This window comes from Streptomyces sp. NPDC002499 (assembly GCF_053595415.1).
Window position 1 is genome coordinate 283,222 of sequence record NZ_JBSFXO010000010.1, and the last position, 114,088, is coordinate 397,309.

A 114,088-nucleotide genomic window follows, 5' to 3' on the forward strand; every position below is an offset into this window, starting at 1 on the left:
TCTGGAGATCCTGCGCGGCCTGGCATCCTGCAACCTGGTGTCGGCGGACGTCGTCGAGGTGGCACCGGCGTACGACCACGCCGAGATCACGTCGGTGGCGGCGTCGCACACGGCGTACGAACTGACCACGATCATGTCCCGTCAGATTGCAGAGGTTCGCTCGAAGTGACGCACGACCACGACCTGGAACTCCGCCCGACGGCCGCGCAGATCTCCGCCGCGCTGAACCCGCCCGCCGGGCGCAACGGCGGCGACCTGGTCGTGGAGACCCTCGCCGGGCTCGGTGCGACGACGGTCTTCGGCCTGCCCGGCCAGCACGCGCTGGGCATGTTCGACGCGCTGCGCCGGTCCGACCTGCGGTACATCGGTCTGCGGGTGGAGAACAACGCCGGTTTCGCGGCGGACGCGTACGGCCGGATCACCGGCGAGGCGGCACCCCTGCTCCTGTCCACGGGCCCGGGTGCACTGACGTCACTGGCGGCGCTCCAGGAAGCGGCGGCGGCCTCGGCGCCCGTCCTCGCGATCAGCAGCCAGATCCCGACGGCGGGTCTGGGCGGCGGCCGCCACGGCTACCTCCACGAACTCCCGGACCAGGCAGCCTCGTTCAGGGGCGTGGTGAAGTCCGTCCACACGGTCCGGGCCCAGTCCCAGATCCCGTCGGCGATCGCGGCGGCCTGGAAGTCGGCGCTGTCGGCTCCGCACGGCCCGGTGTGGGTGGAGATCCCCCAGGACGTACTCCTGTCCGAGACTTCGCTCCCGGTGGTGACGGCGGTGGACGCGACACCGGAGGACCTGGTCCCGCGCCCCGAACTGACGGCGGTGGCGGCGGACTTGCTGTCGCGCGCGGCTCGTCCGGCGATCATCGCGGGTGGCGGGGTGGTACGGGCGGACGCCTCCAAGAAGCTCCGTCAGCTGGCGGAGAAACTCCAGGCCCCGGTGGTGACGACGCCGGGCGGCAAGGGAGCGTTCCCGTGGACCCACGCCTTGTCGTTGCAGTCCTGGCTGGAGGACCGGCACACGACGGACTTCCTGGAGGACGCGGACGTAGTGCTGGTGGTGGGTTCGGGGCTGGGCGAACTGTCGTCGAACTACCACACGTTCGCCCCGCGGGGCCGGGTCATCCAGATCGAGGCGGACCTCGGCAAACTGGAGTCGAACCACCCGGCGTTGGGCATCCACGCGGACGCGTGGCACGCGTTGCAGGCGCTGCTGGAAACGGTGACGGAACGGACGGATCCGGCGGTCGGGGACCGGGTACGGGACGTGCTGGCGCGGGTACGGGAACGCATCGACGCCCAGGAACTCACCCTGGAGCAGGAGGTGTTGGCGTTGGTACGCAAGGCGCTCCCCGCCGACTCCCCGTCCTTCTGGGACATGACGATCCTGGCGTACTGGGCGTGGTCCGCCTTCGACGCCAAGGGCCCCAACCACCTGCACTCGGCCCAGGGCGCGGGCGGCCTCGGCTACGGCTTCCCGGCGGCGCTGGGCGCGGCGGCGGCGGATCCGACACGGCCGGTGCTGGCGGTGTCGGGAGACGGCGGAGCGCTCTACTCCATCGCGGAACTGGCGACGGCCAAGCAGTACGACCTCAACGTCACGTGGCTCATCGTCGACGACGGGGGCTACGGCATCCTCCGCGAGTACATGACGGACGCCTTCGGCGAGGCGACGGCGACGGAACTGACGCGACCGGACTATGTGGCGTTGGCGGAGTCGTTCGGGGTGCCGGGGGTACGGACGAGCCCGGAGACGCTGGAAACGGACCTGGCGAAGGCGTTGGGGGCGCCGGGGCCTTCGGTGGTCGTGCTGCCGGCTTTGTTGCGGATGTTCGCGGCTACGCACCTGGACTGACGGACGGGTCCTGTCGGACGCCGCCTGCGCAGGTTCGAGGAGCAGCGAGGTCTCTCCTCCTGACCTTCCGGACAACTACGATCGCCGGGGAGCGCGTGTGACGAGCCCCGGCGATCGCTCCTGGACCGGTGGCCCCAGGCGCTTTCCCCTGCTGACCACTGTCACCGTTGGAGAGTGCCGCCGTGACCTTTGCCGAGCAGCAGTTCGCTGGATTCCTGCTGTCGCTGGAACTGTGCCATCGCCACGAGGACGCGGCCCGACTGGACCTCGCTCGGAGGTGACGGCGGACTGATGGACCTCGAACCGCATCTCGCGGAAGTCGTCGATCAGCTCCGGCTGGTCTTCCCCACCGGTGTTCACGAGGACGACGTGGACTACGGTCCCTTGCTCGTGGTCCTCTCCGACCTGTTGTCCGAGCGGAATCTCGGCGTGGTGGTGGAGGCGGCTTTCGGTCTCGACCCGCATGTGGTGCGCAACCAGGCGGCCGCCGCCCAGTCCCATCGGAAACCGCCCGCTGAACAGGTGGAGCGGCTGAAGGAACGCATGACCGAGCGTGGTTGGTATCTGGAAGACGGCGAGGAAGCATGACCGACGTTGAACTCAGCGAGGCAGAGACGGGCCTCATGGGGACCCTTGTCGAGGGTGAGGCCATCGCCGTATTCCCCTGGGGCGTCATCGTGGACCTGGGCCTGTCGCGGGACGGCCTCATCGATGTCCTCTATATCGACGATGACGACAACTACCAGGTGGGCGACCGTGTGTCCTGCTACCTGGAATGCTTCGACCAGCAGAAGCGCAAGTTCATCCTGAGGCCACCGGGACAGGTGCCGCTCGTGGAACGCCTGCGCAGGGCCAGGGCACGTCGGACGTCCGGCACACCGGTTGAGAGAAGGTGATTCAGTGGTCGCGCGCGGCGATGCCGACCGGTTCGCTCGTTTCGTGGAGCGCCTGAGTTCCATCGTGGGCGCCGAGCCGGACATCCACGAGGTGGTGCCGCGGGTGATCGACGACGGTGGGGTCTTCGCTCTCGCCTTCGCGGACGTGCCCGAGCCCGGGTTCATGACCGGGGTCACCTACGGTCTGTCTCCGTGGCAACGGTTGCACGAGCGGCCGGTCCGTGAACTCTGCATCACCATGCGGTCGTTCGATCCTGCCTGGCCGAGGGTCCCCGCGCGGACCGTGGCTGCCCTTCGCGGCGTGTGCCCGTTCAATCCGGGCATGGTGATCGGCTACAAGGAGCCGTACGTGCCGCCGTTCGGACTGAGCAGTCTGGTCCTGGCCCCGACCCTGCCCGTGCCGGCCCTCGGCAACGGGATCGATGTGACGGCCCCGGGCGCGGACACCGACGATCTCGTGGAGCTCGTCGCGGCCTATCCGGTCTGGCCATCGGAGCGCGACGCCGTCCACGCCGGAGGGCTCAAGGTGGTGTTCGACTCGGACTGGGACCCGTACGAGCCCGCTCGTGCGGCCGTCGCGTGACCAACACAGAATTAATTTGCCCGAGGTCAGCCGTGCCTCGTGCCGCGATGACGATGGAGGGGGCGATGGGGGCGTTCAACGTGGCGGTCGTGCCGCGGCTGCACGGTTGTCCTGGGTGCGGTGACGAGGGGCCAATGACCCTTCAGTTCCACTTCGGGCACGCGTGGCAGGACACCTACCGCATCGGCGAGCGGCTGCGGTGGGGAGGCAATGACAAGGGGGAGCCGGGGCAGGCGCTCGCGGAGGTCATCGGCTACCAGGAACCGTGCGGTACGTGCGGGCTGGACGAGGACCGGGAGTACGTCCTGGTTTTTGAGCACGACTTGCTGACCGGCGGCTACCGCTACGCGCTGCCCGAGGATCTCGTGCGGCTCGAGTAGGAGGCGGGGAGTGATGGCGAGACACGAGGCGGAGAAGGGCCTCAAGCCGGCAGCTGACCAGGTTGAGTGGGTGCACGTTCTGAGTGCCGAGAATCTTCCCGGCTGCCCCAACCCTCGGCGGGAACTGCTTGGGCTGCATCCCGAGCAGACGCAGCCGCAGTCGCAATCGGCCTCGCTCGTGCGCGGCCCCGTACCGCCCGCCTGGTGGCACGCCGCAGGCGAGCGGTACGCGGCCGAACGGTTCCCGTCTACCAGATCGCCTCGACCCACTCGGGGTGGTCGATGAACGGGTTCCGGTTGTGCTGGTACGTGTCGTAGATGACCTGGTTGCGCTTCTCCTCGAACGCGCTCGGCGGGTCCGCCTCGTTCCACGCCTTGAGGACCGAGAGCTTGCCCATGTACGGGTTGCTGCCGTTGCCCACCTTCTCGTTGGGCTCCAGGTTCGCCCAGCCGTCGTCGCCCTCGTAGCGCACGGCCATGTACAGGATCATGCGGGCCACGTCGCCCCGGTCCGCCGCGCGCGGCGCGAAGGAGTCCGAGTCGACGGTGGAGCCGCCGCCGTTGGTGACCGCGCTGCCGCCGTTGTCGAAGTCAAGGTTGCCGCGGATGCTGTTGACCTGGACGTCGGCCGGACGCAGGTGGTGCAGGTCCGTGCCGGGGCCGATCGCCTCGCCGAAGTCTCCGTGCGACTTGGCCCAGGTGTGCTCACGGTTCCAGTCGCCGACGTCACCGCCGTTGAGGGACTTGGCTCGGGACACACCGCTGTACAGCAGGATCACGTTGTTGCTGTTGTTCGGATCCTGGTCGGTCGCCATGAGGGCGTTCCAGACCGCGGAGTACGAGATCTTCGTGACGTTGGCGCTGATGATCGTGTGCAGCGAGGACTTCAGGGTCGTCCCCGTCTTGCCGACCGCGTTCTTGTAGTACGTCGTGTCGTACGCCGTGGTGGTGGCCGCGGCCGGGGTCGCGGTCAGCGCGGGGACGCTGAAACCGACCAGGACGGCTGCCGTCGTCAGGGCCACTGTCTTCCAGCGGCGGATGCGTGTCGCCAGCATAAAGGGGGTCCCATCTACGCGGGTTGAATGGAGGCGGCAGACGGGAGCGTGACATGGGCATGCAGCCCTGTAAATGACTTGGACATGTCGATCAGATGACCGGATCCGGCAATTTCCCCCTTGTCTACGCGAGTTGACGTACCAAAACGGCCCCCGACCGGGAGGTCAGGGGCCGTTGAGAGGCCTATGGGAGGCCTTTGGGGTGCGCTTTGCTCAGTCGGTCGCTCAGCTCACGTCCGACGGGTCCAGGCGGTAGATCGTCGACGTGGTCGTCTGGGTCGACGCGCTGGAGGACGACGAGTCCGACGTACCGCTACCGCTCTTGCTGTACTCGCTCTCCTTCACCGCCGTCCCGTTCTTCTGCACCCAGCTGGTGATCTCCTGGTTCAGGCTGCTGTTGCCGCCCATGCCGCCGCCACCGAGCTGGATGTAGTGCAACTCGCCCTTCGTCACCAGTTCCTTGAGCTTGGTGAGGGTCATCGCCTGGTCGGAGCCGGTGAAGCCCCACATGGAGATGACGGGCTTGCCGGTGCTGAGGATCAGCTGGCCCGCGGACTGTGAATTGGCCACCGCGAGCAGCCACTTGGCGCCGTCCTGGTGCTTCTCCAGGTACGAGACGAGCTCGGTGGAGGCGCCGCCCCCGCCCATCCCGCCCCCGCCGCCGAAGCCGCCCCGGGCGCCACCCGTGCCGCCGGGTGCGGCGCCGGTACCGGTACCGGTACCACCGGGAGCCGTACCGCCCGGAGCCGTACCGCCGCCGCTGGGAGCCCCGCTCGGCGCACCGCTCGGCGCGCCGCCGCCCTGCGGCAGCTCACCGTTGCCGCCGCCCGGCGTCATCTGGCCCTGGCCGCCGCCCGGGAACTCGCCGTTCGCCCGGCCGCCGCCCTGCTGTGTGCCGCCCGGCAGTTCGCCGCGCTGGCCGCCGAAGCCGCCCCGGCCGCCGCCTCCGCCGGGACCGCCGCCGCCGGTGGAGGGGCCGGCCGTCGGGTTGGTGCCGCCCATGCCGCCGCTCGTGGAGGAGAGGGCGGGCGAGGCCGCGTACGCCGTCGGGCCCGCGAGGGCCGCCACGATGGCCGCCGCGATGGAGAGGGAGAGCAGCCGGGCACGGTTGCCCGAGCGGAAGACGAACAGGCCGATGATCGCGAGGATCATGACCACGCCGACCGCCGGCCACAGCCAGGTGTTCCAGTCGGTGGCCCGGCGCAGCAGCACGATCGCCCAGATGCCGGTGACCGCGAGCCCGGCGGGCAGCACCCACGACCAGCGGGCGTCACCGCTGCGGAAGGCGCGCCACAGCATGACGCCGCCGCCACCGGTGAGCGCCGCGATGCCCGGGGCGAGCGCGGTCGTGTAGTACGGGTGCATGGTGCCCTCGGCCATCGCGAAGGTCAGGTAGTGCAGCACCAGCCAGCCGCCCCACAGCACCAGCGCGGCGCGCGTGAGGTCGGTGCGCGGGGCGCGCCCGCACAGCACCAGGCCGGCCACGAGCGCGATGCCCGCGAAGGGGATCAGCCAGGAGATCTGGCCGCCGAGGATGTCGTTGAACATCCGGCCCAGGCCCGCGGTACCGGCGAAGGTGCCGCCTCCGCCGCCCCCACCGGCCCCGCCACCGCCGCCTCCGCCGTTGCCCTCGCCGCCGAAGACGCGGCCCAGGCCGTTGTAACCCATGATCAGGTTCCAGGCGCTGCCGTCGGTCGAACCGCCGATGTAGGGGCGGTCGTCGGCGGGTACGAGGGACACGGCCGTGGCCCACCAGAAACTGGAGACGGCCAGCGCGACCGTGGCCAGGGCCAGGTTGACGACCTTCTTCTTCCAGCCCAGCCTCGACGCGTACACGTACACGGCGAAGACGGCCGGCAGGGCGATGTAGCCCTGGAGCATCTTGGTGTTGAAGGCGAGTCCGAAGCAGACGGCCGAGCCGATCAGCGGCAGCAGCCGCTCGGTGCGCACCGAGCGCAGGGCGAGGGCCGCGCCCCCGACCATCAGCAGGACGAGCAGGGTGTCGGGGTTGTTGTCCCGGTTGATGGCGACCGTGATCGGGGTCAGCGCGAGGACGAGCGCGGCGATCGCTGCGGCCACGTGCCCGAAGACCCGCTTCACGGACGCGTGCAGGATCCAGATCGTGCCGAGCGCGGCGGCGACCTCCGGCAGCATCATCTGCCAGGTGCCGAACCCGAAGATGCGGCAGGACAGGCCCATGACCATCAGGGCGAACGGTGGTTTGTCGACCGTGATGAAGTTGCCCGCGTCGAGCGAGCCGAAGAACCAGGCCTCCCAGCTCTTGGTGCCGCTGTAGACGGCCGCGCTGTAGAAGCTGTTGAGGCTGGACCCGGACAGATTCCAGGAGTACAGCGCCGCCGCCAGTACCAGGACGGCGATCAGGGCGGGCAGCGACCAGCGCGGTGCTTTGTCCGAGGGCGCCGCGGGCGGGGTCGGCGGCGGCCAGTCTTCGGACACGGTCTCGGTGTGGGGGTGTGGATCGGTGGCAGATGTCACCCGAGCATCGTGGTGACGTGGGGTGGGCGCGCGCTGTGGCGAACCTGGCCCCCGGCTGTGAATCGACCAAGGGCTCGGTAACGCCTTGTGCAGCCTTTCCCCAACGGATACGGAGATGCGTGCAACCTTTCGTACGAACTGATGAGTCAAAGGGGGCATGACTAACGGGGAAGCTCGAATATCCGTACGCGCCAGATGGATCGCCGGCGCCACACTGGCCGCCTGCGTGGCCACCGCCGGCGCCGCCACACCCGCCGCCGCGGCCACACCGACCGTCGCCTGCACCTCGTCCAAGGCGGCGCTCGCGACCAAGCTCAAGAAGGACATCACCGCCGCCCTCGCCAACCGCAAGGGCACCATCGCGGTCGGCCTCTACGACCGCACCACCAACACCACGTGCTCGCTCCGCGCCTCCAGCGCCTTCGACTCGGCGAGCGTCGTCAAGGTGACCGTTCTCGCCACGCTCCTGTGGGACGCCAAGAAGCACAACCGGTATCTGACCGACACCGAGGCCGCCCGCGCCAAGGCCATGATCACCAAGTCCGACAACGACGCGACCAGCAAACTCTGGAAGCAGTTGGGCATGACGAAGATCAAGGGCTTCCTGGCCGCGGCCAAGATGACGCAGACCAAGCCCGGCGCGAACGGCTACTGGGGGCTCACCCAGATCACGGTCACCGACGAGCAGAAGCTGCTCAAGCTGATCACCGCGAAGAACACCGTGCTGAGCGACAACGCCCGTGACTACATCCAGAAGTTGATGGGCCAGGTCATCTCGTCCCAGCGCTGGGGCACTCCGTACGGCACCCCCTCCGGCGTCTCCGTGCACGTCAAGAACGGCTGGCTGCAACGCGCCACGCACGGCTGGCGCGTGCACAGCGTCGGCACGTTCAAGGGCGGCGGCCACGACTACATGATCACGGTGCTGACGCACGGCAACAGCACCATGAACTACGGGATCACCACCATCCAGGGCGTCGCCAAGGTCATCCACAAGGACCTGGCCGCGAGCTGATTTTTCACGGAACGGTCTCCCGGGCGTCACTGTCCCCGTCCTACGGTGACGCCCATGCGCCTGAGAACCGTACTCACGACCGTCACCGCGGCCCTGGCGGCGGCCACCTGCCTGACCGCCGCCGGGCCGGCTTCGGCAGGCTCCTACGGGAGTGCCAACTCCTCCGGGAGTCACGCCTGTTCGCCCGCCGTCTCCCTCGACCGCTTCTCCGACGCCCTGGACAAGACCACCTACCAGGGCACGTTCGTCGGCAACTTCTCCGCGCTGGCGGTCGACCGCGACGGCTCCCTGGCGGCCCTGTCCGACCGTTCCTCGCTGTTCGACCTGGACGCGAAGACGCTGGCCCCGAAGAAGGCCGGCCCGCTCGCCGACGAGAACGGCGCGGCGCTCGACTCCGAGGGCCTGGTCATCGACCGTGACGGCACCCGCCTCATCACCTCGGAGACCGAGCCGTCGATCCGCCGCTACTCCCGCGACGGCACGATCCTCGACCGCCTCCCGGTCCCGGCCTCGCTGCTCGTGGCCCCCGCGGGCCGCGCCACCTCGAACCAGACCTTCGAGGGACTGACCCTGCTGCCCGGCGGCCACACCCTGCTCGCGTCCATGGAGTACGCCCTCGCCGGCGACTCCACCGGCATCGTCCGCTTCCAGACCTGGAACCGGACCAAGGGCGACCACTTCAAGCTCGGCGCGCAGTACGCGTACCGCACGGACGAGGCCATCCTCGGCGTCCCCGAGGTGCAGGCGACCCCCGACGGCCGCCTCCTGGTCCTGGAGCGCGGCTTCACCGCGGGCGTCGGCAACACCGTCCGCCTCTACCTGGCCGACCCCCGCCGCGCCACCGACACGAGCGGCATCGAGAACCTCACGGGCCAGTCCGGCGTACGCCTGATCAAGAAGACCCTGCTCACCGACATCGCCACCTGCTCCACCCTGGGCGCCACGGCGAAGCAGCCCCAGCCCAACCCCCTCCTCGACAACATCGAGGGCATGACGATCACCGGCAGGGAGAAGGGCCGCCTCAAGGTCCTCCTGGTGAGCGACGACAACCAGAACGCGGTCCAGACGACCCGCTTCTACTACTTGCGGGTACGGGTCTGACCCCGGCTTCCCCTTCTGCTCTCTTTGTTGCGGAGGGATGAAATCCGCTTCGGCTGACGTTGGTGTCCTTCGGTGGATCAGGTACGTGGATCAGTACGAAAGACAACGAAGGGCACCGGCGTGCAGGAACAGCAGGGCTGGGTAAAACGACTCGCCGGATACGCCTGGCGCCATCCGACGAACGTCGTCCTCGCCCTCGGCTCGTCACTGGCCGGCATGGCCGTGATGGCCGTAGTCCCCCTGGTCACCAAGGTGATCATCGATGACGTGATCGGCGACCACAGCCGAGGCATGGCCCCCTGGGCCGGCGCCCTGATCGCCGCCGCCGTGGTCGTCTACGTCCTCACCTACATCCGCCGCTACTACGGCGGCCGCCTCGCCCTCGACGTCCAGCACGACCTGCGGACGGAGATGTTCGAGACGATCACCCGGCTGGACGGCCGCCGGCAGGACGAGCTGTCCACCGGTCAGGTCGTCGGGCGCGCGACGAGCGACCTCCAGCTGATCCAGGGCCTGCTCTTCATGCTCCCGATGACCATCGGGAACCTCCTCCTCTTCGTGATCTCGCTCGGGATCATGGCCTGGCTGTCCCCGCCGCTCACCCTGGTCGCCCTCGCGGTGGCCCCGGCCCTGTGGTGGATCGCGCGCCGCAGCCGGACGAAGCTGCACCCCGCGACCTGGTACGCGCAGGCCCAGGCCGCCGCCGTGGCCGGCGTGGTCGACGGCGCCGTCAGCGGCGTACGCGTGGTGAAGGGGTTCGGGCAGGAGGAGCAGGAGACCGGGAAGCTGCGGGAGGTCGGGCGGCGGCTGTTCGCGGGGCGGCTGCGGACGATCCGGCTGAACAGCCGCTACACCCCGGCCCTCCAGGCCGTCCCCGCCCTCGGGCAGGTCGCGATGCTGGCGCTCGGCGGCTGGCTGGCGGTGCGCGGGCACATCACGCTCGGCACGTTCGTGGCCTTCTCCACCTACCTCGCCCAGCTCGTCGGCCCGGTCCGGATGCTCGCCGTGGTGCTCACCGTCGGCCAGCAGGCCCGTGCCGGCACCGAGCGCGTCCTGGAGCTGATCGACACCGAGCCGACCATGAAGGACGGCACGAAGGAACTGCCCGCCGACGCGCCCGCGACCGTCGAGTTCGACGACGTGTCCTTCGGGTACGACCATGAGCGCCCCGTGCTCGACGGGCTGTCCTTCGAGATCCGCGCCGGCGAGACCCTCGCGGTCGTCGGCTCCTCCGGCTCCGGCAAGTCCACGGTCTCCCTGCTCCTGCCGCGCTTCTACGACGTCACGCACGGCGCCGTCCTGGTCGGCGGCCACGACGTCCGCGAGCTGACCCACGACTCGCTGCGCGCCGCGATCGGCCTGGTCCCCGAGGACTCCTTCCTCTTCTCCGACACGGTCCGCAACAACATCGCCTACGGCCGCCCCGACGCGACCGACGAGGAGATCGAGGCCGCCGCGCGCGCCGCCCAGGCGGACCGCTTCATCGCCGAGCTCCCCGAGGGCTACGCCACCACGGTCGGCGAGCACGGCCTGACCCTCTCCGGCGGCCAGCGGCAGCGCGTCGCCCTCGCCCGCGCGATCCTCGCCGACCCGCGGCTCCTCGTCCTCGACGACGCGACCTCGGCCGTGGACGCGCGCGTGGAGCACGAGATCCACGAGGCGCTCAAGGAGGTCATGCGGGGCCGCACCACCCTCCTCATCGCCCACCGCCGCTCCACCCTGGGCCTCGCCGACCGCATCGCCGTCCTCGACGCCGGCCGCCTCGCGGACGTCGGCACCCACGAGGAGCTCCAGGAGCGGTCGGCCCTCTACCGCCGCCTGTTGACCGACCCCGACGAGCTGGGCGGTGTCTCGCCCGGCCACGCGCTGCCCGCCGTGCCGGCCGAGGACACCTCCGTACGCGACGAGTTGGACGCCGAGTTCGACGCCGAGCGCGGAGTGACCCCGCGGCTGTGGACCGGTGACCGCGCGCCCAAGGACACCGCGCTGGCCGGGATGCCCGCCACGCCCGAACTCCTCGACCAGGTCGACGCGTTGCCGCCCGCGACCGACGTGCCCGGCATCGACGAGGCGCGGGCGGTGCGGGCGGAGGAGTCGTACGGTCTCGGACGTCTGCTGCACGGGTTCCGGCGGCCGTTGCTGATCAGCCTCGGGCTGGTCGCCGTGGACGCGGGCATGAGCCTGCTGCTGCCCGTGCTGATCCGGCACGGCATCGACCAGGGTGTCTCCGCGCTGGCGATCGGCGCGGTCTGGACGGCCGCGCTGTTCGGGCTGGCCGCCGTCGCCGTGCAGTGGGCGGCGCAGACCGGTGAGACCCGGATGACCGGACGTACCGGCGAACGCGTGCTGTACGCGTTGCGGTTGAAGATCTTCGCCCAGCTCCAGCGGCTCGGACTCGACTACTACGAGCGGGAGTTGACCGGCCGGATCATGACGAGGATGACGACGGACGTCGACGCCCTCTCGACCTTCCTGCAGACCGGTCTGGTCACGGCGTTCGTCTCGGTCGTCACCTTCTTCGGCATCATGGGCGCGCTGCTGGTGATCGACGTCCAGCTCGCACTCGTCGTGTTCGCGACGCTGCTGCCCCTGATCGTCGCCACGTTCTTCTTCCGCCGGGCGAGCGTGAAGGCGTACGAACTCGCCCGTGAGCGGGTGTCGGTGGTCAACGCCGACCTCCAGGAGTCGGTGTCGGGGCTCAGGATCGTGCAGGCGTTCCGGCGGGAGCGGGACGGCGGGGCGCGGTTCGCGGAGCGCAGCGCGAGCTACCGGGCGGCGCGGACGCGGGGGCAGTGGCTGATCTCCATCTACTTCCCCTTCGTCCAGCTGCTGTCGTCGGTGGCGGCCGCCGCGGTGCTGATCTCGGGCGCGGGCCGCATCGACGACGCCACGCTCACCACCGGCGCGCTGGTCGCGTACCTCCTCTACATCGACCTGTTCTTCGCCCCCGTCCAGCAGCTCTCCCAGGTCTTCGACGGCTACCAGCAGGCCTCGGTCTCGCTCGGCCGCATCCAGGAGCTGCTGCGCGAGCCGACCTCCACGAAGGCCGCGGCCGAACCGCTGGACGTCCTCTCGCTCCGCGGCGAGATCGCCTTCGAGGACGTGCACTTCGCGTACGGGGAGGGCGAAGAGGCGCTCGGCGGCGTGGAGTTGAGCATCCCGGCCGGACAGACGGTCGCGTTCGTCGGCGAGACGGGCGCCGGCAAGTCGACCCTGGTGAAGCTGGTGGCCCGCTTCTACGACCCCACGGGCGGCCGGGTGACCGTCGACGGCGCCGATCTGCGCACCCTCGACCTCACCGCGTACCGCCACCGCCTGGGCGTCGTCCCGCAGGAGGCGTACCTCTTCCAGGGCACCGTCCGCGACGCCATCGCCTACGGCCGCCCGGACGCCACCGACGCCCAGGTCGAGGCGGCGGCCCGCGCGGTCGGCGCGCACGAGATGATCGCGACCCTCGACGGCGGCTACCTCCACGAGGTCGCCGAGCGCGGCCGCAACCTCTCCGCGGGCCAACGCCAGCTGATCGCCCTGGCCCGCGCCGAACTGGTCGACCCCGACATCCTCCTCCTGGACGAGGCGACGGCGGCCCTGGACCTGGCCACGGAAGCCCAGGTCAACCAGGCCACCGACCGCCTCACCGGCCGCCGCACCACCCTGGTCGTGGCCCACCGCCTGACCACGGCGGCCCGCGCGGACCGCGTGGTCGTGATGGACCACGGGATGGTCGTCGAGGACGGCACCCATGACGAACTCCTGGCCCTGGACGGCCGGTACGCCCGGCTGTGGCGGACCTTCGTCGGTCAGTCCGAGCCGGAGGAGCCGGTCGGGGCGGTTCGCTGACGGTCGCGCAACCATCCGACATACGTCGTGCGTCCGTACACCCGTACGCTCATCGACGGGTCGGCCGGCGGCGGTACGGGAGGGACGACAGTGGACACAGGTGCGATGCGGAGGTGGTTCGCGCTCGGCACGGCCGTGCTGACCGCGTCCGGGGTGCTCGCGCTCGCCACGCCCGCCAGTGCCCAGGGCGCCGCGTACTGCGGCGGGCACAAGGTGCGGGACCTGCCGTTCTCCACCGGCGTCGTGCACGTCTACAAGCGCAGCGGATACGTCTGTGCCGTCACCTTCCCCGAGACGTCCAGCGGCGCCAAGCGGACCATGTCGGTCAGTGTGCAGGCGCGCGGCAACCGGCCCGTGGTGGACAAGGGGAAGTACACCCACCACGCCGGTCCGGTCACCGTGCACGCCGGACACCGCTGTGTGTGGATCAAGGGTTCGGTGGGCCGGGGTTCGGTCAGTTCGGGCTGGATTCTTTGCTGATTCGCGGCTTTCCTACAAGCTTTTCTTGAACTCCCCTGGTGCGGACGCCGGTTGCTCGACTAGCTTCCGGCGGACAGCTGTACTCACAGGGGAGTGTGCATGCGCAAGGCGCTCAGATGGCTGCTGGCGCTCACCGTGCTGATAGGCACGTTGAGCACGGCCGGGGCGGCCACCGCCGCCCAGCCGACCGGCGGCACGACCGACATCAAGGATCGGCTGCTCTCCATACCGGGGATGAGCCTGATCGAGGAGAAGCCGTACACCGGCTACCGCTTCTTCGTCCTGAACTACACCCAGCCGGTCGACCACCGGCACCCGTCCAAGGGCACCTTCCAGCAGCGGATCACCGTGCTGCACAAGGACGTCAGCCGCCCGACGGTGTTCTACACCGGCGGCTACAACGTCTCCACGACGCCCAGCCGCCGCGAGCCGACCCAGATCGTGGACGGCAACCAGGTCTCCATGGAGTACCGCTACTTCACCCCGTCCCGGCCGGCCCCGGCCGACTGGAGCAAGCTGGACATCTGGCAGGCCGCCAGCGACCAGCACCGCATCTTCAAGGCGCTGAAGAAGATCTACGCCAAGAACTGGGTCTCCACGGGCGGCTCCAAGGGCGGCATGACCGCCACGTACTACGAGCGCTTCTACCCCAAGGACATGGACGGCGTCGTCGCGTACGTCGCCCCCAACGACGTGGTGAACAACGAGGACTCGGCCTACGACCGCTTCTTCACCAAGGTCGGCACCAAGGAGTGCCGCGACCGCCTCAACGCCGTGCAGCGCGAGGCGCTTGTGCGCCGCGAGTCGCTGGAGAAGAAGTACGCGGACTACGCCGCCGCCGAGGGCTTCACCTTCAACACGGTCGGCAGCCTCGACAAGGCCTACGAGGCCGTCGTGCTCGACTACGTCTGGGGCTTCTGGCAGTACAGCCTGCTCTCGGACTGCGCCGACATCCCGGCCGACGCCAAGAACGCGACCGACGACGCGATCTGGACCTCGGTCGACACGATCTCCGGCTTCTCCTTCTACACCGACCAGGGCCTGGAGCCGTACACGCCGTACTACTACCAGGCGGGCACCCAGCTGGGCGCGCCCACGATCCACTTCCCGTACATCGAGAAGAAGTACATCCGCTACGGCTACCAGCCGCCGCGGAACTTCGTGCCGCGCTCGATCCCGATGAAGTTCCAGCCGTCCGCGATGCGTGACGTCGACTCGTGGGTCAAGCACAACGCCCGCCACATGCTCTTCGTCTACGGCCAGAACGACCCGTGGGGCGCGGAGCGCTTCGCCGCAGGCAAGGGGGCGAAGGACTCGTACGTCTTCACCGCGCCCGGCCTGAACCACGGCGCCAACGTGGCCGGTCTCGTCGCCGACCAGAAGGCGCTCGCCACCGCGCGGATCCTCGCCTGGGCCGGCGTCCCCGCCGCCACCACGGCGCAGGCCAAGCCGCTGGCGAAGTTCGACAAGAAGCTGGACGTACGGGACGTGGAGCGCGAGCCGGCGCTGCGCCCGTAGCACCGCACCGGTCACACCCGTAACTCCCGGGCTGCGCCCGGCCGTCGATCACACCGGCCGGGCGCAGCCCACCCGTTCCTCGCCCTCCAGCTGCACGTACAGGGCCGTCGCCGCCGGGCACTGTGCCCGTTTGGCGACCGCCTTCACCACCTTGTACTGCGGCTTCTTCCGGCCGCTGCCGTCGCACGCCGTCTCGCGGACCTGCCCGTCGCCGGAGCCGTAGACGCAGTCGCCGACGATGGTGCGCGGACCGCCCCCGCCGCCCGGGTCGCCGGGATGCGGCGGCTCCAGGTTGCGCATGCAGGCGTACCCCTGCGGCACCGAGCCGTCGCCGTCCTCGTCGGAGGACGGGCTCTGCTCGCTGATGTGCAGCACGAAGTCCGTGGTCGCCGGGCACAGCGGACCCTCGCCCACCGTGCCGTCGAACCGCGCCACCACCCGCGCCGCCGCCCGCTCACTGGTGCACGGCACCTCGGTGAAGCTGGTCTTCCCGAACGAACTGCACTCGTCGACCCCGAGGAACACCGCCCCGTAGCCGGACTGTCGGCTCGCGGTCGCCGACACCGTCGCGGTGGGCACCGCGCTCGCGTCGCCGCCCTCCGAACCGGACGCCGACAGGACGTCGCAGCCCGACACCAGGGCAGCGAGCAGTGCCACCAGTGCGCAGACCACCCCCACAGAACTTCTCTCACGCATCGTGAACCCCCCGGTACCCCCGCCCAGCGTGACCCGCCACAGCGGGCACACGCCAGACAAACGGGGTGCTTCGGGCCGATTGGTGGGTGTACGCCGGTTGTGTGGCGTACACCCCCTACGCCCGCCGTCCAGGGCTCAGTACGACAGTCCGTGTCCGACGGGGTACAGCACCTTCGTGGGATCGTCCGCCTGCTGCACCGCCACCGGCAGCTTTCCGCGCGGTGCCACCCGGCCGGCGATCACCCGCGCGGCGGCCCGCAGTTCGACGTCGGTCCACGAGTAGGCCGCCAGGACGGCCCGCACGGACGGCAGCCGGGCCACGTCGTACGGATTCCTGATCGCGACCGCGACCACCGGCTTCCCGGTCGCCACCAGCTGCTCGACCAGCTTCGTCTGGGCGTCGGCCGCCGCGACGTTGTACGTGCCCACGACCACCGCGTCCGCGTCCTTGGCCGCCGCGACCGCCTTGGCGATCGTGGCCGCGGAGGGAGCGGTGCCGGTGGACAGCGCGGTGGCGGTGAAGCCGAGCCCGGTGAGCGCGGCGGCGAGCACGCCGGTCGGCGGCCCGGTGGTGCCGGAGGGGGAGGCGGGATCCGCGCCGACGACGAGCACCTTCTTGTGCGTCCCGTGGGACAGCGGCAGCAGCCCGCCCTCGTTGACCAGCAGGGTCGTCGTCCGCTCCGCGATCCGGTCGGCCGTCGCCAGGTGCGACCGGGTGCCGACCACCCGGTCCACATCGCCCTGCCGGACGTACGGCTCCTCGAACAGCCGCAGCCGCGCCTTCAGCCGCAGCACCCGCAGGATCGACTCGTCGAGCCGCGCCTCCGTCAACTCCCCGTCCCGCACGGCGTTCAGCACCGCGTTCCAGGCGATGTCGAGGGAGGGCGGGTTGAGCAGCTGGTCGACGCCCGCCTTCAGGGCGAGCACGGGCACGCGGTCGTCCCCGTACTTCTGCCGTACGCCCTCCATGCCCAGCGAGTCGGTGATCACCACCCCGTCGTAGCCGAGCTCCCCGCGCAGGATGCCGGTGAGGATCGGGTGGGAGAGGGTGGCCGGGTCGCCGGAGTCGTCGAGCGCCGGGACCATGATGTGGGCGGTCATGATCGAGTCGATCCGGGCGTCGATGGCGGCCCGGAAGGGCACCGCGTCCAGCGTCGACCACAGTGCGCGGCTGTGCGTGATGACCGGGAAGCCGAAGTGGCTGTCGACGGCGGTGTCGCCGTGCCCCGGGAAGTGCTTGGCGGTCGCCGCCACCCGACTGCTCTGGTACCCCTTCACCTCGGCGGCGACCAGCTCCGCCACCGCATCGGGGTCGGCGCCGAAGGAGCGGACGCCGATGACCGGGTTGGCCGGGTTGACGTTCACGTCGGCGTCGGGGGAGTAGTCCTGGTTGATGCCCATCGCGCGCAGTTCGGCGCCGGAGATCCGGCCGAGCGTGCGGGCGTCGGCGCGGGAGCCGCCGGCGCCGATCGCCATCGCGCCGGGGAAGAGGGTGGCGGGTGCCCCGACGCGGCACACGATGCCGTGCTCCTGGTCGGTGGCGACGAGGACGGGCAGTCCGCGCGGCTGCTTGAGGGAGGCCTTCTGGATGCCGTTGGAGAGGCCGGCGATCTGGTGCGGGTCCCGGGTGTTGTGCGCCCAGGTGAAGTAGATGATGCCGCCGACCCGGTACTTGGCGATCAGCTCGGCGGCCGTGCGCACGCCGATCTCGCTCAGGTTGGCGTCGATGTCGGCCTGGTCGGGGGCGGTGGCGGAGTGGCCGTAGACCCGCATGACGAAGAGCTGGCCGACCTTCTCGGGCAGGGTCATACGGGAGATCAGGGAGCGGAGTTTCTTGTCGTCGGCATGGGCGGTGCCACCGATCGCGAGGGACGCGGTGACGCCCATGGTCGCGGTGAGGACGGTGCGTCTGGAGGGCACGTGCGCTCCTTCCGGAGGTGATCCTTTGAAGGAAACTTCCGAGGAGTCAGCAATATCCGGGAAGTTTCTGCCAGTCAAGGGAGTGCGCACGGTACGTGAAGAGGGGCCGCCATCGGCGCTGTTGGAGGGGGGCGCGCCGATGACGGCATCTACCGGCCGTGGCACGGCGGAGAGGGTAGGTCAGCGATCGCAGCCAGCAGCGAGGGCCGACACCGCACCACGGGACTCATCCGGCAGCTCGGGGGTTGGACGAACCGTAGTCGGCCCGGGTTCCCGCCTTCCCGTCGATTCCCGGAAGTTGGTGACGCAGGGTCCAACGAGACGGGTGGGTCGTGACCTTGGACCACGGCTCCCGCAGAGTGCGTACGCCCTCTGCGCCCCCGACGACACGAGCAGCGGGCGGGTCCGCGCGCGGTGACCGGACTCCGGGCGCCCGGAATCTCGTTCGACGCCCCGGGGCCCGTAGGGAAGACTCTCCCGCGTTTCCATGGGGCGTTCGCGGAGTCGCGGGCGCGGTGATGAGGGGGAGTCGCGGGTGACCTTCGAGTTGCGGGGGCCGGTCCTGGTGGGCGAGTCGGTGCGCCTGGAGCCGCTGGAGCAGCGGCACGCGGCCGATCTCGCGGTGGCGGCCGAGGAGGACCGGGACACCTACGCGTTCACGTGGGTGCCGCGGGCGGACGAGGTGGGGGCGTACATCGACGCGCAGCTCGCCCGCGCGGCGACGGGACGGCTCGCGCCGTACGCGCAGGTGTCCCTCGCCACCGGGCGGGCGGTGGGCGCGACCTCGTACTGGGAGCCGCGGTCCTGGCTGGCGGAGGACCGACTCGACGCGGTGGAGGTCGGGTTCACCTGGCTGGCGCGCTCCGCGCAGGGCACGGGCGTCAACTCCGAGGCCAAGCTGCTGCTCTTCCGGCACGCCTTCGAGGAGTGGGGCGTGGCCCGCGTCGACCTCAAGACGGACGCTCGCAACAGCCGCTCCCGCGCGGCCATCGAGAGCGTCGGCGCCCGCTTCGAGGGCGTACTGAGGAACTGGTCGCGGTCCTGGGCGCCGGGGGAGGACGGGCGGTTGCGGGACTCCGCGATCTACTCGGTGACGGCGGAGGAGTGGCCGGAGTGCCGGGGGAGGCTCGAGGCGCGGGTGGCGCGGCGGCGGGTGAGCGGGGTGCGGGGGTAGGTATCGGTGCGGGTGCCGGTGCCGGTGCCGGTGCAGGTACCGGTGCGGTGTTGGGCGTCTGCTCAGGGTGTGGCGGGGTCTGTACCCGTGCAGGGAGTCTGCTCGGGACGTGCCGGGGTCGGTACCCGTGCAGGGAGTCTGCTCAGGGCGTGGCGGGTCGGGGTGGTTCCGTCCGCAGTTCCGGTGTCGTCGCGGCCACCGCTCCCACCGCCGCCAGGCACATCAAGCCGCCGGTGACGAGGGAGACCGTGCCGGAGGTCCAGCCGGCGAGGAGGCCGCCGCGGACGTTGCCGAGGTTGGGGCCCGCCTGGCCGACGATCATCTCCGCCGCGGTGACCCGGCCGAGCAGCGCGTCCGGGGTGTGGATCCGCACGATCGTGGAGCGGGCGAGCACGGAGGCGGAGTCGCCGGCGCCGGCCACGACGAGCAGGCCCAGGCCGAGCCAGGGGCTGGTGGAGAGACCGAACGCGACGAGTGCGGCGCCCCAGACCCCCGCCCCGATCAGCATCACGAGCCCGGGCCGGGCGAACCGGGTGACCGGCCCCGACAGAGCTGTCGCGGTGACACCACCCACCGCGAGCGCCGACAGGAACAGACCCAGCGTGCGCGGGTCGTCGCCGAAACGCTCGGCGTTGACCAGCGGGAAGAGGCTGACCGGGAAGGACAGGACGGTCGCGGCGAAGTCGGTGAGCAGCGCGCCGCGCACCGCCCGGTGGGCGATCAGGAAGCGCAGTCCGTCCAGGACGCCGTGCACCCCCGGTCGTGACTTCTCGCCGTCGGGCGGGAGCGCGGGCAGGCCGAAGGCGCCGTAGAAGGACGCACCGAAGCTGAGGGTGTCCAGCAGGTAGCAGGCACCGATGCCCCACCAGCCGAGCACCACGCCCGCCACGGCCGGGCCGACCAGCATCATCGTCAGGCCGGTGACCTGCTGGAGGGCGAGGCCTGCGGCCACCTGGTCCTTGGGCAGCAGCCGCGGCACGAACACGCCCGCCGCGGGGGCGCCGAGCGCGGAGAACGACGTCTGCACCGCGACGAGCACGAGGACGACGACCACGTGCACATGCCCGGTGAAGGCCTGCACGGTGAGCAGCGCGGAGCACACCGCCGAGCCGACGGTTCCCGTGAGGTACATCCGGCGCCGGTCGGTCCGGTCGGCCCAGGCCCCCGCGAACAGGCTGACCCCGACCATCGGCACCGCCTGGGCCACCCCCACCGCCCCGGTCCACATCGAGCTGTGGGTCATGTCCCACACCTGGTACATGACGGTGACCATGGTCATGAAGCTGCCGAGCGTGGACACCGTCCGCCCGAACAGCAGCCGCCGGAAGACGGGCGAGGTCCGCAAGGGCCGGACGTCGATGAAGGCACGGCCGAGGCCCGTGGGGCCGGTGGGGCTCATGAGGGCATGGCGGGGTACGGAGCGGGGTGCGGGGTCACCCGGGGACCCTAGAACCCGGACCGGGTGCCCGCCAGCGATTTATCCGGCGGCCGTGCCTCGTACCCAGCCCTCGCCGGAGGCCTACGCCGAGTCGTTGAGGAGCCGGCAGAGGTGGTCGTGTCCGGCCGCCAGCAGCCCGTCGAGCGGCGCGGCCTCCTCGTACCACCGCTTCTCGTACTCCCAGCACAGCCACCCGTCCCAGCCGTGCCGGGAGAGCACCTCCACGCACTCGGCGAGGGGCAGCACGCCGGCGCCGAGGGGGAGCGGGGTGGTGTCGTCGGCGGAGGCGATGTCCTTGACCTGGACATAGCCGAGGAACGGGGCGAGAGCGGCGTAGGACTCGGAGGGCTGTTCGCCGCCGAGCCAGGTGTGCATGACGTCCCAGAGCGCGCCGGCGTTGCGGTGGCCGACCCGGCCCAGGACGCGGATCGCGTCGGCGCCGGTGCGGTGCGAGTCGTGCGTCTCCAGCAGGATGCGTACGCCGAGGTCGGCGCCGTACTCCGCGGCCGTGCCGAGCCTGCGGGCCGCCGTCGCGTCGGCGCGCTCGCGGGTCTGCTCGTGGCCGCCGCCGGGGAAGACCCGGACGTAGGGGGCGCCGAGGTCGCGGGCGAGGTCGACCAGGCGGCGGACCTCCTCGATCACCGGCCCGTCGTCGCCGGGCGCCGCCACGCGCGCGTACCCGGCGATGCCGAGGACGTCGATGCCGCCGGCCTTGAACTCGGCGGCCACGTCGGCCCGTTCGTCGACGTCGAGGCCGGGGTGCACCGGTTCCTCCGGGTGGGCGCGCAGCTCCACGCCGTGGTAGCCGTGGGTGGCCGCGAGCCGGACTACGTCCGTGACGGGCAGGCCGGGGACGCCGAGGGTGGAGAACGCCAGTCTCATGCCTCTACTCTCACTCGCCCGTCCCGTGCAGGTCCAGGCGCCAGTCCTGTCCGATCAGGTCCTTTCCGAACGACCGGTGCGGCTTCTCGGCGACCAGGACGAAGCCGCGGCGCTGGTAGACGTGGCGGGCGGCGGTCAGTACGTCGTTGGTCCACAGGACGAGATCGCGGTAGCCGACCCCGCGCGCGAAGTCGACGACGGCGCCGACGAGCCGGTCGCCGATGCCGAGGCCGCGGGCGTCGGGCTCGACGAGCAGCAGCCGCAGCCGCGCGGTGCCCGGGGCGTCGTCGCGCACGCACATCACGCTCCCCACCGCCCGCCCGTCCAGCTCGGCCACCCACACCCGCTCCAGATGCGGATCGTGGTCCTCGGCGAAGTCGGCGACGATCCGGGCCACGAGCCCCTCGTAGTCGGCGTTGAACCCGTACTCGGCCGCGTACAGCGCGGCGTTGCGCTGCACGATCCACCCCAGATCACCGGGTCCGGGCTCGCGCAGCAGGACGTCCTCGCGGCGGGGGCGCCGGCCCTCGGAGAGGATGTCCCGGACGGTGCGCATCGCCTCCGACAGCCGGGGCCGGTCGGCGGCCGGCACGCCGGAGAGGAGCGTGCCGACGGATTCGTTGGCACGCTCGGCGAGCAGCGCGGCGGTCTCGCGCCCGTGCGCGGTGAGGGTGATGTGCCGGCGCCGCGTGTCCTCCCTGGACGGCACCCGCTCGATCAGCCCGTCCTGCTCGAACTTGTTGAGGATCCGGCTCAAGTACCCGGCGTCCAGGCCCAGTTCCCCGCGCAGGTCGGCGGCGTCGGTGCGCGGGGAGTGGGCGAGTTCGTACAGGACGCGGGACTCGGTGAGGGTGTAGGGGGCGTAGAGGTGGCGGCTGTAGTCGAGGGCGCCGATGACGTTCGTGTAGAAGCGGTTGAAGGCGCGGATGTCCTGGACGGTCATGGTGGTCGCCCCCTGGGTGATAGTTGACTCAGTCAGAGATCCCGTCGGACCGAGCCTACGACCCCCGCGCCTCCGGCGGCTACCCCTCGGCGGCCGGCCGAAAGACGCACACCTGGACGCCGGTCTTCCCCGCGACGGTGGAGACGAGCTCGAACCCCCGCTTGACGTTGTCGTCCGGCCAGATGGACTTGCCGCCGCCGAGCAGCACGGGCATCAGGATGAGCTGCAGTTCGTCGACGAGCCCCGCGCCGAGCAGCGCCCGCACGAGCGTCGGGCTCCCCATCATCGCCAGGTCGCCACCCTCGCTCTCCCGCAGCTCGCTGATCCGCGCGAGGGCGTCGGCGCCGGGGATCCGCTCGGTGTTGTTCCAGGCCAGTTCGCCGTCGCCGAGGCTGTCGCTCACGACGTACTTCTTCATCGAGTTGAGCCGGTCGGCGAACGGATCCCCGGCCCGCTCGGGCCACGCCCCCGCCATCGTCAGATACGTCCGACGCCCGTACAACAGCGCCTCGGCCCGCTCCAGCCCCGCGGCGAAGGCCCCGCCGACCACCTCCGGATCGAAATACGGATGCGACCACCCACCATGCGCGAACCCCCCGTCGGTGTCCTCCTCGGGACCGCCGGGGGCCTGTACGACTCCGTCGAGACTGATGAACTCACTGACCACGATGCGCATGGGACTTACTCCTCCGTAATGGACGCCGCGTCCGGGCGTCACGGCCATGAAGACCGGCGGCTGCCACGGAAATCATCGCTCCCACGCCCGGGAATACGCCGTGGCGGGAACCTCAGTCCCACCAGAACCGCCAGCCGGACCGCCCCACCAGCCTCTTCGCGTACCTGGGAAACGGCGTCGGTGGATCGTCGACGATGTTGTCGGCCGTCGACAGCACGTGCTCCAGGGCGACGCGTTCCGCGTGCTCGACATCGAGCGGCGGCCGGGCGACCGACACGGTCAGCTCGCTCCCGAAGCCCGACACGACCCGCGCCCCGAACCGATCCTCCCAGCTGCGCAACAGCGCGCACAGCAGCGGAAGCGGGGCCTCGGAGGACCAGCCGAGGATCGCCGGGACGTCGGCGCTGCGGCGCGCGGGGACGAGGGCGAGGGAGCAGGTGCGTATGTAGGGGTCGGTGCCCACGAGATCCTCGACGGTCCACCGGGCCGCCTGCGCCGGACTCACCCCGGCACCGGTGACCGGCCCGGCCGGCGCGAGACCGGGCCAGCTCTCGAAGGGGGGTCCCGGATCGTGCGGCCAGGGCGCGACGTACTCCCGGACGTCCTCCGGCACGCTCGCCGCCCACTCGTCGGCCGTGACCGGGTTCGACCAGTACGGCAGCCGCCGGTGCCGGTACTCGGCGAAGTCCGCGGCGAGCACGGCATCGAGCCGGATCGCGTCGACCTCGCTCAGGTCCAGGAGCCGGTAGGGATCATCGGGCCGGCAGATGAACGGAAACAGCCCACTGGCCTCCGCCCGCTCCACCAGCCGGGGCCACAACTCCACGACATCGTCCGGAAGTCCATCGGAGAACCACACCTCCACCTCCCCTCGTGCCTCGAAGCGGCCGGAGGGCAAGGGGAGTTCATCGGGCAGAGGAAAGACCATGACGGGACGATAAGTGCGAGCACTGACAACGGCCCCGACGTCCTACCGTCCGTTCCGCTTCTCCAACTCCTCGACGTAGTTGTACGCCGCGTTGCTGCCCTGCTTGCCCGGCGAGAGCTTCAGGATCGCCCGGTCCTTCGTCGCGTCGCCGGTCAGATACGCCTCGGTCAGGACGTACGGAAGGCCGTCCACGTGGAAGCGGATGCTCCCGTCCGGGTAGGCCATGACTCGGATGTTCCGGCCGTCCGGCAGTGACATGGTCTCGGCGAAGTGTGCCTTCAGGGGCTGGTCGGCCATACGGTCCTCCACGATCGTGCAGGGGTCCAAAGGGTCGGGTGAGGACGGTCACGATAGCGCGAACTGTCCGGAATGAGACGGCAGTTCACGCGGCCACGACACAAGGGTGGAAGGTCACTTGGAGCGTCTTGCGTGATGTCCTGTGCGGATGGGACTGCAGAGGCTGCGTGACGCCGTACGTCGTATCGACGAGCTGACCAGCACGCGACCGGCCGCCGGGCGCACGCACGACGACGCCGACGACACGGTGGGAACCATCGGGACCGACAGTGCCAGAGGCTTCGATCCGTTTCCTCTGCTGGCGGCGCTGCACGCGAGCGGGGTCCGAGTGATCGTCATCGGTCAGGTGGCCGGGATCGTGCACGGGTCCACCGAACTGACCGGAGACCTCGACCTGTTGTGGGACGCGGATCCGAGTCGGGCCGGCGCGCTCGCGGCAGCGTTCGCCGCCGCCGGTTGCGGGCTCCGGCACGGCGACGGGGCGGTCGTCACGCCCTTCGAACCGGAGGCACTCCTGCGTCCCAAGGTCACCTTCGAGTCCCCGCGGGCAAGCGGGGACTGCTGCACACCGTCGTTGCCATGGGGCGGAGTCGACCTGCGGGCGGTCCTCGACCGTGCCGTCACCGTCACCGATCCCGACGGCCCGGAGATCCGCGTACCGGACCGCGCGGACCTCATTCGGATGCAACGGGCGCTGGGCCGGGCGAAGGACCTGCGCCGGGCCGCGGAGCTGGAACGGCTCTGAGCTCGCCGCGCGGGACTCACCCCCGCGGCACCCCCGTAGACCCCCGAACCATCAACTCCCCCCCAACCGTCGCGATCCCCCCGGGCGGCGGCTCCTCCCGCCCCATCGCGATCCGTCCCGCTCGACTCCCCGCCTCGCCCAACGGCAAGCGCACGGTCGTCAGCGCGGGCACCGCGTCCACGCTGAACGGCAGGTCGTCGAAGCCGGCGACGGACACGTCGTCCGGGATCCGCAGTCCCGACTCCCGCAGCGCGGCAGCCGCCCCCAGCGCGACGGAGTCGTTCGCCGCGACGACGGCCGTCAACGACGGGTCCCGGCGCAGGAGTTCCAGCGTCGCCTCGTATCCCGCCTGGCGGTCGTAGCGGCCGTGCACGGTCCATCGGGGGTCTTCAGCGATCCCCGCCGCGGCCAGCGCAGCCCGATGCCCCTCCAACCGGTGCCGCGTCGTCGTCCGTTCCTCCGGTCCCGCGATGTAGCCGAGCCGGCGGTGTCCGAGGCCGATCAGGTGTTCCGTCAGCCGCTGCCCGCCCCCGCGGTTGTCGAAGGTGAGCGCCACCGCCCCGGTGTCCGGCGCCGGCGGCCGCCCGCACAGCACCACCCGCGTCCCCGCCTCCGTCAGCCGCCGCAGCTTCGCCGCCACGGCCGCCGCGTGCGGCAGGTTCTCGACCGCGCCGCCGGTCAGCACCACCGCCGCGGCCCGCTGCCGTTGCAGCAGGGTCAGATACGTCAGCTCGCGCTCCGGGGAGCCGCCCGTGTTGCACACCACCGCGAGCCGTTCGCCGCCCGCACGCCCCCCGGGCCCACCGATCTCCGCCTGGATCGCGCTCGCCATGATCCCGAAGAAGGGGTCGGCGATGTCGTTCACCAGGATCCCGACCAGGTCGGACGTCGCTGCGGCCAGCGCGCTGGCCGGTCCGTTCAGCACGTAGTCCAGCTCGTCGACCGCCTTCAGCACCCGCTCCCGGGTGGAGGCCGCGACGGGATAGTTCCCGTTCAGCACGCGCGACACCGTCGCGGGGGAGACCTGGGCGCGGGCCGCCACGTCCGCCAGGGTCACCGTCATGTCGTTCGTCCTCCGGTCGCGCATCTTCGGTCGCGCATCTAGTCGTACGCCGTTGTACACAGGCTGCTCGAAGGGGGTCCCCGCCCGAGCGGACGGCAGGGAGCCGCCCCCGTCCGAGCAGACGATAAGGCCACGGACCCCGGTTGTTCGCCCCCTCGAACAACTCGACCCCATCACGGTCTTGTACAGACCAGTGCGCAAAGGCTAACTTCTGCATATGTAGAAAGCGCTTGCTGCGTTCTTGAAACGTACGTGGAAACGTACGAGGGCGAAGGGAAACACGTGACACGCAAGACGGTGCGTATCGCCATGAACGGCGTGACCGGACGCATGGGCTACCGCCAGCACCTCGTCCGCTCGATCCTCGCCCTGCGCGAGCAGGGCGGTCTCGACCTCGGCGACGGCACGGTGCTGTGGCCGGAACCGATCCTCGTCGGCCGCCGCGCGTACGCGCTGAAAGCGCTCGCCGACCAGCACGGCCTGGACCCGGAGAACATCTCCACGGACGTCGACGAGGTCCTCGCCGACCCGACCGTGGACATCTACTTCGACGCCCAGGTGACCTCGGCCCGCGAGGAGGCGCTCAAGAAGGCCATCGCGGCCGGGAAGCACCTGTACACCGAGAAGCCGACGGCCACCGACTTCGAGGGCGCGCTGGAGCTCGCCCGGCTGGCCGACGCCGCCGGCATCAAGCACGGCGTCGTCCAGGACAAGCTCTTCCTGCCGGGCCTGCTCAAGCTCAAGCGCCTCATCGACGGCGGCTTCTTCGGCCGGATCCTGTCCGTCCGGGGCGAGTTCGGCTACTGGGTCTTCGAGGGCGACTGGCAGGCCGCCCAGCGCCCGTCGTGGAACTACCGCTCGGAGGACGGCGGCGGCATCGTCGTCGACATGTTCCCGCACTGGGAGTACGTCCTGCACGAGCTGTTCGGCCGGGTGAAGTCCGTCCAGGCCATCGCCACCACCCACATCCCGCAGCGCTGGGACGAGAACGGCAAGCCCTACGACGCCACCGCCGACGACGCCGCCTACGGCATCTTCGAACTCGACAGCGGCGCCATCGCCCAGATCAACTCCTCCTGGGCCGTGCGCGTCAACCGCGACGAACTCGTCGAGTTCCAGGTGGACGGCACGGAAGGCTCGGCCGTGGCCGGGCTGCGCAACTGCCGTGCCCAGCACCGCAGTTCCACCCCCAAGCCGGTCTGGAACCCGGACCTGCCCGCCACCGAGGTCTTCCGCGACCAGTGGCAGGAGGTCCCCGACAACACCGACTTCGACAACGGCTTCAAGGCCCAGTGGGAGCTCTTCCTGCGCCACGTCTACGCCGACGCCCCCTACCACTGGGACCTCCTCGCCGGTGCCCGTGGCGTCCAACTCGCCGAGCTGGGGCTGAAGTCGTCGGCGCAGGGCCGCCGCTTCGACGTACCGGAGATCACGCTGTGACCATCCAACTCCCGGACCTCAAGGGCGGACTGAGGGCCTACGACCCCCGCCCCGAACCCCTCGCCGTCCACCCCGGCGCCCCCTTCACCTCCCGTACGGTCTTCTCGGCGGCGCACGTCGTCGCCGACCCGTACGCGGACGTGTCGCCCGACTCGGCCGCCGCCGTCGACTGGGACGCCACCCTCGCCTTCCGCCGCCACCTGTGGTCGCACGGGCTCGGCGTCGCCGAGGCGATGGACACCGCCCAGCGCGGGATGGGGCTCGACTGGGTGGGCGCGGCCGAGCTGATCCGCCGGTCCTCCGCCGAGGCCAAGGCCGTCGGCGGGCGGATCGCCTGCGGCGTCGGCACCGACCAGATCACCGGCGGCACCCTGGCGGACGTACAGGCCGCGTACGAGGAGCAGTTGGCCCTCGTCGAGGAGTCGGGCGCGCAGGCCATCCTGATGGCGTCCAGGGCGCTGGCGGCCGTCGCCAAGGGGCCCGAGGACTACCTGGAGGTCTACGGCCATCTGCTGCGCCAGGCGTCCGAGCCGGTCGTCCTGCACTGGCTGGGCCCGATGTTCGATCCGGCGCTGGAGGGCTACTGGGGCTCGTCCGACCTGGACGCGGCCACCGACACCTTCCTCGACGTCATCGCCGCGCACCCCGACAAGGTGGACGGGATCAAGGTGTCGCTCCTGGAGGCTCAGCGGGAGATCGACATCCGGCGCCGGCTGCCGCAGGGCGTGCGCTGCTACACCGGCGACGACTTCAACTACCCCGAGCTGATCGCGGGCGACGAGCAGGGCTTCAGTCACGCCCTGCTCGGCATCTTCGACCCGCTCGGGCCGCTGGCGGCGGAGGCGGTCCGCGTCCTCGACACGGGGAACGTCGACGGCTTCCGTCAACTCCTCGACCCGACCGTCGAGTTGTCCCGGCATCTCTTCCAGACCCCGACCCGCTTCTACAAGACGGGCGTGGTCTTCCTCGCCTGGCTGGCCGGCCACCAGTCCCACTTCACGATGGTCGGCGGACTCCAATCGGCCCGCTCCCTCCCGCACTTCGCCCGCGCCTACGAACTCGCCGACGGCCTGGGCCTGTTCCCGGACCCGAAGCTGGCCGAGGACCGGATGCGGAACCTGCTGTCCCTGTACGGAGTGAGCCAGTGAGCGATCTCGCCCGCTTCAGCATCAACCAGATGACGGTCAAGCAACTGTCGCTGCCGGAACTGGCCGACGCCTGCGCCGAGTTCGGCGTCACCAACGTCGGCCTGTGGCGCGAGCCCGTCCAGGCGTACGGCCTCGACGCCACCGCCAAGCTGGTGCGCGACGCGGGTCTGACCGTCACCACCCTGTGCCGGGGCGGCTTCCTCACGGCGATCGAGCCGGACGAGCGCGCGAAGGCGCTGGACGACAACCGGCGCGCGGTCGACGAGGCCGCCACCCTCGGCACGGACACCCTGGTCCTGGTCTCCGGCGGACTGCCGGCCGGCTCCAAGGACCTGCACGGCGCCCGGGAGCGGATCGCCGACGCGCTGGGGGAGCTGGGCCCGTACGCCGAGTCCCGTGGCGTGAGGCTGGCCATCGAGCCGCTGCACCCGATGTACGCGTCCGACCGCTGTGTGGTCTCGACGCTCACCCAGGCGCTCGACCTCGCGGAACGCTTCCCGGCCCACCAGGTCGGCGTCACGGTCGACACGTACCACATCTGGTGGGACGACCGGGCGCCCGAGCAGATCGCCCGGGCCGGCGCGGGCGGACGCATCCACACCTTCCAACTCGCCGACTGGACCACACCGTTGCCCGAGGGCGTCCTCAACGGGCGCGGGCAGATCGGGGACGGCTCGATCGACATGCGGGAGTGGAAGGGGTACGTCGAGGCGGCCGGGTACGCCGGTGCCATTGAGGTCGAGCTGTTCAACGACCGGCTGTGGGCGCGGGACGGCCGGGAGGTGCTCGGGGAGACGGCTCGGCGCTTCACGGAGCACGTGATGTGAGACCACCTCGTACCACCGAGTACGGGAGCCGCTGAAAGAACGCGTACGGCGCTGCTGAAAAAAAGTCGAGAAGGCCGTGCAACCCTCCCGCCACCTCGCGGGTCGTACTTGGCATCAGGACCTTTGGAGGGGGATCTGGGGGGATCGCGGGGGTTCTGATACGGAGGGGAAAACCCGAGGGGGTTCGGTCGACGGACTGGGCCCCCTCGAACGTGTGCCGGTCCGTGTGCCCGGTCCGTGTGCCCGGTCAGTGGCCGAGAATGACGCACCCGCGGTGACGGCGGGGAGCGGCCGGATCCGTACGTTGTCCAGGGGTGGGTGAGGCCCCAGGCTGCTGCCTGGCGGACGGGGGACGGCCGCCGATCCGGGGGGCTGCTCCGTGCTGCGCATCCACTTCACGCCCGACGACCTGACCCGTATCCGGGTGGCGAGCGCTCCCGACCCGCTCTGGGAGATCACGTTCAGCCTGCACCGGCTCCAGACCTCGCAGGGCCGCTGGGCCTACGCCGCCTGGCACCGCACCACCCGGGCCGTGCTCACCGGCAGCCGACTGGGCGCGGCCGTCCGCAGGGTGCTCGTCCCGCTGCTGCCCAGGGCGCGGTACTGGCCCGACTTCCTGTCGCCGCAGGAGTCCGCCGACGGCCTCGAGCAGGGGCTCGCGGCGATCCTCGACACCCCGCCGGCCCAGGTCGCCCACGAGGTGGGCCTGCTGGCGCGGTTCGTCGGCGCCCCCGACTGGGCGCCCCGGCTGACGGAACGCCGGCCGCGCGAGGAACTGGTGCGGGTGCTGCGCGCCTACCACGAAGCCGTCGTGGCACCGCATCAGGACCGGATGTACGAGTCGCTCGGCGGTGAGAGGGTGCTGCTCTCCCGCGCGATCCTCGACGGCGGGGTCGCCGGACTGCTCACCGACCTCTCGCCCGCCATGCGCTGGTGCGCGCCGGTCCTGCACGTCGACTACGTGGAGGACCGCGACCTGTACCTCGACGGGCGCGGACTGCGCCTGGTGCCCTCCTACTTCTGCTGGCAGACACCGGTGTCGCTGGCCGACCCCGCCCTGCAACCGGTGCTGGTCTACCCCGTGCACAGCACCCGGCTCGCCACGCCCGACCGCCCCGAGGCCTCTCTCTCGGCGCTGCTCGGCCGTACGCGGGCCGCCGCGCTGGCGACGCTCGCGCACGGCGCGACCACCTCGGAACTGGCCCGCCACCTGGGTGTCTCGCCCGCCACGGCCACGCATCACACCACCGTGCTGCGCGACGCCGGCCTGATCATGAGCAAGCGCGCGCAGAACACGGTCCTGCACTCCCTTACCCCGCTCGGCGCGGCGATGCTCTCCCCGCCGTCACCGGGGTCGCGCCTGACGACTTCCGGCCAGCCGTCCCCGTTTCCGCCAGAGGGCGGAACAGCGCCGACCGTTCCCTTGGCCCCACCCGTCACACACGTTGCGCCGGAGCGGTGAACTCCGGCTCCGGGCCCGGGACTTTCGAGACTGTTCGAAGGTCGTGGTTCGGACGGGACCCACGCTGCGACCGTGTCCGGCGGTACCACCCGGGCCGGTCCGTACACCGGCGCCGAACACGAACGAACAGGGGAAACAAGCATGTCGAAGTGGAGCATGAACCGGGCCCTCGTCGCCGGCGCGCTCGTATTCGTATCCGCCGCGACCGGAGTCGCGCTCGCTCCGGTGGCGTCCGCCGCCCCGCAGGCGTGCGTGACCCAGTCGCTGACCACCGGGGACTACGAGAGCGTCGGCACGATCCGCTACAAGTCGGCCACCAGCAGCTGCAACGACCTCAACCTCACCTACTCGTACAACACCAACTCCCGCAACTACGACGACTACGCGGGCCGCCTGCGCCGCTCCGACGGCACCTGGTTCACCTGCGCCAAGCGGTACGTCGTCGGCTACGACGGCTACCACAGCGTCACCGACTCGACGTACGCGCTGTGCACCGCCGTCAGCGACAACACGCCCTTCACCGTGGCCAGCCTCTTCGATCCCGCCGACAACGTGGCGATCACCCACTGACCCCGACCCGTGTCTCCCGGAGCGCCGCCGGCCGGCGGTGCTCCGGCCCGGCGGAAGGACGGACGTGACCCCGAAGACCCTCGCGCGCGCCACCCTGGCCGTCGCGGCAGCCCTGCTCACCGGCGCGTGCTCGACCGCGGCCGGCTCGACGACGGCCGACGGGACCCGCGCCCCCGCCCCGGCGCCCGCACGGCTCACCTACGCCCTCCCCGCGGACCCCGCCCGCATGGTGCTGCCGACCACCGGCGCCGAGTCCCGCTGGACCCAGGGCCTCGACGCCTTCGGACAGCAGGTGGCGCGTTCCGTCGCCGCCGACTGCGCACGCGAGCACGGTTTCGCCCTGCCCGAGCAGGTCCCGCCGGCCTTCATCTCGTACGCGAACCTTCCCGACCTGGCCTTCCTGGGCCGCCACGGATTCGGTCACGGGGCGGAGGTGCCGGGGCCGGGGTCGGCTCGGAGCCGACAACCGGCGGGAAGCCCGGGATCGGTGGCGAGCCCCTCCCCGGCGGAGACCCCCGCTCCCGCGACATCCGGCAGCCCCGCCCAGATCCGTGACTGTCAGGCGCGGGGCTCGGCGGCGGCCGGGAAGGCGCGGGGCGTCTATCTGCCGCTCCTGAAGCGGTGGTTCGGCGAACTCGCCGCCACCCGCGACGATCCCGCCGTCGCCGAGGCCATCGCCGCCCTGCCCCGCTGCCTGGCGAAGCAGGGCTACCGGGTCCGCGACGAGGACGCCTTCTTCTCCCTCGTCGACAGCCGCCTGATGACCGCCTCCTCGGCCGACTTCGCCCGCGTCGACACCGCACTCGGCAGCGCCTACGCCACCTGCATGCACCCGGTCGAAGCCGTACGGGAGCCCGCCCGCCGGGCCCTGCGCGAACGGTTCCTGGCCGACAACGCCCAGGAGATCCGCACCCTGCGCGCGGCCCTGGTCCCCGCACTCCGCCGCGCCGAGAAGGAGTACGGCGTCCGGCTGGCCTTCCCCGCGCCGTGAACCCGCGCCGTGATCCCGCGCGGGATCAGCGGCTCAGAAGAACACCCCGCACCTCAGCAGCACATTCGCGTACGGCCGTGCCTCGCCCGTGCGGACCACCAGCCGTGCCCCGGCCGACAGTTCCTTGAGCCGCTGGTGCGGGACCAGTTCCAGGTCGGGGAACTCGCGGGTCAGCAGCGAGGCCGTCGCCGGATTGGCCTTGCGGATCTCCTTCGCCGCCGTCGCGCCCTCGACCACCAGCTCGACCAGCAGGCCGTCCAGGACCTCCGCGAAGGACGGGGTGCCGGCCCGGAAGGCGAGGTCGACGACGCGCGGTCCTGCCGGGATCGGCATGCCGGCGTCGCACACCAACACCTCGTCGCCGTGGCCCAGTTCGGCGAGGGCGCCGGAGAGATGACGGTTGAGGATGCCCGCCTTCTTCACAGCGCCTCGACCTCCTCGGCGGTCGGGAAGGACACCTGGGCGCCCTCCTTGGTGACGGCCGCCGCCCCGACCCGGGCCGCGTAGGTGGCCGCCTCGACGAGATCGGCGCCCGCCGCGAGCCGGAAGGCCAGCGCGCCCGTGAACGCGTCGCCGGCGCCCGTGGTGTCCACGGCGTCCACCTTCACGGACGGGATCCGCTCGATGCCCGCCGAGGACGCCACCAGCGCGCCCTCCGCGCCCAGCGTCACCACCACCGAGCGCGGCCCCTTGGCGAGCAGCAGCTTGGCCCAGTCCTCCGGCCGGTCGCTCACGCACGCCTCGCCCAGGACCACCCGCGCCTCGTGCTCGTTGACGATCAGCGGGTCGCAGGCCGCCAGCACCTTGGCGGAAAGCGGCCTGGGCGGGGAGGGGTTGAGGACGAAGCGGCTGTCCGGCGCCAGGCTCCGGACCACCTCCTCGACCGTCTCCGGCGGGATCTCCAGCTGGACCGAGACCACCCGGGAGGCCTGGAAGAGGCATTCCGCCGCATGGACGTCCTGCGGCTTCAACCGGCCGTTCGCGCCCGGCGACACCACGATGCTGTTGTCCCCCGAGGGGTCCACGGTGATCAGCGCGACCCCCGTCGGCGCCTCGCCGACCAGCACGCCCACCGTGTCGACCCCGGCCGCCCGCTGCGAGTCGAGCAGCAGTCTGCCGTACGCGTCGTCGCCGACCCGGGCCAACAGCGCGGTACGGGCCCCGAGCCGGGCGGCCGCGACCGCCTGGTTGGCGCCCTTGCCGCCCGGGTGCACGGCGAGGTCGCCGCCGAGCACCGTCTCGCCCGCCTCCGGGCGCCGTTCGACGGCGATCACCAGGTCGGCGTTGGCCGAGCCCACGACCAGAAGGTCGTAGTCGTACATGAAGGACTCCCCTGAGAGATGACGAGAGACGCACCCGCTGCCGGCCGGTGGTGAAGCCGGCCGCGTTCTCCTGTGTCAGCCGGTGAAGCCGGCCACGTTCTCCTTCGTGACCACCTTCACCGGGACCTTGATCGTCTGCTGGACCTTCTTGCCCTGGATGGCCTTGAGGGCGTTCTCCACGGCGATCTTGCCGAGCTGGGTGGGCTGCTGGGCCACGGACGCGTACAGCGAGCCGCCCTTGACCGCGGTCAGGCCGTCCGGGGTGCCGTCGAAACCGACCACCCAGACCGACTTGCCGGCCTTGGAACCCAGCGCCTTGATAGCGCCGAGCGCCATCTCGTCGTTGGCGGCGATGACACCCTGGACGTCGGGGTGGGCCTGGAGCAGGTTCGACATCACGTCGAGGCCCTTGGTGCGGTCGAAGTCGGCGGGCTGCTGTGCCACGACGTGAATTCCAGGGTAGGCCTTGAGACCGTCGGAGAAGCCCTGAGCGCGCTCTCGGGCAGCCGAAGTGCCCGCTTGGCCCTGGAGGATGACGATCTTTCCGGAGCCGCCGAGCTTCACGGCGATGGTCTTCGCGGCCAGTTCGCCGCCCGCGATGTTGTCGGAGGCCACCAGGGCGTCCACGGACGCCTTGTTGACGCCCCGGTCGACGGCGATGACCGGGATCTTCGCCTTGTCGGCGGCCTTCACGGAGTTGCTCGCCGCGTCCGAGTCCACCGGGTTGACGATGATCGCGCCGAGGCTCGAACTGGTGAAGTTCTGCAGCTGGTTGGCCTGCTGGGAGGCGTCGTTCTGCGCGTCCGTGACAGTCAGGTCCACACCGAGCTTCTTCGCCTCGGCCTGGGCGCCGGCCCGGATCTGCACGAAGAAGGGGTTGTTGAGGGTGGACAGTGACAGACCCATCTTCGGGTTCGACGAGGAGGAGTCGTTGTGCAGGAAGGAGGTCGCGCCCACGATCGCCACGGTGACGACCGCCGCGAGCGCGTACGTCCCCGCCTGCTTGCCCCTGTTGCCGCCGGTGCCGGCCGCCACCGGGGTGGCCCCGGCCTTGCGGCGCAGTGTGTCGAGCAGCACCGCCAGCGCGATCACGACGCCGATGACGACCTGCTGCCAGAAGGCGGACACGTTCAGGAGGTTGAGGCCGTTGCGCAGCACCGCCAGGATCAGCGCGCCGATCAGCGTTCCGGACGCCTTGCCGGTGCCGCCCGCCAGGGAGGCGCCGCCGATGACGACCGCGGCGATCGCGTCCAGCTCGTAGCCGTCGGCGGCCTGCGGCTGTGCCGAGGACAGCCGGGACGCGAGCACGATGCCCGCGACGGCGGCGAAGACGCCGGACAGCGCGTAGATGGCGAGCTTCTGCTTCTTCACGCGCAGGCCGGACAGCCGCGCGGCTTCCTCGTTGCCGCCGATCGCGTACATGGAACGGCCGATGTACGTCCGCCCCAGCACGAACGCGGCGATCAGCCCCATCACGATCATGACCAGGACGGGCACCGGCAGCCAGCCGCCGAGCGTGTCGCCGAGGTGGGAGACCGAGTCCGGGAAGGGGATCGGCGAGCCGTCGGAGACGACCAGCGCGAGACCGCGCGCCACCGACAGCATGGCGAGCGTCGCGATGAACGGCGGCAGCTTCCCGTACGCGATCAGGAAGCCGTTGACCAGGCCCGCCGCGATGCCGGTCGCGACGGCCAGGATCACCGCGATGACGACCGGTACGCCGTGCTGGGTGGCGCTCCAGGCGAGCACGGTCGCGGAGAGGGCGGCGACCGAGCCGACCGAGAGGTCGATGCCGGCCGAGACGATGACGAAGGTGACGCCGAAGGCGAGGACGGCGGTCACGGCCGCCTGGACACCGACGTTGAGGAGGTTGTCGGTGGTCAGGAAGTCCCCGGACAGCGCCGACAGGGCGATGACGAGGACGATCAGCGCGGTGAGCGCGCCGTTGTCGAGCAGGAGGCGGCGCAGCCCGCTCGTGGCGCCACCGGCGCCTGTGGTGCTCTTGAGCGTGTCAGTGGCCACGGTCGGCCTCCGCTTCGGTAGTGACGTGGGAGATGTTGCTGACGGCGAGGGACATCACCGCGTCCTGCGTGGCCTCGTCGGCGGTCAGTTCGCCCGCGATCCGGCCCTGGGCCATCACCAGCACCCGGTCGCTCATGCCGAGCACCTCGGGCAGATCGCTGGAGATCATGAGGACGGCGGCGCCCGCGGCCGTGAGTTGGTTGATCAGCTGGTAGATCTCGACCTTCGCGCCCACGTCGATCCCGCGCGTGGGTTCGTCGAGGATCAGCACCTTGGTGTCGGCGAGCAGCCACTTGCCGATGACGACCTTCTGCTGGTTGCCGCCGGACAGGGTGCGCACCTGCTGGCCCAACCCGGCCATCCGCACGCCCAGTTGCCCGGCGATCCGCGCGGCGGCCGTGCGCTGGCCCTTGAGGTCGACGAGCCCCGCGTGCGTGGCGGCCCGCATGGTGACCAGGCCGAGGTTCTCCTCGACGGTCTGGTCGAGCACGAGCCCCTGCCCCTTGCGGTCCTCGGGCACGAGCCCGATGCCCGCGGTCATCGCCGCGTTGACGTCGTGCCGGCGGACCGGGTCCCCGGAGACCTTCACGGCCCCCTTGTCGTAAGGGTCCGCGCCGAACACGGCCCGCACCACCTCGGTACGCCCCGCGCCGACCAGCCCGGCGATGCCGACGACCTCGCCGGCCCGCACCTCGAAGCTGATGTCCTGGAAGACACCGTCCCGGGTCAGCCCCTCGACGGTGAGCAACGCGCCGCCCGCGTCGGGCCGTTCGCGCGGGTACTGCTGCTCGATGGAACGGCCCACCATGAGGCGTACGAGTTCGTCCTGGGCCGCGGTCGCGGGCACCTGGCCGACGGACCTGCCGTCGCGGATGACCGTGACCCGGTCGCCGAGCGCGGCGATCTCCTCCAGGTGATGGGTGATGAAGACGATCCCGACGCCGTCCTCGCGCAGCGAGCGCACGATGGCGAAGAGCTTCTCCACCTCCTCGGAGGTGAGCACCGCGGTCGGCTCGTCCATGATCAGCACGCGCGCGTTGAGGCTGAGCGCCTTGGCGATCTCGACCATCTGGAGGCGCGCGATACCGAGTTCACGCACACGCGCGCGTGGGGACACATTCACCCCGACGCGCTTCAGCAGCACCTCGGCGTCGGCCTCCATCCGCTTCCGGTCGATCATCCCGAGGCGGCGCGGCTGCCGGCCCAGGAAGATGTTCTCGGCGACCGTCAGATCGGGGACGAGGTTGAACTCCTGGTAGATGGTGGCGATGCCCAGCCGCTCGGCGTCCTGTGCCCCGCGGATGTGCACCTCCTCGCCGTCCACCAGGACCCGGCCCCCGTCGGGGTGGTAGGCGCCCGACAGCATCTTGATCAGCGTGCTCTTGCCGGCGCCGTTCTCGCCGAGCAGCACGTGCACCTCGCCCCGGCGCAGGTCGAAGTCGACGCCGTCGAGCGCCACCACGCCGGGGAAGGTCTTCCGAATGCCCTCGATGCGCAGCAACTCGTCCTTGATGCGCGGCAACTCGTCCTCGTTGCTCACGACTGGCTCCTGTTCCTTGCGGGGGCCGGCTCCGCTGAAGCCGGTGGCTCGCCGCACGAGCGGCGTACGACGAGACGTGCGGGGAGGGTGACGGACCGCGGGGTCCGGCCCTCTATGGAATCGATCAGCGCGCGTACGGCGGCCCGCCCCAACTCGCCCGTGGGCTGGGCGATCGCGGTGATCGGCGGATCGGTGTGCACGAACCAGGGGATGTCGTCGAACGCGGCGAGCGCGAGGTCCTCGGGGACCCGCAGCCCACGCGCGCGTACGGCGTCCAGCGCGCCGAGCGCCATCAGGTTGTCGGCCGCGAACACGACCTCGGGCGGCTCGGGCAGGTCGAGGAACCCCTCGGTGACCCGCCGCCCGCTCTCGGCCTGGAAGTCGCCCTGGCCGATGTAGGCGTCCGGCAGCGGGATCCCGTACTCGCCGAGGGCCTCCCGGAAAGCCTCGACGCGCTCGCTGCCGGTGGTCGTGGCCGCGGGGCCCGCGATGATCGCGAGCCGCCGGTGCCCGAGCCCGTGCAGATGCGCGACGAGATCCCGTATCGCGGTCCGCCCGTCCGCGCGGACGACCGGCACCTCGATCCCCGGGATCCACCGGTCGACGAAGACCACCGGCGTCCCCGCCCGGGCGGCGTCCACGATCAGCGGCGAACCGCCGTCGGTGGGGGAGACGAGCAGCCCGTCGATACGGCGGTCCAGCAGCGTCCGTACGTGGTGGTCCTGCAACTCGGGCCGCTCGTCCGCGTTCCCGATGATCACGCTGTACCCGAGCGCCCTGGCCGCCTCCTCGACGGAGCGGGCCAGTTCGGTGAAGTACGGGTTCATCACGTCGCTGATGACCAGGCCGAGGGTGTGGGTCTGGTCGGTGCGCAGGGAACGGGCGACGGCGTTCGGGCGGTAGCCCAGCGCCTCGACGGCGGCCAGCACGCGCGTGCGTGCGTCGGCGCTGACCGACGGATGGTCGTTCAGGACCCGCGACACCGTGGCGACGGAGACCCCCGCCTCGGCGGCGACGTCCTTGATGCTCGCCATCGCCGTTCCACCTCCTCGTGGAATCGATTACATCGACGTGCACCAAGGATTGGAATCGATTACACGACGGTTCACAAGACCCTGAGACCGGATCGTGATGTTCCGGACGGTGGCGGAGGGACTCAGCGGTGCCGGAGCGATTCAGTCGGCCGGACCGGCCGCCTCGGCGCGCTCCAGAGGGCGCCGGTAGCGCACGCCGGGCTTCCCGGCCACGAGCTCGTCACCCACCAGCGTGAACCCGTTCCGTTCGAGGACCGTCCTGGACCCCGTGTTCCCGACCGCGGTGCTCGCGATCAGCTCGCCGAGCCCGTACGGCCCGGCGGCGAGCCGGCACACCTGCGCCACCGCCTCGGTCGCGACCCCCCGGCCCGCCCAGCGCTCGCCGATCCGGTAGCCGAGATCGGCGCTGCCCTCCTCGACGTCCACGAGATTGACGCGCCCGATCAGCTCACCCCGCTCGTCGACCACCACGTGGAAGTGGCAGACGCCGGCGTCCTGTTCGGCGAGACGCGCGTCGAGGACGGTGGCGAACTCCAGGAAGAACGCGTCACCCCGATCCGAGATGTACCGCGCGAAGTAGGCGCGGTTGGCGCGCTCGAAGGCGAGCAGCGCGGGCGCGTGATCGGCCCGCAGGCGCTCCAGTCGTACCCCGTCGGTGAACATGAACGCGAGCCTAGGGATGCGCCTTTGGCGCCGCATCCCGATTGTCGGCGGCGGCTCGCGTGGGATCATCCGTCCATGAGCGGCGACCTGGAAGTGAGTGCTCTGGCGATCAACGTCACGATCCCGGAGGCGCTGCGCTGGACGGACACGCGGCGCGGTGAGGCCTTCACGCTGACCACGCTCAACATCCGGCTCCTCCCGGACGGCCGCCTCGCCGCGAAGGCCTACGGGCGGCCGGTCGCCGGCGGGCGGGGCGGATACGTCTCGTTCCGGGTACCCGACTCACCCGAACTGGCGGCCCTGGTCACCGAAGCCGCCGGCCGCGCGGGGGAGTTGTGGGCCGCGCACCGCGGTCTCGACTGAGCTCGTCCCGACCGGATCCGCACCTCCCCGCCCGCTGTCACACCCGGCCGGTACCGTCGGATCATGTCCAATCAGCCGGGGAGTCCTGCACAGGCGGGCGAGCGCCGACTCGCCACCCTCGAAGGCGTCCTGGAGCGGATCACGTACGCCAACGAGGAGAACGGCTACACGGTCGCGCGCGTCGACACCGGCCGCGGCGCCGGTGATCTGCTCACCGTCGTCGGCGCGCTCCTGGGCGCCCAGGTCGGCGAGTCCCTGCGGATGGAGGGGCGTTGGGGCTCCCATCCGCAGTACGGCAAGCAGTTCACCGTCGAGAACTACACGACGCTGCTGCCGGCCACCGTCCAGGGCATCCGGCGCTACCTCGGCTCCGGTCTGGTCAAGGGCATCGGCCCGGTCTTCGCCGACCGCATCACGCAGCACTTCGGCCTGGACACCCTGACGATCATCGAGGAGGAGCCCAAGCGGCTCATCGAGGTGCCAGGCCTCGGCCCCAAGCGCACCAAGAAGATCGCCGACGCCTGGGAGGAGCAGAAGGCGATCAAGGAGGTCATGCTCTTCCTCCAGACCGTCGAGGTCTCCACGTCGATCGCCGTGCGCATCTACAAGAAGTACGGCGACGCCTCGATCTCCGTCGTGAAGAACCAGCCCTACCGGCTCGCCTCCGACGTCTGGGGCATCGGCTTCCTCACCGCCGACAAGATCGCCCAGTCCGTCGGCATCCCGCACGACAGCCCGGAGCGCGTCAAGGCGGGCCTGCAGTACGCCCTGTCCCAGGCGACCGACCAGGGCAACTGCTACCTCCCCGAGGAGCGCCTGATCGCCGACGCGGTCAAGCTCCTCCAGGTCGACACGGGCCTGGTCATCGAGTGCCTCGCCGAGCTGGCCCTCCCGGACGAGGACTCCGGCGAGCCCGGTGTCGTACGGGAGAAGGTCCCCGCGCCCGACGGCGGCGCCGACCCCGTCACCGCCGTCTACCTGGTGCCCTTCCACCGGGCCGAACTGTCCCTCTCCGCCCAGCTGTTGCGCCTCCTGCGCACCGACCAGGACCGGATGCCCGCCTTTAGGGACGTGGCCTGGGACAAGGCGCTGACCTGGCTGAAGGGGCGTACGGGCACGGATCTCGCGCCCGAACAGGAGGCCGCCGTCAAGCTGGCGCTGACCGAGAAGGTCGCCGTGCTGACCGGCGGCCCGGGCTGCGGCAAGTCCTTCACCGTGCGCTCGATCGTGGAGCTGGCGCGGGCCAGGCGCGCCAAGGTCGTGCTCGCCGCGCCGACCGGCCGTGCCGCCAAGCGGCTGGCCGAGCTGACCGGCGCCGAGGCCTCCACCGTGCACCGCCTCCTCGAGCTGAAGCCCGGCGGCGACGCTGCCTACGACCGGGACCGCCCGCTGGACGCCGACCTGGTGGTGGTCGACGAGGCCTCGATGCTGGACCTGCTGCTCGCCAACAAGCTGGTCAAGGCGGTCCCGCCGGGCGCCCATCTGCTCTTCGTCGGGGACGTCGACCAGCTGCCCAGCGTCGGCGCCGGCGAGGTGCTGCGCGATCTGCTCGCCGACGGCGGCCCGATCCCCGCCGTGCGCCTCACCCGCGTGTTCCGCCAGGCCCAGCAGTCGGGCGTGGTGACCAACGCGCACCGGATCAACTCCGGGCAGCACCCGGTCACCGACGGCATGAAGGACTTCTTCCTCTTCGTCGAGGACGACACCGAGGAGGCCGGCCGGCTCACCGTGGACGTGGCGGCCCGTCGTATTCCGGCCAAGTTCGGGCTCGACCCGCGCCGGGACGTCCAGGTGCTCGCGCCGATGCACCGGGGACCGGCGGGGGCGGGCAACCTCAACGGACTGCTCCAGCAGGCGATCACCCCCGGCCGCCCCGACCTGCCCGAGAAGCGGTTCGGCGGCCGGGTCTTCCGCGTCGGCGACAAGGTCACCCAGATCCGCAACAATTACGAGAAGGGCAAGAACGGTGTCTTCAACGGCACCGTGGGCGTTGTCACCTCGCTCGACCCGGTCGACCAGCGCCTCACGGTGCTGACCGACGAGGACGAGGAGGTTCCGTACGAGTTCGACGAGCTGGACGAACTGGCGCACGCGTACGCGGTGACCATCCACCGCTCGCAGGGCAGCGAGTATCCGGCCGTGGTCATCCCGGTCACCACGGGCGCGTGGATGATGCTCCAGCGGAACCTGCTCTACACGGCGGTCACCCGGGCCAAGAAGCTGGTGGTACTGGTCGGTTCGCGCAAGGCGATCGGTCAGGCGGTACGCACGGTGTCGGCGGGCCGGCGCTGTACGGCACTCGATTTCCGGCTCATTTCAAAAAATGATCGATCAAATGAGTCATGAAGGTCACAGAGCACTTCCGGTCCGGGTATGAACCGGGCAGGATGAGAAAGTTGGCGGCACTCAGTGCCGCCGATAGGCCCGATGGTCGACCCCGAGTGCACTCACCTGAGCCAATTGGGGGATGGTAGAGACAGTCAGGGCAACCTCGAAGATGAGGCACTACGTCGGTGAGGGAAGACGTGAGCGACAACTCTGTAGTACTGCGGTACGGCGACGGCGAGTACACCTACCCGGTGATCAACAGCACCGTCGGCGACAAGGGCTTCGACATCGGGAAGCTCCGCGCCCAGACCGGTCTGGTGACGCTGGACAGCGGTTACGGGAACACCGCTGCCTATAAATCCGCCATCACCTACCTCGACGGCGAGGCGGGCATCCTCCGCTACCGCGGCTACCCGATCGAGCAGCTGGCCGAGCGTTCGACCTTCGTCGAGGTCGCCTACCTGCTGATCAACGGCGAGCTGCCGACGGTCGACGAGCTCTCCTCGTTCAAGAACGAGATCACGCAGCACACCCTGCTCCACGAGGACGTCAAGAACTTCTACAAGGGCTTCCCGCGCGACGCCCACCCGATGGCCATGCTGTCGTCGGTCGTCTCCGCGCTGTCCACCTTCTACCAGGACAGCCACAACCCCTTCGACGAGAAGCAGCGGAACCTCTCGACGATCCGGCTGCTCGCCAAGCTTCCGACGATCGCGGCCTACGCGTACAAGAAGTCGATCGGCCACCCGTTCGTCTACCCGCGCAACGACCTCGGCTACGTCGAGAACTTCCTGCGCATGACGTTCTCGGTGCCGGCCCAGGAGTACGACCTCGACCCGGTCGTCGTCGCCGCGCTCGACAAGCTGCTCATCCTGCACGCGGACCACGAGCAGAACTGTTCGACCTCCACGGTCCGTCTGGTCGGCTCCTCGCAGGCCAACATGTTCGCCTCCATCTCGGCCGGTATCAACGCGCTGTGGGGCCCGCTGCACGGCGGCGCCAACCAGTCCGTGCTGGAGATGCTGGAGGGCATCCAGGCCTCCGGCGGCGACGTCGACTCCTTCATCCGCAAGGTGAAGAACAAGGAGGACGGCGTCCGTCTGATGGGCTTCGGCCACCGGGTCTACAAGAACTTCGACCCGCGCGCCAAGATCATCAAGGCCGCCGCGCACGACGTCCTCTCGGCCCTCGGCAAGTCCGACGAGCTGCTGGACATCGCGCTCAAGCTGGAGGAGCACGCGCTCTCCGACGACTACTTCGTCTCGCGCAGTCTCTACCCGAACGTCGACTTCTACACCGGCCTGATCTACCGGGCCATGGGCTTCCCGACCGAGATGTTCACGGTCCTGTTCGCTCTTGGCCGGCTGCCGGGCTGGATCGCCCAGTGGCACGAGATGATCAAGGAGCCGGGCTCCCGCATCGGCCGCCCGCGCCAGATCTACACGGGCGTGGTGGAGCGGGACTTCGTCCCGGTCGAGGCCCGCTGACAGTTTCCGGTGGAGGGGGCGTCGTTCATCGGCGCCCCCTCACTCGTATCCCCGCCGGCACGCTCACCGGCGTAAGTGGACAGCAAAAAGCGGAAGGCGCCCTGCCGACGGTCCCCCCACGGGCCGGCGTACAGGGCGCCTTCCCATGTCCCGGTGCGGATTCCCCCCACGGGATCCGGCCGGGCGTCTGTGAAGAACAGCGCCTGAATCGCTGCGGTACTGCTTGAGCAAAACGCGTACTGCTTGAGCAAAACGAGCAGAACTCGTCGTACTACTGGGTGTGCGATCTGCCGGGACAGCGCACGCTCGGGAGGGCCGCTCAAAGCTTCCCGATGTACGTGCCCCGGCAACGCATCTCTGAGGAAGTCCCCCAAGACATCCTCAGATGCCAGTCAACGCCCCCCAAGACGCTGTCTGACATCGTCAACTTAGACCTTCGAACCCCTTCGATGGTTACGTTCACATCACTGTGATCTGCGTCTCTTGCAAATGTCCGTTAGATGCGCAAGAGCCCCGATACTGCGACCGGGACTCAAGCGTAAGGATGATGCGCGAGCCTTGTGAAGAGCTTATGTGAGGCTGGCCTCCGACTCTAGGGGGACTCTTACTTCGAATCCCCCTAACCGCCGGTAACCTTCCCGCAGTTCAGCGGAACGTCCGCAGGCGGAGGCTGTTGGTCACCACGAATACGGACGAAAAGGCCATAGCGGCCCCCGCGATCATCGGATTCAACAGACCGGCCGCGGCCAGGGGCAGTGCCGCCACGTTGTAGCCGAACGCCCACACCAGATTGCCCTTGATGGTGGACAGCGTCCTCCTGGACAGCCGGATCGCGTCCGCGGCCACCCGCAGGTCACCCCGGACCAGGGTCAGATCGCTCGCCTCGATCGCCGCGTCCGTGCCCGTGCCCATCGCCAGGCCCAGATCGGCCGTCGCGAGCGCCGCCGCATCGTTGACTCCGTCACCGACCATGGCCACGGTCCGGCCCTCGCCCTGAAGCTGCCGTACCGCGTCGACCTTGTCCTCGGGCAGCACCTCGGCGATCACCTGCTCGATGCCGACCTCCCGCGCCACCGCCTCGGCCACCGCCCGGTTGTCCCCGGTCAGCAGCACCGGCGTGAGCCCCAGCGCGCGCAACTCGCGCACAGCCTCGGCGCTGGTCTCCTTGACCGCGTCGGCGACGGCGAGGACACCGCGTGCCACCCCGTCCCAGCCGACCACCACGGCCGTACGGCCGCCCCGCTCGGCCGCGTCCTTGGCGCGGGCCAGCTCCGGCGGCAGATCCCCGGTGTACTCGGCGAGCCGGCCCACGGCCACCTCACGGCCCGCCACCCGCCCGCGTACGCCCCGACCGGGCACGTTCGTGAACTCCTCGACCTCCGGGAGCTCTCCGGCGCGCTCGGCGGCGCCCACGGCGATCGCCCGGGCGACCGGGTGCTCGGAGGCGTGCTCGACGGCGCCCGCGAGCCGCAGCAGCTCGCTCTCGTCGGTGCCGTCGGCGACGTGGACCTCCTGAAGGGTCATGCGGCCGGTGGTGACCGTTCCGGTCTTGTCCAGGACGACGGTGTCGACGCGGCGGGTGGACTCCAGGACCTCCGGGCCCTTGATGAGGATGCCGAGCTGCGCGCCACGCCCCGTGCCGACCAGCAGCGCGGTCGGCGTGGCCAGGCCCAGCGCGCACGGGCAGGCGATGATCAGTACCGCCACGGCCGCGGTGAACGCGGCCACCGTGTCGCCGGTGACGCCGAGCCACACTCCGAAGGTGCCGAGCGCGATCACGATGACGGCGGGCACGAACACCGCCGAGATCCGGTCGGCCAGGCGCTGCACCTCCGCCTTGCCGTTCTGCGCGTCCTCCACCAGCCTCGCCATCCGCGCGAGTTGGGTGTCGGAGCCGATCCGGGTGGCCTCGACGACCAGCCGCCCGCCGACGTTCACGGTCGCGCCGGTGACGGCCGAGCCGGCCTGCACGTCCACCGGCACCGACTCACCGGTCAGCATGGCCGCGTCCACGGCGGACGCGCCCTCCACGACGGTGCCGTCGGTGGCGATCTTCTCCCCGGGGCGTACGACGAAGCGGTCGCCGACGGCCAGTTGGGCGACCGGGATCCGGACCTCGCGCCCGCCCCGCAGCACGGACACGTCCTTGGCGCCCAGCTCCATCAGCGCCCTGAGCGCAGCGCCCGCCCGCCGCTTGGAGCGGGCCTCCAGATAGCGGCCCAGCAGGATGAACGCGACCACTCCCGCGGCCACTTCGAGGTAGATCGTCGAGGCGCCGTCCGCGCGGGAGACGGTGAGGCGGAACTCGTCGTGCATGCCGGTCATGCCCGCGTCGCCCCAGAACAGCGCCCACACCGACCAGCCGAACGCGGCCAGCGTGCCGACCGAGACGAGGGTGTCCATGGTGGCGGCGCCGTGCCGGGCGTTGGTGAACGCGGCCTTGTGGAAGGGCAGTCCGCCCCAGACGACCACGGGCGCGGCGAGGGTGAGCGCGAGCCACTGCCAGTTGTCGAACTGCAGGGCCGGGATCATCGACAGCAGGATCACGGGGACCGCGAGCAGGGCGGAGACGGTGAACCGCTCGCGGTAGGCGGCGAGTTCGGGATCCTCGGCGGCCGTTTCCCCCGGTGCCGAGGCGGGCGGCTGCGGCGGGGGCGGTTCCTCGGCCGAGTACCCGGTCCTCACCACGGTCGCGATCAGGTCGGCGACCTGGATGCCCGCCGGGTAGCTGACCTTCGCCTTCTCCGTCGCGTAGTTCACCGTGGCGGTCACGCCGTCCATGCGGTTGAGCTTCTTCTCGACGCGGGCCGCGCAGGAGGCGCAGGTCATCCCGCCGATGAGCAGCTCGACCTCGGCCGCTTCAGAGGCGGCTATGGGTGTCTCTGCGGTGGTACTGGTCATGTCCGGACTCCAGACATCGGACCAGGCCGTGCGGAGCCAGTATCAGCTGGTCGGCACGGCCCGGTCGGAGAGCAGAACTGTGGTGCCGACGCCGGTTCAGATCTGGCCGGCGAGCTCGAAGCCGGCCTCGTCGACCGCCGCGCGCACGGCCGCCTCGTCGAGCGGGCGCTCGGAGACGACGGTGACCTCACCGGTCGAGGCGACGGCCTTCACCGAGGTCACGCCGGGGAGTTCGGAGATCTCGCCGGAGACGGAGCCCTCGCAGTGTCCGCAGCTCATCCCGGTCACCTTGTAGACGGTGGTGACGGTTCCCGGGGTGTCGGTGTGGGCGGTCATGTCGTTCTCCTCATCGAGGCGTGTGGGGTCGAGGAGGCCCGTGGGGGCCCATCGACACTCACACTATACCCCTAGGGGGTATTTCTCCAAGAGGGATCACGGCGGGCCAGCGACCGCGCCCAGGAGATGGCGAGCAGCGACACCAGCACCATCCCGCCCACCGAGAACAACGTGAAAAGGTGCTCCTGCTGCTCGGTCGGCCGCGGAATGTACCCCTGGGCGAAGAGCTGCTTCTCCACTCCGGTGCCCGCGAGCCGGGCCACCAGCCAGATCGCGATGCCGTGCGTCGAGTCCCACAGGGCGTGCAGCAGGGAGACACCGAGGTACGCGCCGAACACCGGGCCGATGAACTGGAAGCGCCCGTTCGGGCGACGGTAGGAGAGCAGGACACCGCCCGCGATCGCCGTCCACAGACCGTGCCCGAAGGGTGCGAGCACCCCGCGCAGGATCTCGGTCTCCAGCAGGGCGCGCAGATCGATGCCCTGGGTGGAGACGGCCGCGTTGAAGGCGTACCCGGCGCTCTCCAGGGCCGCGAAGCCGAAGCCGACGGTCGCGCCGAGCACGAGCCCCGACCGCATCCCGCGGATCCGCACCTGCCGGCGCAGCACGAACATCAGCGCGCCCAGCTTCACCGCCTCCTCGATCAGCCCGACGCCGACGAACATCCAGAACGAGGGGTGCAGCAGGTAGTACTCCATCACCGACGCGCCCAGCACACCGAGCGTGCCGCCGGTCAGGAAGCAGCCGAGGATCACGCTGACGCCCAGGTCACGGCCGTGCCGCTCGTACGCCCACAGCACGAAGGTGACCGGCACCAGGAAGCTGCCGAGCAGGATCAGGGTCGGCAGCAGCGTCGTGTTCCTCGTCGCGTACGTGACCAGCGCGGTCAGCACCCACAGCGCGAGCCCGCCGCCCAGGCACCGCTTCCACAGTCCCGTCCGGATCTGCGGGTACGTCGGCGGTGGTTGCTGCGGTCCGGGGATGCGGGCCCGGGAGGCGTCGGGCGGCGGCGAGTGGGTCACGGCGGGTCCCCTCTGGCGATGGGCTCGGCACAGGTCGGCGGCGTACGGGCGTTTTGTCCGCACTTTAGGTAGCCGCGCGCCGTGCCGCAGTCCGGGAATCCGCCCCTGAACAGGTCCGGTGAGGTGTCCGCACCGCCGCAGGCGTACGGGATCGGCCGGGGCTGCCGGTCGCGCTCGACCTCTCCGGGAGGTTCCGCCGGTCGTCGCGTCCGGTCCGGACGCGCTGGGCTGGGCGGGCTACGAGCGGGCCGTCGCCGTCCTGTCGGAGGGGCGGCCGAGACGGTCGCCGACCAGGGGTTCCAGATAGCGGGTCAGGACGTTCTTGATCTCCTGGATGTAGGCGTCCCGCTCGGCTCCCGTGTGCGAGAGGACCAGTTCGAGACCCGCCTTGTACGTGCCGAGGCAGACCTGCGCGGTGCGGGTGACGTCGGCGGCGGGCGCCTCGGGCAGGAGGCTCGCGATCAGGGCCTCCACCCGGCCCAGCAGCGCGGCGTGCAGCGCTTCGTGCTCCGCGTCGAGCGTGCCCGGGACGTCCGGGCCGTGCAGGAGCGAGAAGAACACGGGGTGATCGCAGTTGAAGGCGATGAACCGGTCGACGGCGCCGCCCACGATCTCCTCCAGCGTGTCCTCGGGATCGACCGGGGCGAGCGCCTCGCCGTACATCTCCCGCATCTCGTGCATGAGCCGCCGGCTCAGCTCGATCGCGATCGCTTCCTTGTTCGGGAAGAACTGGTAGAGCGTGCCCGGGGAGACGCCGGCCTCGCGGGCGATGGCGTTGGTGCTGGCGGCCGTGTAGCCGGTGGTGGAGAAGACGGTGGTGGCGGCTTCGAGGAGCTGGGCGATACGGCGCTCACCGCGGGCCTGGCGACGGCGCGGCTGGTCGGTCGGCGAGGTGTCGGGCATGCGTTGTCCCCAAGTCTCCGAACGCCATTGACAAACACGAGCGGTCGCTCGCATTCTGGAGAAACGCGAGCGATCTCTCGTGTTTGCCAGTCTATGGCTTCCACGGGTTTTCCACGGTGAAGGGGACACCGCACGATGACCGAAGTCAACAAGCCGCCGAACGAGCCGCCGAGGCTCGGTGGCTGGACCCGCTTCGTTACCGCCCGGCCACGGCTGTCGCTGCTGGTGGCCCTGGTGATCACCGCCCTCGCCGTCGTGGCGGGCAGCGGGGTCGCCGACCGCCTGGGCAGCGGCGGCTGGGAGGACCCGGACGCCCAGTCCACGTACGCGACCAAGGCCCTGGAGCGCGAGTTCCCGGACTCCCAGCCCAACTTCCTGCTCCTGCTCGACTCGGGCAGCGCCTCCGTCGACGCCCCCGCGGTCGCCGCCGAGGCCAAGAGCCTCACCGCCCGCCTGGCCGCCGAGCCGGGCGTGACCGGCGTCGGCTCCTACTGGCAGGCCGATGCCGCGACGGCACCTTCCCTGCGTGCGAAGGACGGCCACGAGGCGCTGATCGCCGCCCGCATCACCGGCGACGAGGGCACGATGAGCGACACCCTCGACCGCATAGCGCCCCACTTCAGGGGGACGCACGGCCCGGTGGAGGTGAAGGTCGGCGGCATCGTCGCGGTCCGGCACGAGATGCAGACGATCATCAAGGAGGACCTGGCCCGCGCCGAGCTGATCGCCCTGCCGGTGACGCTCGTCCTGCTGGTGATGGTCTTCGGCAGCGCCGTCGCCGCCCTGCTCCCGCTCGGCATCGGCATCGTCGCGATCCTCGGTACGAACGCGGTACTGCGCGGACTCACCGAGCTCACCGACGTGTCCGTCTTCGCTATCAACCTCACCACGGCCCTGGGCCTCGGCCTCGCGGTCGACTACGCGCTCTTCATCGTCCGCCGTTTCAGAGAGGAACTGTCCGGCGGCGCCGAGCCGTTGCAGGCCGTCGGCACCACCCTGCGCACGGCCGGCCGGACGGTCCTCTTCTCGGCCCTCACGGTCGCGGTCTCCCTGGCGGCGATGCTGGTCTTCCCGCAGTACTTCCTGCGCTCCTTCGCCTACGCCGGCATCGCGGTGGTCCTGCTGGCCGCGGCGGCCGCCCTGATCCTGCTCCCGGCGGCCCTGATCCTGCTGGGCCACCGGGTCGACGCCCTGGATCTGCGCCGCCTGTTCCGCCGGCGCCGGTCCGGGCCCGCTGCCACCGAGGCCGCCTCAGCGTCCGCTCCGGCCGGTTCCGGTTCCGGCTCCGGCTCCGGCGAGAAGGGCAGGGCCTGGGCGCGTCTGGCGACCCTCGTCATGCGCCGGGCCCCCTTCTTCGCGCTGGCCACGACGGCCGTGCTGGTCCTGCTCGGACTGCCGTTCCTGAGTGTCAAGTTCGGCACCGCGGACGACCGCCAGCTGCCCTCGACCTCCGAGTCGCACGTCGTCCAGCAGCACATCCGGGACGGCTTCCCGGGCAGCCCCGGCGGCGGCCTCGAAGTCCTCGCCGAGGGCAGGGCGACCCCGGCGCAGTACACCGCGTACAAGGACCGGGTGGCCGCGCTGCCCGAGGTGGTGCGCGTCGACGGACCGCTGGTGAAGGGCGACTCCGCGTACTTCACCGTGACGCCGAAGGGCGAGGCCGTCGGCGACGACGCACAGCGCCTGGTCGGCGACCTGCGCGCCACGGACGCCCCCTTCGACACCAAGGTGACCGGCACCGCGGCCGTGCTGGTCGACTCCAAGCACGCGATAGCGGAGCGCCTGCCCTGGGCGGCCGGCTTCATCGCGGTGGTCACCCTGTTCCTGGTCTTCCTGCTCACCGGCAGCGTGCTGATACCGATCCAGGCGGTGGTGCTCAACGCCCTCAGTCTGTCGGCCATGTTCGGCGCGGTGGTCTGGGTCTTCCAGGACGGCCACCTCTCCGGACTGCTCGGCTTCACCAGCACCGGCTCCATCGAGACGACCCTGCCGGTCCTGATGTTCTGCGTGGCCTTCGGCCTCTCCATGGATTACGGCGTCTTCCTGCTCTCCCGCATCAAGGAGGAGTACGACAGAACGGGCGACCACAACGAGGCGGTACGGCACGGACTCCAGCGCACGGGCGGCCTGATCACGGCGGCGGCGGTCATCCTGGCGGTCGTCATGGTCGCCATCGGCACCTCCCGAGTGACCAACACCAAGATGCTGGGCCTGGGCATCGCCCTCGCCGTCCTGATGGACGCGATGATCGTGCGCAGCCTGCTGGTCCCGGCGGTGATGAGACTGACGGGGAAGGCGACCTGGTGGGCACCGGCTCCGTTGCGGCGCTTCCATCAGCGGTTCGGCTTGAGCGAGGGTGGTGGTGAGCACCCCTTCAGGGGCGCGGGGCTGTATCGATCTGCGGCTCCGCCGCGGGGCGCGACCAGCCACGACGAGCCCGCAGACCGCGACGGCGACAGGAGCCCAGATGAGAGCGGTGGTATTCGAGCACTTCGGTGAGCCCGCAGAGATACGCGAGCTTCCCGACCCTCGACCGGCCGCCCACGGAGTCATCGTGCGGGTCGAAGCAACCGGCCTCTGCCGAAGCGACTGGCACGGCTGGCAGGGCCACGACCCGGACATCACCCTCCCTCACGTGCCGGGCCACGAACTCGCCGGCGTGATCGAGGAGACCGGCGCCGGGGTGCACGACTGGCACCCCGGCGACCGGGTCACCGTCCCCTTCGTGTGCGCCTGCGGAACCTGCGCGGCATGCACGGCCGGCGACCAGCAGGTCTGCGAACGGCAGACACAACCCGGCTTCACACACTGGGGTTCGTTCGCCGAGTACGTAGCCCTTGACCACGCCGACGTGAACCTGGTCGCCGTACCCGACGGGTTGTCGTTCGCCACCGCGGCAGCGCTCGGCTGCCGGTTCGCCACGGCGTTCCGGGCGGTGGTGCAGCAGGGCAGGGTCGCGGCGGGGGAGTGGGTCGCCGTGCACGGGTGCGGGGGCGTGGGCCTGTCCGCGGTGATGATCGCGGCGGCCGCGGGGGCGCGGGTCGTGGCCGTGGACGTGTCGCCGGGGGCGTTGGACCTGGCGCGGAAGTTCGGCGCGGCGGAGTGCGTGGACGCCGGACGCACCGTCGATCCGGCCGCCGCGATCCGCGAACTGACCGGCGGGGGAGCCCACCTGTCCCTCGACGCCCTGGGCTCACCGGTCACCTGCGCCGCCTCGGTGAACGGTCTGCGGCGGCGCGGCCGGCACATCCAGGTCGGCCTGCTCCCGTCGGCCGACGGCACGACCCCCGTCCCCATGGCCCGCGCGATCGCCCTGGAGCTGGAACTCCTCGGCAGCCACGGCATGGCCGCGCACACCTACCCGCCGATGCTGGAGCTGGTCCGTGCCGGCGCCCTGCGCCCCGACCTCCTGGTGACGTCGACGATCACGCTGGACGCCACTCCGGACGCGTTGGCCGCGATGGGGACGGCGCCGGGAGCGGGCGTGACGGTCATCGAGCCGTGGAGCCGCGGGCGTTGAGGCCGTTGAGACCGCTGCCGGGGTGGTCGTCGAGGCCATGGGTGGAGCTGCTCTCGACGCGATGGCGCGCGGTCCACTCCCGGTCGAGGAGGCCCATGAGGATCGCGTCGACCCACTCGCCGTCCCGCAGCGAGGCCTCCCGACGCACACCTTCGACGACGAAGCCGACCTTTTCGTAGACGCGCAGGGCCCGGTGGTTGGTGCCGTAGACCTCCAACTCGATGCGGTGCAGGCCCAGTTGTTCGAAGCCGTGGCCGACGATGAGCCGGGTGGCCTCGGTGCCGATGCCCCGGCCGCGCCCCCGGGGTCCGATCAGCGTGCGGAACGTACAACTGCGCGCCGCCGGATCCCACTCGTACAGGACGACCTCGCCGAGGAGTTCGCCGGTGGTGGGGTCGGTGACGGCGAGATCCAGCCGGTCGGGGGCGTCGGCCCGGGAGCCGTACCAGGAGCGCAGGCGTTCCGGGGTGAGGTCGGTGGAGGGCTCGAAGGTGAACCGGACGACCTCCGGATCCTGGACGATCTCCCGGATGCCGACCGCGTCGGCCGCGGTGAAGGGCCGCAGCACGGTCCTTTCGCCGGTCAGCACGGGTTTGACGGAGAAGTCGGTCACGGGGAAGTCGCTCACGGGGACGACTGTGCCCCACCGGCCAGGTGGGGCACAGCTCATTTTCCCGGCCGTCTCCTCCTCGGCTCAGTCCTCTCTGCGGCCGCGGTTGCCGGGCCGGGAGGCGACCCAGGTGCGGACCGTGTCGGCGTACCAGTAGGGCTTGCCGCCCTCGACATGGTCGGGCGGGGGCAGCAGACCGTGCTTGCGGTAGGACCGCACGGTGTCCGGCTGCACCTTGATGTGTGCGGCGATCTCCTTGTACGACCACAGCCGTCGGTCGGTCATGAAACGCACCTCCCTGCGCGCACCGCGGGGGCGGCCGGGAACGGCCGTCGGGGGAGCCGGGCGCTGCGCTGGCGATCACAAAGCCTGTGCCCGCTCAACGACGCAGAGTGATGACTGGGCAGTGCCTGTGCGCGGGGTGTGACGCAGAACCCGCGTACACGCGACATGTGTGACACGGAGGGGGCGTTTGTGACACGAGTGCAGCAAAGGCGCACGCGGGCTCGCGGGCGCGGCGCATTGACACGGGTGTCCGTCCCCCTGTCCGTACTTCTATTTCCGGCCGAACGGCAAGCGCTGTCGATGACTCGTCCGAATGTCCGGACAAAACATTGACAGGGCTCCGGCTCCGGGGCTACAAACCGGAGGAGAGCCGTGACGAAGGGAAGCCGATGGCGTACGACCTGATCACTATGGGACGGATCGGTGTCGATCTGTATCCGCTGCAGACCGGCGTTCCGCTCCCGCAGGTGACCACTTTCGGCAAGTTCCTCGGCGGTTCGGCGACGAACGTCGCGGTCGCCGCCGCCCGGCTCGGCCGGCACACCGCGGTGATCACCCGCACCGGCGACGACCCCTTCGGCGTCTACCTGCACGAGGCCCTCCAGGGCTTCGGCGTCGACGACCGCTGGGTGACCCCGGTCCCCGGCCTGCCCACCCCGGTCACCTTCTGCGAGGTCTTCCCGCCGGACGACTTCCCGCTGTACTTCTACCGGCAGCCCAAGGCCCCCGACCTGGAGATCGACGCCCACGAACTCGACCTCGACGCCATCCGCGACGCCCGCATCTTCTGGGTCACCGGCACCGGCCTGAGCGAGGAGCCGAGCCGTACGGCGACGCTGGCGGCGCTCGCCCACCGGGCCAAGGCGGGTACGACGGTCTTCGACCTCGACTGGCGCCCCATGTTCTGGAGGGACCCGGACTCTGCCCGCCCCTTCTACGAGGAGGCCCTGCGCCACACCACCGTCGCGGTCGGCAACCTCGACGAGGTGGAGGTCGCCACCGGAGTGCGTGAACCGCGGGCGGCCGCGCAGGCGTTGCTGGACGCGGGTGTCGAACTGGCGGTCGTCAAGCAGGGCCCCAAGGGCGTCCTCGCCGTCAACAGCAAGGGCGAGTCGGCCGAGGTGCCACCCCTCCCGGTGACCGTCCTGAACGGACTCGGCGCCGGTGACGCGTTCGGCGGCACCCTCTGCCACGGCCTGCTGGAGGGCTGGGACCTGGAGACAATCATGCGGCACGCCAACGCGGCCGGCGCGATCGTCGCCTCCCGCCTGGAATGCTCCTCGGCGATGCCGACCACCGACGAGATCGACGCCGCCCTCAAGGCCGGAGCGGTGCTGTGAGGGCGGGCCGCGTCCGCGGGGGCGACGACGGGTTCGACGACGAGACCGCGGGCACGGGGTGCCTCGGCATGACCGCGGGGCCGGCGCGCACCACCGCGTCCCCGCAGGTCGACGTCGCCGAACTCGTCCGGCTGCGCGCCCACCGCCCCGAGGCCGTCGCGGAGGCCGCCGCCCGCCGGGTCCGCCGCCCGCTGCTGGGTGACTCCGGCCGGCTGATGATCGTCGCCGCCGACCACCCGGCCCGCGGCGCGCTCGGCGTCGGCGACCGCAAGTTCGCCATGGCCAACCGCGCCGACCTGCTGGAACGCCTCTGCCTGGCGCTCTCCCGCCCCGGCGTCGACGGCGTCCTCGCGACCGCCGACATCCTGGACGACCTGCTGCTGCTCGGCGCCCTGGACGACAAGATCGTCATGGGCTCGATGAACCGCGGCGGTCTCCAGGGCGCCAGCTTCGAACTCGACGACCGCTTCACCGGCCACCGCGCCGAGGACATCGAGCGGCTCGGCTTCGACGCGGGCAAGCTGCTCCTGCGCATCGACTACGACGACCCGGGCTCGCTCACCACCCTGGAGTCCACCGCCCGCGCGATCGACGACATGGCCGCGCGCCGACTCCCGCTGTTCGTCGAGCCGTTCATCAGTCGCCGCACGGAGGACGGCAAGCTGAAGAACGATCTGTCCGCCGAGGCCGTCATCAAGTCCATCGCCATCTCCTCGGGCCTGGGCGGCACTTCGGCCTACACCTGGCTCAAGCTCCCGGTCACCGAGAACCCCGACGACATGGCCGAGGTCATGGAGACGTCGACGCTGCCCGCCGTGCTGCTCGGCGGCGAGGTCGGCGACGATCAGGACGGCGCGTACGAGAAGTGGCGCGGCGCCCTCCAACTGCCCACCGTGCGAGGCCTGGTGGTGGGCCGTTCGCTGCTGTATCCGGCGGACGGCGATGTGGCCGCCGCCGTGGACACCGCCGTAGGACTGCTGTGAGGGCCGTATGACCGGCAACAGGCTGTACATTCCGCGCGGCTCCACCGCCGACGCCAACTATGTGTTCGACGTCGACCCCAAGCGGGCCGGCTGGGAGTACAGCGGGCTGCGGATCGTCGAGTTGGGCGCGGGGGGCACGCACACCTTCACCACCGGCGACAGTGAGTGGATCGTGCTTCCGCTGCAGGGCGGATGTACGGTGCAAATGGGTACCGATGTGTTTCAACTCCTGGGCAGGGAAAGCGTGTTCGCGTCCGTCACGGACTTCGCGTACGTACCCCGGGACGCCCAGGTCCAGATCGCCTCCGGCGCGGGAGGCCGCTTCGCCCTGGCAGGAGCGAAGTGCGAGCGACGACTCCCCGCCCGCTACGGCCCCGCGCCGGAGGTCCCCGTCGAAGAGCGTGGCAGCGGCACGCAGGTGCGGCACGTCCGCAACTTCGCCTCAGCCGACGCCTTCGAGTGCGACAAGCTGATCGCCGTCGAGGTGATCACACCCGGCGGCAACTGGTCCTCGTATCCGCCGCACAAGCACGACGAGCACCGGCCCGGTGTGGAAGCCGAGTTGGAGGAGATCTACTGGTTCGAGATCGACGGCCCGAACGGTTTCGGCTATCAGCGCGTATCTCCCTCCCGTGAGGGCGGATCCGACGTCCTCGCGGAGGTCCGCTCCGGCGACGCCGTCCTCGTCCCCGATGGATGGCACGGTCCGTCCATCGCCCAGCCCGGTCACGACATGTACTACCTGAATGTCATGGCGGGGCCGGGTGAGACGCGGGAGTGGCGGATCTGCTTCCACCCCGAGCACACGGAGGGTTACCGATGACCTCGACGACGAGGCTCACGGTCGCGCAGGCGCTGGTGCGGTTCCTGGCCGCCCAGTTCACCGAGCGGGACGGCACCCGGCAGCGGCTGATCGGCGCGACCTGGGGCATCTTCGGCCACGGCAACGTGGCAGGGATCGGCCAGGCACTCGTCGAGTACGCGGACGAGATGCCGTACCACCAGGGCCGCAACGAACAGGCCATGGTGCACGCGGCCGTCGGTTACGCGCGTCAGTCGGGCCGCCTCTCCACCCACGCCGTGACGACCTCCATCGGCCCGGGCGCCACCAACCTGGTCACCGGCGCCGCCCTCGCCACGATCAACCACCTCCCGGTCCTGCTGCTGCCCGGCGACGTCTTCGCAGGCCGCCCCGCCGACCCGGTGCTCCAGCAGCTCGAAGTCCCGTACGCGGGCGATGTGTCGGTCAACGACAGCCTGCGCCCGGTGTCCCGGTACTTCGACCGGATCAACCGCCCCGAGCAGCTGATCCCGGCCGCCCTCCAGGCGATGCGCGTACTGACCGACCCGGTGGAGACGGGAGCGGTAACTCTGGCTCTCCCGCAGGACGTTCAGGCCGAGGCCCACGACTGGCCGGACGAGTTCTTCGCCGAACGCACCTGGGCGGTACGCCGTCCGGGCGCCGACCCGGCCGAACTCGCCGAAGCCGTACGGCAGATCAGGTCCGCCCGCCGCCCGCTCGTCGTCGCCGGCGGGGGAGTGCACCACAGCCGCGCCGAGGACATCCTCGCCGAGTTCGCGGCGGCCACCCGCATACCGGTCGCCTCCACGCAGGCCGGCAAGGGCTCCCTGCGCTGGGACCACCCGCAGGACGTCGGCGGCATCGGCCACACCGGCACGGCGACCGCCGACGAACTCGCCCGCACCGCCGACCTGGTGATCGGCGTCGGCACCCGCTACACCGACTTCACCACCGGCTCCGGCACCCTCTTCGCGGGCGACGGCGTCCGCTTCCTCAACCTCAACATCGCGCCCCACGACGGCCACAAGCTCGCCGGCACCCCGCTGATCGCGGACGCCCGCTCCGGCCTGACCGAACTCACCCAGGCCCTCGCCCTGCACGAGCACCGCGTCGCCGACTCCTACGCCGCCGAGTACACCGAGGACAAGGAGCGCTGGGAGCAGCGGATCGACGCCTGCTACGAGGCCGAGGAGCCGGACATACGGCCCACCCAGCCGCAGGTCGTCGGTGCGCTGGACGCCCTCGTCGACGAGACGGACGTGATCATCAACGCGGCCGGCTCGCTCCCCGGCGACCTGCACAAGATGTGGCGCACCCGTTCACGGGACCAGTACCACCTGGAGTACGGCTACTCCTGCATGGGCTACGAGATCCCGGCCGCGATCGGCGTCAAGCTGGCCGCCCCCGACCGCAACGTCTGGGCGCTGGTCGGCGACGGCACGTACCTGATGATGCCGACCGAGATCGTGACCGCCGTACAGGAGGGCATCGCGATCAAGCTGCTCCTGATCCAGAACCACGGGTACGCGTCCATCGGCGGCCTGTCGGAGTCGGTGGGCGCCGAGCGCTTCGGCACCGCCTACCGCTACCCGGCGGACGACGGCACCTTCACCGGCCCCCCGCTGCCCGTCGACCTCGCCGCCAACGTGGCCAGCCTGGGCATGCGCGTCCTGCGCGCCAAGACCGTGGCGGACCTGCGCACGGCACTCGCCGAGGCCCGGGCCGCCGACACTCCCACATGTGTCTACGTCGAGACGCAAACCGCAGACACAGTGTCGGGCGCGCCTCCGGCGCAGGCCTGGTGGGATGTTCCTGTGGCCGAGACCGCGACGCGCGCGTCCGCGGTCAAGGCACGTGAGCTGTACGAACGGCACGTCTCCACCCGACGCCGCCATCTGTGAAGGAGCATCTGGGCATGACGAAGATCGTCAACCACTGGATCGGCGGCAAGACCGTCGAAGGCGCGTCGGGCACCTACGGGCCGGTGACCGACCCGGCGACCGGCGCGGTCACCACGAACGTCGCGTTCGCGTCGGTCGAGGAGGTGGACGCGGCGGTGGCCGCGGCCAAGGACGCGTACGCGACCTGGGGCACCTCCTCGCTCGCCAAGCGCACCACGATCCTCTTCCGCTTCCGCGCGCTGCTCGAGGCCAACCGGGACGCGATCGCCGAGCTGATCACCGCCGAACACGGCAAGGTCCACTCCGACGCGCTGGGCGAGGTCGCACGCGGCCTGGAGATCGTCGACCTGGCGTGCGGGATCACCGTGCAGCTGAAGGGCGAGCTGTCGACGGAGGTCGCCAGCCGCGTCGACGTCTCCTCGATCCGCCAGCCGCTGGGCGTCGTGGCCGGCATCACGCCCTTCAACTTCCCTGCCATGGTCCCGATGTGGATGTTCCCGATCGCCATCGCGACGGGCAACACCTTCGTCCTCAAGCCGAGCGAGAAGGACCCGTCGGCGTCGATCAAGATCGCCGAACTCCTCGCCGAGGCGGGCCTGCCCGACGGCGTCTTCAACGTCGTCCACGGAGACAAGGTGGCCGTCGACCGCCTCCTGGAGCACCCGGACGTCAAGGCCGTCTCCTTCGTCGGCTCGACGCCGATCGCCCGCTACATCCACACCACGGCCGCCGCCAACCACAAGCGCGTGCAGGCCCTGGGCGGCGCCAAGAACCACATGCTGGTCCTCCCGGACGCCGACCTGGACGCGGCGGCGGACGCGGCGGTGTCGGCGGCCTACGGCTCGGCGGGCGAGCGCTGCATGGCCATCTCGGCCGTGGTCGCGGTCGGTTCGATCGGCGACGAACTCGTCGACAAGATCCGCGAACGCGCCGAGAAGATCAAGATCGGCCCCGGCAACGACCCCACCAGCGAGATGGGCCCCCTGATCACGAAGGTCCACCGCGACAAGGTGGCGTCGTACGTGACGGGCGCGGCGGCGGAAGGCGCCGAAGTGGTCCTGGACGGCACCGGCTACACCGTCGAGGGCTTCGAGGACGGCCACTGGATCGGCATCTCCCTCCTCGACAAGGTGCCGACCACCGCGAAGGCCTACCAGGACGAGATCTTCGGCCCGGTCCTGTGCGTGCTGCGCGTGGAGACGTACGACGAGGGCGTGGCGCTGATCAACAGCTCGCCGTTCGGCAACGGCACCGCGATCTTCACCCGGGACGGCGGCGCGGCCCGCCGCTTCCAGCTGGAGATCGAGGCCGGCATGGTCGGCGTCAACGTGCCCATCCCGGTCCCCGTCGGCTACCACAGCTTCGGCGGCTGGAAGGACTCCCTCTTCGGCGACCACCACATCTACGGCAACGACGGCACGCACTTCTACACCCGAGGCAAGGTCGTCACCACCCGCTGGCCCGACCCCGCCGACGCCCCCACCGGCGTCGACCTGGGCTTCCCGCGCAACCACTGACGGATTTTTTCCGCCCGCGCCCTGCGATTCCAGTAGGGCGCGGAAGCGCAGCGGCAACAGCCAGTTTCTGACGCATACGACATGCCAATGGCCCTCCGCCTACGAAATCCGTAGGAGGAGGGCCATTGACGTGTTGGTTTTCGTCGGGGTTCCATGCAGCACACCCCAGCTGCCGGAGGCATCCGCCCGAGCCGATCGGAACCGCCGAATGACCGACACGCTTCACCCGCCCCTGGCCGAGTCCACCACGGCCCCCGCTCCAGGACTACGGCGTTCCATCGGCATCGTCGGCGGCACCCTCCTCACCCTCTCCTGCGTCACCCCCGCCTCCACGCTCTTCGTGGTCGTCCCCGACCTCTTCGGCACCCTGGGCACCGCCACCGCCCTGACGATCGCGATCGGCTCGGTCCTCTGCATCGCCGTGGCGTTCTGCTACTCGGAGCTGGGCACCCTCATCCCCAGCGCGGGCGGCGAGTACGCGATGGTCTCGACGCTGGCGGGCCGACTGGCGGGCTGGCTGGTCTTCGTCCTGTCCCTGCTGGTGGTCATGATCGTGCCGCCGGTGATAGCGATGGGCACGGCGGACTACCTGGCGCCGGTGGTGCACCTGAACCCGTCGATCGCCGGCGCGGGAGTGATGCTGCTCGCCACCCTGGCCGGCCTGCTCGACCTGCGTGCCAACGCCTGGATCACCGGCGTCTTCCTGGTCCTGGAGGTCATCGCGGCGGCGGTCGTGGCGGTGCTGGGCTTCGCGCACAGCGAGCGGGGCGCGGGCAGCCTGGTGTCGATGCAGGTGGCGGGCGCCGGCGGCCACAAGGACACGGTGACGGCGATGCTGGTCGTGTCGGGCCTGGCGATCGCCCTGTTCGTCACGCAGGGCTTCTCGACGGCGGTCTACCTCTCCGAGGAGCTGGAGAACCCGCGCCGCAACGTGGCCCGTACGGTCCTGGCCACCCTCGCGATCTCGTCGGTGATCATCCTGGTCCCGGTGATCGCGATCACGATGGGCGCGTCCGACCTCTCGGCCCTCTCCGGCGGCGACATCAGTGGCATGGTGACGGCCTGGTCCAACTCCGCCGTCGGCACCTTCGTCAGCCTCTGCGTGGCCCTCGCGATCATCAACGCGGGCATCGTCATGGTCATCCAGAACTCCCGCGTCCTGTACGCCTCGGCCCGCGACAAGGCCTGGCCGGCCCCGATCAACACGGTCTTCTCGAAACTGGGCCGCTTCGGCTCCCCCTGGATAGCCACCCTGGCCGTAGGCATCCCGGGCGCCCTGCTCTGCTTCGTCAACCTGGACACGTTGTACGGCGTAACAGGCGTCGCGGTGACGGGCATGTACCTCTTGGTCGCGATAGCCGCGCTGCTGTCCCGCCGCGGCTCCCACAAACACACCCCGGCCTGGCGCATGCCCCTCTGGCCCGCCGTACCCCTGCTCCTGATAGCGGTCCTGGCATACATCCTGAGCCAACAGGAGGTGTCCTACCTGCTGTGGACAGGCGGAATCACGGCAGCGGCAACGGTGTACTGGGCGCTGTACTTGCGACCGCGTCGAGAGACACGGTGGCTGATCTCACTCCCCGAGGATCAACTGACGTAAGGGGCGCGGGGAACTGCGCGACAAGCCACATCCAACCCGCACCCGGCAACCCACAGAAGCTCCCACCCCCTCCCCCCGTACACCACTCGCGGTACGACAAAACCACCCCGTACTCCCAGAGAAGGTCCGCACGTTCACCCCGGGGTCCCCTCAAACTGTCAGAGACGCCCCGTACGGTTGAACGCATGGATCTTCGACTCCCCACCCCGCGAGACCTACTGCGAAGGCCGCGCCGCGCACTGGCAGCCGGCGCCGCCATCGCCGTACTCGCGGCAGCGGGAACGTGGACGGCCGTCGCCTCGGACGAGAAGACCCCGGCACACCGGACCGACCGGACCATGTCGATCGACGGCGTCCGCATCGACACCTCGTACTTCACCCCCACAACCGCCGGACGGCACCCCGCCGTGCTCCTCGCCCACGGCTTCGGCGGCAACAAGAACGACGTACGTCAACAGGCCGAGAACCTCGCCGAGGACGGCTACGCGGTCCTGACCTGGTCGGCCCGCGGCTTCGGGAAGTCGACCGGCAAGATCGGTCTGAACGACCCGAACGCCGAGGTCAAGGACGTCTCCAAGCTGATCGACTGGCTGGCCGAACAACCCCAGGTCCAGCTCGACAAGCCCGGCGACCCGCGCGTGGGCGTCGCCGGCGCCTCGTACGGCGGCGCGATCTCCCTCCTCGCGGCCGGCTACGACAGCCGCGTGGACGCCATCGCCCCGGCGATCACCTACTGGAACCTCTCGGACGCCCTCTTCCCCAACGGCGTCTTCAAGAAGCTGTGGGCCGGCATCTTCGTCAACTCCGGCGGCGGCTGCGACAACTTCCAGCCCGAGCTGTGCCGGATGTACGAGCGCGTCGCGGAGGCGGGCAAGCCGGACGCCCAGGCGCGCGCACTCCTGGACGCCCGCTCGCCGTCCGCCGTGGGCACCCGCATCAAGGTGCCCACGCTCCTGTTGCAGGGCCAGACCGACTCCCTCTTCCCGCTCGGCCAGGCCGACGCCGCCGCGAAGGCCATCCGTGCCAACGGCGCACCCGTGGACGTCGACTGGATCGCCGGCGGGCACGACGGCGGCGACATGGAGACCGGCCGTGTGCAGTCACGCGTGCGTGCCTGGTTCGACCGCTACCTCAAGGACGACAAGGCCACCGACACCGGCCCGGCCTTCCGCGTCACCCGCACCGGAGGCGTCGACTCCACCGATGGCGCGGCCCTGCTGCGCGGCGCGAGTTCCGGCACCTACCCGGGCCTGGAGAGCGGCCAGAAGTCGATCGAACTGACCGGCCGCCGCGAGCAGAGCTTCGACAACCCGGCCGGCGCCAGCCCGCCCGCCGTCTCCGCCCTGCCCGGCCTCGGCGGCGGCGGCCTCGCCCAGCTCTCCTCGCTTGGAGTCGGCGTCTCGCTGGACTTCCCGGGCCAGTACGCGCGGTTCGAGTCGAAGCCGGTCGGCAGCGGCCTGCGCATCACCGGCTCGCCGACGGTCACCGTCCACGTGAAGTCGACCAGCGACGACGCCGTGCTCTTCGGCAAGGTGTACGACGTCGGGCCCGGCGGCACGTCTCCCGTACTGCCCTCCCAGCTGGTCACGCCGATCCGCGTCGAGGGCGCCAAGGCGGGCAAGGACGTCACCATCACGCTCCCGGCCATCGACCACGAGATCGAGCAGGGCCACCGGCTGCGCCTGGTCCTCGCCTCCACGGACCTCGGCTACGCCTCACCGACCGCCCCGGCGACGTACACCGTCTCCCTGAAGGGCGACCTGAAGGTGCCGACGGCGCCCGGCGTGACGACCGCCGCCGCCCCGCTCCCGTCCTGGGTGTGGTGGCTGCCCGTGGTCGGCGCGGTGATCGCCCTCGCCCTGCTCCTGTCGGGCCGCCGCCGCACCAGCGCGGTGCCGCCGGACCCGGCGCTGGCCGAAGTCCCGCTCCAGATCACGGACTTGAGCAAGCGGTACGCGCGCTCGGCGGACCGGTACGCGGTCCGGGACGTGTCCTTCCGCGTCGAGAAGGGCCAGGTCCTGGGCCTGCTCGGGCCGAACGGCGCGGGCAAGACGACCACCCTGCGCATGCTGATGGGCCTGATCAAGCCGGACGCCGGCGAGATCCGCGTCTTCGGGCACGCGATCCGCCCCGGCGCCCCGGTCCTGTCCCGGGTCGGCGCGTTCGTCGAGGGCGCGGGCTTCCTGCCGCACCTCTCCGGCCGCGAGAACCTGGAGCTGTACTGGGCGGCGACCGGCCGACCCATCGAGGACGCCCACCTGGACGAGGCGTTGGAGATCGCCGGTCTCGGCGACGCCCTGGCCCGCGCGGTCCGCACCTACTCCCAGGGCATGCGCCAGCGCCTCGCCATCGCCCAGGCCATGCTCGGCCTCCCGGACCTCCTCATCCTCGACGAACCCACCAACGGCCTCGACCCGCCGCAGATCCGCGAGATGCGCGAGGTGATGATCCGGTACGCGGCCGCCGGGCGCACGGTGATCGTCTCCAGCCACCTCCTGGCCGAGGTCGAGCAGTCCTGCACCCACCTGGTGGTCATGGACCGGGGCCAACTGGTCCAGGCAGGCGCGGTGTCCGAGATTGTCGGTGCGGGCGACACCCTGCTGGTGGGCCTGGCAGCCGACATCGCCGACCCCATGGTGGACAAGGTCGCGGCTCTGCCCGGCGTCGATTCGGCAACACGAACAGAGGGCGGCTTGCTGGTACGCCTGGCCCTGACGCCGGCCAGGGGCGCGGGGAACGGCGCGACCAGCCACGACGAACCCGCGGACGGCCACCGACACACCACCCCCCTTCCCGAGCCGCCAGCGACTCCCCGCACGAACGCGGAGGTCGCCGCGAGTCTCCTCGTAGAGCTGGTGCGCCTGGACGTCCCCGTCGCCTCCCTCGGCCCGCACCGCCGGCTCGAAGACGCCTTCCTCACCCTGATCGGAGGTTCCGCATGAGCACGCTCGTCGAGCGCGCCGAGGTGGCGTCCGGCTACCGGGCCGGCCGCACCCTGCCCCTCCGCGTGGAGCTGGCCCGGCAGTTGAAGCGCCGCCGCACCCTGGTCATGGGCGCGATCCTCGCCGCGCTGCCGTTCGTGCTGCTGATCGCGTTCGCGATCGGCGGCGGGCCGGGCAACGGCAATGGCAACGTGACGCTGATGGACACGGCCACCGCGTCCGGCGCCAACTTCGCCGCGGTGAACCTGTTCGTGTCGGCGGGCTTCCTGCTCGTCATCCCCGTCGCCCTGTTCTGCGGGGACACGGTCGCCTCGGAGGCCGGCTGGTCCTCCCTGCGCTATCTGCTCGCCGCCCCCGTCCCGCGCGCCCGCCTCCTGTGGTCCAAGCTCGTCGTCGCGCTCGGCCTGAGCCTGGCCGCGATGATCCTGCTGCCGGTCATGGCGCTGGCCGTCGGCACGGCCGCCTACGGCTGGGGCCCGCTGGAGATCCCGACCGGCGGCGCGCTGGAACCGGGCACGGCCGCGCAGCGCCTGGTCGTGGTGGTGGCGTACATCTTCGTCTCTCAACTGGTCACCGCGGGGCTCGCGTTCTGGCTCTCCACGAAGACGGACGCACCCCTCGGCGCGGTCGGCGGCGCGGTCGGTCTGACCATCGTCGGCAACGTCCTGGACGCGGTGACGGCCCTCGGGCACTGGCGCGACTTCCTGCCCGCGCACTGGCAGTTCGCCTGGGCGGACGCCGTCCAGCCGCATCTGGAGTGGTCCGGCATGATCCAGGGCACCGCGGTCTCGGTAACGTACGCGCTCGTGCTGTTCGCCCTGGCCTTCCGCGGTTTTGCCCGCAAGGACGTCGTCTCTTAGGTCAACGGAGGGTTACCCACCGGTCTCAACGGGCCATGATCGTGGCCTTGTTGAGATCCTTCCGCAACACCCCGTGCCGCACGTTCCGGCTCCCCGCGCCGTCACAGTCACAGATGTCGACGTCAACGGAGCAAGCCGGAGCAAGGGGGAACGGAAGATGGAGTGGTACCGAACACCACGGCCGGGCACACCACGGCCAGGCACCTCACGGCCGGGCACGCCACGCCGCCGCACCCGGCGACTGGGCACCGCCGTGCTCGCCCTCACCGCGACCGGCAGCCTGCTGCTGACGGCCTGCGGGGGAGGGGACTCCGACGGCAGCAAGTCCTCGGACAGCTCCGACCGCAACGGCTTCCCGGCCCCCGCACCCCTCGCCCCGACGGCAGGCGACGGGAGCCGGCAGGGCGAGCAGAAGGGCGAGGACTCCTTCGCCGCGCCCTCCCCGACCCCCGACTACCTCTCCACCTTCGCCCTCGACGTGGACACCGCCTCCTACGGCTACGCCCGCCGCACCCTCGCCGAAGGACACCGGCCCGACCCCGCGACGATCCGCCCCGAGGAGTTCGTCAACAGCTTCCGTCAGGACTACGAGCGCCCCGACGGCAACGGCTTCACGGTCACCGTCGACGGCGCCCGCACGCAGGACGAGGACTGGTCGCTGGTCCGCGTGGGCCTCGCCACCCGCCCGAGCTCACAGACCGGTGAACGCCCGCCCGCCGCCCTGACGTTCGTCATCGACATCTCCGGCTCGATGAGCGAGGAGGGCCGCCTCGACCTCGCCCAGAAGTCCCTGGACACCATGACGGACCGGCTGCGCGACGACGACTCGGTCGCCGTCGTCACCTTCAGCGACAAGGCCGAGACCGTCCTGCCGATGACCCGCCTGGGCGACCACCGCGGCCGGATCCACGACGCGATCGACAGCCTGGAGCCGACCTACTCCACCAACCTCGGCGCCGGCGTCGAGACCGGCTACGAGACCGCCGTCGAGGGCCGCCGCGAGGGCGCCACCAACCGTGTCGTCCTCATCTCCGACGCCCTCGCCAACGACGGCGACACCGACCCGGACTCCATCCTCGACCGCATCTCGGACGCCCGCCGCGAGTACGGCATCACCCTCTTCGGCGTCGGCGTCGGCAGCGACTACGGCGACGCCCTGATGGAACGCCTCGCCGACAAGGGCGACGGCCACACCGTCTACGTCTCCGGCGAGGAGGAGGCCCGCAAGGTCTTCTGCGACCAGCTTCCGCAGAACATCGACCTCACCGCCCGTGACGCCAAGGCCCAGGTCGCCTTCGACCCCGAGACGGTCGAGCAGTTCCGCCTCGTCGGCTACGACGACCGCCAGGTCGCCGACGACGACTTCCGCAACGACCGTGTCGACGGCGGCGAGGTCGGCCCCGGCCACACCGTCACCGCCCTGTACGCGGTGCGCGTCCGGGAGGGCGCCAGCGGCCACCTCGCCACGGCCACCGTCCGCTGGCTCGACCCCGACACCCGCGACCCGCACGAGAAGTCCGGCGAGCTGGAGACCGAGGCGCTCCAGGGCTCCGTATGGAAGGCCGGCCCCCGCTTCCAGGTCACCGCTGTCGCCGCCTACTTCGCCGACGCCCTGCGCTCCGGCGACGACCGCTGGAACTCGCTCCCCGGCGACCCCGGCCTCGGCGAACTCGAGGACCGCGCCCGCGACTTGGCGGACCGGACGGAGGACAAGGACGTGAAGCAGCTCGCCGACGCCATCGAAACGGCCGACCGCACGGTGCGTTGAGTCAGCCGGCGCCGGGCCGCCGCCCGGCGCCGTACAACAACGTGTCGACGACGAGCGTCGCCAGGGCGTCCGGATCGGGGTCCGGGCGCCCGTCGTCGTGCAGGGCCTCGCCGATCAGGGCGTAGTAGACCCGGCGGACCCATTCCAGGTCCGCCGCCGGGTCGAGCAGACCCTCGACCTGGGCCCGCCCCAACAGCTCGACGCAGCGCGCCCCGAGCTGTTCCCAGCCCGCCGCGGCACCGCCGCCCTGATCGGTCGGCTGCCCCAGGGCATAGCTCCAAGCCCCCTTGATCCGCAGCACGTTGGCAGTGACGCGGTGCAGCGCGATCAGCGGCGGCGTGGTGTCGGGCCGCGCGTCCTCGATGGCCTGCGTGAGCTGGCGTACGGCCGACTCGGCGAGCGCCTCGATCAGTGCCTGCCGGCTGGCGAAGCGCCGGTGGACCGTCGTCCTGGCCACGCCGGCGGCCTCGGCGATCTGCTCCATGGACGCGTTCGGATCGGCGGCGAGCACCAGCTCGGCCGCCTCCAGAATCGCGCGCACACTGCGCTCGGCATCGGCCCGCAGCGCTCGGCCCATGGGCACCTCCACTCCGTCGGCTCCTGACCCCCACTGGACGTAGACGATACGCCCGGGTCGCCGTTCCTCGGATATCTGAGTCAGTGCTGTTGCAATTAAGAGAATAAGAGCTACAGTAGTGTCTTAGTTAGAAGTTCGACTCGTCTTCAGCTCGACCTTCTGAAGGGAAGGGCCATGACCACCACATCCACCGCCCTGATCACCGGCGCCTCCTCCGGACTGGGTGCCGAGTTCGCCGGCCAGCTCGCCGCCCGCGGCCACGACGTGATCCTCGTCGCCCGCTCCCGGGACCGCCTGGAGGAACTGGCCGACCGGCTGCGTACGACATACGGCGTCCAGGCGCATGTCCTGCCCCAGGACCTCGCCGAGCCCGATGCCGCCGACCGCATCGCGGAAGCCCTCGCCGGCCGCGGTCTCACCGTCGACCTGCTGGTCAACAACGCGGGCTTCGGCACCTGCGGCCGCTTCGAGGAGATCGACCCGCGACGCGAGCACGACGAGATCATGGTCAACGTCCTCGCCCTGGTGGACCTCACCCACGCCGTGCTCCCCGGCATGCTGGAGCGCGGCTCCGGAGCCGTCCTCAACGTCGGCTCCACGGCGGGCTATCAGCCCTCCCCGTACTTCGCGGTCTACGGCGCCACCAAGACCTTCGTCCTCAACTTCTCGCTGGCGCTGCGCCAGGAGTACCGAGGCCGCGGGATCAAGGTCACGGCCCTGTGCCCCGGCTCGGTCGAGACGGGCTTCTTCGAGGCGATCGGCACCCGCAAGGCCGCGATGGGCACCCCCACCACCGCGGAACCGGTCGTCCGCGCAGCCCTGCGCGCCCTCGACCGCGACCGCGCGTACCTCACCCCGGGTCTGGGCAACGCGCTGGGCGCCCACCTCAACCCGCGCCGCCCGCGCACCCTGGTGGCGGCGATCGGCGAGCGCATCACCCGCAAGGTGCTGGAGCCCGCCGACTCCGCGGCCGCCTGAACCGACCCCGCGGAACCCATTGAATTTTCCTTACGCCCCGGTAAGTTGACCTCCGTTCAGCACCCTGCGACCGGGAGCCGCCATGGGCGTACGCAAGGATCTGAAACGGGCGAAACAGCGCGCCGACCTGGCCTCCCGTGCCGAGGTCGAGCTGGTCAGGGACGAACACGGCACGGTCCGCGAGGCCCGTACCGCGTCCATGGCCCCCACGCCCACCACCGGCAGCACCGCCGACCTGCCCTTCACCAACGCGGCCGAGGCCCCCGACGCGGTACTCCTGCGCCGCAAGGAGCACGGCACCTGGCGGCCGGTCACCGCGACGGCCTTCGCCCGTGAAGTCACCGCCGTGGCCAAGGGGTTGATCGCGGCCGGCCTCGAACCCGGCGGCCGGGTCGCGGTCATGTCCCGTACCCGCTACGAGTGGACGGTCCTGGACTTCGCGATCTGGGCCGCCGGCGGCCAGACCGTCCCGATCTACGCCACCTCCTCCGCCGAGCAGATCGAGTGGATCGTCCGCGACTCGGGCACCCGCTTCGTCGTCACGGAGACCGCCGAGAACGCGGAGACGGTGGCGAGGGGCACGACCGACCACGAACACCCGCCGTACACCTGGCAGTTGGACGCCGGCGCCCTCGCCGAACTCACCGCCCTCGGCCGTGACCTCCCCGACGAGGAGGTCACCAAGCGCCGTGCCGCCCTGACCCCCGACACCATCGCCACCGTCTGCTACACCTCCGGCACCACCGGACAACCGAAGGGCTGCGTCCTCACCCACGCCAACCTGCACGCCGAGGCCGCCAACACGGTCGAGCTGCTCCACCCCATCTTCAAGGAGGTCACCCGCCAGGTGGCCTCCACCCTCCTCTTCCTCCCCCTCGCCCACATCCTCGGCCGCACCCTCCAGATCGCCTGCCTGATGGCACGCATCGAGATAGGCCACTGCCCGAGCATCAAGCCCGACGAACTCCGCCCCGCCTTCAAGGAGTTCCGCCCGACCTTCCTCGTCGGCGTCCCGTACCTCTTCGAGAAGATCCACGACACCGGCCGCGCCACCGCCGAGAAGATCGGCCGCGGCGCCTCCTTCGACCGCGCGGACCGCATCGGCGTCCGCTTCGGCGAGGCGTACCTGAACAGGTTCCTCGACACGGGCAAGGGCCCCACCCCGCCCCTCTACGCCGCCTGGGCCCTCTACGACCTGCTGGTCTACCGCCGCATCCGCAAGGAACTCGGCGGCCGCATGCGCTACGCGATCAGCGGCGGCTCCCCCCTCGACCGCAACCTCAACCTGTTCTTCTACGCGGCGGGAATCATCGTCTACGAGGGCTACGGCCTGACCGAGACAACCGCCGCCGCCACCATCGTCCCGCCCCTCAAACCCCGCCCCGGCACCGTCGGCCTCCCGGTCCCCGGGACCGCGATCCGGATCGCCGACGACGGCGAGGTGCTCATCAAGGGCGGGATCGTCTTCGGCACCTACTGGAACGACCCGGCGGCCACCGACGCCGTCCTCCAGGACGACTGGTTCGCCACCGGCGACCTCGGCTCCCTGGACCAGGACGGCTACCTCACCATCACCGGCCGCAAGAAGGACATCCTCGTCACCTCCGGCGGCAAGAACGTCTCCCCGTCCGTCCTGGAGGACCGGCTGCGCAGCCGCTCACCGGTCGGCCAGTGCCTGGTCGTCGGCGACAACCGCCCCTTCGTCGCCGCCCTCGTCACCCTCGACCCCGAGGCGGTCGCCCACTGGCTGACGGTCCGCAGAATGCCCGCCGACACCCCGCTGTCCGAGGTGGCACGCGACCCACGGATCCGCGCGGACGTCCAGAAGGCCGTCGACTACGCCAACGAAGCCGTCTCCCGCGCCGAGTCGATCCGTGCCTTCACCCTGGTCGAGGGCGAGTTCACCGAGGAGAACGGGCTGCTGACCCCGTCCCTGAAGGTCAAGCGGCACGCGGTGCGGGCGGTGTACGGGGACGCGATCGAGGAGCTGTACGCCAAGCCCGACCAGAAGAAACAGTCCCGGTAGCGGGCACGGAAAAGCGGGCCGCCGAAGTGCTCGGCGACCCGCTCTCGCGGTGCTGCTGAGGTCAGCTGCCCACGGCGCCGTTGCCGGACAGGACCGGGATGTTGTCCAGGATGTGCGACAGCGGCTCGTCGCCCTTGGCCTGGGTGGAGTTCTCGGTGCACTGCTGGTTCTGCGGGGCCGACAGGACGGGGACGTCCTGCAGGACGGTGACCGGAACCAGGCCGACGAGGGAAGCGGCGTTCACCTTGGCCGGCAGGCCGATGCACGGCTTGTTCAGGGTGCCCTGCACGAGCGAGAGCTGGGGGCTCATGTCGCCGTGGGTGGACTGGTTGCCGTAGACCTGCTCGGCGCCGTTGCCATTCGTGGTGGTGACACCGTCGTCGTTGCCGATCGCCAGCGCCTGGGGCGCGGTGGCGGCCGACACACCCGCGACGGAGGCAGCGATCGCGGCGGTCGCCAACAGCTTCTTCATGATTTCGTTCCCTTTCGGAGAGCGGACTCCGTGCAGAGTTTCGGAGAGCGGACTCCGTTGCAGAGCCGCGTGTTGATCAACCCGCGAGAAGTCGTTTGGTTGCGCTTTATGCCCCGATTGGCGCAGCGCACTCGACGGGCGCGCGCCGCACGGAATCAAGACGGAATGCAGAAGGGCATACGGAAGGGCACGCAAAAGGGCCGCCGGGAATTCGGCGGCCCGTTCGCGTGTGCCCAGTGATCAGCTGCCGGCGGAGCCGTTGCCGGACAGGACCGGGATGTTGTCCAGGATGTGCGACAGCGGCTCGTCGCCCTTCGCCTGGGTGGAGTTCTCGACACACTGCTGGTTCTGCGGGGCCGACAGGATCGGCACGTCCTGGGCGACCGTCACCGGCACCACGCCGACGAGCGAGGCCAGGTTGCCCTTGACCGGCAGGCCGACACAGGGCTTGTTCAGGGAGCCCTGGATGAGCGCCATCTGGGGGCTCATGTTGCCGTACGTGGCCTGGTTGCCGTAGACCTGCTCGGAACCGTTGCCGTTGGTGGTGGTGACGCCACCGTCGTTGCCGATGGCCAGCGCCTGGGGCGCGGTCGCGGCCGATACACCGGCGACGGAGGCGGCGATCGCCGCGGCAGCCATAACCTTCTTGATCACTTGCGTGGTCCCTTCTGGAGTAACCCCGTCCACCGGAGCGACCTGCACAACTGGCGCTGGGCCGCATGGTTGCTGCCGTTCACTCCAATGGCCCACGTGGAATCCGACCGGGTGAAGTCACGAAACCTATCCGGCCGCCCCTTGTTGAGGTGGAAGCAGGAATGTGTGCTCCCGTCAGGAAAGGACCGGAGAAATGTTGAAGAAGGCAATGGCCGCAGCCGCGGTCGCGGCTTCTGTCGCCGGAGTATCGGCCGCGACTGCCCCCCAGGCGCTGGCCATTGGCAACGACGACGGCGTCACGACCACCAACGGCAACGGTGCCGAGCAGGCCTTTGGCAACGCCAAGACCAAGGGCGCCATGAGCCCGCAGGGCTCGCTCGTGCAGGGCAGCCTCAACAAGCTCTGCGTCGGTCTGCCGGCCAAGGTCAACGCCGCCTCCATCGTGGGCGTCCTGGTCCCGGTCACCGTGCTGCAGGACGTGCCCGTCCTGTCGGCGCCGCAGAACCAGCAGTGCGCGGAGAACTCCACCCAGGCCAAGGGTGACGAGCCGGCGTCGCACATCCTGGACAACATCCCGGTGCTGTCGGGCAACGGCGCCGTCGGCAGCTGACGCGACCGACCGAAACGGCTCGGGCGGCCCACCGGTTTCTCCGGTGCGGCCGTCCGGGCCTCGCCACGAGACTCCCCACCGTTGTTCGCACCTGCCCGACGTTTCTGCGCGCCCGCTTGAGAAGAAGCGTTACTGCTCCTCGTGGGTCAATATGTCAATTCGGCACGGAGCGTTCGAGTGAATTATCCGGTGGCTCATGTTCCGTAGTTTCTTCCGCTGTCTATCCCTCGTTTTGCAGCCTGCAGGTCATGGCGAGCCGCTCCAATGTGCTCGCTCGGTTTCGGCCGTCACCAGAGCATGACCGCAGAGAAGGGAAAGCTCATGAAGAAGACCGCCGCAGTCGTCGCGGGCGTCGTCATGGCCCTCGGCCTGGCCGCCCCGGCCTTCGCCGACGCCGGTGCCGAGGGTGCCGCCATCGGATCGCCGGGTGTCCTCTCGGGCAACGTGGTCCAGGTTCCCGTCCACATTCCGGTCAACGTGTGCGGCAACTCGATCAACGTCATCGGGCTCCTGAACCCGGCGTTCGGCAACACGTGCGTCAACGACTGACCTCGTAACGCGCAGGCACCAGCCGTTCGGCTGCGTCACAGCCGGCCTCGGACGTCTTTTCCCGGTCCGAGGCCGGCTTTTCCCACTTCTTCTTCAGGCAGGAAGACAAAGAGATGCGACAGACCCTGAGTAAGGGAATGGTCGCGGCAGCCGCCGCGACAAGCATTCTGTCCCTGTGCGGCGGCCCCGCCCTGGCCGACACGCACACGGGCGGCGCGGCCACGGACTCACCTGGTGTCCTGTCCGGCAACCGGGTCGAGGCCCCGCTCGACGTACCGGTGAACGCCTGCGGCAACTCCGTCGACGTGGTCGCCGCCCTGAACCCGGCGTTCGGCAACTCCTGTGCCGAGGGCCAGGCCACGCACGGCCGCTCGCACGGCGGCAGGCACCACGGCCACGCCGGGTACGGCGACGACGACTCCGGCTACGGCTCCGGCTACGGCTCCGACGACGACTGCGAGGACTCGGGCTACGGCTCCGGCGACTCGTGCGGGGGCGGAGACCACACGCCGCCGCCCGGAGGCCACCACACGCCCCCGCCCGGTGGGGACCACACCCCGCCTCCTGGCGGTGACCACACGCCTCCTCCCGGTGGGGACCACACCCCGCCCCCCGGTGGCGATCACACGCCCCCGCCCGGTGGCGATCACACCCCTCCGCCCGGAGGTGACCACACCCCTCCGCCCGGTGGCGATCACACGCCTCCTCCCGGTGGGGACCACACCCCGCCCCCCGGTGGCGATCACACGCCCCCGCCCGGAGGTGACCACACCCCTCCGCCCGGAGGTGACCACACACCGCCCCCCGGCGGCGATCACACGCCTCCGCCCGGTGGCGACCACACGCCCCCGCCGTACACCCCGCCCCCCGGCGGCGGTGACCACACGCCTCCGCCCACCCTGCCGCACACCGGCAGCGAGGCCATGCTGGGTGCCGCGGGAGTCAGCGCCGCGATGATCGTGGCCGGCGCCGTGCTCTACCGGCGCGGTCGGGCCGGGTCCCACCGGTAGTCGAGCAGTACGAGCAGTACGAGGTGCGCCGGGTGCCGGACGGTCAGCGTCCGGCACCCGGCGTTCGTCATCGGCGCACCCGCACCTGGTCCCCACCGCTCGCCGGCGCCGGGATCGCCCCGCCGGCCGGACTGGTCCGCAGCCGGCGCCGGACTCCCCGTACCAGCGCACCCGCCGTGTAGGTCGCCCCGTGCACGAAGCGCATCGCCGGGCCGAAGCCGGCGGCCGTGACCAGGCCCGCCAGGAACAGACCGGGGTGCGAGGACTCGAAGTCGCGGCCGACCCCGGGGGAGCCGTCGGCGACCGCCGCGAGGCCGGTGCGCAGGTCGTCGGAGAGCAGCGAGAGGCGTTCGCGGGTGGCGGTGAACCCCGTTGCCGCGATGACGTGTTCGGTCTCCAGGGTGCGCAGTGACGACACGCTCCGGTCCAGTGCCTCGAGGCGCAGTCCGCCCGGTACCGCGCGGGCCGCCGTGACCTCGTGGCCGAGCAGTACGTCGACGCCCGACTCCACCCGGTCCCGTACCCACCAGGCACCCGCCGGGCCGAGGGCGCTCGCGGCGATGCCGGCCCGGGTGCGCTCCGGCAGCCGGTGGAAGAGGCCGGGGCGCTCGGCGTAGAACCAGTTGCGCCAGCCGCAGCCCAGGCCGCTGTGCGGGGAGCGGGCCGACTGCCACCAGGGGCGCACCCACGGCGGCGGTACGTCGTTCCAGCACAGCCCGTCGGCCCGCGCCAACACCCGTACGCGCGTGCCCTGTTCGGCGAGCAGGGCCGCGGTCTCCAGGGCCGCCTGGCCGCCGCCGATGACGGTGACGTCCTTGCCGTGGAAGCGGGCGAGGTCGCTGTGGTGGCTGCTGTGCGAGACGAGGGAGGAGTCCAGGGCGCGCAGCGCCGAGGGGATCTCAACGAACGGCATGACGCCGACCGCCAGCGCGACCGTGCGCGCGTGCAGCACCTGGCCGTCGTCGGTGACCGCCTCGAAGCCGCCGGGGCAGGGCGCGACGCGGGTGATCGTCCGCTCGTCCACCTCCGGGACGGCGTTGCGGGCGAACCAGAGGCCGTACTCGGCGAACATCTCGACCAGGATCGGCTCCCCGTGCCGCGCGGCCACGCCCTGGCCCTCGCAGTAGACGTCCAGGCGCCAACGGGCCGCCGGGTCCGAGAGGTTGGAGGCCCACGGCTCCGACTTGAGGAACATGCCGCCGGGCATGTGGTCGCGCCAGGAGGCCATCGGCCGGCCGAAGACACGCAGGCTCAGCCCGGCGGCCGCGGCGTGGGACGCGATGGACAGGCCGTACGGGCCCGCGCCCACCACCAGCAGGTCGTACATCAGCAACTGCTCGCTTTCTCGTCGTCGGAGAGGTCGGACGGGTCGGACAGGTCGGACGGGTGGGTGCGGGGGGACAGGCCGGGTGCCGGGGCGGCGGCCTGGTGGACCACGCGGGCGGGTGCCGGGGGGCCTGGCACCGCGCCGGGGCCGCGTACGCGGTCGCGGAGGCGGGTGGAGACATGGCGGCCCCACAGGGGCCACAGGGCGCGGCCGGGTTCCCGGTCGTCGTCGGCGTGCCAGGCCAGTTCGCGGCCGGCGGGGGCGGGGCGCAGCGCGGCCAGCGGTGCGTAGTTCTCCACCACGAACTCCCGCCCGGCCAGCGGCGCCGGCGCCGGCAGCGGACGGTGGGTCAGATCGAGGTGCAGGGCGCGTACGACGTCCAGTCCCGCGCCGTCGGCGAAGAGGCGGAACTGGGCGCCGGGGCGCGGGTTGAAGTCGAGGAGGTGATAGCGGCCGGTGCGGCCGCAGCGGCGGAAGTCGAGGTCGAGGATGCCGCGGTAGCCGAGTTCGCCGGTGAGGCGTTCGGCGAGGGCCGTCACCTGCGGGTTGGGCGTCCAGCGGCCCAGCGCCGTCAGGCCCGCGCCGCGCGGCCAGGCCCGCAGCTTGAGGCCCGCGCCACCGCCGCGGACGGCGCCCGAGCGGTCGACGTAGCCGTGGAAGAACCAGTCGCGCTCGGGGCCCGGCGGCAGGAACGCCTGGAGCAGCAGCCGGCTGCCCGCCTCCTCGGAGCGCAGGTACAGCTCGCGCGCCTCCTGTGCCGAGCGCACGACGACGGTGCTGCGCAGGCCCGTGCCGGTCGGCACCAGCCAGGGCCGGCTCCACTTCGCCACCAGCGGCAGGCCGAGCTGCCAGGCGGCGGTGGCGGCCTGGGCCGGGCTGTCGGGGATCAGCGTGGTCGGGTGCGGGACCTCCAACGCGGCGCACAGGTCGGCCAGTTCGGCCTTGTCGGCGACGCGCCCGGGCACCGCGCCGGGCATCGCGGGCAGCAGGTAGGAGGGCGCGAGTTCGTCGCGCAGCCCGCCCACCGCGACGGCGCTCGCGTCGTCCATCGGGATCAGCACGGCGGGGCGGGCGATCCGGGCGGCCACCCGGCGCAGTGCCACGGCGATGTCGTGCGCGGCCGCGCCCGGTGGCGGCGGTGGGTGCAATTGACGTACAAAACGCGATCGGGAAACGGGACTTCCGGTGGAATCCGCGATCACGTGCACATTCACCCCCGCTCTGCCGAGCGAGCGCACGGCGCCGAGTGTGCCGTGGTGAAAGGGATTCCGGTCGATTCGCAGGAGAACCGCGGGGACGCGGATGTCAAACAGCGACACGGGCATTTTTTCTTCTCACTCGAAGGCCGTAGTGGCGGTGGCGTGATTGCCGTTCATATGACTGAGTGTCAGTAAAGGAAGTCCGAGAGTGCAGATTCGAGAGTGGAGAAAGGAGCAGGTATGACCCAGCAGCGACGTCCCCGGTCCCGGCGGCTGGCGGTCGTGACGGCCACCGTCGTCGTGTCGGCTGTCCTGGCGTCCGGACCTGGCTTCGCCGCGGGGGTGGTGCGGGTCGCCGATCCTCCCGCTCCGACGCCGACGTCCCCGGCACCCGCGGTGCCGCAGCCGGCGGTGGAGGCCCCGACGGCCCCCCAGCCCCTGCCCGCCCAGACCCCGGCCGCCCAGGTCCCGATCGCCCAGACCCCGTCCGTGCAGACCCCGCCGACCAAGACCCCGTCCGCCGAGCCCAAGAAGGACACCCCGGCCTTCGGCGCCTACCTCGACTACGGCGCCCGCGGGGTGGCCCGGATCGCCGAGCTCAGCCGCTGGCTGGGCGGCGCCGAGCTGCGGGTCGGGCACACCTACCTGCCCGGCGACCGCTGGAGCAACATCGAGGGACCGCCCGGGTTCCTCGACGTGTGGGCGGACTGGCGCACCGAGCGGGACGACCGGATGCTCGTCCTCAACGTCCCCATGCTGGAGCGCAACGAGGAGGGCGTCTCCGACTACCAGGTGCGGGCGCTGCTGCGGCAGGGCGCGGCCGGCGACTTCGACCGGCACTTCAAGGCGCTCGCCCAGCGGCTTGTCGACCTGAAGGTGCCGGACACGGTGATCGTGCTCGGCTGGGAGATGAACGGCACCACCTACACCTCCCGCTGCGGACCGGACCCCGAGTCCTGGAAGAAGTACTGGAACAGGATCGTCACCACCATGCGGTCGGTGCCGGGCCAGAAATTCCGGTTCGATTTCACGCCGACCCGCGGCCGGGACGCCATTCCCTGGACGCAGTGCTATCCGGGTGACGACACCGTCGACATCCTCGGCATGGATTCCTACGACCAGCCGTCGGGCCTGACCTTCGACGAGCAGGTGAAAGAGCCCTACGGACTCCAGGAGCACGTGGACTTCGCCAAATCCCACGGCAAGCCCATCTCCTATCCGGAATGGGGACTCTTCCGCAACGGCGACAACGCCGAGTACATGAAGCGGATGCTCGCCTGGATGGACGAGCACAAGCCGCTGTACAACACGCTGACCGACTACTGCCCGCACGGCGTGTGGCAGTGCTCGTCCAATCCCAAGTCGTCGAAGGTCTACCGGTCCGTCCTCTTCGGCCGCACCGACACCCCGACCACACCGACCGAGCCCACCACACCCCCCAAGCCGACCGAACCGACCACTCCGACCACACCGCCCAAGCCGACCGAGCCCGGCCCGCAGCCCACCCCGGCACACCCGGCCAACTGCTCGCCGATGGATCTCGGCGACTGGGTCGAGTACTGGCTCGGCGGGAAGCTGTGTCTGCGCCTGGACTGGTGGTCGCGCAACCGGTGAGTCCGGACCGGCGGCGGGCCGTTCACGGTCCGCCGCCACCGCGCTCCCTCCACGTCCGCACCAGCTCCTTGCCCCGCCGCCGCGCCGCCACGTCACAGACGGCCGCCGCGAGCAGCGGGGCGGTACGGCGCCTGGCCAGCAACAGCCTTTGGTTCACGACGGGTTCGGGCCGCCAGTGATGCTTGTACGGCTCGTTGCCGCGCAGCAGGCTCAGCGTCCCCCGGGCATGCTCGGCGCACGCGTCGAGGAGCATCACGGCCACGTCCGCCTTGCGTTCGCGCAGGCACGGGTGGGCGCCGTACAGATAACCGCCCGCAAGCCGGCGGGACAGCAGCGTGAGATCGACGGCCACCACGTCGTCGTCGAGCCGGAACTCGGTGACGACCGCGTCCCCGGAGCGGACCATCGGCCCGACCGAGCGCACCAGGTGCTCGCAGAACCGGGGCCGCAGATGCTCTGACGTCACCTTCCGGCCCTGCCACTGGAGTTGGTGCAGCTCCAGCAGCCGGCGCAGCGCCTTGTCCACCTCGTCCGGGGTCACGACGTGCCGTTCGACGCCGAGCGCGGTCAGCTTGCGCAGCTTGGCGCGGACCCGCTGGGCCTTGCCCGAGGGCAGCCGGGCGACCAGGTCGGTCATCGGCAGGGCGGGCAGCTCCAGGCACAGCGAGTCGCCCACCCGGCGGCGCGGCCCGCGCCAGCACTCGTAGACCCGCTCGGCCGCGCCGCCGGGCCGCACCTCGCGCAGGTCGATCAGCGCGGTGCGGGCACAGGCGGCCAGCCCCTCGGTGAGCGCGGTGACGGCCTCCTCGCCGCGCTCCTCGTCCAGCAGGACGTCCCCGTAGTCGGAGATCGCCCCGCCCAGCGGCACGAGCGCGGGCACCGGACGCCGGACCCGCATCAGCGGTGCCACGCCGACGAGTTCGGCGCCGTCGCGCACCAGGAGCAGCCGAAGGCGGCCGGGGCTGCCGTAGGACAGCCACCACGAGTGCAGCCAGGCGTGGCTCTGGAACGGGGTCGCGGACGGGCAACGGGCGTACAGCCGCGCCCAGTCCGCGGCGAGTTCGGCGAACTCGCCCTCGTCGGTGACCAGTCGGGTCGTGTAGGTCACAGCTGGCCGTGGGCTTCGGCGGGGACGGCCGGGCCGGGCACCGAGGCGGGCCGGCCCGCCTCGGCGGTGGCGGTCCGGCGCGGACGTACCAGCAGCACCAGGCCGCCGAGCAGCCCGCCCGCGCTCGCCCCGACCAGTCCGGTCACCGCCGGGGAGGCGGAGGAGGGCGCGGTCGGCTTGGTGGCGCGGGCGAACTGCTGGAGTTCGACGTTGGTGGTGGCCTTGACGTCGTTCGCGTGCCGGGTCAGGGCGCGGGAGACGGCGTTGGCCATGTCGGCGGCGCGGTCGGGGCGTTCGGAGGTGGCGGTGATCGCGACCATCGGGGCGTCCGGCGAGGTCGCCGTCTGCACGCTCGACTGGAGCGTCTTCACCGGCACGCCCGCCCACACCTGCGCGTCCCCGAGCACCGCGAGCTGGGTCGCGACCCGCCCGTAGGCCTGCGCGAAGCCCAGCGCGGAGGCCGGGTCGGACTTCTCGGTGGGGACGGCGACGACGTAACTGGTGGCCGTGTACTGCGCGGGCTGGACCAGGCCGTACCCGCCGCCGAGCAGACCGCCGACGAGGGCGCCGGCCGCGACGAGGGTCCACGGGGGCAGGGCCCGGGCGCGGGTCAGGGCGGCGGGGCGGCGTGGGCCTGAGGTGTTCTCGGTCATGGGGAACTGGCTCCCTGGGGTGAAGGGGACGGGGACAAGGGCGACGACTTCTGGGGAACCGCGGCCGCGTAGACGTTCATCAACTGGGCGGCGCTGCGGGTGATGCAGTAGTGGCGGGCCGCGTCGGGGGCCGCGCGCGGGCCCGGTTCCGCGGCGCGGGCCGAGGCGATCGCGGCGGCGAACTCCTCGGCCCCGCCCCGCACTTGGCGCGCGCCGGCCGCGGCGCCGGGAGGCAGGTCCTCGATGGCGGGGCAGGACGCGTAGCGCACGGGCAGCCCGGACGCCAGCGCCTCGATGATCGCCAGGCCGAACGCCTCCTCGGGACACGGCGAGCCGAGCAGGTCCATCGCGGCGGTGAGGGAGGGCAGATCGGGGCCGGGGGTGCCGTCGGAGACGTAGGGGCGTTCGCCGGTGAACAGGACCCGGTCGGCGACCCCGGCCTCGTGCGCGGTGCGCCGCAGGACGTTCTCCTCCGGACCGCCGCCGACCAGCAACAGCCAGTAGTCCTGCGGCAGTCGGGCCAGGGCGTGGATGAGGACGTCGAAGCGTTTGCCCGCCGTGAGCCGGCCGATCCCGCCCACGACGTACGCGCCCTCCGGCAGGCCGAGCCGCTGGCGGGTGCGGTGGCGCCGGACCGGGTCGAAGCCGAAGCGGGTCAGGTCGATGCCGTTCGGGACGACCTCGATGCGCGGCCCGGGCACGCCCCAGCGCTTGAGCCGGTCGGCGACGGTGGGGGAGACGGCGACCGTGGAACGGCCGAGGCGCTCGCTGGCCAGATAGAGCCCGCGCACGCCCGCGGTGAGGCTGCGGCCCTCCATCTGGGAGTCGCCCAGGGAGTGTTCGGTGGCGACGATCCCGCGCACCCCGGCGAGCCGGGCGGCGAGCCGGCCGTAGACGCAGGCGCGGTAGAGGTGGGTGTGCACGAGGTCGTAGCGGCCCGAGCGGATCAGCCGGACCAGCCGGGGCAGCGCGGCCAGGTCACGGTTGCCGGCCATGCCGAGGTGGGTGACCCGCACCCCGTCCGCGACCAGACCGTCGGCGACCGCGCCCGGGTTGGTCAGCGTCACGACATCGCAGTCGACCGGCAAGTGCCGCAACAGCAGCCGCAGTTGCTGCTCGGCGCCACCCACGCCGAGGCCGGTGATGACATGCAGCGCCTTCACCGCAGCCCCTCGACGGGACGCCGACGCAGGCGGTGCAGCCGGTACTTGAGATGGAGGCGTACGGCGGTGTCGTTCTGCCCGATGTGCACGCGGGGGAGTGCGAGCAGGCCGTTGAGCTCGCCGGGGTCGATGGCGCAGGCGTAGGCGTATCCGGCGTCCCGTACGGCGTCCATGGCCCGTTGGTCGATCGTGCCGTACGGGTAGCAGAAGCCGATGGGCAGCACGCCCGTCAACTCGGCGAGCACGGAACGGCTTTCGGCGACCTCGGTCCTGAGCGTGGTGTCGTTCGCCTTGGTGAGGTCGACGTGCGTGAGGCCGTGCGAGCCGATCTCCACGCCCTCGTCGGCCGCGCGCCGGATGCCGTCGGCGGTCAGCAGCGGCTTGCGCGGGCCCAGCGGGTCCCAGGCGTTGTCGCCGCCGAGCCGGCCGGGCAGCACGAAGAGGGTGGCGCCGAAGCCGTGCCGCCGCAGCACCGGCAGGGCGCCGTCGAGGAAGTCGGCGTACCCGTCGTCGAAGGTCAGCCCGACCAGGCCGCGGCCCTCGCCGCGGGCCCGGGCGGCGAGCAGGTCGGCCATGGAGACGCCCCGCAGGCCGCGCCGGCCCAGCCACTTGAGCTGGGCGTCGAGACGTCCGGGGGTGACGGTGATGCGGTACGGGTCGTCCGAGCAGTCACCGACGGAGTGGTACATCGCCACCCACGGGACCGGGCCGGGCGCGCGGCGGCCGGCGGTGGCTGGGGAGTCAACGGGTGCGGCCATGCGTCAGCCTTCGGGTCGCGGAACGGACGGAACGGAGTGCGGGGACGACGCCCTCGGCGTCGAGGGCCCAGCACAGGAGGAGGAAGACGGCGGCGACGGTGACCGTGCCGGCGGCGAGCCCGGGCACGGCGGCGTCGACCCGGCTCGCGACGAACGCCCCGGCCACCGTGGCGACCACCGCGGCCCGCGCCGGCCTGCTCAGCTCCGCCAGCACCCGCCGGGTGCGGATCGGCACGCTGCGCGGGCCCATGCCGGCCAGCAGGAGGACGGCGGTGACGGTGATGCCGGCCGCGTTGGCGAGGGCGATGCCGGAGACGCCCCACGGGGCGAGCGTCCACGCGCCGATCCAGGACGTCACGACGATGCCGACGGCCATCGCGACGACCGGGTACCAGGTGGCCCGGCCGGCCGAGAAGTAGGAGCGGACCAGGACGCCGGTGAGCGTCTGGCCGAGCAGGCCGAGGGCGTACACGCGCATCACGCTCGCCGTCGCCGCCGTGTCCTGGGCGGTGAACGCGCCCCGCTGGAAGAGGAGTTCGATGATCTGCGGGCCGCAGGCGATCACCGTGGCCGCGCCGAGCAGCACCATGGACGCGGCAAGCGCCAGATCGCGCTCCACCCGGCTGCGGGCCCGCTCGGTGTCGCCGTCGGCGAGCGCCCGCGCGACCACCGGGAAGGTGACCGTGCACAGCATCATCGACAGCGTCATCGGGATCTGCGCGACCTTCTGCGCGTAGTTCAGGTGCGAGATGGCGCCGGCGGGGAGGGTGGAGCCGAGGAAGCGCTCGATGAGCACCTGCGACTGACGGCACAGGGCGAACAGCAGCACGGTGGCGACGAGGGCGAAGTCGATGGGGCGCACGGTCTGCTTGCCGGCGCGGACGCCAGTGCCAGTGCTGCCGGAGCCACCCGCGCCAGTGCCGGCGCCGTCCGCCGCGTCGGTGCCCGCACCGGCCGCCTCCACACCGGTCCCGGCCGCGCCCGCCGCCGACTTCGCCCCGCGCCTCAACTGCCGTACCAGGGTGGGCGCCTGGATCGCCACCATCAGGAGTCCGCCGACCGCGACACCGACCGCCGCCGAGCGCACCCCCCAGCGTCCGCCGAGGACGAACATCGCGGTGATGATGCCGGTGTTGTAGGCGATGTAGATCGCGGCCGGGGCCAGGAAGCGGCGGTGGGCGCGCAGGGCCGCGCTGCAGTAGCCGGCCAGGCCGAAGCTCAGTACGCAGGTCGCCGTCAGGCGGGTGCAGTCCACCGCGAGGGCGCGGTCGGGCAGGCCCGGGGCGAGGGCCTCGACCACCCAGGGCGCGGCGGCGACCAGGAGGGCGCCGACCGCGACGAAGGCCAGCGCGAGGCGGGGCAGCGTGGTGGCGACCAGGGCGCGCACCGGGTCGCCGGGGGCGCCCTGCGCGCGGCGGGCCAGGGCCAGGCTGAACGCCGGGATCAGCGCGAAGGCGAGCCCGTCCTCGATCAGCAGCGTGGCCGCGAACTCCGGCACCGTCCAGGCGACCAGGAACGCGTCCGTCTCGCTGCCGGCCCCGAACAGCCGGGCCAGCGCCTGGTCGCGGATCAGTCCGAGCAGGGCGCCCGCGATGGACATCGTGGCGGTGACGAACGCGGCCTTGGCGAGGAACCCGCGGGAGACGGGGGCGAGTTCGGTGACGCCGTCGGACTGGGTCCGGGCCGCGGGGACGGCCGCCTTGGCGTCGGCGTCGGTGTCGGCGTCGGTCCCGGGGGTCCGTGAGGGCGTCACTGTCATCGTGCCGCGGCCTCCTCGGCGCGCGGGGCGACGGAGAGCGCGGGGGCCGGCGCCGGGTCCGAGCCGCGGGCTCCGACCAGCGACCACCAGGCCACCAGCCCGAAGCACACCGCCGTCAGCACGGTCGAGGGGCCGCCGATGTCGGCGTACACGAAGTCGATCAACTGCCAGACCAGCAGCCCGCAGGCGACGAGTGCGCAGTCGAGGCCGGTGCCCGACTTCCGCGCGCGCCACAGGCCGTGCAGGCCGCACACCAGCAGGGCCAGCCAGCTGCCCGCGAGGGCGAGCAGGCCGATGAGGCCCTGTTCGGCGAGGACCAGCAGGTACATGTTGTGCGGGGAGAGCAGAGGCTGCTTGCGGAAGGCCGCGCCCGCGCCCTCGGTGTCGCTGCCGGCGGACAGGGCGAGGGAGGCGTGCGCGTCCCGGTGTTCGGGGAAACCCTTCAACCCGACGCCGGTGAGCGGCTGTTCGCGCCACATGTCGACGGCCGCCGCCCACATCGTGTACCGGTCGACGACCGACTGGTCGGGTGCGTCCGTGACTTGGGTGATGCTGTCGATCCGCTCCTGAAGCATCGCCGAGCCGACCCCGAAGCCGCCGACCAGGATCACTCCGGCGGCGACGGCGACCGCGCCCACCTTCAGCGCCCGCCGCAGCCCGGCGAGGACCAGCTGCACCAGGCAGGTCACGGCCGTGGCGATCCACGCCCCGCGGCTGAAGGACAGGGCGAGCGGGATCAGCAGGGCGAGCGCGCAGCCGACGGCAAGGGCCCGCTGCCGTACGGCAGTTCGGCCGACAGGCCCCAGTGCCAGGCCCAGTGCGCAGATCAGTCCGAAGGAGACGACCGTGGCCATCCCCATCACGTCGCTCGCTCCGAAGGTGCCGACGGCCCGGATGTCCTCGCCCTGGTAGGAGGCGCCGGTCCCGGTGACGAACTGGTGCACGCCGATCGCCCCCTGCCACAGCGCGAGGCCGACGAACGACCAGGCCAGCAGGCGGAAGTCGCCGCGTTCGCGGGTCAGCAGCACGACGGCGGCCGGCACCAGCACGAAGACCTGGAGGTAGCGGCCCAGGCCGCCGATGCCCGCGCCCGGCGAGGCCGCCCCCATCGCCGCGATCGCGAGCCCGATCACGGGCAGGCCGAGGACCACGGCGGAGGTACGGGTCAGGGGGCGCCGGCGGTCCCGGACGAGCCGGATCCCGCAGTACAGCACCACCAGCGCGGAGACCGCGTCGGCCGGGCCCGCACCCCCGTCGCCGCCGGGTGCGAGGGGCAGTCCGAGCAGGGCGATCACGGCGATCACCGGGAGGACGGGGGACCACTCCCGCACCCTGGGCAGGGTCAGCGCGTGGCTCATCGGCTCAGCTTCCCGTCGGACGCACGAGTGAGGCGGCGGTGCGCAGGAGGATGCAGATGTCCTGCCACAGCGACCAGTTGTCGATGTAGGCGTTGTCGAAGCGGGCCCGGTCCTCGATCGAGGTGTCGCCGCGCAGCCCGTGGATCTGGGCGAGCCCGGTGATGCCGGTCCGCATCCGGTGACGGGCCGCGTAGCCGGGGTAGGTCTTGCTGAACTGGGCGACGAAATAAGGGCGTTCGGGTCTCGGCCCGACCAGGCTCATGTCGCCCCAGAAGACGTTCCACAGCTGGAGCAGCTCGTCCAGCGAGGTGCGGCGCAGGAAGCGGCAGAACCACGACATGCGGTGCTCGTTCGCCACGCTCCAGCGGGTCGCCGACTCGTGCTCGTCGACCGGGCGGTGGGTGCGGAACTTCAGCAGCGTGAAGGGGCGCCCGTCCTTGCCGATGCGCTCCTGCCGGAAGACCACCCCGGGCCCGTCGCTGAGCCGCAGCGCCACCGCGCACACCAGCAGCAGCGGGCTGACCAGCGCGAGCAGCGTCCCGGACACCAGCACGTCCAGCGCCCGCTTGCCGACGCTCCCGCGCCGCCGCCCGTAACCCATGTCGAGCCGGCGGCAGGAGAACCCGGCGAACTGGTGGTTGGATGCGTACGACGGTGAGTCCGCGTCGACCTCCCACACCGCGCACCCCGACTCGGCGAGCGCCCGCAGCAGCGGCCCCTGCTGGGTCCGTACCGAGGGATGCACGCAGAGCACGTCCCGTACGCCGTTCTGGATGAGCGCGCGCTGCACCTCCTGACCTGTCGTCAGAACGGGCAACCCGTCGGTGCCGTCCGGGTGTTCGGCGACGACGCCGACCGGCAGCACGCCGGAGCGCGGGTGGCGCAGGACGGACGCGGCCACGCGCTGGGCGGTCGCCGCCGGGCCGATCACGAGGGCGGTACGGGGGCGGGTCAGCCGGGCCGTGCGGCGGCGCCAGTGCACCAGACCGCGGCCGGCCGAGGACGCCGCCGACTGGATCAGGAAGCCGAGGAGCAGGGTGCGCGCGGAGAGCGCGTGCTGCGGGGAGTGCGCCGCGACGAGCGACGCGAGCGCCATCCAGGACACCGCGATCCGGCCGCAGACGGTGGGCAGTTCGTCCAGGACGCCCGGCACCGGGCGCGGCACCTGGGTGCGCAGCAGCATCGACGCGGCGACCAGCAGCGCCATCAGGAGCGGTCCGTGCGGGGCCCTGGCCAGGACGACGGTACCGACCAGGGCGCCGGCGAGGTCCGCGGCGAGCAGCGGCACCGGGGACGCGGGCCGGGCCGGCGGCCGGCGGGCGGGGAACCGGAAACCGGCGGCGGTGCCGCGCGGCATGACCGAGAGGGGTGAGAATCCGAGATCCCGTGGCTGCCCGCCGGGCGAGGGGACCGTACTTTCCGCAGTCACGAGGGGATGGGCTCCCTGCACTCGGTGGGCACGACGGGTGCGGTGGGCGCGTCGCCCAGCAGCTCGCGGTACACGGCCGCGACCGCCTCGGCCGCGTGCCGCACGTCGTGCGTGGTCAGGACGTATCGGCGCCCGTGGTGGCCGAGCGACTCGCGCAGCAGCGGGTCGAGCAGCAACTCGGCCACGGCGTCGGCGAGTCGGGCCGGACGGTCCGGGGGTACGAGACAGCGCGGCGCCAGCTCCGGCGGCAGGCTCTCCCGGGCGCCGTCCACGTCGGTCACCACCACGGGCCGCCCGCAGGCCATCGCCTCCAGCGGCGCGAGGGCCATGCCCTCCCAGCGCGAGGGCAGCACCACCAGATCGGCGGCCTGGTACCAGGGGACCGGGTCGGCGACGGCCCCCGCGAACAGCACGGACGCGGGCGCGCGGGCGGCGAGTCCGGCGCGGTCAGGACCGTCCCCGACGAGCACCAGCCGGGCCGCGGGCACCCGCCGCACCACGGCCTCCCACGCCTCCAGCAGGACGTCCTGCCCCTTCTGCCGGCACAACCGCCCCACACAGACCACGAGCGGAGCCGCCGGATCCCCCTCGGGCAACAGCGTGGCCCGTACGGTGTCCACGGCCGCGGGGTGGAAGCGCTCGGGGTCGATGCCGTTCGGTACGACCGTCCAGCGGCCGTCGATCCCGGCGTGCACGCCGGTCGCGCGCTCCCCTTCGCTCACACACACCACCCTGGAGGCCCAACGCGCCCCCCACCGCTCCCACCTGAGCGCCAGCGCCGCCGTGGTCCCGCCGACCGCCTCGAACGACCAGGCGTGCGGCTGGAACACCGTGGGGATCCGCCCCCGCACCGCGAGCCGCCCGGCCAGCCCGGCCTTGGCGCTGTGCGCGTGCACCAGATCGGGCCGCACGTCCGCGAGCACGTGCCGCAGCCGGCGTACCTCTCGCACGAGTGTCGGTCCTGGTGACCGCGCCGCTTCCCAGTGCCGTACCTCCGCGCCCAGCGACCGCAGCCGGTCCGTGAGCGGGCTCTGCGGACAGGCGACGGTGACGTGCAGGCCGGCCGCGAGCTGAGCCCGCGTCAGGTCCGTGACGACACGGGCGACCCCGCCGTCCACCGGCTGGGTGAGGTGCAGGACCCGTGGCCGAGGGTCGGGTGCTGACAGGTGCATTGCGCGGTTTCCTCGCTCACGGACGGCGCTCGGGACTGCGGGCGGGAACGCGCCTCACTGCTGTGCGTCGACGGCCGCGAAGAGCACGCCGGCCCATGCCGCGTCCCGCTGGGAAACGAGCCGGAAGGCCAGCTGGTCACCGCCGCGTCGCAGAGCGCTGCCGAGATCGAACACATCGGAGTCGTAGCCGAGCGTGTTCGAGTACGCCGGAACCCGGGACTCCGGGGCCGCGCCGGGCTCCGAGATGGTGGAATTCAGTACGTCGTCACCGGGGTTGGCGGAATCGGCCAACAGGGTGTTCGAACCACGGCCGGTCGACAGTGTGAGCGAATCTCCGGTGCGTGCGCGGTCGCCGTTGTACGCGACGAGCCCGACCCGGCCGCCGGCGCCCTTCGGAATCCGCGCCCCGCGCAGCCGGATCTCGCGGCCCGCGCCGGGCTCCAGCGAGTCGAAACCGTCCCACAGGGACAGCCGCCGCAGCCGCTCCGCCGCGTTCTCGTACGCCACCACCAGCGTCCAGCCGCCCCACGCGCCGGCGGCCGACCTCCCCATCGCCACATTGACCTGCGCCACGGTGTACAGGCCCGAACTGCTCTCCCGGACCAGCTTCGTGACGTCCGCGGAGGCCTGGAACGCGTCCGCGCCCTTCGCCGCCCGGTGTCCCACGACCGTGTCCGCGAGGACCTGCTTGTACTCCCCGCCGGGCTCCGCGATCAGCACCCGCCCGTTGTCCTTCGGCGGCTTCTGCTCGCCCACCTTGAGGTTGCCGCCCCAGTACAGGCGCGCGTACGTCACCCGGGCGCCCTGCGGCAGCCGGACCTCGGCGCGGGAGGAGTTGTAGGTGTTCGGGTCGCGGTCGACATCGACGTAGAACATGTCGAAGTCACCGTTCGCGCCCCGGCCGCCCTCGCGAACGGCCGGGCAGGCGGGGGTACTTGCGGTGGCGCCGGTGCGGCAGCTGATGGCCGCGTTGGCCGCGCGGACGATGCCGCCGTGCTGCACCGCGTGGTAGCGCTCGGCGAAGGGGACGCGCTGCGCCTCGGTGGCGGGCGGCGCGGCGGCCCGCGCACCGCCGGGTACCCAGATCGTCGCGAGGGCGAGGACTCCCACCGTCGCACGGCGCAGCGGCGGACCCAGAGAAATGCGCATGACCGGCTTGGCCCTTTCGGGAAGTCAGGGGGGCGTCATGAATGCGATTTGCTTGCTATAGGGGTGTGTGAGGAGGTGCGCAACTCTAGCCGCTATCCGTATTAATCCGGCGAAACGTGACAAGTGTGTCGGAATGGTGAAGGGGCCCTCTTTTCGGGATCACCCCATTGGCGGCACAACCCGCGCGGGCGCCGCGCGTTGACACAGCGCCGGGTGTCCGCCCGGATGTTTGTGTCAACCCCCAAGGAGCACCTCTCCATGTCGCGTATCGCGAAGGGCCTGGCCCTTACCACCGTCGCCGCCGCGGCCGTCGCCGGCGGCGCCGGCATCGCTTCCGCCGACAGCGACGCGCACGGCGCTGCCGCCCACTCCCCGGGCGTGCTGTCGGGCAACGTCGTCCAGGTGCCGGTCCACGTGCCGGTCAACGTCTGCGGCAACACCGTCAACGTCATCGCGCTGCTGAACCCCGCGTTCGGCAACGAGTGCGTCAACGACTGACGTCTGTCGACGCAGCGCAACACCCTGGGCCGGCCGTCCTCCCGTGGTTCCATCACGGGCGGGCGGCCGGTTCTCGTTGCCCCGAATGGGGGGTGGGGTGCCGGACTTGGCGTGCACCCGTCGACGCGCTTCTCACCAGGGAGGACGTCGAAGGTGCCGGGACCGGGGCGTGGCCGGGCGTGTTCGCTCGGTTGCAGAGTGCAGTGGGCGCTTTCACGGTGGGCTCAAGATCCGACGCACCACCGAAAGGAACACCCATGCGTGCTCTGCCCGCACGGCGTATCGCCTCCACCGCCCTCAGCGCCACCCTCCTCATCGGCCTCGCCGCACCGGCGGCCGTCGCGGTCGACGCCTACTCGGCCCGGGAGCGGAGCGTCCAGGCTGCGGCGCATGCGCCCGTCCCCGGCGCGGACGCGCTCCTCGCCCAGGTGAAGGGCCTGGGCAACCTCGGCACCGTGCTCACCCCGGTCACCGACCTGCTCAACGCGGTGCTCGGCGCCGACAACGGCCAGCTCTCCGCCGACCAGGCGACCAAGCTGGGCGACGCGGTGAAGGACGCCATCGCCAAGGTCACCGCCGCGGCCCCGGCCGCTCCGGCGGTTCCTGCGGCACCGGCGGTTCCGGCGGTGCCGGCCGTCCCGACGGCTCCGGCGCTGCCGGCCGTGCCGGCCCTGCCCGGGCTGCCCACCACCAAGAGCGGCGGCGACGTCGAGGCGGACGACGCCAAGGCGCAGGCGCAGGCGCCCGCCGACCTCACGGCCGACGCCCTCGCCGCCCTCCAGAAGGCGGTCACCACCCTGCTCGCGGCGGTCACCTCCGGCGATGTGTCGCAGGTCGTCCCCGCGGTCACCGGTGTCCTGACCGGACTGGTCAACGTCCTCGCCGCCACCCTGCTGGGCGGCGGCCTGCCCGCCCCGAGCCTGCCCGGACTGCCGGCCTTGCCGGCGCTTCCGGCGGCACCTTCGCTCCCGGTGGCGCCGCCGGCGCTGCCCGCGCTGCCGACGAGCTGACGCCGGGCGCGCGCCTACGGGCGTGTGCCTGGGGGCGTATGCCGAAAGACGTACGCCCGTAGGCGCACGCTGGTGGGGGCAGGCTGGTGGGGCACGTCGAAAGGCCGTCGGGCCGATCCATTCCGGGTCGGCCCGGCGGCCTTTTCATATGAGGATGAGAAACGCGGATCGGACGCACCGTTCATTCGGGTGGGCCGCAGAAATTTTCTGCTTCCGGGGTTTCCCGCCCCGTGGGAAGTCGTTAGGCACGGCGTCAGAATTCCACCTGGTGACTTGAGTTGCCGAAGAAAGGAACCCGAACCCGATGAAGTCCCTGAAGGCCGCCGCAGTCGTTGCCGGTTCCGTGGCCCTCGTCGGTGCCGCCGCGCCCGCGTTCGCCTACAACGCCTCCGATGTGACGCCCACCAGCCTCAACGGTGCGGTGAACACGCTCACCAGCGGTCGCGTGGACCCGGTCGACGTCATGCCGCTGCAGCACCAGTCGAACGCCCTCGACACCGAGAACAAGGACTCGCTGCTCAACACCGTGAAGGGCGCGACCGCCGCGCTGAACAACACCGGTGGGCTGCTCGGCGGGCTTCCGCTGCAGAAGTGACGTAATTCCGGCGGCGTTTGTCGGGGATTCCCGGCGATTTCCTACGTTTCCCGGCGTTTCACCGATAGGGCCGATTCCCCCGGCGGACTCCTCGGCGAGTCCTCACCGCGCGGAGTCGGCCCTCGGCCGTGTTCGAGCGCCGTCCCCCGTTCGTGTGGACACGGCGGGCACGATCGCCCGGTCGGGTGATGAGGCGTCAGGGGGCCTTCCGGAGCGTCGATAAGGTCGCGCGGTGACCTCAACCTCAAGCGAAACCCGCCCGTTCGGCGCCGCCGACCTGGGCACGCTCGTCGTGCTTGCCTGGAGCGGCGAGGCCCCCGACGGCGACATGCCCTATCTCCTCGCCTATCCCCTCGGGGACGCGCCGAACGGCCCCGAGGCCTCCTCCGCCGCCGTGGCGCAGCTGCTCAAGAACGCCGGGCTGCCCGTCGGCGGTGAGCTCGTCGACGCCGCCACCCGGCCGAGCCTGCCGGTCAGCATGCTCGTCGAGGGCGGCCAGGCCGTCGTCACCATGCCGGGCTGCAACGCCCAGTGCGTCCCGCCGCCCGAGTGGCTCGCGGCCGTCGAGGAGCGCGGCTACGCCTACCTGGTGTTCACCACCCGCCCCTGGCCCGAGGCCGAGCCGGGCAAGCCGCTGGAGGCGGAGGCGCTGGCCGCGTTCGCGGGCTCCGAGGAGACCCTCAACTCGGCGGCCCACGTCGTCCTGCCGGCCCGCAAACTGCGCGGCTGACGCGGGGACTTGATCCAACGGCGACCGGGATCCGCCCACGGGCCCGGTCGCCGTCGACGGGACCGGCCGGGCCGGGAGGACGGGTCGGACCGTTCAACTGGTGGGACTTCTCGACAAGCTGACTACTGCTGCACCCGGGCGAAACTTGAACTGATGCCGTCGGCGGCCTCGTTACTCGGTACGCACGCAGAGCCCTCCGACCGTCCGAAAGGGACCGTACCCGAGATGAAGTCGACCACCCGAGGAACCCTTGCCGCCGTCCTGACCGGCGTCGCGGCCGCCGTGGGCGCCGCCACCGCGACCCCCGCCGCCGCGGTCGGCACGGTCCCCGTCCCCGTGCCGCTGGAGGGCGCCGAGCAGGCCCTCAACATCGCACTGCCCAAGGTCGGCGGCGAGATCCCCGTGCCCATGCCGGGCAAGCCGGACGGACCGCGGTACGTCGAGGGCCGCCTCATCCCCGAGCGTGTGATCCCGCAGCTGCCGGTGCACGGCGGCCTGCCCGGTCTCGGCCTGCGCGCCCCGCTGCCGCACATCCTGGGCGACGACTTCGACCACGTCGGTCTCCAGACGCCCGCCTCCGACCTGCGCACCCTCGCGCCGGGCCTGTCCCTGGACGCCCCGCTGACCCCGCCGAACGCCGACAACGCCGGCCTGCCCGACCTCAAGCTCCCGCAGGCGGGCGTCCTCGCGCCGGTGCTCCAGACGGTGCCGGGCGCGAACCTGGGGCTCGGCCCCGGCCTGTAAGGGCGGGTTGCGCACTCGTACGAACGACACGACAGGGCCGACGGGCCCGGACCGCCGCGACGGGTCCGGGCCCGTCGGCATGTCCGGACCCGGTCACTCCGTGAGCCCTACGACGTGACCGTGCGGGCCGTCGGGCGGTTACCGGGGTGGAGAGACGGACCCGAGGAAAGGCAGGCCATGGTCGTCAGCGTGGGTGGAGTACCCGTGGGTGCGGAACCGGCAGCGAAGGGCGGCGCGAGAGGCGGGCCCGCGCAGGGCACCCGACGGGACGTGCTGCGTGGGCTGTTGGTGCCGGCCGTGGCCCTGGCGCTCGCGCCCGTCGTCGCCGCCTCCCGGCCCGTGCACGACGAACCGCGGCCCGGGGACGGCGCGTTCGACGAGACCTACCGGGGCCGGCACATCGTCGGTGTCCCGACGGCCGCGGCACACGCATCCGGCCGGAACATCCACTGGGAGGTCACCGTCGACGGCCGCCCGCTGCACCTGATGCGCCGGGCCGACGGCACCTGGCTGAGCATGATCGACCACTACCGCTCGTACCCGACGCCGCTCGCGGCGGCCCGGGCGGCGGTCGATGAACTGGGCCCCGGTGAGCAGCTGCGCGATCTCGCGCCGGGGCCGATGAGCGGGGGGAAGATGCACATGGGGGGCGAACATGGCGTACACGCGTAAGGACGTCAGCACGCTCACGGCCGCCGAGAGGAAGCGGTTCGTGAAGGCGATGCTGGAGGTCAAACGGCGGGGGGAGTACGACGAGTTCGTACGGACGCACATCGAGTACTACACGGCCGACGGCGAGGACGGGCTGCGGGCGGCGCACATGACGCCCTCCTTCCTGCCCTGGCACCGGCAGTTCCTGCTGGAGCTGGAGAAGGCGCTGCGCCGGGTCGACTCCTCGGTGTCGGTGCCGTACTGGGACTGGACGCGGAATCGTACGGCGACCTCCGCGCCCTGGACCAAGGACCTGCTCGGCGGCAACGGGCGGAGCTCGGACCATCAGGTGACGACCGGACCCTTCGCCTACGGGACGGGCAACTGGACCATCAAGGAGGGTGTCACCGACGGGGAGTTCCTCACCCGGGACCTCGGCCGGGCCCGTGACCCGATGACGCTGCCCACCAAGTCCGAGCTGGAGTCGGCGCTCGCCGAGCCGGTGTACGACTTCTCGCCCTGGGACTCCACGCTCACCAAGGGGTTCCGCAACAAACTGGAGGGGTGGGGCACCGGCCGCGGCACCGTCTCCTGGCGCAACCACAACCGGGTCCACCGGTGGGTCGGCGGGGTCATGCTCGGCGGGGCCTCCGTCAACGACCCCGTCTTCTGGCTGCACCACGCCTTCGTCGACCTGCAGTGGTCCCGCTGGCAGAGCCGCCACCGCGGCGCCCGCTATCTGCCGGCCACCCCGCCGGGACCGGCCAACCGGCAGCACGGCCGGATCGTCGCCCGGCGCGAGAAGATGCCGCCCTGGAACGTGACACCGGAGTCGCTGGAGGACGTCAGTCGGATCTACCGGTACGCCTGACGGTCGTGTCTCCCGGCCGGACATGACCTTCCGGACACGGGGAGAGCCCCGGCGCTCGAGGTGCCGGGGCTCTTCCGTGGGTACTGCGGTACTGCCGGTACGACCGGTTGTACGACTGTGGGTCAGCCGCCGTAGCCGTAGCCGCCCGGGCCGGGGTGACCACCCTTGTGGTCGCTCAGGTTGGCGCAGCTGTTGCCGAAGACCGGGTTCAGCAGGCCGATCACGTTGACGGTGTTCCCGCACACGTTGACCGGGATGTGGACCGGGACCTGCACGACGTTGCCGGACAGCACGCCGGGCGAGCCGACGGCCTCGCCCTGGGCGCCGGCGTCCGCCATGGCCAGGCCGGTCCCGCTGAGGACCACGGCACCGGCGCCGAGGGCGACGGCGGCCGTCTTCGCGATGCGAGACATCACGTTCTCCTTTGTACTCGAGGAGTGCGCCGGCACCACTCGCCGTCGCACTTCCCGTTCAACGCCTCCGCTGACAGGTGGTCACGGTCGTTCATCCCAGTCGTCGTACCGGTTTTCCGTCCAGGAAGGCCCGGATGCCCTCGACCGCCTGTCCGTAGTACGTCTCGTAGTTCGCCCGCGACACATAACCGAGGTGGGGCGTGGCGAGCAGCCGGGGTGCCGTGCGCAGGGGGTGACCTGCGGGGAGGGGCTCCACGTCGAAGACGTCGACGCCCGCTCCCGCGAGCCGGCCCTCGTGGAGCGCGGCGAGCAGCGCGTCCTGGTCGACGATCGCGGCCCGGGAGGTGTTGATCAGATAGGCGGTGGGTCTGAGGAGGGCGAGTTCGGCGGGGCCGAGCAGGCCGCGGGTGCGGTCGCCCAGGGCGAGGTGGACGGAGACGAAGTCGCTGTCGGAGAGCAACTCCTCCTTGGAGGCGGCGAGTTCGACGCCCACCTCCGCCGCGCGCTCCTCGGTCAGGTTCTGACTCCAGGCGCCGACCCGCATCCCGAAGGCCAGCCCGACCTGCGCCACCTTGCTGCCGATCTTCCCCAGGCCCAGCAGTCCGAGCTGCCGCCCGTGCAGGTCGGCGCCCACCGACTGCTGCCAAGGCCCGCCGGACCGCAGGGAGTTGCTCTCCTCGACGATCCCCCGGGCGAGGCCGAGCAGCAGGGCCCAGGTCAGCTCCACGGGCGGGGTCGAGGAGCTCGCGGTGCCGCACACGGTGACGCCGTGCGCCTCGGCGGCGGCGTAGTCGATGACCGTGTTGCGCATGCCGGAGGCGATCAGCAGCTTCAGCCGGGGGAGGCGGGCGAGCAGGCCGGCCGGGAAGGGGACGCGCTCGCGCAGGGTGACCACGATGTCGAACTCGGCCAGGGCGGCGGCCAGTTCGTCCTCGGAGCCGAAGTGTTCGGAGAAGGACACGACGTCCACCTGCCCGGCCACGGACGACCAGTCGGCCAGTTCGGTCGCGACCTGCTGGAAGTCGTCGAGCACAGCACAGCGCAGGCGCACGTCGGGTCCTCTCCTCGGATGAGTGGCAGAGATCAGTGACTAATGGTCGCGTACGAGGTCGGTGGCCGCGTCGGCCGGTGGGTGCTCCTGCGCGGGGGAGGCGGCGGCCCTGGTGAGGGATTCGCGGCGGGGGCGGAGCAGGACCGCGGCGACCAGGGCGGCGAGCAGGGCCAGGGTGCCGGCCACGAGCAGGCAGAGCTGGAGGCCGTCCAGGAAGGCCTCGCTGAGGGCCGCCAGGGCGCGGGGCCCGTCGGGGCCGAGGTCCAGGCCGGCCGCGGCGCCGAGGCCGCCTCGGTCCACCGCCGCGGTGACCGTCTCGACCGTCGGCCGGGCAAGGCCCGCGTCGGTGAGATGGCCGGGCAGGGCGTCGGTGGCCCGCGTGGTCAGCAGGGTGCCGAGGACGGCCGGGCCGAGGGCGCCGCCGACCTGGCGGAAGGCGTTGTTGCCGGCCGCGGCCATGCCGGCCAGGTGGTGCGGCACCGAGCTGACGGCGGTGGCCGTCATCGGGGTGATCACGCAGCCGAGGCCCAGGCCGAGCAGCGCCAGCCGCCAGGCCAGTGAGCCGAACGACGTGCCGGCGTCGATGCCGGTGAGCGCGAACAGCGCGCCCGCGGTGACCAGTAGACCAGCGGTGATCATGAGGCGGGGTGCGATGCGGTGCATCAGTCGGCCCGCGATCGGGCCCACCAGCAGACACACGCCGGTGACCATGAGCAGCCGGTAGCCGGCCTCCAGCGTGTCGAGCCGCTGCACCATGCCGAAGTACAGGCTCAGCACGAAGAAGAACCCGATCAGACCCAGGAAGCTGATCATCGCGACCAGCGTGGTGGCGCTGAACCCCGGGCTGCGGAACAGGGACAGATCCAGCATCGGGCTCGTGCTGCGCCGCTCGGCCATGACGAAGGCGACACCGCCGACGACCGCGACGAACAGGGCGAGCAGCACCTTGACGTCCGTGAAGGACTCGGCGCCGCCCTCGATCACCCCGTAGACCAGAGCCGTGACGGCGAGCGCGGCGGTGAGCTGGCCTGGCCAGTCCAGGCGGCGGGCGGCGGCGCCGGGGGCGCGGGAGTCGACGAGCGTGCGGGCGGCGATCGCCATGGCGAGGAGGGACACCGGGAGGGCCGGGAGGTAGATCCAGCGCCAGCCGGCGTGGTTCAGGATCACGCCGGCGATCAGCGGGCCGACGGCGAGCGCCGCCAGCAGGGCGGACGCCCACAGGCCGACGTACTTGCCGCGTTCGCGCGGGTCCGGGACGGCGTGGCTGATCAGCGCGAGGGTGGTCGGCAGCAGAGCGGCCGCGCCGATTCCGGCGAGGGCCTGGCCCGCCCACAGCACCTGGACGGAGCCCGCGCACAGGGCGACGGCCGCGCCGGCGGCGGCGAACGCGAGGCCCGCCTGGAAGACCTTCTTGCGGCCGTGTACGTCGCCGAAGACGCCGGCGGTCAGGATGAGCGCGGCCATGGGCAGCACGAACGCGTCGGACACCCAGGAGAGCTGGGAGGTCGACGCGTTCAGGGCGCGCTGGACGGTGGGCAGGCTGACCGAGACGGTGGTCACCGGCAGATAGGCGACGAAGACGCCGACGCAGGCCATGACGAGCGTGGCCGCCCGTCGCTCGACCGGCGCGCCCGCCGTGGTCGTGACGTTCACTGAATTCTCCCTTTGCGGTGCCGTGCACCGGGGTCGGTTGTTCCGGCCGACACTCTGGGGCGGGATGAGGAGTCGAAGCGGGCCACGGGGCGCGAAAACCTGGGAATCCGACATCCGGAACCGATAATCAGCGGATTTTCGACAGCTGTACCGGCGGTCTGTTCGGCGGCCTTGACATTCAACGTCCGCCGTGGACAACGGAATTCACCGGATAACAATTCGGCAACCCTATGCCTATGGGTGTGTTACGCCTTCGGGCGTGTGAATGCCGTTGATTCCGGGAAATCGAGGCTTTGGGGGACCGCCTCCATGCCCGCAGACGTCCGGCCTTCAAAGGTTGCGCAAGTCATGAACCATTACACTCGCCAGTCCTCAACCAACGGGGGAGACATGGCAGATCCTGGACCGTCGCAGGACATCGACGGGGCGCTGTTCGAGCGGGTGCTCGAACAGGCCCTCGAACGCGTCGGCGGGTCGGTGGACCGGGAGTGGCTGCGGGAGAGGGCGCTGGACGAGCGCGCCGGCATCGTCGCCGCGGCCAGGGCGAACGGCTCGGACGGGGTCCAGAACCTGCTGGTGATGCTGATTCCCGTGCTGTCGGCGGTGGCCGCGGTGGTCCTGCTGATCGCCGGGTACGGCATGCGCGTCTTCGCGGACCGGCCGTACGTCGGAGGCGGGTTGATCACGGCGGCGCTGCTCACCGGGGCGGTGGCCGTCGGGGTGGCGGTCGGCGATCTGGGGTGGCTGCTGGTGGCGGCGGCGCGGAGCCGTCCTCTCGAGGAGGGCGCTGAGGCCGGCCGGGGCGACGGTGGTCAGGGCGACGCCGGTCAGGGTGACGACGGCCGGGGCGGCGAGGAGTGGGAGGCGGCTCTGCTGGAGCGCGGGATGGTGCCGTTCCTGCGGAGGTGTCTTGAGGAGGCGCGGGTGGGGGAGCGCGATGGCCGCGCCGTACCCGGTTCCCGCGCCCCGTAGACCCTCGGCGGCTCCTGGTCAGTCGCGGCGCGTGTTGCCGAACAGCAGGCGGTAGCCGATCAGCAGGACCAGCGAGCCGGCGATCGCCGAGCCCCAGGTGTAGAGGTCGAAGAAGTGGTTCTCCACCGGGCGGTCCAGGAAGCGGGAGGAGAGCCAGCCGCCGACGAAGGCGCCCGCGATGCCGATGAGGGTGGTGCCGATCAGGCCGCCCGGGTCGCGGCCGGGCAGCAGGATCTTGGCGATCGCTCCGGCGAGCAGGCCGAGGATGATCCAGCCGATGATGCCCACGTCGTTGTCCTCCAGTCAGGGTTGCTCAGTCGGTTGCTTGGTTGCGCAAGCCTAGGTCGGATACCCCGTTCCATCGCCGGTGATCACGAGATCGTCGAGGTTCTGTCACTCGCTCAAGACATTGCGCAATCCGCGAACTCCGGGCACGAGCGGCGGGCGCTGTCGGTGCCGCCGCCTAGACTGGGCGAGCGTGTGGATGTCGGGTGAACGACGGCTGTGACATGGGTGGGACGGGAGCGGACTGTGGCGGAGAACGTCGGGGGCGTAGTGAGCTACGAGGACCCGTCCGCCGAGGTTCTTACGGAGGCGGCCGCGGTGTTCGGCCTGCTCGCCTCCTCGGCCCGGCTGCACATCATGTGGGCGCTGTCCCAGGGCGAGAGCGACGTCACGCACCTCGCCGACCGGGTGGGCGGCGCGCTGCCCGCGGTCAGCCAGCACCTGGCCAAACTGAAGCTCGCCGGGCTCGTCCGCTCCCGCAGAGAGGGCCGACGGCAGGTCTACTACGTCGACGACCCCGACATCGTGACCGTCGTGCGCGTGATGGTCGGCCAGCTGACCGCCCGCTCGCACCAGACCACCGCGCCGGTACGCCGGCTGCGCGGGACCGGTGCCTGAGCCGACGGCGGCCGAGGGATCTGGCCTGCGCACCGCCGTATCGACCGGGTCGGCCGGCGCGGCCGTGCCGGTCACGCCCGCCGACGCGTCGGTACCGACCGTGCTCGAAGAGCTGCGGCGACTGGAGAGCAGCCCGCGCGGGCTGACCCGGGCGCAGGCGGAGGAGCGGCTGGCGCGGTTCGGTGAGAACACGCTGCCGGCCCGTCGCGAGGCCTCCTGGGCACGGCTGTTCGTGCGCAGTCTGCGGGACCCGTTCACCGCGGTCCTGTTGTGCCTCGGTCTGGTGTCGGCCGCGGTCCTCGCCTGGGGCACCGCCTCGGTGATCCTCCTGCTGGTCGTGGTCAGCTGCGTGCTGCGCGCGTCCGGGGAGCACCGCGCCGACCGCTCCATGGCCGCGCTGCGCGAACTGGTCGCCACCACCGCCACCGTGCTGCGCCGCGCCGACGACGACGCGCCGCCCACCGTCCACGAGATCGTCGTGGACGAACTGGTCCCGGGTGACGTGATCCGCCTCGGCCCCGGAGACGTGGTCCCGGCGGACGTACGTCTGCTGCGCGCGAGCGGCTTGAGCGTGCACCAGGCCGCCCTCACCGGGGAGTCCGCGCCGGTCGCCAAGTCCGCCGCCGATGTGCCGGGCGCGGTGGACGGCGTAGAAGCCGGCCTTCTCGGTGAACCGCCTGTGCCGTTCGGGCAGCCGCAGCTCTGTTTCCAGGGCAGCAGCGTCGCCGTCGGCAGTGCCACCGCGATCGTCACCGCGACCGGCGCGCACACGCGGTTCGCGGCCGCTCACGGCCGTACCGCCGACCGGGCCGGGGCGAGCGCCTTCGACCGTTCCGTGCACGGCATCTCGTGGATCCTCATCCGGTTCATGCTGTTGACGCCGCCGCTGGTGCTCATGGCCAACGCGGCGCTGCGGGGGCGCGGTCTGGAGACGTTGCCGTTCGCCGTCGCGGTGGCCGTCGGGCTGACGCCGGAGATGCTGCCGGTGCTCGTCACCACCTGCCTGGCCCGCGGCGCCTCGCTGCTGGCCCGCGCCCACGGGGTGATCGTCAAGCGGCTGCCCGCGCTGCACGACATCGGCGCGATGGACGTGCTGTGCCTGGACAAGACCGGCACGCTCACCCAGGACCGGCCGGTCGTCGACAGCGCCCTCGGCCCGGACGGCCGCGACGACCCCGAGGTGCTGCGCTGGGCCGGCGTCAACGCCTGGTGGACCCTCCAACTCGCCGACCTGCCCGCCCCCGACGCCCTCGACGAGGCGCTGCTGGACGCGGCGGACGAGGACGAGCTCATGGCGTACGACGGGACCGCGGCCGTTCCCTTCGACCCGGTCCGGCGCCTGGCCACCGCCGTCGTGCGCACTCCCGGCCGCCTCGGCACGCACACCCTGGTCGTCAAGGGAGACGTCGAGGCGGTCCTGGAGCGCTGCGTGTTCGAGGAGAACCAGAGTGAGGGGGAGGGCGAAGGCAAGGGCGATTGCGCGCGTGATCGGGTGCGGGGCCTCGCCGCCCGGCAGGCCGCCGCCGGGCTGCGTGTCCTGGCGGTCGCCACCGCCGAACGCCCGGCACGCGCGCGTGCGTACACGCCGGCCGACGAACGCGGCCTCACCTTCCGCGGCCTGGTCACCCTGCGGGACGCCCTCGCGCCCACCGCCGCCGACGCGCTGCGGGTGCTCACCGACCGCGGGGTCGCCGTGAAGATCCTGACCGGTGACCACCCCGGCACCGCCGCCCGGGCCTGCCGCGACCTCGGTGTCCGGGTCGCCGACGGGACCGTACTCACCGCCGACCGCATCGACGGCCTCGGCGACTCCGAACTCGCCGAACTGGTCGGCCGTACAACGGTGTTCGCACGCTGCACCCCCGAGCACAAGGCCCGGATCACGCACGCCCTGCGGTCCGCCGGGCACACCGTCGGGTTCCTCGGGGACGGCGTCAACGACCTGCCCGCGCTGCGTGCCGCCGACGTCGGGATCGCGCCGCGGGGTGCCGCCGACGTGGCCCGTGAGGGCGCGGACGTGGTGCTCGCCGAGAAGGACCTCACCGCGGTCGCCCACGCCGTCGCGGCGGGCCGGTACGCGGGCGGCAACATCGCCACGTATCTGCGCGTCACGCTCTCCTCGAACCTCGGCAACGTGATCGCGATGCTCGGCGCGGGGCTGCTGCTGCCGTTCCTGCCGATGCTGCCGGCCCAGGTGCTGACGCAGAACCTGTGCTTCGACGCGGCGCAGCTGGCCTTCGCCCACGACCGCCCGCACGCGGCGGTGCTGCGCCGGCCGACCGTGCTGCGCCCGCGTGCGCTGCTGCGGTTCATCGTCGGGTTCGGCGCGCTGAACGCCGTGGCCGACCTGGCCACCTTCGGGGTGCTCGCGCTCGCCCTGCACGGGCCGGGGACGGGGGACGACGAAGCGGCGTTCCACTCCGGCTGGTTCACCGAGAACCTGCTCACGCAGGCGTTGGTGATGGTGCTGCTGCGGGTCGGCAGCCGCGCCGCGCAGGGGCGTCGGCCGGGTCCGGTGGTGTGGTCGGCGGTCACCCTGGCCGTGATCGGCCTGGCCCTGCCGCCGTCACCGCTCGGCGCGATGCTCGGCCTGACCGCGCTCCCCGCCGTGTACTACCTGCTGCTCGCCGCCGTTCTGGTCCTCTACGCCGGCGCACTCCTGGCGGCCCGAAGACGGTACGAGCGGCGGCACGACGGGTTTCGGTGACGTCGGGTTCCCCCGGGACCCCTTGAGATCCCTCACCTGTGAATCGGGCGGGAGCCTGTCCTGAACCGGTCAGGGGTTTGTTAGATTGCGCAACTACGCAACCCAAGGAGCCCCTGCTCGGGCCCGAACCGTTCAGGGGAGTGGGAGATGAGCGACCCGTGGGACGGCAGGGGCGGCCAGGCCACCCGCAGCCGTGGTGACCGGGTGCCCGGGCAGCACGCGAGGTCGTCCGGGGGGACGGGGAGATCGGGTGGCGGCGCGCGGAGGTCCGACGGAGAGCCGGGGCGGTCCGCCGGGGCGCGACCGGCGGGCGGCGGTCGGGCGGCGGCGCGGGAGGCCGCCCGCGCGCGTGGTGGCAGGGGGGCGCGCCGGGCGCGTCCGGTGCGGCGGGGCAGGCGGATCCTGAGGACCGTAGGCCTGTGTCTGGCCGTGCTGGTGATCGCCACGGCCGGGGCCGGCTGGTGGTTCTACGAGCACCTGAACGGCAACATCAACAGTGTCGCGCTCGACGGCAAGGGCGGCTCGGAGAAGGCCGACGCCTTCGGGCGTACGCCGATCAACATCCTGGTGATGGGCTCGGACGGGCGGACCAGTGCCGCCGACTGCAAGCTGGGCGGCGGCTGTTCGCAGACCGGCGTGCAGAGCGGCAGCGGGAACGCGGACGTACAGATGGTGGTGCACATAGCCGCGGACCGCTCCAACGCGACCATCATGAGCATCCCGCGCGACACCATGACCAACGTCCCGGCCTGCAAGGACACCGCCAGCGGCACGTCCACCGCCGGGTACTACGGCCAGATCAACAGCGCCCTCCAGTACGGTCCGGCCTGCCAGGTGGCCACGATCCACCAGCTCACCGGCATCCCCATCGACCACTTCGTCAAACTTGACTTCTCGGGGGTCGTCAAGATGTCGGACGCGGTGGGCGGTGTCCCCGTGTGCGTCAGCAGCAACGTCTACGACACCTACTCGCACCTCAAGCTCTCCAAGGGCACGCACACCCTCAAGGGCGAGGCGGCGCTGCAGTTCGTCCGCTCCCGGCACGGCTTCGGCGACGGCAGCGACCTCGGGCGGACCGTCTCCCAGCACATCTTCCTCAGCGCGATGATCCGCAAGTTCAAGAGCGCGGGCACGCTGACGGACCCGACCGCGGTCTACGGTCTCGCGGACGCCGCCACCAAGGCGCTGACCGTGGACGACGGGCTCGGGACCGTCAAGAAGCTGATCTCGCTCGCGGCCGACGTGAACAAGGTGCCCACCAAGCGGATGACGTTCACGACCATGCAGACGGCCCCCGACCCGGCCGACGAGAACCGAGTCGTGGTGGGCGCGGGCGCCAAGACGCTCTTCTCCACCATCGCGGGCGACCAGCCGCTGACCGACGGTTCCGGCAAGAAGTCCGCGGCGGCCTCGGCGACCGCGAAGCCCTCGGCCACGGTTCAGGCGGTGCCCGCCGCCCAGATCGCGGTGACCGTGGAGAACGGCACCCAGATCACCGGCCGCGCCTCCACCGTCGCGACCGCCCTCACGGACCAGGGCTTCAGCCCGGCCACGACCACGGCCAACGCGCCGAGCTCCGCGACGACCACCACGCTCACCTACGGCACCGGCCAGAAGGGCGAGGCCCGGACGGTCGCCAAGTCTCTGGGCCTGCCCACCTCGCATCTGGAGCAGGGCACCGGTACGGGTCTGACCCTGGTGATCGGCGGCGACTGGCCGAGCGGGAGCGACTACCCGGGGGGTACGTCCTCACCGGCCCCGGCCGACACCGCCGCCGCGGTCTCCAACGCCCACGCCTCCACCGCCGACCAGTCCAAGACCTGCGCCAAGGTCAGCCCCTACAAGACGGTCAGTCTGAACGGGGTGGCGATGACGCCGGCGCAGGCTTATGCGGCGGCGAGCGGTCGGCGGGACTCCGACGAGTGAGGGTGTGGGGGGATCGGCCCCTGGCTCAGGGTTGTACAGTTGCGCAAGACTGCAATAGAGCGCGGGGGATGAGAGAGGGCGTACGACATGCTCCGTAACGGACTGGAACCCTGGCACCTGCTGGTCGTGGCGATCCTGTTCATCCTGCTGTTCGGCTCGAAGAAGCTGCCGGACGCGGCGCGCGGGCTGGGCAAGTCGATGCGGATCCTCAAGAGCGAGGCGAAGGCGATGAAGGAGGAGGGGGCGGCGGGGCCGTCCGTCGCCGCCACCACCGCCACCCCCGCCGGTGCCGATGTCGATGCCGCCGGCTCGACCGAGGCCAAGCCGGCGGCGGGTTGAGCTCGGCGCGGGGGCTCAGAAGCGCTGCTTTCCGTCGAGGATGCCGACCTGATCGACGTCGGCGATGGGCTCACCGTTGACCAGGATCCGAATCTTGGCCTGCCATGCCCGGCCGCCGGAGTTCACCACCTGGAACCGGAAGTTGTAGTCGCCGTCCTGCAGATCGCGCCGGAATTGCGGAACTTCCCCCAGGCCGGTGCTGAGAACCCTGCGTTCGGTGCGTCCGGCCCGACCGCCTGATGTCAGTGGTGTTGGGGCGGCGTTCGGCATCCGGTACCCGGCGTGCACGTCTGCTGTATCGAGGCCGCCCCTAGCGTGACTCCGTTCCAGTACTCGGCATTTGGAGCGGACATGGACAGCTCGCCCACGGGTGGCAGAGACCACGACGAACACGAGCACGACCGGCACGCGGTGGGCTGCGAGTGCCCCCGCACCGCGGACCTCGACGGTGACGGCATCGCCGCGTCGAGTCGACGTACGTTCCTGAATCGGGCCGGTGTGCTCGGGGTGGGGGCCGCGGCCGCGGGGGTGCTGGGATCGGCACCGGCGTACGCGGACGGTGGCGGAAGCGGACCGGATCGGACCGGGGAGGACGACGATCCGTACGGGCGGACAACGATGTCACCGGTGCCCCGGGGCAAATGGGACCCGGACCCCGACAACCCCCGCTTCACGGTCGTCGTCATGCCGGACACGCAGTACATGTTCGACCAGGACCGCATCCACCCGGTGCCGATGGAGGCCTCGTTCCGCTATGTGCTCGATCCGGCGGGCCGGGCGGGTGGGAGCGACGAGAACATCGTGTTCCTGGCGCACCTCGGTGATGTGACGCAGAACGGTCTCGTCGAGGAGTACGCGGCGGCGACCAAGGTGTTCGACCTGCTGGACCGCGCGGGGGCGTCGTACGGCGTGCTGGCCGGTAATCACGACGTGCGGGGCGACGACCAGCGCGGGGCCACTCCTTACCTGGACACCTTCAGCGCGGCGCGAGCCAGGAGGACCCCCGGCCACCACTCCTCAAGCCCCGACGGGTACAACACCGCCCACATCTTCAAGGCGGGCGGCCGCGAGTGGATGCTGCTGTCGCTGGACTGGCGCCTGTCGGCGACGGGGTTCGCGTGGGCCAATGCCGTCATCGCGGCGAATCCGACGCTGCCGGTGATCGTGACCACGCACGAGATCGTGGGCTCGGACGAGGACGGTGCGGCCGAACTGTCCGACTATGGACGGCAGTTGTGGGACGGACTGATCAAGGACAACGACCAGGTCTTCCTCACCCTCAACGGCCACTACTGGCCGCCCGGCAGCACAGTGCTGAAGAACAGCGCGGGCAACGACGTACATCTGCACATCACCAACTACCAGGACCGCTACTACGGCGGCGCCGGCATGATCCGCTCGTACCGCTTCGATCTCAACCGCGGGATGATCGACGTCGCCACCTTCTCGCCGTGGATCCGGGAGCTGGCGGCGGAGGGTGAGGTGAATGCCCTCGCGGCGAAGGAGCTCGAACTGACCTCCAAGGTCGACCACTTCTCGATGGAGATCGACTTCGAGAAGCGCTTCGCCGGGTTCGCGCCGGTGCCGCCGCGGAAGCCCCGGCCGGCCCGACGGATGCTGCTGCCGGGGACGTTGGCGTACTGGCGGTTCGACGAGGGTGGCGACGCGGGCGATGACGTCGCGGCCGACACGGTCGTGAGGGACCGGACGGGCCACGGCAACGACCTCGTCCTGGAGACCGTCCCCGGCACCCCGGCGCACGCGCTCACCTGGACCGGCGACCACCACCCGGACCAACCCGCCCACGCGGGGCTGGTGTTCGCGGGTCAGGGCAACCCGGTCAGCGGCGCGTACCTCCGGACCGTCGACCGGGCGCCGATCAACCGCGAGACCTTCGCCCACGGTTACACCTTCGAGGTCTTCTTCAAGGTGCCGGCGGACTGGGACGGCGGGCGCAACGGCTGGTCGTCGATGCTCAGCCGCGCGGGCACGGCGGCCCAGGCAGGCAAGAACGGCCCGTCCGCCACGGCCGACGAGCCCGTCCTCACACTCAGCCTGTCGAGCTCCGTCGAACTCCAGTGGAACGCCTACCCGTTGAACCAGAACGGCGCCACGACTGCCTGGAGTCACCTGCTCCAGCAGGAGGAGTGGTGGCACGTCGCCGTCGCCAACGACGGCCGCATCAGCAAGCTGTACGTCAACGGCTGTGAGGAGGGCCGCAACCCGACCAGCACGGCTGTCGGGTTGACGGCGCTCAACCTGCCGTTCCTGCTGGGCGGTTACCCGTGGGCGGGCGCGGTCAGCCAGGTCTTCCACGGCACGATCGGGGACGTGCGGATCGTGAACCGGGCGCTGCGGCCTGGGCAGTTCATGAACGCATAGCCTCCGCGGGTGTGGATGTGGATGCGGATGTGGATGCGGGTACAGGCACGAGCACGGGTGGGTGCGGGTAGGTCGACGAGCGGTGTTGGAAGGACAGGATCTTCGGGTTCTGGATGACGCCGTCGCGGATCTCGATGGCCTTCTTGAGGGTGACGTCGGTGTCCCAGGTGGCCGGGCCGCGCATGACCTTGTGGAGGTAGGGGAGGAGCGCCTCGCTGATCTCCCAGGTGGCGGAGTTCCAGAGGTGGGACGGGCTGTGGTCCACGGCGTAGTAGTTGCAGCCCGGTCCCACCGTGTGCATCGGCTCGCCGAAGGTGGTCGGGCGGGCCCAGGCGAAGCCCATGCCCTCGTCGCAGGAGACGTCGATGAAGAAGGTGCCCGGCTGGAACAGGGCGAGTTCCTCGTCGTTGACGAACATGAGCGGCGCGTCGGTGTCCTGGAGGACGCAGTTGACGACGATGTCGAACCCGGCGAGGTACTGCGCGAGCGGCACGGGACCGAGCCCGGTGACCGCCTGCAACCGCGACGGATCGTCCTCCTGCTCCTCGAAGTGCCCCATCACGACCGACGGCATCGGCGAGGCGACGGCCGCGGCGGCGCGCTGCGTGAGCACGGTGACGTCGGAGACGCCCATGGCGCCCAGGCCCGTGACCGCGCCGCGCGCCGTGGCGCCGAAGCTGATGACCACCGCGCGCAGCCGACGGCCGTAGCTCCCGGTCAGCCCGCCGAGCTGGAGGGCGTGCAACACCGAGCAGTAGCCCGCGAGTTCGTTGTTCTTGTGGAACACGTGGACGCTGAACGCGCCGGTGGAGGTCCAGTGGTTCATGGCCTCCCAGGCGATCAGGGTCAGCCGTCGGTCGATGGCGAGCTGCGTCATCTTCTCGTCCTGCACGCAGTGCGGCCATCCCCACAGCGTCTGGCCCTCGTGCAGTTCGGCGACGTCGTCGTGCATCGGCTTGGGCAGCATCACGACGTCACAGTCCGCGAGCAGCTGCTCACGGGAGCGCAGGCCGGCCACGAGCGGGCGCAGCGCGTCGTCGGCCACGCCGAAGCGTTCGCCGTAGCCCTGTTCGAGGAAGATGCGCTCTCTTATGTCCGGGGCGATCCGGTCGAGATGGCGGGGGTGCAGCGGCAGCCGGAACTCGTTCTCCTTGTGCGAGGAGGCGAGTACTCCGAGAGACAGCAGGCTCGGGCTCATGTGGGGCGGCTCATTTCCGACCGGTCGCGATGGCTCCGGCCGCCTTGCCGTTCCCCGAGGGCGACGCCGAAACGGTGACGGCGTGCGAGGTGCGCTCGGTAGGCCCACGGTACTCCGGTCCTGGCTCGATCCCGTCCGCTGGCAGTCCGGCCGACGGCGTGCCGCGCAGGTCGGACACGGTGTGGATGCGATGGCCTCCGTCCAAAACCTCGGTGTCGACGGGCCCGTTCCCTCGCGCTCGACGGCTCCCGCCTGTCAGGCTCGGGCCCGTGACGTACGTAGTGACTGTGGACACCTGCATCCCGGAGGGCACTCCGGAGATGGACCCGCTCCAACGCGCCGGCGCCGTGGCGCTCATCGAGGACGGATTCGACTCTGTACGGGCCGTGGAGGGACCCGACGGCGTGGAGGTCGACGTCCTCGACACCATCGTCGCCGTCCACCCGGGCGGCGCCCTCTTGAAAGTCGTCGTGGACGCCCCGGCCCTGGAACTCGCCGAGGAATCGGTGCAGGCGCTGGTCGACGAACTGCTGGAACGTTCCGAGCTGTTGGCCGACTGGACGATCGACCGCTGCGAGGTCGAACTCCACCCTGACCTGGCCAGACAGAGCCTCGACGCGGCGGAGGGCCCGGACGCCCCGCCCGACGACCCCGCCGCCCGCAAGGCCCGCCACACCGGCGGCCCGACGACCGAGAGCACCGACGGGGGCTACGACGCCGAGGCGAAAACGGCGACCGTACGACGGCAGATGCTGGAGTTGGCGGATCAACTGCGGTCCTTCTCGCCGGCCGCGTTCGGCGTGATCGAGGACGAGGGCGAGGGCGGCGGGGGCGAGGACGCGGAGAAAGAGGGCGAAGGGGCAGGGGGCGACGGCGACGGCACCGGGGTCCCACCGGCAAGCGCGCGCCTGGCCGCCGGTGCGCTGGTCTACGCGATCGACTTCCTGGTGGACGAGCTGTTCGAGGACGTGCAGGTGCTGACGCAGGAGGAGGCGACCGTCGCGGAGTGTGAGGGTCCGCTGTGGCACCTGGAGCGACTTCCCGACCGGTACGCGCTCAATTACGACGCCCGCTTCTCCCGGCGCTTCCTGGTCACGGTGATCGCCATGACCACCCGCTTCACCGACGGCAGCTTCCAGCGACTCAGCTGCGTCGCCGAGGAACTCGCCCTCCGCTTCCTCCTCAGCCAGGCGACCACGACCCTGGAGCTGTACGGCCTCCTCGACGACGACGTATCGGCCGCGCTGGACGCGTTCGCGGGAAATGTCTACGAGGACATGGGGCACGAGTGGCTGTACGACGACTCGATGGACGGGATCGGGGGGATCGGAGGGATCCAGGGGGTCGAGGGAGCCGATGGGGTCGATGGGATCGGCGGAGCTGCGGCGGGGGCCGCGCCCGGAGGTGTGCCCGTGGCGTTCAAGGCCTGGTTCACGCCGTTCAACGAGGGGCGGTACGTCCATCCGTCGGCGGCGGGGGAGCCTGAGGCGGCTGTGCAGTGACGCTTTTTCGGGCGGCGGGGCCGGCCCTGCGGTGGGCGGTGCATCCGGATGAATCTCACGTGAGGCGCGGTCCGATCCAGATTTTCTGAGTTCGGCCGTCCGCGGATGTCGAGAACGTGACACCGGCTCCGTCCCAGGGACATCAGAGGCCAGCACCGGCCGCACGAGCAAGAGCAGAAGGAGAGACCATCATGGCGATTCAGCGGATGGACAACGTAGGCATCGTCGTCGAGGACATGGACGCCGCCGTCGCGTTCTTCCTGGAACTCGGTATGGAGCTGGAGGGCAGGGGGGAGGTCCAGGGCCCCTTCGCCGACCAGTGCACGGGACTCGACGGCGTCCACTGCGAGATCGCGATGGTCCGGACCCCGGACGGTCACAGCAAGCTCGAACTGGCGAAGTACCGCAGCCCCAAGGCGACCAGCGACGGGCCGCGCAACCGGCCGCACAACATCCTCGGCACCCACCGCGTCATGTTCGCCGTCGACGACCTTGAGGACACGGTCGCCCGCCTGCGCCCGCACGGCGCCGAACTCCTCGGCGAGATCGCCCGGTTCGAGGACGTCTATCTGCTCTGCTACGTCCGGGGGCCGGAGGGCATCATCGTGGGGCTGGCGGAGCAGTTGGGCTGAGACGGAGGAGGAGCGGCGCGTCCTTCGGCGGCAGCATGGGCAGCCAAGTGGCTTCCGGAGGCTGGGCGGAGAGCTGAGACTGTGAGCCGTGAGTGCCGACTGGAGTTTCATCGCGACCACGGGCGGTGCCGTACTGACAACTCTGCTGGGCGTTTTCGCCGGCTCCATGGTGAGCAGCCGGGCGCAACGAGGGCAGCGGTCGTGGGAACGGCAGATGGATGCCTGCGCTCAGGTGCTGCGGGAGTCCGCCGCGATCCTGGTTGCTCTGAACCAACTGTCTCAGGAGACGAGAGGGCGACCAGTGGGCGAGCCGGATCGTGCCCTCACGGCTATCAACTGGCGGCCCTGGAACGACGCTTTGGCCATGGTGAGTCTCGTTGCCGACTACGACATCGCCCACGCGGCTCAGGCGATCGACGAGCAGATCTGGCGAACGCATCTGGCCCTCGTTCGGGAGACGTCCACGCAGGAACGCTGGTTCGAGCTGCGGGGCTTGGTCGAGGGCCGTCGTCAGTCCTTCGCCGGAGTCGCGCGCAGGAGGCTGGCTGTCCCCGGACCCGTGCCGAGCCGTCTTCACGGTCGGCCGGATCCGCACGACCCGGTGTGGACGAGTCCGGAACCCCCAACACCCCTGCCGGACAACGGCTGAGGAAGCCCCTCGGGAAGTGGCGGTGATCCTGCAGATGGTTGAGTCGAATCCTCAGCGCCTCGGCCTCGACGGGATCGGACCGGAGTTCGTGCGGCGACTTCACGAGAACGAGGGCGTCAAGGATCAGTTTGTGCGCGTTGGGTCACCGCTGGCATTCGGCAATGACCGTAGGCAGGCTCCCGCTGAATCAGAGGACCTCGGTCTGCTGCGGGAGCACGTAGTGGGAGCACTCGCCGACCCGCACGATGTAGCCCTTCGGCGGCTCCAGGCAGGTCGTCCGCCAGATCCCGGCAACCTCCCCGACCGCTTCCGTCGCCGCGCCCGGTGTGTGCGGCTCCAAGCGGATTCGGACGCGGGTTCCTTCGGGTAGATCGCTTCGATAGCGGGGCGGCATGTCGGGACGAAGACTTCCCCTGGAGATCAGGAATTCCGACCGCAGCCTCCATGGACTGCCGTCCTCGGTCTCCACCGCGTAGCGCGGTCCGACGTGGCCATCACGCTCGTCCTGCTCGACGACACACGCGACAATCACACCGCGGCTGCCCACGATCTCCGGTCCGAGCCAGCCCAGTTCCGGAATCGGTGGGTGTGGCGTGGTCAGTTCCACCATCTCGCCGTAGGCCAGCGTGGCCTGCTCCGGCCAGGGAGTCTCGTCCACCAGCCACCGATGCTCGACGGTCATGAGCCCCTCCTGGACCGGTCCCAACGCTGGTTCGCGCGCCGCTGCACCTGCTCTGAACAGCAAAAACGCCCTCCCGAAGGAGGGCGGAGACGGTGCGCCCCCGGCAGGACTCGAACCTGCGGCCAAGCGCTTAGAAGGCGCCTGCTCTATCCACTGAGCTACGGGGGCCGGTGTGGTGGCCTCGTGTCTGGTGCTGCCCGGGTGTGGGCTGATCCGTGACGTTGCCGGGGACAAGGATAGGGCTCCCGCGTCCTTGTCCCTGTTGCTTCGCCTCCGTGGCTCGATGTGGAGGTTCAGTGAAGCGGTCCTGATAATCGCAGGCAGGTACGAATCGTGCATCGCTTTTGGCCGCTCACGCCCCGGGTGTTGTGCACTCGTTATGCCTGGACTGTGGCCGCGTCCCAGTCATCCCTTCCATCCCTTGTGTCCGGTCGGCGCGCAGACATGCTCATATGCTTCAGAATTCCCCTAAAATTGGGCATTCTTCACATGTGGTGACCTTGGACGTACGGCCTCAGCTGCTCGACGCACTCTCCGCCCTGCGCGACCGTGTCGCCGCCGCACGCTTCCCGCTGCCCCTGGCGGGGGCTCCACGCGCGCGTGCCAACCGCGACGAACTGCTCGCACAGCTCGACGACTATCTGGTGCCCCGGTTGCGAGAGCCCGAAGCGCCCTTGCTGGCCGTGGTGGGCGGTTCCACCGGCGCCGGCAAGTCGACCCTCGTCAACTCCCTTGTGGGCAGGCGGGTCAGCGAGGCGGGCGTCCTGCGGCCGACCACGCGCACACCGGTGCTGGTGTGCCACCCGGAGGACCATCACTGGTTCAGCGGGATGCGCGTGCTGCCCGACCTCACGCGCGTGTGGGTGCCCCACCAGGAGCCCGGGGACGACCTGCTGCTCCCGGGTGAGAACCCCGCGCGCGTGCTGCGCGTCGAGACCGCCGAGACCCTCCCGCGCGGCCTCGCCCTCCTCGACGCCCCCGACATCGACTCCCTGGTCGCCGACAACCGCGTCCTGGCCGCCGAACTCATCTGCTCCGCCGACATCTGGGTGATGGTGACCACGGCCGCCCGCTACGCCGACGCCGTCCCCTGGCATCTGCTGCGCACCGCGAAGGAGTACGACGCCGCCCTCGTGACGGTTTTGGACCGCGTGCCGCACCAGGTCGCCTCCGAGGTGTCCCGGCAGTACGCGGCGCTGCTCACCAAGGCCGGCCTCGGCGACGTACCCCGCTTCACCGTGCCCGAACTCCCCGAGTCGGCCTGGGGCGGCGGGCTGCTGCCGGCCACCGCCGTCGCCTCGCTGCGCAACTGGCTCATCCACCAGGTGCAGGACCCCGCCAACCGGCAGCACACCCTGGCCCGCACCGCGTACGGCGTCCTCGACTCGCTCAAGTCCCGGATGCCCGAACTGGCCAGCGCCGCCGCCGCGCAGTACGCGGCCGCCCTCCGGCTCACCTCCGCCGTCGACGCGGCCTACGACAGCGAGCACGCGCGCGTACGAGGGCGGTTGCAGGCGGGCGCCGTGCTCGCCGGTGACGCGCTGAAGCGCTGGCGCGCGTTCCCGGTCGACTGCTCCGCCGGCGAGCTCCTGGACGCCCTCATGGAGAGCCTGGCGGCCCTCCTGCTGTGCGCCGTCACCGCCGCGGACGAGCGCGTGGACGAGACCTGGCGGCGCGAACCCGCGGCGGGCGCCCCCGGACTCACCGACCGCGACCCCTCCCTGGAGAGCGCCGAGCACCGCATCGGGATGGCGGTACGGCGCTGGCGGCGCGAGTTGGAGGAGTACGCCGAGGAGGAGGTGCGCGACCTCGACCGCACCGTCGCCCCGGACCCCGAGGTGGTCGCCGTACTCGTCGCCACCGCGCTCCTGGGCGGGCGCCGGGCGCGTTCGGCCGGTGAGGGGCTCGCCGAGCGGATCGGCGCGCACGGGGCGCTGCGGCTGCGCGACCGGGGCGGGCGGCTGCTCACCGAGTACGTGGACCGCGTGCTCCACACGGAGCGCGAGCGCCGCCTCGCGCCCCTCGACGCACTCGACGTACACCCCGAACCCCAGGCCGAACTCATCGCCGCGCTGTCCGTACTGCAGAAGGAGAGGTGACCGGTGACCGCCATCACTGACCAGGACCACACGGATCACGCCGATCGGACGGAACACGCTGATCAGGCGGGGGAGACAGGGGCCGCGGACGGGCATCCGGAAAAGGGTCCCCTTGAAGAGGGCGTTTCCGAAAAAGGCCTCCCTGTAGGGGACGCATCCGAAAACGACTCCCCTGTAGAGGGCACTTCGGACGCACATCCCCTCGAAGAGGGCGACGAGGACCGCACGCGTGCGCGCGATGACGCCGACGCCGGCAGCGCACGTAAAGACGACGACACCCACAGTCGTACGGACTCCGTGGCCGCGGAAGCCACGAGTGTCTGGGACGACGGGCTGATCGCACGCCGCGTGGCCGAGGACGGCACCGTCGCGCCCGGGTACGTGCCGCCCGTGGTGGAGACCAGGGGGCCCAGCGCGCAGGCGATGGCCGCGCCGCTCGCCTACGACGGCCATCTGCGGTCGCGGCTCGACGCGTTGCGGGAGCTGGTGGGGCTCTCGCGGACCCGGCTCGACAGCCGGACCCTCGCCGAGGCCGGGCGGGTGCTGGACGAGGCGGCCGCGCGCCGCCGGCTGTCCGGGCAGCACACCGTCGTGGCCATCGCGGGAGCGACGGGCAGCGGCAAGTCGCAGCTGTTCAACGCGCTCGCCGGAGTGGCGATCTCGGAGACCGGTGTACGCCGGCCCACCACCGCGGCCCCCATCGCGTGCAGTTGGAGCGACGGGGCCGCGGGACTCATCGAGCGGCTCGGCATCCCGCCCCGGCTGCGGCGGCGGCCGTTGCAGAGCGCCGAGGCGGAGGCGCAGTTGCGCGGGCTCGTCCTCGTGGACCTGCCCGACCACGACTCGGCGGCCGTCCAGCACCGGGAGCAGGTGGACCGCGTCCTGGCGCTCGTCGACGCGGTCATCTGGGTCGTCGACCCCGAGAAGTACGCGGACGCCATGCTGCACGAGCGCTATCTGCGGCCCATGGCGGGCCACGCGGAGGTCATGTTCGTCGTCCTCAACCAGATCGACCGGCTGCCCGGCGAGGCCACCGAGCAGGTCCTGGACGACCTACGACGGCTCCTCGACGAGGACGGGATCGCGCTCGGCGAGTACGGCGAACCCGGCGCGACCGTGCTCGCGCTGTCCGCCCTCACCGGGGACGGCATCGGCGAACTGCGCGAGGCGCTCGGCCAGTTCGTGGCGGAGCGCGGCGCCCCGGCGCGCCGTATCTCGGCCGACCTGGACGCCGCCGCGACAGGGCTGCGGTCCGTCTACGCCACCCGACGGCGCACCGGGCTCAGCGAGGAGGCGCGCGACGAGTTCGCCGCGCGGCTCGCGGACGCCGTGGGCGCCACCGCGGCGGGCGAGGCCGCCGAGCGCGCGTGGCTGCGCAACGCCAACCGCGCGTGCGGGACGCCCTGGCTGCGGCTGTGGCGCTGGTACCAGGACCGGTACGAGACCCCCACGGGGCGGCTCCCGTTGCGCACGCAGGAGGACGAGGAGGCCACGGCCCGCCAGCGCGTCGAACAGGCGGTCCGCACGCTGGCCGACCGGGCCTCGGCCGGGCTGCCCGCGCCGTGGGCGCAGGCGGTGCGCGAGGCGGCCGTACGGGGCTCGCAGGGGTTGCCCGAGGCGCTCGACGAGCTGGCGGCGCGGGCCGGACTGCCACCTGGGCGCCCGCCCAGGCCGGGCTGGTGGCCCGGGGCCGTCCTGACCCAGGCCGCCATGACGATCCTTCAGGTCGTGGGCGGGCTCTGGCTGCTGGGCCAGATCATCGGCTTCATGGCACCGAACCTCGGCGTGCCGGTGCTGCTCATGGTGGCCGGGATCATCGGCGGGCCCCTCGTCGAGTGGAGCTGCCGAATGG

The 114,088-nt window shown here is 71.3% G+C and carries 101 protein-coding genes and 1 tRNA gene (2 of these 102 running past the window's edge); 57 read left to right on the forward strand and 45 right to left on the reverse strand.

Going from position 1 to position 114,088, the window contains the following annotated elements:
• The 6 genes from speB to ACWD5F_RS28930 all read left to right on the forward strand — a co-directional run.
• Positions 1–169, forward strand: the end of a protein-coding gene (speB, locus tag ACWD5F_RS28905; RefSeq protein WP_451258648.1) for an agmatinase. Its footprint begins 800 nt before the window's first position; 169 of the gene's 969 nt are visible here — the last part of the coding sequence; its start codon lies off the left edge, out of view; the stop codon is at positions 167–169.
• Positions 166–1,851 carry a thiamine pyrophosphate-binding protein gene (locus tag ACWD5F_RS28910; protein WP_451258650.1) on the forward strand — a complete coding sequence of 562 codons (1,686 nt, stop codon included), beginning with the start codon at positions 166–168 and terminating at the stop codon, positions 1,849–1,851. Before speB ends, ACWD5F_RS28910 begins: the two co-directional genes overlap by 4 nt.
• A gap of 291 nt (positions 1,852–2,142) precedes the next feature.
• Positions 2,143–2,439 carry a DUF3349 domain-containing protein gene (locus ACWD5F_RS28915; protein ID WP_451258651.1) on the forward strand — a complete coding sequence of 99 codons (297 nt, stop codon included), beginning with the start codon at positions 2,143–2,145 and terminating at the stop codon, positions 2,437–2,439.
• The gene (locus ACWD5F_RS28920) at positions 2,436–2,747 is read left to right on the forward strand and encodes a S1 RNA-binding domain-containing protein (protein ID WP_451258653.1); all 312 of its coding nucleotides are present in this window, start codon (positions 2,436–2,438) and stop codon (positions 2,745–2,747) included. The genes ACWD5F_RS28915 and ACWD5F_RS28920 overlap by 4 nt, the downstream gene beginning before the upstream one ends.
• Positions 2,748–2,790: 43 nt before the next feature.
• Positions 2,791–3,330 (forward strand): hypothetical protein, encoded by a 540-nt coding sequence (locus ACWD5F_RS28925; protein WP_451258655.1) that lies wholly within the window; start codon positions 2,791–2,793, stop codon positions 3,328–3,330.
• A 134-nt stretch (positions 3,331–3,464) separates the two neighbouring features.
• Positions 3,465–3,710: a hypothetical protein gene (locus ACWD5F_RS28930; protein ID WP_451258657.1), complete on the forward strand. Its 246-nt coding sequence runs from the start codon at positions 3,465–3,467 to the stop codon at positions 3,708–3,710.
• Between the two features lie 248 nt (positions 3,711–3,958).
• Here the strand turns inward: ACWD5F_RS28930 and ACWD5F_RS28935 are convergent, their stop codons facing one another.
• Positions 3,959–4,765, reverse strand: a complete 807-nt coding sequence (locus tag ACWD5F_RS28935; RefSeq protein WP_451258659.1) for an endonuclease I family protein — start codon at positions 4,763–4,765, stop codon at positions 3,959–3,961.
• Between the two features lie 225 nt (positions 4,766–4,990).
• Positions 4,991–7,261 (reverse strand): glycosyltransferase family 39 protein, encoded by a 2,271-nt coding sequence (locus ACWD5F_RS28940; RefSeq protein WP_451258661.1) that lies wholly within the window; start codon positions 7,259–7,261, stop codon positions 4,991–4,993.
• 157 nt (positions 7,262–7,418) lie between these two features.
• On the opposite strand from ACWD5F_RS28940, the gene ACWD5F_RS28945 reads away from it, so the two are divergent.
• The 5 genes from ACWD5F_RS28945 to ACWD5F_RS28965 all read left to right on the forward strand — a co-directional run bounded on the left by ACWD5F_RS28945 (position 7,419) and on the right by ACWD5F_RS28965 (position 15,215).
• Positions 7,419–8,276, forward strand: a complete 858-nt coding sequence (locus ACWD5F_RS28945; RefSeq protein WP_451258663.1) for a serine hydrolase — start codon at positions 7,419–7,421, stop codon at positions 8,274–8,276.
• Between the two features lie 54 nt (positions 8,277–8,330).
• On the forward strand, positions 8,331–9,377 hold the full coding sequence (locus ACWD5F_RS28950; protein WP_451258665.1) for an esterase-like activity of phytase family protein: 1,047 nt from the start codon (positions 8,331–8,333) through the stop codon (positions 9,375–9,377).
• A 120-nt stretch (positions 9,378–9,497) separates the two neighbouring features.
• Positions 9,498–13,217: an ABC transporter ATP-binding protein gene (locus ACWD5F_RS28955; RefSeq protein WP_451258667.1), complete on the forward strand. Its 3,720-nt coding sequence runs from the start codon at positions 9,498–9,500 to the stop codon at positions 13,215–13,217.
• Between the two features lie 90 nt (positions 13,218–13,307).
• A complete protein-coding gene (locus tag ACWD5F_RS28960; RefSeq protein ID WP_451258668.1) occupies positions 13,308–13,697 on the forward strand; it encodes a hypothetical protein in 390 nt (129 codons plus the stop codon).
• A 99-nt stretch (positions 13,698–13,796) separates the two neighbouring features.
• The gene (locus ACWD5F_RS28965) at positions 13,797–15,215 is read left to right on the forward strand and encodes a S28 family serine protease (RefSeq protein WP_401726776.1); all 1,419 of its coding nucleotides are present in this window, start codon (positions 13,797–13,799) and stop codon (positions 15,213–15,215) included.
• Between the two features lie 48 nt (positions 15,216–15,263).
• Here ACWD5F_RS28965 and ACWD5F_RS28970 read toward each other — a convergent pair whose 3' ends face one another.
• Both ACWD5F_RS28970 and ACWD5F_RS28975 read right to left on the reverse strand, forming a co-directional pair.
• Positions 15,264–15,911: a hypothetical protein gene (locus ACWD5F_RS28970; protein ID WP_451258670.1), complete on the reverse strand. Its 648-nt coding sequence runs from the start codon at positions 15,909–15,911 to the stop codon at positions 15,264–15,266.
• A 135-nt stretch (positions 15,912–16,046) separates the two neighbouring features.
• Positions 16,047–17,831 carry a glycoside hydrolase family 3 protein gene (locus tag ACWD5F_RS28975; RefSeq protein WP_451258671.1) on the reverse strand — a complete coding sequence of 595 codons (1,785 nt, stop codon included), beginning with the start codon at positions 17,829–17,831 and terminating at the stop codon, positions 16,047–16,049.
• A gap of 535 nt (positions 17,832–18,366) precedes the next feature.
• Between ACWD5F_RS28975 and ACWD5F_RS28980 the strand changes: the two genes are divergently transcribed.
• Positions 18,367–19,005 carry a GNAT family N-acetyltransferase gene (locus ACWD5F_RS28980; protein ID WP_451258673.1) on the forward strand — a complete coding sequence of 213 codons (639 nt, stop codon included), beginning with the start codon at positions 18,367–18,369 and terminating at the stop codon, positions 19,003–19,005.
• 142 nt (positions 19,006–19,147) lie between these two features.
• On the opposite strand, the gene ACWD5F_RS28985 is transcribed toward ACWD5F_RS28980, so the two are convergent.
• The 6 genes from ACWD5F_RS28985 to ACWD5F_RS29010 all read right to left on the reverse strand — a co-directional run bounded on the left by ACWD5F_RS28985 (position 19,148) and on the right by ACWD5F_RS29010 (position 24,169).
• A complete protein-coding gene (locus ACWD5F_RS28985; protein WP_451258675.1) occupies positions 19,148–20,404 on the reverse strand; it encodes an MFS transporter in 1,257 nt (418 codons plus the stop codon).
• A gap of 120 nt (positions 20,405–20,524) precedes the next feature.
• The gene (locus tag ACWD5F_RS28990) at positions 20,525–21,325 is read right to left on the reverse strand and encodes a sugar phosphate isomerase/epimerase family protein (protein ID WP_451258677.1); all 801 of its coding nucleotides are present in this window, start codon (positions 21,323–21,325) and stop codon (positions 20,525–20,527) included.
• A gap of 10 nt (positions 21,326–21,335) precedes the next feature.
• Positions 21,336–22,268: a bifunctional helix-turn-helix transcriptional regulator/GNAT family N-acetyltransferase gene (locus ACWD5F_RS28995; protein WP_451258679.1), complete on the reverse strand. Its 933-nt coding sequence runs from the start codon at positions 22,266–22,268 to the stop codon at positions 21,336–21,338.
• Positions 22,269–22,347: 79 nt separating this feature from the next.
• Positions 22,348–22,944, reverse strand: coding sequence for a dihydrofolate reductase family protein (locus tag ACWD5F_RS29000; protein WP_451258681.1), 597 nt, complete (start codon positions 22,942–22,944; stop codon positions 22,348–22,350).
• Between the two features lie 112 nt (positions 22,945–23,056).
• Positions 23,057–23,872: a DUF4253 domain-containing protein gene (locus ACWD5F_RS29005; RefSeq protein WP_451258683.1), complete on the reverse strand. Its 816-nt coding sequence runs from the start codon at positions 23,870–23,872 to the stop codon at positions 23,057–23,059.
• Positions 23,873–23,914: 42 nt separating this feature from the next.
• Entirely contained in the window at positions 23,915–24,169 is a 255-nt protein-coding gene (locus ACWD5F_RS29010) for a hypothetical protein (RefSeq protein ID WP_451258685.1), read from the reverse strand.
• A gap of 148 nt (positions 24,170–24,317) precedes the next feature.
• Between ACWD5F_RS29010 and ACWD5F_RS29015 the strand changes: the two genes are divergently transcribed.
• Entirely contained in the window at positions 24,318–24,914 is a 597-nt protein-coding gene (locus ACWD5F_RS29015; protein WP_451258687.1) for a hypothetical protein, read from the forward strand.
• A 16-nt stretch (positions 24,915–24,930) separates the two neighbouring features.
• Here ACWD5F_RS29015 and ACWD5F_RS29020 read toward each other — a convergent pair whose 3' ends face one another.
• Positions 24,931–25,977 carry a LacI family DNA-binding transcriptional regulator gene (locus ACWD5F_RS29020; protein ID WP_451258689.1) on the reverse strand — a complete coding sequence of 349 codons (1,047 nt, stop codon included), beginning with the start codon at positions 25,975–25,977 and terminating at the stop codon, positions 24,931–24,933.
• Between the two features lie 282 nt (positions 25,978–26,259).
• Between ACWD5F_RS29020 and ACWD5F_RS29025 the strand changes: the two genes are divergently transcribed.
• The 6 genes from ACWD5F_RS29025 (at position 26,260) to ACWD5F_RS29050 (ending at position 32,415) form a co-directional block, all read left to right on the forward strand.
• Positions 26,260–27,417, forward strand: coding sequence for a Gfo/Idh/MocA family protein (locus tag ACWD5F_RS29025; RefSeq protein WP_451258691.1), 1,158 nt, complete (start codon positions 26,260–26,262; stop codon positions 27,415–27,417).
• Positions 27,414–28,565, forward strand: a complete 1,152-nt coding sequence (locus tag ACWD5F_RS29030; RefSeq protein ID WP_451258693.1) for a dihydrodipicolinate synthase family protein — start codon at positions 27,414–27,416, stop codon at positions 28,563–28,565. The genes ACWD5F_RS29025 and ACWD5F_RS29030 overlap by 4 nt, the downstream gene beginning before the upstream one ends.
• Positions 28,562–29,392 carry a sugar phosphate isomerase/epimerase family protein gene (locus ACWD5F_RS29035; protein WP_451258695.1) on the forward strand — a complete coding sequence of 277 codons (831 nt, stop codon included), beginning with the start codon at positions 28,562–28,564 and terminating at the stop codon, positions 29,390–29,392. Before ACWD5F_RS29030 ends, ACWD5F_RS29035 begins: the two co-directional genes overlap by 4 nt.
• A gap of 379 nt (positions 29,393–29,771) precedes the next feature.
• Positions 29,772–30,854 carry a helix-turn-helix domain-containing protein gene (locus tag ACWD5F_RS29040; protein WP_451258697.1) on the forward strand — a complete coding sequence of 361 codons (1,083 nt, stop codon included), beginning with the start codon at positions 29,772–29,774 and terminating at the stop codon, positions 30,852–30,854.
• 141 nt (positions 30,855–30,995) lie between these two features.
• Positions 30,996–31,424 carry a hypothetical protein gene (locus tag ACWD5F_RS29045; protein ID WP_388114620.1) on the forward strand — a complete coding sequence of 143 codons (429 nt, stop codon included), beginning with the start codon at positions 30,996–30,998 and terminating at the stop codon, positions 31,422–31,424.
• Between the two features lie 64 nt (positions 31,425–31,488).
• Positions 31,489–32,415, forward strand: a complete 927-nt coding sequence (locus tag ACWD5F_RS29050; RefSeq protein WP_451258699.1) for a hypothetical protein — start codon at positions 31,489–31,491, stop codon at positions 32,413–32,415.
• 33 nt (positions 32,416–32,448) lie between these two features.
• Here the strand turns inward: ACWD5F_RS29050 and rbsD are convergent, their stop codons facing one another.
• The 6 genes from rbsD to ACWD5F_RS29080 form a co-directional block, all read right to left on the reverse strand.
• Positions 32,449–32,838 carry a D-ribose pyranase gene (gene rbsD / locus ACWD5F_RS29055; protein WP_451258701.1) on the reverse strand — a complete coding sequence of 130 codons (390 nt, stop codon included), beginning with the start codon at positions 32,836–32,838 and terminating at the stop codon, positions 32,449–32,451.
• Complete coding sequence (locus ACWD5F_RS29060) at positions 32,835–33,737, reverse strand: ribokinase (RefSeq protein WP_451258703.1); 903 nt, start codon at positions 33,735–33,737, stop codon at positions 32,835–32,837. The genes rbsD and ACWD5F_RS29060 overlap by 4 nt, the downstream gene beginning before the upstream one ends.
• A gap of 75 nt (positions 33,738–33,812) precedes the next feature.
• A complete protein-coding gene (locus ACWD5F_RS29065; RefSeq protein WP_451258705.1) occupies positions 33,813–35,759 on the reverse strand; it encodes an ABC transporter permease/substrate-binding protein in 1,947 nt (648 codons plus the stop codon).
• A complete protein-coding gene (locus ACWD5F_RS29070; protein WP_451258707.1) occupies positions 35,749–37,299 on the reverse strand; it encodes a sugar ABC transporter ATP-binding protein in 1,551 nt (516 codons plus the stop codon). Before ACWD5F_RS29070 ends, ACWD5F_RS29065 begins: the two co-directional genes overlap by 11 nt.
• The gene (locus tag ACWD5F_RS29075) at positions 37,296–38,333 is read right to left on the reverse strand and encodes a LacI family DNA-binding transcriptional regulator (RefSeq protein WP_451258709.1); all 1,038 of its coding nucleotides are present in this window, start codon (positions 38,331–38,333) and stop codon (positions 37,296–37,298) included. Before ACWD5F_RS29075 ends, ACWD5F_RS29070 begins: the two co-directional genes overlap by 4 nt.
• A 141-nt stretch (positions 38,334–38,474) precedes the next feature.
• Positions 38,475–38,996 carry a GNAT family N-acetyltransferase gene (locus ACWD5F_RS29080; protein WP_451258711.1) on the reverse strand — a complete coding sequence of 174 codons (522 nt, stop codon included), beginning with the start codon at positions 38,994–38,996 and terminating at the stop codon, positions 38,475–38,477.
• Positions 38,997–39,071: 75 nt separating this feature from the next.
• Between ACWD5F_RS29080 and ACWD5F_RS29085 the strand changes: the two genes are divergently transcribed.
• From ACWD5F_RS29085 to ACWD5F_RS29095, 3 genes are all read left to right on the forward strand, one after another.
• Positions 39,072–39,359, forward strand: a complete 288-nt coding sequence (locus tag ACWD5F_RS29085) for a hypothetical protein (RefSeq protein ID WP_451258713.1) — start codon at positions 39,072–39,074, stop codon at positions 39,357–39,359.
• Positions 39,360–39,422: 63 nt separating this feature from the next.
• Entirely contained in the window at positions 39,423–41,705 is a 2,283-nt protein-coding gene (recD2, locus tag ACWD5F_RS29090) for an SF1B family DNA helicase RecD2 (protein WP_451258715.1), read from the forward strand.
• A gap of 179 nt (positions 41,706–41,884) precedes the next feature.
• Positions 41,885–43,174 carry a citrate synthase gene (locus tag ACWD5F_RS29095; RefSeq protein ID WP_401721415.1) on the forward strand — a complete coding sequence of 430 codons (1,290 nt, stop codon included), beginning with the start codon at positions 41,885–41,887 and terminating at the stop codon, positions 43,172–43,174.
• Between the two features lie 645 nt (positions 43,175–43,819).
• On the opposite strand, the gene ACWD5F_RS29100 is transcribed toward ACWD5F_RS29095, so the two are convergent.
• The 4 genes from ACWD5F_RS29100 to ACWD5F_RS29115 form a co-directional block, all read right to left on the reverse strand.
• Positions 43,820–46,075, reverse strand: coding sequence for a heavy metal translocating P-type ATPase (locus tag ACWD5F_RS29100; protein WP_451258717.1), 2,256 nt, complete (start codon positions 46,073–46,075; stop codon positions 43,820–43,822).
• A 96-nt stretch (positions 46,076–46,171) separates the two neighbouring features.
• Positions 46,172–46,411 (reverse strand): heavy-metal-associated domain-containing protein, encoded by a 240-nt coding sequence (locus ACWD5F_RS29105; RefSeq protein ID WP_451258719.1) that lies wholly within the window; start codon positions 46,409–46,411, stop codon positions 46,172–46,174.
• Between the two features lie 71 nt (positions 46,412–46,482).
• A complete protein-coding gene (locus ACWD5F_RS29110; protein ID WP_451258721.1) occupies positions 46,483–47,433 on the reverse strand; it encodes a PrsW family intramembrane metalloprotease in 951 nt (316 codons plus the stop codon).
• Positions 47,434–47,670: 237 nt separating this feature from the next.
• Positions 47,671–48,336, reverse strand: a complete 666-nt coding sequence (locus ACWD5F_RS29115) for a TetR/AcrR family transcriptional regulator (RefSeq protein ID WP_451258723.1) — start codon at positions 48,334–48,336, stop codon at positions 47,671–47,673.
• 135 nt (positions 48,337–48,471) lie between these two features.
• Here ACWD5F_RS29115 and ACWD5F_RS29120 point away from each other — a divergent pair, with 135 nt between their 5' ends.
• Both ACWD5F_RS29120 and ACWD5F_RS29125 read left to right on the forward strand, forming a co-directional pair.
• Positions 48,472–50,835 (forward strand): MMPL family transporter, encoded by a 2,364-nt coding sequence (locus ACWD5F_RS29120; RefSeq protein WP_451258725.1) that lies wholly within the window; start codon positions 48,472–48,474, stop codon positions 50,833–50,835.
• On the forward strand, positions 50,804–51,856 hold the full coding sequence (locus ACWD5F_RS29125) for a zinc-dependent alcohol dehydrogenase family protein (RefSeq protein ID WP_451258727.1): 1,053 nt from the start codon (positions 50,804–50,806) through the stop codon (positions 51,854–51,856). Before ACWD5F_RS29120 ends, ACWD5F_RS29125 begins: the two co-directional genes overlap by 32 nt.
• On the opposite strand, the gene ACWD5F_RS29130 is transcribed toward ACWD5F_RS29125, so the two are convergent.
• Both ACWD5F_RS29130 and ACWD5F_RS29135 read right to left on the reverse strand, forming a co-directional pair.
• Complete coding sequence (locus ACWD5F_RS29130; RefSeq protein ID WP_451258926.1) at positions 51,828–52,469, reverse strand: GNAT family N-acetyltransferase; 642 nt, start codon at positions 52,467–52,469, stop codon at positions 51,828–51,830. The two genes, ACWD5F_RS29125 and ACWD5F_RS29130, sit on opposite strands and share 29 nt — an antisense overlap.
• A gap of 81 nt (positions 52,470–52,550) precedes the next feature.
• On the reverse strand, positions 52,551–52,751 hold the full coding sequence (locus ACWD5F_RS29135; RefSeq protein WP_124000110.1) for a helix-turn-helix transcriptional regulator: 201 nt from the start codon (positions 52,749–52,751) through the stop codon (positions 52,551–52,553).
• Positions 52,752–53,140: 389 nt separating this feature from the next.
• On the opposite strand from ACWD5F_RS29135, the gene iolC reads away from it, so the two are divergent.
• From iolC to ACWD5F_RS29180, 9 genes are all read left to right on the forward strand, one after another.
• Positions 53,141–54,091, forward strand: a complete 951-nt coding sequence (iolC, locus tag ACWD5F_RS29140) for a 5-dehydro-2-deoxygluconokinase (protein WP_451258729.1) — start codon at positions 53,141–53,143, stop codon at positions 54,089–54,091.
• A 68-nt stretch (positions 54,092–54,159) separates the two neighbouring features.
• Entirely contained in the window at positions 54,160–55,074 is a 915-nt protein-coding gene (locus ACWD5F_RS29145) for a Cgl0159 family (beta/alpha)8-fold protein (protein WP_451258928.1), read from the forward strand.
• Between the two features lie 7 nt (positions 55,075–55,081).
• The gene (gene iolB, locus ACWD5F_RS29150) at positions 55,082–55,897 is read left to right on the forward strand and encodes a 5-deoxy-glucuronate isomerase (protein ID WP_451258731.1); all 816 of its coding nucleotides are present in this window, start codon (positions 55,082–55,084) and stop codon (positions 55,895–55,897) included.
• Positions 55,894–57,777 (forward strand): 3D-(3,5/4)-trihydroxycyclohexane-1,2-dione acylhydrolase (decyclizing), encoded by a 1,884-nt coding sequence (gene iolD, locus ACWD5F_RS29155; RefSeq protein WP_451258733.1) that lies wholly within the window; start codon positions 55,894–55,896, stop codon positions 57,775–57,777. The genes iolB and iolD overlap by 4 nt, the downstream gene beginning before the upstream one ends.
• Positions 57,778–57,791: 14 nt before the next feature.
• Positions 57,792–59,294, forward strand: coding sequence for a CoA-acylating methylmalonate-semialdehyde dehydrogenase (gene mmsA / locus ACWD5F_RS29160; RefSeq protein ID WP_451258735.1), 1,503 nt, complete (start codon positions 57,792–57,794; stop codon positions 59,292–59,294).
• A gap of 208 nt (positions 59,295–59,502) precedes the next feature.
• Positions 59,503–60,894 (forward strand): APC family permease, encoded by a 1,392-nt coding sequence (locus ACWD5F_RS29165; RefSeq protein WP_451258737.1) that lies wholly within the window; start codon positions 59,503–59,505, stop codon positions 60,892–60,894.
• Positions 60,895–61,079: 185 nt separating this feature from the next.
• A complete protein-coding gene (locus ACWD5F_RS29170; RefSeq protein WP_451258739.1) occupies positions 61,080–63,836 on the forward strand; it encodes a CocE/NonD family hydrolase in 2,757 nt (918 codons plus the stop codon).
• Positions 63,833–64,696 (forward strand): ABC transporter permease, encoded by an 864-nt coding sequence (locus tag ACWD5F_RS29175; protein ID WP_401721380.1) that lies wholly within the window; start codon positions 63,833–63,835, stop codon positions 64,694–64,696. The genes ACWD5F_RS29170 and ACWD5F_RS29175 overlap by 4 nt, the downstream gene beginning before the upstream one ends.
• A 157-nt stretch (positions 64,697–64,853) precedes the next feature.
• Complete coding sequence (locus tag ACWD5F_RS29180; protein WP_451258741.1) at positions 64,854–66,464, forward strand: YfbK domain-containing protein; 1,611 nt, start codon at positions 64,854–64,856, stop codon at positions 66,462–66,464.
• A gap of 1 nt (position 66,465) precedes the next feature.
• On the opposite strand, the gene ACWD5F_RS29185 is transcribed toward ACWD5F_RS29180, so the two are convergent.
• Entirely contained in the window at positions 66,466–67,041 is a 576-nt protein-coding gene (locus ACWD5F_RS29185; protein WP_451258743.1) for a TetR/AcrR family transcriptional regulator, read from the reverse strand.
• Between the two features lie 174 nt (positions 67,042–67,215).
• Here ACWD5F_RS29185 and ACWD5F_RS29190 point away from each other — a divergent pair, with 174 nt between their 5' ends.
• Both ACWD5F_RS29190 and ACWD5F_RS29195 read left to right on the forward strand, forming a co-directional pair.
• Positions 67,216–68,019 carry an SDR family NAD(P)-dependent oxidoreductase gene (locus tag ACWD5F_RS29190; protein WP_451258745.1) on the forward strand — a complete coding sequence of 268 codons (804 nt, stop codon included), beginning with the start codon at positions 67,216–67,218 and terminating at the stop codon, positions 68,017–68,019.
• Positions 68,020–68,101: 82 nt separating this feature from the next.
• On the forward strand, positions 68,102–70,045 hold the full coding sequence (locus tag ACWD5F_RS29195; protein WP_451258747.1) for an AMP-dependent synthetase/ligase: 1,944 nt from the start codon (positions 68,102–68,104) through the stop codon (positions 70,043–70,045).
• Positions 70,046–70,106: 61 nt separating this feature from the next.
• Here ACWD5F_RS29195 and ACWD5F_RS29200 read toward each other — a convergent pair whose 3' ends face one another.
• Together ACWD5F_RS29200 and ACWD5F_RS29205 are read right to left on the reverse strand one after the other, a co-directional pair.
• The gene (locus ACWD5F_RS29200) at positions 70,107–70,517 is read right to left on the reverse strand and encodes a rodlin (protein ID WP_451258749.1); all 411 of its coding nucleotides are present in this window, start codon (positions 70,515–70,517) and stop codon (positions 70,107–70,109) included.
• A gap of 240 nt (positions 70,518–70,757) precedes the next feature.
• The gene (locus ACWD5F_RS29205; protein WP_124000097.1) at positions 70,758–71,171 is read right to left on the reverse strand and encodes a rodlin; all 414 of its coding nucleotides are present in this window, start codon (positions 71,169–71,171) and stop codon (positions 70,758–70,760) included.
• A gap of 193 nt (positions 71,172–71,364) precedes the next feature.
• Between ACWD5F_RS29205 and ACWD5F_RS29210 the strand changes: the two genes are divergently transcribed.
• From ACWD5F_RS29210 to ACWD5F_RS29220, 3 genes are all read left to right on the forward strand, one after another.
• Complete coding sequence (locus ACWD5F_RS29210; protein WP_451258752.1) at positions 71,365–71,781, forward strand: rodlin; 417 nt, start codon at positions 71,365–71,367, stop codon at positions 71,779–71,781.
• A gap of 321 nt (positions 71,782–72,102) precedes the next feature.
• Positions 72,103–72,330 carry a chaplin ChpD gene (chpD, locus tag ACWD5F_RS29215; RefSeq protein WP_124000095.1) on the forward strand — a complete coding sequence of 76 codons (228 nt, stop codon included), beginning with the start codon at positions 72,103–72,105 and terminating at the stop codon, positions 72,328–72,330.
• A 113-nt stretch (positions 72,331–72,443) separates the two neighbouring features.
• Positions 72,444–73,340, forward strand: coding sequence for a chaplin family protein (locus ACWD5F_RS29220; protein ID WP_451258754.1), 897 nt, complete (start codon positions 72,444–72,446; stop codon positions 73,338–73,340).
• Between the two features lie 67 nt (positions 73,341–73,407).
• On the opposite strand, the gene ACWD5F_RS29225 is transcribed toward ACWD5F_RS29220, so the two are convergent.
• Complete coding sequence (locus tag ACWD5F_RS29225; protein WP_451258756.1) at positions 73,408–74,667, reverse strand: NAD(P)-binding domain-containing protein; 1,260 nt, start codon at positions 74,665–74,667, stop codon at positions 73,408–73,410.
• Entirely contained in the window at positions 74,667–75,986 is a 1,320-nt protein-coding gene (locus ACWD5F_RS29230; RefSeq protein ID WP_451258758.1) for a carboxylate--amine ligase, read from the reverse strand. Before ACWD5F_RS29230 ends, ACWD5F_RS29225 begins: the two co-directional genes overlap by 1 nt.
• A gap of 120 nt (positions 75,987–76,106) precedes the next feature.
• Here ACWD5F_RS29230 and ACWD5F_RS29235 point away from each other — a divergent pair, with 120 nt between their 5' ends.
• On the forward strand, positions 76,107–77,480 hold the full coding sequence (locus tag ACWD5F_RS29235) for a glycosyl hydrolase (RefSeq protein WP_451258760.1): 1,374 nt from the start codon (positions 76,107–76,109) through the stop codon (positions 77,478–77,480).
• A gap of 22 nt (positions 77,481–77,502) precedes the next feature.
• On the opposite strand, the gene ACWD5F_RS29240 is transcribed toward ACWD5F_RS29235, so the two are convergent.
• From ACWD5F_RS29240 to ACWD5F_RS29280, 9 genes are read right to left on the reverse strand one after another with little or no spacing between them, the layout of a single operon-like run.
• Positions 77,503–78,588 carry a GNAT family N-acetyltransferase gene (locus ACWD5F_RS29240; protein WP_451258762.1) on the reverse strand — a complete coding sequence of 362 codons (1,086 nt, stop codon included), beginning with the start codon at positions 78,586–78,588 and terminating at the stop codon, positions 77,503–77,505.
• Positions 78,585–79,241 carry a lipopolysaccharide biosynthesis protein gene (locus tag ACWD5F_RS29245; protein WP_451258764.1) on the reverse strand — a complete coding sequence of 219 codons (657 nt, stop codon included), beginning with the start codon at positions 79,239–79,241 and terminating at the stop codon, positions 78,585–78,587. Before ACWD5F_RS29245 ends, ACWD5F_RS29240 begins: the two co-directional genes overlap by 4 nt.
• Positions 79,238–80,404, reverse strand: coding sequence for a glycosyltransferase (locus tag ACWD5F_RS29250; protein ID WP_451258766.1), 1,167 nt, complete (start codon positions 80,402–80,404; stop codon positions 79,238–79,240). Before ACWD5F_RS29250 ends, ACWD5F_RS29245 begins: the two co-directional genes overlap by 4 nt.
• Positions 80,401–81,162, reverse strand: a complete 762-nt coding sequence (locus ACWD5F_RS29255; protein ID WP_451258767.1) for a polysaccharide deacetylase family protein — start codon at positions 81,160–81,162, stop codon at positions 80,401–80,403. The genes ACWD5F_RS29250 and ACWD5F_RS29255 overlap by 4 nt, the downstream gene beginning before the upstream one ends.
• Entirely contained in the window at positions 81,146–82,921 is a 1,776-nt protein-coding gene (murJ, locus tag ACWD5F_RS29260) for a murein biosynthesis integral membrane protein MurJ (protein WP_451258769.1), read from the reverse strand. The genes ACWD5F_RS29255 and murJ overlap by 17 nt, the downstream gene beginning before the upstream one ends.
• Complete coding sequence (locus ACWD5F_RS29265; RefSeq protein WP_451258771.1) at positions 82,918–84,279, reverse strand: O-antigen ligase family protein; 1,362 nt, start codon at positions 84,277–84,279, stop codon at positions 82,918–82,920. The genes murJ and ACWD5F_RS29265 overlap by 4 nt, the downstream gene beginning before the upstream one ends.
• 4 nt (positions 84,280–84,283) lie before the next feature.
• Positions 84,284–85,708: a sugar transferase gene (locus tag ACWD5F_RS29270; RefSeq protein ID WP_451258773.1), complete on the reverse strand. Its 1,425-nt coding sequence runs from the start codon at positions 85,706–85,708 to the stop codon at positions 84,284–84,286.
• Positions 85,705–86,880 (reverse strand): glycosyltransferase, encoded by a 1,176-nt coding sequence (locus ACWD5F_RS29275; protein WP_451258775.1) that lies wholly within the window; start codon positions 86,878–86,880, stop codon positions 85,705–85,707. Before ACWD5F_RS29275 ends, ACWD5F_RS29270 begins: the two co-directional genes overlap by 4 nt.
• Before the next feature lie 54 nt (positions 86,881–86,934).
• The gene (locus ACWD5F_RS29280) at positions 86,935–88,029 is read right to left on the reverse strand and encodes a DUF3344 domain-containing protein (RefSeq protein WP_451258777.1); all 1,095 of its coding nucleotides are present in this window, start codon (positions 88,027–88,029) and stop codon (positions 86,935–86,937) included.
• 258 nt (positions 88,030–88,287) lie between these two features.
• Here ACWD5F_RS29280 and ACWD5F_RS29285 point away from each other — a divergent pair, with 258 nt between their 5' ends.
• The 7 genes from ACWD5F_RS29285 to ACWD5F_RS29315 all read left to right on the forward strand — a co-directional run bounded on the left by ACWD5F_RS29285 (position 88,288) and on the right by ACWD5F_RS29315 (position 93,128).
• Positions 88,288–88,527 carry a chaplin gene (locus ACWD5F_RS29285; protein ID WP_124000082.1) on the forward strand — a complete coding sequence of 80 codons (240 nt, stop codon included), beginning with the start codon at positions 88,288–88,290 and terminating at the stop codon, positions 88,525–88,527.
• Between the two features lie 257 nt (positions 88,528–88,784).
• Positions 88,785–89,537 carry a hypothetical protein gene (locus tag ACWD5F_RS29290; protein WP_451258779.1) on the forward strand — a complete coding sequence of 251 codons (753 nt, stop codon included), beginning with the start codon at positions 88,785–88,787 and terminating at the stop codon, positions 89,535–89,537.
• A 304-nt stretch (positions 89,538–89,841) separates the two neighbouring features.
• Complete coding sequence (locus tag ACWD5F_RS29295; RefSeq protein ID WP_124000080.1) at positions 89,842–90,132, forward strand: hypothetical protein; 291 nt, start codon at positions 89,842–89,844, stop codon at positions 90,130–90,132.
• A 232-nt stretch (positions 90,133–90,364) separates the two neighbouring features.
• Positions 90,365–90,862, forward strand: coding sequence for a DUF5949 family protein (locus tag ACWD5F_RS29300; protein ID WP_401721326.1), 498 nt, complete (start codon positions 90,365–90,367; stop codon positions 90,860–90,862).
• A gap of 225 nt (positions 90,863–91,087) precedes the next feature.
• Positions 91,088–91,606 (forward strand): hypothetical protein, encoded by a 519-nt coding sequence (locus ACWD5F_RS29305; protein WP_401721323.1) that lies wholly within the window; start codon positions 91,088–91,090, stop codon positions 91,604–91,606.
• Positions 91,607–91,783: 177 nt separating this feature from the next.
• Positions 91,784–92,278: a tyrosinase family oxidase copper chaperone gene (locus ACWD5F_RS29310; protein WP_451258782.1), complete on the forward strand. Its 495-nt coding sequence runs from the start codon at positions 91,784–91,786 to the stop codon at positions 92,276–92,278.
• The gene (locus ACWD5F_RS29315) at positions 92,262–93,128 is read left to right on the forward strand and encodes a tyrosinase family protein (protein ID WP_451258784.1); all 867 of its coding nucleotides are present in this window, start codon (positions 92,262–92,264) and stop codon (positions 93,126–93,128) included. Before ACWD5F_RS29310 ends, ACWD5F_RS29315 begins: the two co-directional genes overlap by 17 nt.
• A 122-nt stretch (positions 93,129–93,250) precedes the next feature.
• Here ACWD5F_RS29315 and ACWD5F_RS29320 read toward each other — a convergent pair whose 3' ends face one another.
• The 3 genes from ACWD5F_RS29320 to ACWD5F_RS29330 form a co-directional block, all read right to left on the reverse strand.
• Positions 93,251–93,541, reverse strand: coding sequence for a chaplin (locus ACWD5F_RS29320; protein WP_401721316.1), 291 nt, complete (start codon positions 93,539–93,541; stop codon positions 93,251–93,253).
• A gap of 91 nt (positions 93,542–93,632) precedes the next feature.
• Complete coding sequence (locus ACWD5F_RS29325; protein WP_451258786.1) at positions 93,633–94,592, reverse strand: D-2-hydroxyacid dehydrogenase family protein; 960 nt, start codon at positions 94,590–94,592, stop codon at positions 93,633–93,635.
• Between the two features lie 39 nt (positions 94,593–94,631).
• Positions 94,632–96,245: an MFS transporter gene (locus ACWD5F_RS29330; RefSeq protein ID WP_451258788.1), complete on the reverse strand. Its 1,614-nt coding sequence runs from the start codon at positions 96,243–96,245 to the stop codon at positions 94,632–94,634.
• Between the two features lie 390 nt (positions 96,246–96,635).
• Here ACWD5F_RS29330 and ACWD5F_RS29335 point away from each other — a divergent pair, with 390 nt between their 5' ends.
• Entirely contained in the window at positions 96,636–97,217 is a 582-nt protein-coding gene (locus ACWD5F_RS29335; protein ID WP_451258790.1) for a hypothetical protein, read from the forward strand.
• An 18-nt stretch (positions 97,218–97,235) separates the two neighbouring features.
• Here ACWD5F_RS29335 and ACWD5F_RS29340 read toward each other — a convergent pair whose 3' ends face one another.
• Positions 97,236–97,505 carry a GlsB/YeaQ/YmgE family stress response membrane protein gene (locus ACWD5F_RS29340; RefSeq protein WP_401721305.1) on the reverse strand — a complete coding sequence of 90 codons (270 nt, stop codon included), beginning with the start codon at positions 97,503–97,505 and terminating at the stop codon, positions 97,236–97,238.
• A 243-nt stretch (positions 97,506–97,748) separates the two neighbouring features.
• Here ACWD5F_RS29340 and ACWD5F_RS29345 point away from each other — a divergent pair, with 243 nt between their 5' ends.
• The 4 genes from ACWD5F_RS29345 (at position 97,749) to tatA (ending at position 103,092) form a co-directional block, all read left to right on the forward strand.
• Entirely contained in the window at positions 97,749–98,120 is a 372-nt protein-coding gene (locus ACWD5F_RS29345) for an ArsR/SmtB family transcription factor (RefSeq protein ID WP_451258793.1), read from the forward strand.
• Positions 98,113–100,827, forward strand: coding sequence for a magnesium-translocating P-type ATPase (mgtA, locus tag ACWD5F_RS29350; RefSeq protein WP_451258795.1), 2,715 nt, complete (start codon positions 98,113–98,115; stop codon positions 100,825–100,827). The genes ACWD5F_RS29345 and mgtA overlap by 8 nt, the downstream gene beginning before the upstream one ends.
• Before the next feature lie 147 nt (positions 100,828–100,974).
• The gene (locus tag ACWD5F_RS29355; RefSeq protein WP_451258797.1) at positions 100,975–102,753 is read left to right on the forward strand and encodes an LCP family protein; all 1,779 of its coding nucleotides are present in this window, start codon (positions 100,975–100,977) and stop codon (positions 102,751–102,753) included.
• A gap of 87 nt (positions 102,754–102,840) precedes the next feature.
• Positions 102,841–103,092, forward strand: a complete 252-nt coding sequence (gene tatA / locus ACWD5F_RS29360; RefSeq protein ID WP_451258799.1) for a Sec-independent protein translocase subunit TatA — start codon at positions 102,841–102,843, stop codon at positions 103,090–103,092.
• 15 nt (positions 103,093–103,107) lie between these two features.
• Here the strand turns inward: tatA and ACWD5F_RS29365 are convergent, their stop codons facing one another.
• Positions 103,108–103,380 carry a hypothetical protein gene (locus tag ACWD5F_RS29365; protein WP_451258801.1) on the reverse strand — a complete coding sequence of 91 codons (273 nt, stop codon included), beginning with the start codon at positions 103,378–103,380 and terminating at the stop codon, positions 103,108–103,110.
• Positions 103,381–103,443: 63 nt separating this feature from the next.
• On the opposite strand from ACWD5F_RS29365, the gene ACWD5F_RS29370 reads away from it, so the two are divergent.
• Entirely contained in the window at positions 103,444–105,474 is a 2,031-nt protein-coding gene (locus tag ACWD5F_RS29370) for a LamG-like jellyroll fold domain-containing protein (RefSeq protein ID WP_451258803.1), read from the forward strand.
• Here ACWD5F_RS29370 and ACWD5F_RS29375 read toward each other — a convergent pair.
• On the reverse strand, positions 105,461–106,672 hold the full coding sequence (locus ACWD5F_RS29375; protein WP_451258805.1) for a N(5)-(carboxyethyl)ornithine synthase: 1,212 nt from the start codon (positions 106,670–106,672) through the stop codon (positions 105,461–105,463). The two genes, ACWD5F_RS29370 and ACWD5F_RS29375, sit on opposite strands and share 14 nt — an antisense overlap.
• Positions 106,673–106,941: 269 nt before the next feature.
• Between ACWD5F_RS29375 and ACWD5F_RS29380 the strand changes: the two genes are divergently transcribed.
• The 3 genes from ACWD5F_RS29380 to ACWD5F_RS29390 all read left to right on the forward strand — a co-directional run bounded on the left by ACWD5F_RS29380 (position 106,942) and on the right by ACWD5F_RS29390 (position 109,455).
• On the forward strand, positions 106,942–108,174 hold the full coding sequence (locus ACWD5F_RS29380; RefSeq protein ID WP_451258807.1) for a hypothetical protein: 1,233 nt from the start codon (positions 106,942–106,944) through the stop codon (positions 108,172–108,174).
• A gap of 191 nt (positions 108,175–108,365) precedes the next feature.
• Entirely contained in the window at positions 108,366–108,806 is a 441-nt protein-coding gene (locus ACWD5F_RS29385; protein WP_451258809.1) for a VOC family protein, read from the forward strand.
• Positions 108,807–108,894: 88 nt separating this feature from the next.
• A complete protein-coding gene (locus ACWD5F_RS29390) occupies positions 108,895–109,455 on the forward strand; it encodes a hypothetical protein (RefSeq protein ID WP_451258811.1) in 561 nt (186 codons plus the stop codon).
• A gap of 187 nt (positions 109,456–109,642) precedes the next feature.
• Here the strand turns inward: ACWD5F_RS29390 and ACWD5F_RS29395 are convergent, their stop codons facing one another.
• Both ACWD5F_RS29395 and ACWD5F_RS29400 read right to left on the reverse strand, forming a co-directional pair.
• Entirely contained in the window at positions 109,643–110,137 is a 495-nt protein-coding gene (locus ACWD5F_RS29395) for a hypothetical protein (RefSeq protein ID WP_451258813.1), read from the reverse strand.
• A gap of 95 nt (positions 110,138–110,232) precedes the next feature.
• Positions 110,233–110,305, reverse strand: a tRNA-Arg gene (locus ACWD5F_RS29400).
• 323 nt (positions 110,306–110,628) lie between these two features.
• Here ACWD5F_RS29400 and ACWD5F_RS29405 point away from each other — a divergent pair.
• Positions 110,629–112,236 (forward strand): dynamin family protein, encoded by a 1,608-nt coding sequence (locus ACWD5F_RS29405; protein WP_451258815.1) that lies wholly within the window; start codon positions 110,629–110,631, stop codon positions 112,234–112,236.
• A gap of 3 nt (positions 112,237–112,239) precedes the next feature.
• Positions 112,240–114,088 carry the 5' portion of a GTP-binding protein gene (locus ACWD5F_RS29410; RefSeq protein ID WP_451258817.1) on the forward strand. 182 nt of this gene lie beyond the right edge of the window, so the window shows 1,849 of its 2,031 coding nt (coding positions 1–1,849); it begins with the start codon at positions 112,240–112,242; its stop codon lies off the right edge, out of view.

Excerpts from the sequence above, each read along its gene's own strand:
- ACWD5F_RS28915 (WP_451258651.1), top strand. The coding sequence starts at position 2,143 with ATGGACCTCGAACCGCATCTCGCGGAAGTCGTCGATCAGCTCCGGCTG.
- ACWD5F_RS28920 (WP_451258653.1), top strand. The coding sequence starts at position 2,436 with ATGACCGACGTTGAACTCAGCGAGGCAGAGACGGGCCTCATGGGGACC.
- ACWD5F_RS28930 (WP_451258657.1), top strand. The coding sequence starts at position 3,465 with ATGACCCTTCAGTTCCACTTCGGGCACGCGTGGCAGGACACCTACCGC.
- ACWD5F_RS28935 (WP_451258659.1), bottom strand. The coding sequence starts at position 4,765 with ATGCTGGCGACACGCATCCGCCGCTGGAAGACAGTGGCCCTGACGACG.
- ACWD5F_RS28945 (WP_451258663.1), top strand. The coding sequence starts at position 7,419 with ATGACTAACGGGGAAGCTCGAATATCCGTACGCGCCAGATGGATCGCC.
- ACWD5F_RS28950 (WP_451258665.1), top strand. The coding sequence starts at position 8,331 with ATGCGCCTGAGAACCGTACTCACGACCGTCACCGCGGCCCTGGCGGCG.
- ACWD5F_RS28965 (WP_401726776.1), top strand. The coding sequence starts at position 13,797 with ATGCGCAAGGCGCTCAGATGGCTGCTGGCGCTCACCGTGCTGATAGGC.
- ACWD5F_RS28970 (WP_451258670.1), bottom strand. The coding sequence starts at position 15,911 with ATGCGTGAGAGAAGTTCTGTGGGGGTGGTCTGCGCACTGGTGGCACTG.
- ACWD5F_RS28985 (WP_451258675.1), bottom strand. The coding sequence starts at position 20,404 with ATGAGCCCCACCGGCCCCACGGGCCTCGGCCGTGCCTTCATCGACGTC.
- ACWD5F_RS28990 (WP_451258677.1), bottom strand. The coding sequence starts at position 21,325 with ATGAGACTGGCGTTCTCCACCCTCGGCGTCCCCGGCCTGCCCGTCACG.
- ACWD5F_RS28995 (WP_451258679.1), bottom strand. The coding sequence starts at position 22,268 with ATGACCGTCCAGGACATCCGCGCCTTCAACCGCTTCTACACGAACGTC.
- ACWD5F_RS29000 (WP_451258681.1), bottom strand. The coding sequence starts at position 22,944 with ATGCGCATCGTGGTCAGTGAGTTCATCAGTCTCGACGGAGTCGTACAG.
- ACWD5F_RS29005 (WP_451258683.1), bottom strand. The coding sequence starts at position 23,872 with ATGGTCTTTCCTCTGCCCGATGAACTCCCCTTGCCCTCCGGCCGCTTC.
- ACWD5F_RS29010 (WP_451258685.1), bottom strand. The coding sequence starts at position 24,169 with ATGGCCGACCAGCCCCTGAAGGCACACTTCGCCGAGACCATGTCACTG.
- ACWD5F_RS29015 (WP_451258687.1), top strand. The coding sequence starts at position 24,318 with ATGGGACTGCAGAGGCTGCGTGACGCCGTACGTCGTATCGACGAGCTG.
- ACWD5F_RS29020 (WP_451258689.1), bottom strand. The coding sequence starts at position 25,977 with ATGACGGTGACCCTGGCGGACGTGGCGGCCCGCGCCCAGGTCTCCCCC.
- ACWD5F_RS29045 (WP_388114620.1), top strand. The coding sequence starts at position 30,996 with ATGTCGAAGTGGAGCATGAACCGGGCCCTCGTCGCCGGCGCGCTCGTA.
- ACWD5F_RS29060 (WP_451258703.1), bottom strand. The coding sequence starts at position 33,737 with ATGTACGACTACGACCTTCTGGTCGTGGGCTCGGCCAACGCCGACCTG.
- ACWD5F_RS29075 (WP_451258709.1), bottom strand. The coding sequence starts at position 38,333 with ATGGCGAGCATCAAGGACGTCGCCGCCGAGGCGGGGGTCTCCGTCGCC.
- ACWD5F_RS29080 (WP_451258711.1), bottom strand. The coding sequence starts at position 38,996 with ATGTTCACCGACGGGGTACGACTGGAGCGCCTGCGGGCCGATCACGCG.
- ACWD5F_RS29085 (WP_451258713.1), top strand. The coding sequence starts at position 39,072 with ATGAGCGGCGACCTGGAAGTGAGTGCTCTGGCGATCAACGTCACGATC.
- recD2 (WP_451258715.1), top strand. The coding sequence starts at position 39,423 with ATGTCCAATCAGCCGGGGAGTCCTGCACAGGCGGGCGAGCGCCGACTC.
- ACWD5F_RS29100 (WP_451258717.1), bottom strand. The coding sequence starts at position 46,075 with ATGACCAGTACCACCGCAGAGACACCCATAGCCGCCTCTGAAGCGGCC.
- ACWD5F_RS29105 (WP_451258719.1), bottom strand. The coding sequence starts at position 46,411 with ATGACCGCCCACACCGACACCCCGGGAACCGTCACCACCGTCTACAAG.
- ACWD5F_RS29115 (WP_451258723.1), bottom strand. The coding sequence starts at position 48,336 with ATGCCCGACACCTCGCCGACCGACCAGCCGCGCCGTCGCCAGGCCCGC.
- ACWD5F_RS29120 (WP_451258725.1), top strand. The coding sequence starts at position 48,472 with ATGACCGAAGTCAACAAGCCGCCGAACGAGCCGCCGAGGCTCGGTGGC.
- ACWD5F_RS29125 (WP_451258727.1), top strand. The coding sequence starts at position 50,804 with ATGAGAGCGGTGGTATTCGAGCACTTCGGTGAGCCCGCAGAGATACGC.
- ACWD5F_RS29135 (WP_124000110.1), bottom strand. The coding sequence starts at position 52,751 with ATGACCGACCGACGGCTGTGGTCGTACAAGGAGATCGCCGCACACATC.
- iolC (WP_451258729.1), top strand. The coding sequence starts at position 53,141 with ATGGCGTACGACCTGATCACTATGGGACGGATCGGTGTCGATCTGTAT.
- ACWD5F_RS29145 (WP_451258928.1), top strand. The coding sequence starts at position 54,160 with ATGACCGCGGGGCCGGCGCGCACCACCGCGTCCCCGCAGGTCGACGTC.
- iolB (WP_451258731.1), top strand. The coding sequence starts at position 55,082 with ATGACCGGCAACAGGCTGTACATTCCGCGCGGCTCCACCGCCGACGCC.
- iolD (WP_451258733.1), top strand. The coding sequence starts at position 55,894 with ATGACCTCGACGACGAGGCTCACGGTCGCGCAGGCGCTGGTGCGGTTC.
- mmsA (WP_451258735.1), top strand. The coding sequence starts at position 57,792 with ATGACGAAGATCGTCAACCACTGGATCGGCGGCAAGACCGTCGAAGGC.
- ACWD5F_RS29165 (WP_451258737.1), top strand. The coding sequence starts at position 59,503 with ATGACCGACACGCTTCACCCGCCCCTGGCCGAGTCCACCACGGCCCCC.
- ACWD5F_RS29170 (WP_451258739.1), top strand. The coding sequence starts at position 61,080 with ATGGATCTTCGACTCCCCACCCCGCGAGACCTACTGCGAAGGCCGCGC.
- ACWD5F_RS29175 (WP_401721380.1), top strand. The coding sequence starts at position 63,833 with ATGAGCACGCTCGTCGAGCGCGCCGAGGTGGCGTCCGGCTACCGGGCC.
- ACWD5F_RS29180 (WP_451258741.1), top strand. The coding sequence starts at position 64,854 with ATGGAGTGGTACCGAACACCACGGCCGGGCACACCACGGCCAGGCACC.
- ACWD5F_RS29185 (WP_451258743.1), bottom strand. The coding sequence starts at position 67,041 with ATGGGCCGAGCGCTGCGGGCCGATGCCGAGCGCAGTGTGCGCGCGATT.
- ACWD5F_RS29190 (WP_451258745.1), top strand. The coding sequence starts at position 67,216 with ATGACCACCACATCCACCGCCCTGATCACCGGCGCCTCCTCCGGACTG.
- ACWD5F_RS29195 (WP_451258747.1), top strand. The coding sequence starts at position 68,102 with ATGGGCGTACGCAAGGATCTGAAACGGGCGAAACAGCGCGCCGACCTG.
- ACWD5F_RS29200 (WP_451258749.1), bottom strand. The coding sequence starts at position 70,517 with ATGAAGAAGCTGTTGGCGACCGCCGCGATCGCTGCCTCCGTCGCGGGT.
- ACWD5F_RS29210 (WP_451258752.1), top strand. The coding sequence starts at position 71,365 with ATGTTGAAGAAGGCAATGGCCGCAGCCGCGGTCGCGGCTTCTGTCGCC.
- chpD (WP_124000095.1), top strand. The coding sequence starts at position 72,103 with ATGAAGAAGACCGCCGCAGTCGTCGCGGGCGTCGTCATGGCCCTCGGC.
- ACWD5F_RS29220 (WP_451258754.1), top strand. The coding sequence starts at position 72,444 with ATGCGACAGACCCTGAGTAAGGGAATGGTCGCGGCAGCCGCCGCGACA.
- ACWD5F_RS29225 (WP_451258756.1), bottom strand. The coding sequence starts at position 74,667 with ATGTACGACCTGCTGGTGGTGGGCGCGGGCCCGTACGGCCTGTCCATC.
- ACWD5F_RS29235 (WP_451258760.1), top strand. The coding sequence starts at position 76,107 with ATGACCCAGCAGCGACGTCCCCGGTCCCGGCGGCTGGCGGTCGTGACG.
- ACWD5F_RS29245 (WP_451258764.1), bottom strand. The coding sequence starts at position 79,241 with ATGACCGAGAACACCTCAGGCCCACGCCGCCCCGCCGCCCTGACCCGC.
- ACWD5F_RS29255 (WP_451258767.1), bottom strand. The coding sequence starts at position 81,162 with ATGGCCGCACCCGTTGACTCCCCAGCCACCGCCGGCCGCCGCGCGCCC.
- murJ (WP_451258769.1), bottom strand. The coding sequence starts at position 82,921 with ATGACAGTGACGCCCTCACGGACCCCCGGGACCGACGCCGACACCGAC.
- ACWD5F_RS29265 (WP_451258771.1), bottom strand. The coding sequence starts at position 84,279 with ATGAGCCACGCGCTGACCCTGCCCAGGGTGCGGGAGTGGTCCCCCGTC.
- ACWD5F_RS29275 (WP_451258775.1), bottom strand. The coding sequence starts at position 86,880 with ATGCACCTGTCAGCACCCGACCCTCGGCCACGGGTCCTGCACCTCACC.
- ACWD5F_RS29280 (WP_451258777.1), bottom strand. The coding sequence starts at position 88,029 with ATGCGCATTTCTCTGGGTCCGCCGCTGCGCCGTGCGACGGTGGGAGTC.
- ACWD5F_RS29285 (WP_124000082.1), top strand. The coding sequence starts at position 88,288 with ATGTCGCGTATCGCGAAGGGCCTGGCCCTTACCACCGTCGCCGCCGCG.
- ACWD5F_RS29290 (WP_451258779.1), top strand. The coding sequence starts at position 88,785 with ATGCGTGCTCTGCCCGCACGGCGTATCGCCTCCACCGCCCTCAGCGCC.
- ACWD5F_RS29295 (WP_124000080.1), top strand. The coding sequence starts at position 89,842 with ATGAAGTCCCTGAAGGCCGCCGCAGTCGTTGCCGGTTCCGTGGCCCTC.
- ACWD5F_RS29305 (WP_401721323.1), top strand. The coding sequence starts at position 91,088 with ATGAAGTCGACCACCCGAGGAACCCTTGCCGCCGTCCTGACCGGCGTC.
- ACWD5F_RS29310 (WP_451258782.1), top strand. The coding sequence starts at position 91,784 with ATGGTCGTCAGCGTGGGTGGAGTACCCGTGGGTGCGGAACCGGCAGCG.
- ACWD5F_RS29315 (WP_451258784.1), top strand. The coding sequence starts at position 92,262 with ATGGCGTACACGCGTAAGGACGTCAGCACGCTCACGGCCGCCGAGAGG.
- ACWD5F_RS29320 (WP_401721316.1), bottom strand. The coding sequence starts at position 93,541 with ATGTCTCGCATCGCGAAGACGGCCGCCGTCGCCCTCGGCGCCGGTGCC.
- ACWD5F_RS29335 (WP_451258790.1), top strand. The coding sequence starts at position 96,636 with ATGGCAGATCCTGGACCGTCGCAGGACATCGACGGGGCGCTGTTCGAG.
- ACWD5F_RS29355 (WP_451258797.1), top strand. The coding sequence starts at position 100,975 with ATGAGCGACCCGTGGGACGGCAGGGGCGGCCAGGCCACCCGCAGCCGT.
- tatA (WP_451258799.1), top strand. The coding sequence starts at position 102,841 with ATGCTCCGTAACGGACTGGAACCCTGGCACCTGCTGGTCGTGGCGATC.
- ACWD5F_RS29370 (WP_451258803.1), top strand. The coding sequence starts at position 103,444 with ATGGACAGCTCGCCCACGGGTGGCAGAGACCACGACGAACACGAGCAC.
- ACWD5F_RS29375 (WP_451258805.1), bottom strand. The coding sequence starts at position 106,672 with ATGAGCCCGAGCCTGCTGTCTCTCGGAGTACTCGCCTCCTCGCACAAG.
- ACWD5F_RS29385 (WP_451258809.1), top strand. The coding sequence starts at position 108,366 with ATGGCGATTCAGCGGATGGACAACGTAGGCATCGTCGTCGAGGACATG.
- ACWD5F_RS29395 (WP_451258813.1), bottom strand. The coding sequence starts at position 110,137 with ATGACCGTCGAGCATCGGTGGCTGGTGGACGAGACTCCCTGGCCGGAG.